This window comes from Flavobacterium sp. AJR (genome assembly GCF_002156885.1).
GTDB lineage: Bacteria > Bacteroidota > Bacteroidia > Flavobacteriales > Flavobacteriaceae > Flavobacterium.
On the sequence record NZ_NCWQ01000003.1, the window covers coordinates 1 to 115,343 of the forward strand.

General features: G+C 33.4%; 99 protein-coding genes and 1 tRNA gene (1 of these 100 running past the window's edge). 39 read left to right on the plus strand and 61 right to left on the minus strand.

Annotated elements, in window-relative coordinates; all coding sequences use genetic code 11:
* Positions 1–260: 260 nt before the first annotated feature.
* Together B8T70_RS01225 and mfd are read left to right on the plus strand one after the other, a co-directional pair.
* Positions 261–866, plus strand: a complete 606-nt coding sequence (locus tag B8T70_RS01225) for a hypothetical protein (protein ID WP_039113845.1) — start codon at positions 261–263, stop codon at positions 864–866.
* Positions 859–4,224 (plus strand): transcription-repair coupling factor, encoded by a 3,366-nt coding sequence (mfd, locus tag B8T70_RS01230; RefSeq protein ID WP_123912053.1) that lies wholly within the window; start codon positions 859–861, stop codon positions 4,222–4,224. Before B8T70_RS01225 ends, mfd begins: the two co-directional genes overlap by 8 nt.
* 71 nt (positions 4,225–4,295) lie before the next feature.
* Here mfd and B8T70_RS01235 read toward each other — a convergent pair whose 3' ends face one another.
* The 11 genes from B8T70_RS01235 to B8T70_RS01285 all read right to left on the minus strand — a co-directional run bounded on the left by B8T70_RS01235 (position 4,296) and on the right by B8T70_RS01285 (position 22,778).
* Positions 4,296–5,597, minus strand: a complete 1,302-nt coding sequence (locus B8T70_RS01235; RefSeq protein ID WP_086893634.1) for a hypothetical protein — start codon at positions 5,595–5,597, stop codon at positions 4,296–4,298.
* Between the two features lie 277 nt (positions 5,598–5,874).
* On the minus strand, positions 5,875–6,606 hold the full coding sequence (locus B8T70_RS01240) for an AAA family ATPase (RefSeq protein ID WP_086893635.1): 732 nt from the start codon (positions 6,604–6,606) through the stop codon (positions 5,875–5,877).
* Between the two features lie 208 nt (positions 6,607–6,814).
* Positions 6,815–9,118: an aminotransferase class III-fold pyridoxal phosphate-dependent enzyme gene (locus B8T70_RS01245; protein WP_086893636.1), complete on the minus strand. Its 2,304-nt coding sequence runs from the start codon at positions 9,116–9,118 to the stop codon at positions 6,815–6,817.
* Positions 9,119–9,309: 191 nt separating this feature from the next.
* On the minus strand, positions 9,310–11,445 hold the full coding sequence (locus B8T70_RS01250) for a beta-galactosidase (protein WP_086893637.1): 2,136 nt from the start codon (positions 11,443–11,445) through the stop codon (positions 9,310–9,312).
* Positions 11,446–11,488: 43 nt separating this feature from the next.
* Positions 11,489–13,495, minus strand: a complete 2,007-nt coding sequence (locus B8T70_RS01255; protein ID WP_086893638.1) for a trehalase family glycosidase — start codon at positions 13,493–13,495, stop codon at positions 11,489–11,491.
* 151 nt (positions 13,496–13,646) lie between these two features.
* Positions 13,647–15,146, minus strand: a complete 1,500-nt coding sequence (locus tag B8T70_RS01260) for a RagB/SusD family nutrient uptake outer membrane protein (RefSeq protein ID WP_086893639.1) — start codon at positions 15,144–15,146, stop codon at positions 13,647–13,649.
* Between the two features lie 21 nt (positions 15,147–15,167).
* Positions 15,168–18,305 (minus strand): TonB-dependent receptor, encoded by a 3,138-nt coding sequence (locus B8T70_RS01265; RefSeq protein ID WP_242667413.1) that lies wholly within the window; start codon positions 18,303–18,305, stop codon positions 15,168–15,170.
* Between the two features lie 768 nt (positions 18,306–19,073).
* Positions 19,074–19,730 (minus strand): aspartate kinase, encoded by a 657-nt coding sequence (locus tag B8T70_RS01270; RefSeq protein WP_035618292.1) that lies wholly within the window; start codon positions 19,728–19,730, stop codon positions 19,074–19,076.
* Positions 19,731–19,847: 117 nt separating this feature from the next.
* Complete coding sequence (locus B8T70_RS01275) at positions 19,848–20,207, minus strand: YraN family protein (RefSeq protein WP_086893641.1); 360 nt, start codon at positions 20,205–20,207, stop codon at positions 19,848–19,850.
* A gap of 538 nt (positions 20,208–20,745) precedes the next feature.
* A complete protein-coding gene (locus B8T70_RS01280; RefSeq protein WP_242667414.1) occupies positions 20,746–21,645 on the minus strand; it encodes an LD-carboxypeptidase in 900 nt (299 codons plus the stop codon).
* A gap of 116 nt (positions 21,646–21,761) precedes the next feature.
* Entirely contained in the window at positions 21,762–22,778 is a 1,017-nt protein-coding gene (locus B8T70_RS01285; protein ID WP_086893643.1) for a hypothetical protein, read from the minus strand.
* A gap of 175 nt (positions 22,779–22,953) precedes the next feature.
* Between B8T70_RS01285 and B8T70_RS01290 the strand changes: the two genes are divergently transcribed.
* The 9 genes from B8T70_RS01290 (at position 22,954) to B8T70_RS01330 (ending at position 31,798) form a co-directional block, all read left to right on the plus strand.
* Positions 22,954–24,027 (plus strand): endonuclease, encoded by a 1,074-nt coding sequence (locus tag B8T70_RS01290; RefSeq protein WP_086893644.1) that lies wholly within the window; start codon positions 22,954–22,956, stop codon positions 24,025–24,027.
* Positions 24,028–24,213: 186 nt separating this feature from the next.
* Positions 24,214–24,753 carry a 3-hydroxyanthranilate 3,4-dioxygenase gene (locus B8T70_RS01295; RefSeq protein WP_039113634.1) on the plus strand — a complete coding sequence of 180 codons (540 nt, stop codon included), beginning with the start codon at positions 24,214–24,216 and terminating at the stop codon, positions 24,751–24,753.
* A 145-nt stretch (positions 24,754–24,898) separates the two neighbouring features.
* Entirely contained in the window at positions 24,899–25,825 is a 927-nt protein-coding gene (locus B8T70_RS01300; RefSeq protein WP_039117053.1) for a magnesium transporter CorA family protein, read from the plus strand.
* A 389-nt stretch (positions 25,826–26,214) separates the two neighbouring features.
* A complete protein-coding gene (locus tag B8T70_RS01305; protein ID WP_086893645.1) occupies positions 26,215–27,108 on the plus strand; it encodes a CorA family divalent cation transporter in 894 nt (297 codons plus the stop codon).
* An 85-nt stretch (positions 27,109–27,193) separates the two neighbouring features.
* Positions 27,194–28,747: an aldehyde dehydrogenase family protein gene (locus tag B8T70_RS01310; RefSeq protein ID WP_086893646.1), complete on the plus strand. Its 1,554-nt coding sequence runs from the start codon at positions 27,194–27,196 to the stop codon at positions 28,745–28,747.
* 198 nt (positions 28,748–28,945) lie between these two features.
* Complete coding sequence (locus B8T70_RS01315; RefSeq protein ID WP_086893647.1) at positions 28,946–29,758, plus strand: leucine-rich repeat domain-containing protein; 813 nt, start codon at positions 28,946–28,948, stop codon at positions 29,756–29,758.
* A 40-nt stretch (positions 29,759–29,798) separates the two neighbouring features.
* The gene (locus B8T70_RS01320) at positions 29,799–30,842 is read left to right on the plus strand and encodes a hypothetical protein (RefSeq protein ID WP_086893648.1); all 1,044 of its coding nucleotides are present in this window, start codon (positions 29,799–29,801) and stop codon (positions 30,840–30,842) included.
* Between the two features lie 7 nt (positions 30,843–30,849).
* Positions 30,850–31,413, plus strand: coding sequence for a LemA family protein (locus B8T70_RS01325; RefSeq protein WP_039113640.1), 564 nt, complete (start codon positions 30,850–30,852; stop codon positions 31,411–31,413).
* A complete protein-coding gene (locus tag B8T70_RS01330; protein ID WP_039113641.1) occupies positions 31,397–31,798 on the plus strand; it encodes a hypothetical protein in 402 nt (133 codons plus the stop codon). The genes B8T70_RS01325 and B8T70_RS01330 overlap by 17 nt, the downstream gene beginning before the upstream one ends.
* A gap of 191 nt (positions 31,799–31,989) precedes the next feature.
* Here the strand turns inward: B8T70_RS01330 and B8T70_RS01340 are convergent, their stop codons facing one another.
* The 4 genes from B8T70_RS01340 to B8T70_RS01355 all read right to left on the minus strand — a co-directional run bounded on the left by B8T70_RS01340 (position 31,990) and on the right by B8T70_RS01355 (position 37,055).
* On the minus strand, positions 31,990–34,476 hold the full coding sequence (locus tag B8T70_RS01340) for a T9SS type A sorting domain-containing protein (RefSeq protein WP_086893699.1): 2,487 nt from the start codon (positions 34,474–34,476) through the stop codon (positions 31,990–31,992).
* Between the two features lie 347 nt (positions 34,477–34,823).
* Positions 34,824–35,606: a hypothetical protein gene (locus B8T70_RS01345; RefSeq protein WP_086893650.1), complete on the minus strand. Its 783-nt coding sequence runs from the start codon at positions 35,604–35,606 to the stop codon at positions 34,824–34,826.
* Between the two features lie 151 nt (positions 35,607–35,757).
* Positions 35,758–36,282, minus strand: a complete 525-nt coding sequence (locus B8T70_RS01350; RefSeq protein ID WP_039113645.1) for a DUF6646 family protein — start codon at positions 36,280–36,282, stop codon at positions 35,758–35,760.
* 47 nt (positions 36,283–36,329) lie between these two features.
* Complete coding sequence (locus B8T70_RS01355; RefSeq protein WP_086893651.1) at positions 36,330–37,055, minus strand: metallophosphoesterase family protein; 726 nt, start codon at positions 37,053–37,055, stop codon at positions 36,330–36,332.
* A 234-nt stretch (positions 37,056–37,289) separates the two neighbouring features.
* On the opposite strand from B8T70_RS01355, the gene dinB reads away from it, so the two are divergent.
* Entirely contained in the window at positions 37,290–38,372 is a 1,083-nt protein-coding gene (dinB, locus tag B8T70_RS01360) for a DNA polymerase IV (protein ID WP_039113648.1), read from the plus strand.
* An 81-nt stretch (positions 38,373–38,453) separates the two neighbouring features.
* Positions 38,454–38,969: a PAS domain-containing protein gene (locus B8T70_RS01365; protein ID WP_086893652.1), complete on the plus strand. Its 516-nt coding sequence runs from the start codon at positions 38,454–38,456 to the stop codon at positions 38,967–38,969.
* Between the two features lie 51 nt (positions 38,970–39,020).
* Here the strand turns inward: B8T70_RS01365 and B8T70_RS01370 are convergent, their stop codons facing one another.
* From B8T70_RS01370 to aspS, 17 genes are all read right to left on the minus strand, one after another.
* On the minus strand, positions 39,021–39,797 hold the full coding sequence (locus B8T70_RS01370; RefSeq protein WP_039113651.1) for a Bax inhibitor-1/YccA family protein: 777 nt from the start codon (positions 39,795–39,797) through the stop codon (positions 39,021–39,023).
* Positions 39,798–40,611: 814 nt separating this feature from the next.
* Complete coding sequence (locus B8T70_RS01375) at positions 40,612–41,982, minus strand: NADH-quinone oxidoreductase subunit N (RefSeq protein ID WP_039117046.1); 1,371 nt, start codon at positions 41,980–41,982, stop codon at positions 40,612–40,614.
* Positions 41,983–42,066: 84 nt separating this feature from the next.
* The gene (locus B8T70_RS01380; protein WP_086893653.1) at positions 42,067–43,506 is read right to left on the minus strand and encodes a NuoM family protein; all 1,440 of its coding nucleotides are present in this window, start codon (positions 43,504–43,506) and stop codon (positions 42,067–42,069) included.
* A gap of 10 nt (positions 43,507–43,516) precedes the next feature.
* Entirely contained in the window at positions 43,517–45,400 is a 1,884-nt protein-coding gene (gene nuoL / locus B8T70_RS01385; protein WP_086893700.1) for an NADH-quinone oxidoreductase subunit L, read from the minus strand.
* A gap of 6 nt (positions 45,401–45,406) precedes the next feature.
* Positions 45,407–45,727 carry an NADH-quinone oxidoreductase subunit NuoK gene (gene nuoK, locus B8T70_RS01390; RefSeq protein ID WP_035618229.1) on the minus strand — a complete coding sequence of 107 codons (321 nt, stop codon included), beginning with the start codon at positions 45,725–45,727 and terminating at the stop codon, positions 45,407–45,409.
* Positions 45,727–46,266, minus strand: coding sequence for an NADH-quinone oxidoreductase subunit J (locus tag B8T70_RS01395; RefSeq protein WP_039113657.1), 540 nt, complete (start codon positions 46,264–46,266; stop codon positions 45,727–45,729). Before B8T70_RS01395 ends, nuoK begins: the two co-directional genes overlap by 1 nt.
* Complete coding sequence (locus B8T70_RS01400) at positions 46,266–46,811, minus strand: NADH-quinone oxidoreductase subunit I (RefSeq protein ID WP_039113659.1); 546 nt, start codon at positions 46,809–46,811, stop codon at positions 46,266–46,268. Before B8T70_RS01400 ends, B8T70_RS01395 begins: the two co-directional genes overlap by 1 nt.
* 160 nt (positions 46,812–46,971) lie before the next feature.
* On the minus strand, positions 46,972–48,024 hold the full coding sequence (gene nuoH, locus B8T70_RS01405; RefSeq protein WP_086893655.1) for an NADH-quinone oxidoreductase subunit NuoH: 1,053 nt from the start codon (positions 48,022–48,024) through the stop codon (positions 46,972–46,974).
* A gap of 2 nt (positions 48,025–48,026) precedes the next feature.
* The gene (locus B8T70_RS01410; RefSeq protein ID WP_039113663.1) at positions 48,027–49,058 is read right to left on the minus strand and encodes a 2Fe-2S iron-sulfur cluster-binding protein; all 1,032 of its coding nucleotides are present in this window, start codon (positions 49,056–49,058) and stop codon (positions 48,027–48,029) included.
* A 77-nt stretch (positions 49,059–49,135) separates the two neighbouring features.
* A complete protein-coding gene (nuoF, locus tag B8T70_RS01415) occupies positions 49,136–50,503 on the minus strand; it encodes an NADH-quinone oxidoreductase subunit NuoF (RefSeq protein ID WP_039113665.1) in 1,368 nt (455 codons plus the stop codon).
* Position 50,504: 1 nt separating this feature from the next.
* Positions 50,505–51,035 carry an NAD(P)H-dependent oxidoreductase subunit E gene (locus B8T70_RS01420; protein ID WP_039113666.1) on the minus strand — a complete coding sequence of 177 codons (531 nt, stop codon included), beginning with the start codon at positions 51,033–51,035 and terminating at the stop codon, positions 50,505–50,507.
* A gap of 102 nt (positions 51,036–51,137) precedes the next feature.
* Entirely contained in the window at positions 51,138–52,376 is a 1,239-nt protein-coding gene (locus B8T70_RS01425; protein WP_039113667.1) for an NADH-quinone oxidoreductase subunit D, read from the minus strand.
* A gap of 32 nt (positions 52,377–52,408) precedes the next feature.
* The gene (locus B8T70_RS01430) at positions 52,409–52,930 is read right to left on the minus strand and encodes an NADH-quinone oxidoreductase subunit C (protein ID WP_039113669.1); all 522 of its coding nucleotides are present in this window, start codon (positions 52,928–52,930) and stop codon (positions 52,409–52,411) included.
* A 4-nt stretch (positions 52,931–52,934) separates the two neighbouring features.
* Positions 52,935–53,483: an NADH-quinone oxidoreductase subunit B gene (locus B8T70_RS01435; RefSeq protein ID WP_035618207.1), complete on the minus strand. Its 549-nt coding sequence runs from the start codon at positions 53,481–53,483 to the stop codon at positions 52,935–52,937.
* 177 nt (positions 53,484–53,660) lie between these two features.
* Positions 53,661–54,026 (minus strand): NADH-quinone oxidoreductase subunit A, encoded by a 366-nt coding sequence (locus B8T70_RS01440; protein WP_035618204.1) that lies wholly within the window; start codon positions 54,024–54,026, stop codon positions 53,661–53,663.
* 246 nt (positions 54,027–54,272) lie between these two features.
* Positions 54,273–54,467: a cold-shock protein gene (locus tag B8T70_RS01445; RefSeq protein ID WP_007137066.1), complete on the minus strand. Its 195-nt coding sequence runs from the start codon at positions 54,465–54,467 to the stop codon at positions 54,273–54,275.
* A 112-nt stretch (positions 54,468–54,579) separates the two neighbouring features.
* Positions 54,580–56,337, minus strand: a complete 1,758-nt coding sequence (gene aspS / locus B8T70_RS01450) for an aspartate--tRNA ligase (protein WP_086893656.1) — start codon at positions 56,335–56,337, stop codon at positions 54,580–54,582.
* A 140-nt stretch (positions 56,338–56,477) separates the two neighbouring features.
* On the opposite strand from aspS, the gene B8T70_RS01455 reads away from it, so the two are divergent.
* Both B8T70_RS01455 and B8T70_RS01460 read left to right on the plus strand, forming a co-directional pair.
* A complete protein-coding gene (locus B8T70_RS01455) occupies positions 56,478–57,470 on the plus strand; it encodes a TlpA disulfide reductase family protein (RefSeq protein WP_086893657.1) in 993 nt (330 codons plus the stop codon).
* 176 nt (positions 57,471–57,646) lie between these two features.
* A complete protein-coding gene (locus B8T70_RS01460) occupies positions 57,647–57,994 on the plus strand; it encodes a toxin-antitoxin system YwqK family antitoxin (protein ID WP_035618195.1) in 348 nt (115 codons plus the stop codon).
* 57 nt (positions 57,995–58,051) lie between these two features.
* On the opposite strand, the gene B8T70_RS01465 is transcribed toward B8T70_RS01460, so the two are convergent.
* The 10 genes from B8T70_RS01465 to B8T70_RS01510 form a co-directional block, all read right to left on the minus strand.
* Positions 58,052–59,164: a PepSY domain-containing protein gene (locus B8T70_RS01465; RefSeq protein ID WP_086893658.1), complete on the minus strand. Its 1,113-nt coding sequence runs from the start codon at positions 59,162–59,164 to the stop codon at positions 58,052–58,054.
* A gap of 293 nt (positions 59,165–59,457) precedes the next feature.
* A complete protein-coding gene (locus tag B8T70_RS01470) occupies positions 59,458–61,005 on the minus strand; it encodes a PepSY domain-containing protein (protein ID WP_086893659.1) in 1,548 nt (515 codons plus the stop codon).
* 3 nt (positions 61,006–61,008) lie between these two features.
* Positions 61,009–61,311: a hypothetical protein gene (locus B8T70_RS01475; protein WP_086893660.1), complete on the minus strand. Its 303-nt coding sequence runs from the start codon at positions 61,309–61,311 to the stop codon at positions 61,009–61,011.
* Between the two features lie 26 nt (positions 61,312–61,337).
* On the minus strand, positions 61,338–61,670 hold the full coding sequence (locus tag B8T70_RS01480) for a hypothetical protein (protein ID WP_086893661.1): 333 nt from the start codon (positions 61,668–61,670) through the stop codon (positions 61,338–61,340).
* Positions 61,671–61,733: 63 nt separating this feature from the next.
* Positions 61,734–64,226 (minus strand): TonB-dependent receptor, encoded by a 2,493-nt coding sequence (locus B8T70_RS01485; RefSeq protein WP_086893662.1) that lies wholly within the window; start codon positions 64,224–64,226, stop codon positions 61,734–61,736.
* A gap of 215 nt (positions 64,227–64,441) precedes the next feature.
* On the minus strand, positions 64,442–67,612 hold the full coding sequence (locus B8T70_RS01490; RefSeq protein ID WP_039113684.1) for an efflux RND transporter permease subunit: 3,171 nt from the start codon (positions 67,610–67,612) through the stop codon (positions 64,442–64,444).
* A 93-nt stretch (positions 67,613–67,705) separates the two neighbouring features.
* Positions 67,706–68,773, minus strand: coding sequence for an efflux RND transporter periplasmic adaptor subunit (locus tag B8T70_RS01495; RefSeq protein WP_039113686.1), 1,068 nt, complete (start codon positions 68,771–68,773; stop codon positions 67,706–67,708).
* Positions 68,774–68,779: 6 nt separating this feature from the next.
* Positions 68,780–70,150, minus strand: coding sequence for a TolC family protein (locus B8T70_RS01500; protein WP_039113687.1), 1,371 nt, complete (start codon positions 70,148–70,150; stop codon positions 68,780–68,782).
* A gap of 24 nt (positions 70,151–70,174) precedes the next feature.
* Positions 70,175–70,774, minus strand: coding sequence for a TetR/AcrR family transcriptional regulator (locus B8T70_RS01505; protein ID WP_039113688.1), 600 nt, complete (start codon positions 70,772–70,774; stop codon positions 70,175–70,177).
* A gap of 51 nt (positions 70,775–70,825) precedes the next feature.
* A complete protein-coding gene (locus tag B8T70_RS01510) occupies positions 70,826–71,347 on the minus strand; it encodes a YceI family protein (RefSeq protein ID WP_039117030.1) in 522 nt (173 codons plus the stop codon).
* A 212-nt stretch (positions 71,348–71,559) separates the two neighbouring features.
* Here B8T70_RS01510 and B8T70_RS01515 point away from each other — a divergent pair, with 212 nt between their 5' ends.
* Positions 71,560–72,534 carry a polyprenyl synthetase family protein gene (locus B8T70_RS01515; RefSeq protein WP_086893663.1) on the plus strand — a complete coding sequence of 325 codons (975 nt, stop codon included), beginning with the start codon at positions 71,560–71,562 and terminating at the stop codon, positions 72,532–72,534.
* Positions 72,535–72,692: 158 nt separating this feature from the next.
* Positions 72,693–73,046, plus strand: a complete 354-nt coding sequence (locus B8T70_RS01520) for a hypothetical protein (protein ID WP_039113850.1) — start codon at positions 72,693–72,695, stop codon at positions 73,044–73,046.
* A 99-nt stretch (positions 73,047–73,145) separates the two neighbouring features.
* Here the strand turns inward: B8T70_RS01520 and B8T70_RS01525 are convergent, their stop codons facing one another.
* Together B8T70_RS01525 and B8T70_RS01530 are read right to left on the minus strand one after the other, a co-directional pair.
* Positions 73,146–73,946: a T9SS type A sorting domain-containing protein gene (locus B8T70_RS01525; RefSeq protein ID WP_165763177.1), complete on the minus strand. Its 801-nt coding sequence runs from the start codon at positions 73,944–73,946 to the stop codon at positions 73,146–73,148.
* Positions 73,947–74,960: 1,014 nt separating this feature from the next.
* Positions 74,961–75,512: a hypothetical protein gene (locus B8T70_RS01530; RefSeq protein WP_039113694.1), complete on the minus strand. Its 552-nt coding sequence runs from the start codon at positions 75,510–75,512 to the stop codon at positions 74,961–74,963.
* Positions 75,513–75,627: 115 nt separating this feature from the next.
* On the opposite strand from B8T70_RS01530, the gene B8T70_RS01535 reads away from it, so the two are divergent.
* Genes B8T70_RS01535 through odhB form a run of 3 tightly spaced genes read left to right on the plus strand, consistent with a single transcriptional unit; the run spans position 75,628 to position 80,240 of the window.
* Positions 75,628–78,399: a 2-oxoglutarate dehydrogenase E1 component gene (locus B8T70_RS01535; RefSeq protein WP_086893665.1), complete on the plus strand. Its 2,772-nt coding sequence runs from the start codon at positions 75,628–75,630 to the stop codon at positions 78,397–78,399.
* Between the two features lie 15 nt (positions 78,400–78,414).
* Entirely contained in the window at positions 78,415–78,987 is a 573-nt protein-coding gene (locus B8T70_RS01540) for a hypothetical protein (RefSeq protein ID WP_052249924.1), read from the plus strand.
* Between the two features lie 23 nt (positions 78,988–79,010).
* Positions 79,011–80,240 (plus strand): 2-oxoglutarate dehydrogenase complex dihydrolipoyllysine-residue succinyltransferase, encoded by a 1,230-nt coding sequence (gene odhB, locus B8T70_RS01545; RefSeq protein WP_086893666.1) that lies wholly within the window; start codon positions 79,011–79,013, stop codon positions 80,238–80,240.
* A gap of 74 nt (positions 80,241–80,314) precedes the next feature.
* Here the strand turns inward: odhB and B8T70_RS01550 are convergent, their stop codons facing one another.
* Together B8T70_RS01550 and B8T70_RS01555 are read right to left on the minus strand one after the other, a co-directional pair.
* Positions 80,315–81,826: a T9SS type A sorting domain-containing protein gene (locus tag B8T70_RS01550; protein ID WP_086893667.1), complete on the minus strand. Its 1,512-nt coding sequence runs from the start codon at positions 81,824–81,826 to the stop codon at positions 80,315–80,317.
* A gap of 107 nt (positions 81,827–81,933) precedes the next feature.
* Entirely contained in the window at positions 81,934–82,770 is an 837-nt protein-coding gene (locus B8T70_RS01555; protein ID WP_123912054.1) for a hypothetical protein, read from the minus strand.
* Between the two features lie 198 nt (positions 82,771–82,968).
* Between B8T70_RS01555 and B8T70_RS01560 the strand changes: the two genes are divergently transcribed.
* Positions 82,969–83,937, plus strand: a complete 969-nt coding sequence (locus B8T70_RS01560; protein WP_086893669.1) for a C1 family peptidase — start codon at positions 82,969–82,971, stop codon at positions 83,935–83,937.
* A gap of 138 nt (positions 83,938–84,075) precedes the next feature.
* On the opposite strand, the gene B8T70_RS01565 is transcribed toward B8T70_RS01560, so the two are convergent.
* The 6 genes from B8T70_RS01565 to B8T70_RS01590 all read right to left on the minus strand — a co-directional run bounded on the left by B8T70_RS01565 (position 84,076) and on the right by B8T70_RS01590 (position 91,479).
* Positions 84,076–84,513 (minus strand): retropepsin-like aspartic protease, encoded by a 438-nt coding sequence (locus B8T70_RS01565; RefSeq protein ID WP_039113700.1) that lies wholly within the window; start codon positions 84,511–84,513, stop codon positions 84,076–84,078.
* A complete protein-coding gene (locus tag B8T70_RS01570; protein ID WP_086893670.1) occupies positions 84,465–87,131 on the minus strand; it encodes a CHAT domain-containing protein in 2,667 nt (888 codons plus the stop codon). Before B8T70_RS01570 ends, B8T70_RS01565 begins: the two co-directional genes overlap by 49 nt.
* 186 nt (positions 87,132–87,317) lie before the next feature.
* Positions 87,318–89,270 carry a PKD domain-containing protein gene (locus tag B8T70_RS01575; RefSeq protein WP_086893671.1) on the minus strand — a complete coding sequence of 651 codons (1,953 nt, stop codon included), beginning with the start codon at positions 89,268–89,270 and terminating at the stop codon, positions 87,318–87,320.
* Between the two features lie 182 nt (positions 89,271–89,452).
* Positions 89,453–90,445, minus strand: a complete 993-nt coding sequence (locus B8T70_RS01580; RefSeq protein WP_086893672.1) for a hypothetical protein — start codon at positions 90,443–90,445, stop codon at positions 89,453–89,455.
* 77 nt (positions 90,446–90,522) lie between these two features.
* Positions 90,523–91,107, minus strand: coding sequence for a hypothetical protein (locus B8T70_RS01585; RefSeq protein ID WP_086893673.1), 585 nt, complete (start codon positions 91,105–91,107; stop codon positions 90,523–90,525).
* Positions 91,108–91,179: 72 nt separating this feature from the next.
* Positions 91,180–91,479, minus strand: a complete 300-nt coding sequence (locus tag B8T70_RS01590; RefSeq protein ID WP_039117020.1) for a hypothetical protein — start codon at positions 91,477–91,479, stop codon at positions 91,180–91,182.
* A gap of 130 nt (positions 91,480–91,609) precedes the next feature.
* On the opposite strand from B8T70_RS01590, the gene B8T70_RS01595 reads away from it, so the two are divergent.
* From B8T70_RS01595 to B8T70_RS01620, 6 genes are all read left to right on the plus strand, one after another.
* Positions 91,610–92,194 (plus strand): RNA polymerase sigma factor, encoded by a 585-nt coding sequence (locus tag B8T70_RS01595; RefSeq protein WP_039117019.1) that lies wholly within the window; start codon positions 91,610–91,612, stop codon positions 92,192–92,194.
* A gap of 2 nt (positions 92,195–92,196) precedes the next feature.
* On the plus strand, positions 92,197–92,928 hold the full coding sequence (locus tag B8T70_RS01600) for a tol-pal system YbgF family protein (protein WP_086893674.1): 732 nt from the start codon (positions 92,197–92,199) through the stop codon (positions 92,926–92,928).
* A 365-nt stretch (positions 92,929–93,293) separates the two neighbouring features.
* On the plus strand, positions 93,294–94,937 hold the full coding sequence (locus B8T70_RS01605) for a S41 family peptidase (RefSeq protein ID WP_086893675.1): 1,644 nt from the start codon (positions 93,294–93,296) through the stop codon (positions 94,935–94,937).
* Between the two features lie 586 nt (positions 94,938–95,523).
* Positions 95,524–96,303 carry a TatD family hydrolase gene (locus B8T70_RS01610; protein WP_086893676.1) on the plus strand — a complete coding sequence of 260 codons (780 nt, stop codon included), beginning with the start codon at positions 95,524–95,526 and terminating at the stop codon, positions 96,301–96,303.
* A 65-nt stretch (positions 96,304–96,368) separates the two neighbouring features.
* Positions 96,369–97,505 (plus strand): 1-acyl-sn-glycerol-3-phosphate acyltransferase, encoded by a 1,137-nt coding sequence (locus tag B8T70_RS01615; RefSeq protein ID WP_086893677.1) that lies wholly within the window; start codon positions 96,369–96,371, stop codon positions 97,503–97,505.
* Positions 97,495–98,526: an asparaginase gene (locus tag B8T70_RS01620; RefSeq protein ID WP_039117015.1), complete on the plus strand. Its 1,032-nt coding sequence runs from the start codon at positions 97,495–97,497 to the stop codon at positions 98,524–98,526. The genes B8T70_RS01615 and B8T70_RS01620 overlap by 11 nt, the downstream gene beginning before the upstream one ends.
* Positions 98,527–98,613: 87 nt before the next feature.
* Here B8T70_RS01620 and B8T70_RS01625 read toward each other — a convergent pair whose 3' ends face one another.
* Entirely contained in the window at positions 98,614–99,846 is a 1,233-nt protein-coding gene (locus B8T70_RS01625; protein WP_086893678.1) for an MFS transporter, read from the minus strand.
* 90 nt (positions 99,847–99,936) lie between these two features.
* On the opposite strand from B8T70_RS01625, the gene B8T70_RS01630 reads away from it, so the two are divergent.
* From B8T70_RS01630 to B8T70_RS01645, 4 genes are all read left to right on the plus strand, one after another.
* The gene (locus B8T70_RS01630) at positions 99,937–100,809 is read left to right on the plus strand and encodes a LysR substrate-binding domain-containing protein (RefSeq protein WP_039113720.1); all 873 of its coding nucleotides are present in this window, start codon (positions 99,937–99,939) and stop codon (positions 100,807–100,809) included.
* 60 nt (positions 100,810–100,869) lie between these two features.
* Positions 100,870–100,956: transfer RNA gene (locus tag B8T70_RS01635), tRNA-Ser, on the plus strand.
* 377 nt (positions 100,957–101,333) lie between these two features.
* Complete coding sequence (locus tag B8T70_RS01640) at positions 101,334–102,113, plus strand: GGDEF domain-containing protein (RefSeq protein ID WP_082001816.1); 780 nt, start codon at positions 101,334–101,336, stop codon at positions 102,111–102,113.
* A gap of 217 nt (positions 102,114–102,330) precedes the next feature.
* Positions 102,331–102,738, plus strand: a complete 408-nt coding sequence (locus B8T70_RS01645) for a hypothetical protein (RefSeq protein WP_039113723.1) — start codon at positions 102,331–102,333, stop codon at positions 102,736–102,738.
* Positions 102,739–102,922: 184 nt separating this feature from the next.
* Here B8T70_RS01645 and B8T70_RS01650 read toward each other — a convergent pair whose 3' ends face one another.
* Positions 102,923–103,306, minus strand: coding sequence for a helix-turn-helix domain-containing protein (locus B8T70_RS01650; RefSeq protein WP_086893679.1), 384 nt, complete (start codon positions 103,304–103,306; stop codon positions 102,923–102,925).
* Between the two features lie 207 nt (positions 103,307–103,513).
* Here B8T70_RS01650 and B8T70_RS01655 point away from each other — a divergent pair, with 207 nt between their 5' ends.
* Entirely contained in the window at positions 103,514–103,690 is a 177-nt protein-coding gene (locus tag B8T70_RS01655) for a MarR family transcriptional regulator (RefSeq protein WP_086893680.1), read from the plus strand.
* An 87-nt stretch (positions 103,691–103,777) separates the two neighbouring features.
* Here the strand turns inward: B8T70_RS01655 and B8T70_RS01660 are convergent, their stop codons facing one another.
* The 4 genes from B8T70_RS01660 to B8T70_RS01675 form a co-directional block, all read right to left on the minus strand.
* Entirely contained in the window at positions 103,778–104,398 is a 621-nt protein-coding gene (locus tag B8T70_RS01660; RefSeq protein ID WP_086893681.1) for a hypothetical protein, read from the minus strand.
* Between the two features lie 24 nt (positions 104,399–104,422).
* Positions 104,423–104,929: a GNAT family N-acetyltransferase gene (locus B8T70_RS01665; protein ID WP_039117012.1), complete on the minus strand. Its 507-nt coding sequence runs from the start codon at positions 104,927–104,929 to the stop codon at positions 104,423–104,425.
* Between the two features lie 25 nt (positions 104,930–104,954).
* A complete protein-coding gene (locus B8T70_RS01670; RefSeq protein WP_086893682.1) occupies positions 104,955–105,968 on the minus strand; it encodes a nitrilase family protein in 1,014 nt (337 codons plus the stop codon).
* A gap of 201 nt (positions 105,969–106,169) precedes the next feature.
* Positions 106,170–107,012: an AraC family transcriptional regulator gene (locus tag B8T70_RS01675; protein WP_086893683.1), complete on the minus strand. Its 843-nt coding sequence runs from the start codon at positions 107,010–107,012 to the stop codon at positions 106,170–106,172.
* A gap of 231 nt (positions 107,013–107,243) precedes the next feature.
* Between B8T70_RS01675 and B8T70_RS01680 the strand changes: the two genes are divergently transcribed.
* The 7 genes from B8T70_RS01680 to B8T70_RS01710 are packed head-to-tail and all read left to right on the plus strand — an operon-like array spanning position 107,244 to position 113,366.
* Positions 107,244–107,606 (plus strand): S-adenosylmethionine decarboxylase family protein, encoded by a 363-nt coding sequence (locus B8T70_RS01680; protein WP_086893684.1) that lies wholly within the window; start codon positions 107,244–107,246, stop codon positions 107,604–107,606.
* A gap of 3 nt (positions 107,607–107,609) precedes the next feature.
* Complete coding sequence (locus tag B8T70_RS01685; RefSeq protein WP_086893685.1) at positions 107,610–108,842, plus strand: DUF4178 domain-containing protein; 1,233 nt, start codon at positions 107,610–107,612, stop codon at positions 108,840–108,842.
* 1 nt (position 108,843) lies between these two features.
* Positions 108,844–109,023 carry a hypothetical protein gene (locus B8T70_RS01690; protein WP_086893686.1) on the plus strand — a complete coding sequence of 60 codons (180 nt, stop codon included), beginning with the start codon at positions 108,844–108,846 and terminating at the stop codon, positions 109,021–109,023.
* An 11-nt stretch (positions 109,024–109,034) separates the two neighbouring features.
* Positions 109,035–109,250 (plus strand): DUF350 domain-containing protein, encoded by a 216-nt coding sequence (locus B8T70_RS01695; protein WP_086893687.1) that lies wholly within the window; start codon positions 109,035–109,037, stop codon positions 109,248–109,250.
* A complete protein-coding gene (locus tag B8T70_RS01700) occupies positions 109,243–110,763 on the plus strand; it encodes a polyamine aminopropyltransferase (protein WP_086893688.1) in 1,521 nt (506 codons plus the stop codon). Before B8T70_RS01695 ends, B8T70_RS01700 begins: the two co-directional genes overlap by 8 nt.
* Complete coding sequence (locus B8T70_RS01705) at positions 110,738–112,366, plus strand: NAD(P)/FAD-dependent oxidoreductase (RefSeq protein ID WP_086893689.1); 1,629 nt, start codon at positions 110,738–110,740, stop codon at positions 112,364–112,366. The genes B8T70_RS01700 and B8T70_RS01705 overlap by 26 nt, the downstream gene beginning before the upstream one ends.
* The gene (locus tag B8T70_RS01710; RefSeq protein WP_086893690.1) at positions 112,344–113,366 is read left to right on the plus strand and encodes a hypothetical protein; all 1,023 of its coding nucleotides are present in this window, start codon (positions 112,344–112,346) and stop codon (positions 113,364–113,366) included. Before B8T70_RS01705 ends, B8T70_RS01710 begins: the two co-directional genes overlap by 23 nt.
* 5 nt (positions 113,367–113,371) lie before the next feature.
* Here B8T70_RS01710 and B8T70_RS01715 read toward each other — a convergent pair whose 3' ends face one another.
* The 3 genes in view from B8T70_RS01715 to B8T70_RS01725 are tightly spaced (at most 22 nt apart) and all read right to left on the minus strand, a layout consistent with a single transcriptional unit that may run on beyond the window.
* Entirely contained in the window at positions 113,372–114,100 is a 729-nt protein-coding gene (locus B8T70_RS01715) for a carbon-nitrogen hydrolase family protein (protein ID WP_086893691.1), read from the minus strand.
* A 22-nt stretch (positions 114,101–114,122) separates the two neighbouring features.
* Positions 114,123–114,914, minus strand: a complete 792-nt coding sequence (locus B8T70_RS01720; RefSeq protein WP_207621511.1) for an arylamine N-acetyltransferase — start codon at positions 114,912–114,914, stop codon at positions 114,123–114,125.
* A gap of 17 nt (positions 114,915–114,931) precedes the next feature.
* Positions 114,932–115,343 carry the 3' portion of a DUF6058 family natural product biosynthesis protein gene (locus B8T70_RS01725; protein ID WP_086893692.1) on the minus strand. It continues 275 nt past the right edge of the window, so the window shows 412 of its 687 coding nt (coding positions 276–687); its start codon lies beyond the right edge, outside the window; it ends in the stop codon at positions 114,932–114,934.

Genomic DNA, 115,343 nt, shown 5'->3' on the forward strand with positions numbered 1-115,343 from the left:
ACGCGGATGATACGGATTTACAAAAGTAAAAACGCGGATTAAAAACGGATTTTTAAAAATAATAGATGGAAATCCGTTTAATCCGTGTTTTCGCTATAGCGAATCCGCATAATCCGCGTCCCTTTATAGACAATTTAAGTTAGCCACAGATGAAGCAGACCTATGGCAAAAAACGCATTTGATTTATAGAATCTTTAGCAAAAAACAGAATTCGTAATTGTAAAATTACTTTGTAACTTTGTAGCTTAATGTTTGAACCGATGAAATATAGAATATCTCTTTTCCTGCTTTTTGTTTTTCTTTTAAATTCTTGTCAGAATAACGACGAAAAGCGACTTGCCGAAAATAAAAAGGAAGCCAAAAAGAAAGAATTGATTTTTAATAATATTAGAAATAGTTGGGTTTTTTACGATAGTTCTATCAATGAGGCTTCTGAACAAATTGAAAACCAATGGAATGAATGGCACCTGTTTTTAAAAGTATTAAAAGGAACGCCTCAAAAAACCATTGGAGCATTTCAAAAAAAATCTACTGAAATCACCAAAAGCGCTGAGGCTTTAAATAATAATATTCCAGCCCAACTTAATGTACCTCAAGTTAAAACCAGAATCGCCATCATAATTACGAAAATAAAAATGATGGATTTATATATTCATTTGGATAGAATTCCCGACGAAAAGGTCAGTATTTTAATCAGAGAAATAAATAATGAACTAATGGCTTTACAAAGACAAATGGATAAGATTCTTGTAAAGAGTAAGATTCCTGTTGAAGACGGGGAGACAGAGTTAATGAAAATGATAAAGGATACTGCAAGAGCAATTCCTAATGAAAAAGTGACCCCAAATATTCCTAGAGTTGAGTAAAAGTGCTTTATATACTACGTACGATAATTTGCCCAAAACACAGCAAATTGCCAATCAGTTAATAGAAAATAATGAAGTAAAATTGCATCTTAGCGGATTGTTAGGATCGTCGGTTTCATTTGTAATTCGTTCTTTGTTTAAGAAAGTCGAATTGCCTTTTCTTGTTATTTTGGATAATAAGGAAGAAGCTGCGTATTATCTGAACGATTTAGAACAAATGATCGGGGAGCAAGATGTATTGTTTTATCCCGGATCTTACCGAAGACCGTATCAGATAGAAGACACTGATAATGCCAATGTTTTGCTTCGTGCGGAAGTATTAAACCGAATTAATTCGCGTAAAAAGCCTGCTGTAATCGTAACTTATCCCGAAGCATTATTTGAAAAAGTAGTGACTCGAAAAGAGTTGGATAAGAATACGTTGAAAGTATCAGTTGGCGATAAAATTTCAATTGATTTTATTAATGAAGTTTTATTCGAATATGAATTCAAAAGAGTAGATTTTATTACCGAGCCCGGAGAGTTTTCTGTTCGTGGAGGAATTGTCGATGTGTTTTCTTTTTCAAATGATAATCCATATCGAATTGAGTTTTTTGGAAACGAAGTTGATAGTATTCGAAGCTTTGATGTTGGGACACAATTATCTATAGAAACACATAAAAAAATCACGATAATACCAAATGTCGAGAACAAAGTGTTTCAGGAAAATAGAGAAAGTTTCTTAGATTATATTTCTGAAAAAACAGTTCTTTTTATTCAAGATACAGATGGATTTCTAAGTCAGTTAGACAAACAATTTGCAAGAGCCGAAGAAGCTTACGAGAAATTATCGCAAGAAATTAAGCGTGCAACTCCAGATCAGTTGTTCCTAAACCAGAAGTCGTTTATAAAAAAAGCATTGGATTTTTCGATTGTAGAATTGGCCAGTAAACCAATTTTTAAAACAATCAAGAAATACGATTTTCATATTCAGCCACAACCCTCATTCAATAAACAATTTGATTTATTGCTTAATAATTTAAGTGATAATCATTTTAACGGATACAAGAATTATTTGTTTTGTTCGAATGATGCACAGGCAAAACGTTTCCATGATATTTTTGAAACGTTGGACGAAGCCAATTCCGAAAATATCCGCAAGCAATATAATACAGTGGTTTTACCATTGTACCAAGGTTTCATAGATGACGAAAATCAGATTACGTGTTATACCGATCATCAGATTTTTGAGCGTTACCATAAATTCAATATTAAAAACGGCTATTCTAAAAAACAGAATATCACGCTTAAAGAATTGACTACATTATCGGTTGGGGATTATGTAACACATATCGATCACGGAATCGGACGATTTGGTGGATTACAAAAAATTCAGGTAGAAGGAAAAACGCAAGAAGCTATTAAATTGGTTTATGCCGATAATGATATAGTGTATGTGAGTATTCACTCGCTTCATAAAATTTCTAAATACAACGGAAAAGACGGAACGCCACCCAAAATTTATAAGTTAGGTTCGAATGCTTGGAAGATTTTAAAACAAAAAACCAAAGCACGAGTTAAACATATCGCCTTCAATCTTATTCAGTTGTATGCTAAAAGAAGATTAGAAAAAGGATTCCAGTTTGCGCCAGATAGTTACTTACAAAACGAATTAGAAAGTTCGTTTATTTACGAAGACACACCAGATCAAACGAAATCAACTCAAGAAGTAAAAGCCGATATGGAAAGCGACCGACCAATGGATCGTTTGGTTTGTGGTGATGTAGGATTCGGAAAAACAGAAGTTGCAATTCGTGCCGCTTTTAAAGCAGTAGATAATAGCAAGCAAGTTGCAGTCTTGGTGCCAACCACAATTCTTGCCTACCAGCATTACCGTACTTTTTCGGAACGATTAAAAGAAATGCCAGTTTCTGTTGGGTATTTAAACCGTTTTAGAACTGCAAAACAAAAAGCACAAACGCTTAAAGATTTAGCCGAAGGAAAACTAGATATTGTAATAGGAACACACCAATTAGTAAACAAAAATGTAGTTTTTAAAGATTTAGGATTACTAATTGTCGACGAAGAACAAAAGTTTGGAGTAAACGTAAAAGATAAATTGAAGACAATTGCTGCCAATGTTGATACGTTGACATTAACAGCAACGCCAATTCCGAGAACATTACAATTCTCCTTAATGGCAGCGAGAGATTTATCTGTAATTACTACACCACCGCCCAATCGTTACCCAATCGAGACTAATGTAGTTGGTTTTAATGAAGAATTGATTCGTGATGCGATTTCGTATGAAATTCAGCGTAACGGACAGGTTTTCTTTATTAATAACCGAATCGAAAATATAAAAGAAGTTGCCGGAATGATTCAGCGTTTGGTTCCAAATGCAAGAGTAGGAATCGGACACGGACAAATGGAAGGTGCTAAGCTAGAAGAATTAATGTTGGCATTTATGAACGGAGATTTTGATGTTCTGGTAGCTACAACAATTATCGAAAGTGGACTTGATGTACCAAATGCCAATACCATTTTTATCAATAATGCTAATAATTTCGGATTGTCGGATTTACATCAAATGCGTGGTCGAGTAGGGCGTAGCAACAAGAAAGCATTCTGTTATTTTATCTGTCCGCCATATTCATCCATGACCGAAGATGCTCGTAAACGAATCCAGGCTTTGGAGCAATTTAGCGAGTTAGGAAGTGGTTTTAATATCGCGATGAAAGATCTTGAAATTCGTGGGGCAGGAGATTTATTAGGTGGTGAACAAAGCGGTTTCATTAATGAAATCGGGTTTGATACTTACCAGAAAATCATGAATGAAGCCATCGAAGAATTAAAAGAAAACGAATTCAAAGATTTATATCCTGCGGAGAACGATATTGAAACGAAGGAATACGTAAAAGACTTGCAAATCGATACCGATTTTGAGTTATTGTTTTCTGATGAATATATTAATAATGTTACAGAGCGTTTGAGTTTGTACAACGAGTTAGGTTCTGTGAAAAATGAAGAAGAACTGGTTCTCTTCCAAAACAAATTAATTGACCGTTTCGGGCCAATGCCTCCGCGTGCCAATGCGTTGATGAATAGTATCCGCATTAAATGGATTGCTACTAAAATAGGAATTGAGAAACTGGTAATGAAAAAAGGTAAAATGATTGGTTATTTTGTTTCCGATCAACAGTCTGATTATTATCAATCGAAACGTTTTCATAAAGTGATAAATTTTGTGCAAACACATAGTAATATTTGCAAAATGAAAGAAAAAGAAACTCCAAATGGTTTACGTCTTTTATTGACTTTCGAGAATGTGAAATCTACCAAAAGAGCTTTGGAGCTGATGGAGTTATTTGAAGAATAAGTTTTTATTTCTATATAAAAAATGGCGCATGAAATTTTCATGCGCCATTTTTTATGGTTAGAATGTAAGGATTACTCTAGTTTTAGATAATGTAAACCTTTATTTCCTGAAATAATTATCTTGGTTTTAGAGAATGAGATGTCATTTATAACTGAACCTGTTGGTAATTCAAGCTCTAGTTCCCATGTTGCACCTGAATCTTTTGTTACAAATAACTTATCACCAGACTGAATATACCATTGAGTTTCTGTTCTAAGAAAGATAGAAGTCACATCCGATTTTATTTTAGTCCATGTTTTTAGCATATCGTTTGATTGCTGTAGTGTTTTATCTGTATTGTTTATTGAGAGTATTTTGTTGATGTTTAGGAACTTGTATGCAAGAGATAAATTTGTGTCTGCATTGCTGATAGTGTCTTTAATGATCCAATTACTATAACCTGTTTCAGATTCCATAACTGCATTTTTTTGAATATTAGAACCGTATTTTTTTGGATCATAAATTCTACCCAATTGATAAAATTTATCATTTGATGTTGATTTTCCAAAAGATTTAACGTTCAGTCTAATATTACCACCATTTTTAATAACCGTCGTAGCCCACATCGGATAGTCATTTTTAACAAAAGTCTTCCCATTGTCAGCAGTATAAATTTGCGCACCCATTACTGTATTTATAATAGAACTTTTACTATCCAAATATCCAATGTACAAGCCATTTAGCTCAATACTAAAATTGTTTTCTGGGACTATTTTGTTGGTTGTTTCAAAGCCATTATCGGTAAAAGTAGCTTGACGTGTATTAGTTAAAACACCTATTTTGTCATTAAACATTTTAAAAGCTCCGTAGTAACCTGGCTGATTGATTGATGCTTGTTCATAACCTGAAGCTTTAGGTTCTAGTTTTACTGGGAGGTTCTCATTGATAAACGAAAAGATAGTTTTACTATCATCAAAGATTGAAGAATTATTAATGTTAACATTCCCTAAAGTATTTAGCTTATTCCATCCTTTTGCTATAACAAAGAAATTTATAGGAGTACTACTCACTTTTTGAACCTGTATTTTTAAAATATTTGCTCCAGTTTTGAAAGCATCTGAATTAGATATCAAAATTTTACTATTAGTAATTTCTTTTGGAGTAATTTCAATATCATTAATAAAAACTTTAGTTGGAAAATCTTTATTGATAAAGTTAGTTCCTGTAATCTCTAAATTTTCTCCTGTAATAAGAAACTCAGAGGGAACTTTAGTAATTGTAATTGGTGATGGATGACTAGTTTCTGGGGTATTATCACCCGATTCATCACTTGAGCAGGAAACAAATAATCCTCCAGTTAAGAGAATTGATAATAGAAGTAGTTTTTTTTTCATTCGGTTTTATTAAGATTGATTTCTGCAGTAAATGAATGGAATTGTCAAATAATATCAAAATTTGAGGGATTATATTTATGACATTTTTGTTAAAAAATAATTTATTGCTTAAGATATTTATAAAACTCAGAGTGTGTTTGTGGTTAAATGTCTATAATATAGTGAAATAAGTAATTGTAAGCTATGCTGGTTCTTGGCTTTTATAATATAGAATTGATTAAAAAGACGTTAGAGATAATGGAGTTGTTTGAGGAGTAGATAGCTTTGAGGAAGGATTTTATTTTTTATTATCCAACAAGATTTCGGTCATATTCTTATAATTATTTAAGAAACCTTTGGTGATTAAGTAGTGTTCCGTTTCCTCATAATCAACTTGTCTTATTCCGTTTTCATCCAATTGATATATTATTGCATTCGGATATGCCAGAAGAATGGGAGAGTGGGTAGCGATTATAAACTGCGAATTGTTTTTTACGTGTTCATCTATTGCCGCAAACAGTGTAAGTTGCCTCATGGGAGATAAAGCAGCTTCGGGCTCATCAAAAACATAAAGACCATTTCCGCCTAATCGTTCAGTAATGATTTTCATGAAAGATTCCCCATGAGAACATTCATGCAAGGAATGACCCGTTCCCTGAAGGTTGTCTGTTTCCTCCATATAAGTTGCCAGATTATAAAAACTTTCAGCACGAAGAAAGTAATAATCTTCTGGGAGACTATGACTTTTTGCAATCTTCAAATAATTAAAAAGGCCAGATGTATTCTGATGGGTACTAAAACGAGCATGTTTACTTCCTCCTTCTTGACTTAATCCCATACTTAAAGCAATTGCTTCTATCAGCGTAGATTTTCCTGAGCCATTTTCTCCTACGATAAAAGTAACATCAGAGTGAAATTCAACTTTATCCAACCCTTTTATAGATGGTATCGTAAAGGGATATTCCTCATAACTTGTAATTGATTCTCTTTTGAGTGAGATTTCTTTTAAATAAGGTTTGTTTGTTATCACTTACGAGTTGATTTTAATTGAATTGATGAGAGGGGTCAAAAATAAAACATTTTTACGGATGAGCTTCTTAAAATTTATTAGAGCATAAAAACGGATGCGTTTCCTGAAAAAAAATAAGGGCGTATGAAATTTTCATACGCCCTTATTTTTTTATCGGGATAGAAACTATATCCGATTATTGTAATTAACTATTTGACAATTGATTTAATTAAATATGAATTTCTTTTAATATCTCTTCAAGGAATTGTGCCATTTCATCTGCATTTTGTTTGTTGAATGGCATTGGTGGTTTTATTTTTAAAACATTGTGCAAAGGTCCATCAGTACTTAGCAAATATCCTTTTTCTTTCATTTTTTCGACAACAATATCAATTTCAGGAATTGCAGGTTCCATTGTGGTTCTGTCTTTCACCATTTCGGCACCAATAAATAAACCATGTCCGCGAACATCACTGATGATTGGGAATTTATCCATTAATCCTTTTAGTAAGTCCATTAGATAATTACCTACTTCTAGGGCGTGTTGTTGCATTTCTTCGTCCTGAATTACTTCCAGAACAGCTAGTCCAGCCGACATAGATACGGGATTACCTCCAAAAGTATTGAAGTATTCCATGCCGTTGTTAAAAGCATCGGCAATTTCGTTTGTTACAATTACTGCTGCAAGCGGATGACCGTTTCCTATAGGTTTTCCTAGTACAACAATATCCGGAACGACATCTTGTAATTCGAAACCCCAGAATTTATCGCCAACTCTTCCAAATCCTACCTGAACTTCATCGGCAATACATACTCCACCCGAAGCTCTTACGTAATCGTAGACTGTTTTTAGATAGTTTTCTGGTAACGGAATCTGACCTCCAACGCCCAATAAGGTTTCGCAGATAAATACGGCTGGTGATTTGTCTTCTTTCTTTAAATCTTCAATTATTCTTTGTACATCGGCAGCATATTTTTCGCCAGCTTTTGCATCGCCATATTTATAAGGACCTCGATATAAATCGGGATTAATTGCTTTATGAATCCACGGCATTTTTCCAAAACCTCCTTTACTGTCAAATTTATAAGGACTCATTTCCATAGCTACGGTTGAGGTTCCGTGATAAGCATGATCTAATACGATAATGTCTTTTTGCTTTGTAAAATGGCGGCTCATTCTTATAGCAAGGTCATTTGCCTCACTACCAGAGTTTACGAAATAACAAACGCTTAATGACGATGGTAATGTTGCGGTAAGTTTTTCAGCATATTCTAATATAGTATCGTTAAGATATCTTGTATTAGTGTTTAAAGTTGCAATTTGTTTTTGCATCTTCTTTACCACTACAGGATGACAATGTCCAACATGAGATGGATTGTTTACACAATCTACAAAGGTTCTTCCTTTATCATCATATAAGTATTGTAATGCCCCTTTTACGATTTTTAGTTTCTCGTTGTAACCAATGCTTAGATTTCTACCTACATTTTTTTGACGAGCTTGTAGTAAATCAGAATAGTCGGAATTATTTATCACGCCATCAAATCCGCAAGCTTTTCTAAAAGTATCCTGAGCTTTTATAGGATTTATTTTGATGAGTTTGTATAATAACTCCCAAGCTGGCTTCTCTGTTATAAAATGATGGGCATTATCGCTATTTAGCGATGCGTTATAAGCCGACTGTGTTACGCTTATACATAGCCTTCCAGCGATTAAATAATATAATAAATCTAGTTCTTGTGTTGTAAGCGAATATGCTTCATGATATCCTTTTACGATGAATGAAGCAGCTGTTAACGGATCATCACTTTCTAGGATTGCATACGTACAAGCTATTGCAAGATTATTGATTAAAGCGGAATAAACCATATCGCCAAAATCTATCAAACCAGTAGTTTTTTCTCCTTGCGCCATTACATTACAATCATTGGCATCATTATGAATGTATGCATGTCGTAATGTATGTATTTGCGGAAGCACTTCGGTGTCAAACTGCAAAAGGAAATACCCGGCAATTCGTCTACGTTCGTGATTAGTAATGTACTTCAGTTTTTCATTGGCATCACCCGCTCTGCTAATGTCCCACGTATAATGGCGATGCATTGCAGGGTGAGAAAAGTCTTGTAATGCTTTATCCATATTCCCCATAAATGCACCTAAATTATAAAGAGCATTACTAGATTTTTTTTGTTCCTCGTACCAAAAAGTGCCTTCAAGAAAACTAAGAATTCGTATGTAATACGTTTTGTTATCTCTGATTATTTGGGTTAAAGCTTCTCCGTTTTTATTGATAGAAAACTGCTGAAAGCTTTCTGCTAATGGACTTTTGCTTAAATGCTGAATGATTTTAACCTGCGCATCCAGAAAAGGATACGGCTGATTTTCATCAGAAAGCTTTAATATATACTTTTGATTTTTCTCATCGGTTAAGATAAAATTCAATTCATCATAACCGTCTAACGCTTTTACGGTAGCGGATAATCCATAATGTTCTATCGCTAATTGCTGAATGTCTGTTTCTGAAAAAATCATTGGTATTGTTTATTAAGTTGTTTTATCTGTTTTCTCGTTTTCCTACACGGTATTTTTTTGATCATGTAGTGAAAAGTTTTTCACCACAAATTTCACAAATTATCGCTAATTTTTTTAAATAAAAGCATTCTTATATTTGTACTAATTGCTTCGCCAGTTCGCTCTTTCAGGCTCGGGTTGTGGCTGTTTTTTTATTTCCAAATAATGGCTTGTGCTGGTTGTAAAGGGTTTTGTCCCACAAGAATTTTACTTCCTTGAGGTATTGGTAAGTTTATAGGTTCGTTTGTATAGTTTACACCTACATAAAAACCATCTCTCCATTCTACAAATACTCCTTTTGGTAAATCTTCGATAGTAACTTTTGCACGTTCGTAAATAGTACGTACAACTTGTCTTTCTAAAGTTCCGTCTTTACTTTCTGCACCAATATAAGTAACAGTTCCTTTGCCTAATTTTCTTGTAATAGCAGCAGCTTTACCTTTATAAAATTGATCTGCATAGGTTGCTAATACTTCCGTTCCTTGTTTTGGGTTTAGGACATCTGCCCAAGTATTCCATTTGTGGGTATTGTTTCCTGAGCTTATTGTTCCGTTTACATTGGCAACAAGCATATCAAAAAAATCTACATCGGCACCAATTAATGGTACGATTGGCGCACTCCAATTAGCTTCAAAGAAATGTCCGTTTCTATCCTTTTGACCTGTACGGCAAGAAAGGATTAAGTTTCCTCCGTTTTCAACATATTTAGTCCATTTATCGACCAATTTCTGATCTATAAGTTGGTAAGCAGGAGCAACGATAAACGGATAAGCAGAGAAATCTTCGTCTTCTGTAATAAAATCCATTGGTGCACCAGTCGATTTTACTGCAGTTGTATATATGTTTCTATGTCTCCAGGTACTCCAGAATTCTGTTTGTTTTTGGTTTTCTAAATCCCAAAGGTTTTCATGACTCCATAAAAAACCTGTTTTTCTTTTTGCAATTTCCTGTGGAATTACCGCTTTAGGATTGTACTCTTTGCGAAGTAATTTCATGTCTTCGATAGATTGTACAAATTCTTTTCCGCCTGTTGTAAGTGTTACACCATCGGTTCCTACGATTCCGTCATGGTACATTTCACTACTTCCTAGTGGATGTCTGTATCTATACGTACAAGTAAATGAACAACCACCACCAAAAGCTTGAGATATCCACATATGAACCGTTCCTGGTTGTAATTGCGGGTTAATTCCAGCCCAGTTTACTTGCCCAGGTTGTAATTCCATAATACCAGTAACACCGCTTATAGATCTGTAATAATCGTTTGCTTCAGATATTTTGTTAGGATGCCCCATTCTAAAACTATCTCCTCCTAAAGGATTCTGTCCACTTACAGGATACATGGTATAGGTAATGAAATCCATTTTGTTAGCACTTCTAGGATCGGCATCATAAATTACATTGGTAAAGTTGGTTGTTATCCATTGTTTTGGATCAACATACTTTCTAAGTATTTCCGCTTGTCTATTTAAATATTCACCCTGTGCATCCGAGGTAAATCTTTTAAAATCTAAAACGGCATGAGGACTTAATTTATCTTCAAAATAAATTTCGGCATTAGGTAAAACTATTTGTTCAAAGTTATTATAACGGGTACTCCAAAAATTCCCAACCCATTCTGTATTTAGTTTTTCGATTGTTCCGTATTTGGCTTTAAGCCAAATTTGAAATGCTTTGCGGGCAGAAGGACTAAAATCGGCAGTTCCCAAAGGTTCATTGTCGATTTGCCAACCCATAATATTTTTGTTCTTACCGTATCTTTTTCCAAGTTCGGCAACTATTTGATCTGTAAATTCTCGGTATTTTTCATTTGTTATAGATACATTAGCTCTATTGCCGTGTTCTCTGCGACGCCCGCTTGCATCTACTAAATAAATTTCAGGATATTTGTCTCCCATCCAGGCTGGTGGAGTTGGAGTTGGAGTACAAAGTATCACTTTTAATCCATTTTTTTCGGCTATGGCAAGTGCATCATCAAGCCATTTAAAATCATATTTACCTTCTTCGGGTTCCATATACGTCCAGGCAAATTCGGCAAAATGCGTAAACTCAAATCCTAGTTTTTTTATGTTTTTTAAATCACGTTCCCATTGTTCTTTTGGCCATTGTTCAGGATAATAGTAAACACCAATTTGCATTAAATCGGGTTTTGAAAAAAAACGTTGTGCGTCTTTGTTCTCCGTAGAAGTAGCTTTTTTGTTTTGAGAAAAAACGGGATTCGAGTTACAATTTGCGATAAGCAATAGTGTAAATAAAATTTTAACTAATGGTATATTTTGCTTGAACATTCTTGGTTGTATTGAGTTAATCGAATATGTGGTATTTTTTTAATTATTTATCTTCTAAAAGAAGCATTAAATAATGTGATGCCGACCAGCTAAAGTTAAAAGCTTCCATTCCTTTTCCTGTAAGCGGTTGGTAATTTTCTCTTATAGATGTGCCTTTGTCCAGAACACCTTCTGCGTTATGAATGAGTTTATGTGCCAATTGGTTTGCTTCGGTTGTGTAACCATATTTTTCCAATCCATTTATTCCAAAATAACTTTGGTCAAGCCAAATAGGTCCTCTCCAATATCCGCGTTCTGGTTTAAATTTTGGGTGGTTTGCTGCCAATGTTGGTAAAGGAACAAAAGTGTTGAAAATAGTTGGATCCATCATGTTTTCTTTCATCGCTTTGGTTTGTTCAGCAGTAGCAACCTCAGCCCAAATAGGCAAATATCCTTCGCATCCCATTGCTTTTATCAATGTTTTACCGTCGATTGTTGTATCGTAATACCAACCTGTTGCTGGGTCCCAAAATTGAGTTTGGATTTTAGCTTTTAAAACCACACTTTCTTCTTGCCATTTTTTAGCTTCTTCATTCAATTTTAAAACTTGTGCCATTTTGTTTAAATAGTTCTTTTCGGCATATAAAAACGAATTCAAGTCAACACTTTCTTGGTCTAATGAATAGGCTTTATCTCCGTTTTTTAGGATTTTACTATCATCAAAACGAACGGCATTGTCCATTCCGCTTTCCCATTTAGCGGCAACCAATGTACCATCTGTAGAACCAAATTCGCATATTCCGTCTTGATCATGGTCACGTTCTTTGTACCACCAGTTATGATATGATTTTAGTTTTGGATAAAACTCTTTTATAAAATCAGCATCTTTAGTTTTTTCATAAATTTTCCAGATTGCCCATGCTGCAAGTGGAGATTTTGTGTTACGGTAATTGTTTTCTTCTATTAGATTATTTCTGTAAATACAATCTGGAATAAATCCGTTTGGTTCCTGATAATCAAATAGAGCACGCATTTGGTCTTTTGCTAGTTCAGAATCATAATTGGCTACTGCAACTGCATGTTTCCAACTGTCCCATGCCCAAAAGCCATGAAACCACTCATAATTATAACTCGGGAAAAGTCCACCGTGTTTTAAACCTTCGGCAGCAATTCGGGTATTGTTTTGTAATGTAAGTACCAGTTTAGCTACTAAATCAGAATAAGTATTGTCTTTATAGATGGCTTTTTTCTTGGCTATTAATTGTGCCAATTGAGTTTCTTTTTCTTTTTGTGTGTTTTTAAGTAGTGTGTTGAACGTTGTTTTTGCTATAACTTCATTTTCATTTTTCCATGAGTATTGTGGGAAAATAAAGGATTGAGAAACAACTATTTCTTTAGTTTCATTTGGTTTTAATGTTAGTTTTTCTGTTTGAGTTTTATAACCTTGTTTTGTGATTTCAATTTGTGGTGTTGTATTAAAAAACTGAATATAACCCACGGCTGTACTTTTCGTGGAAACGATTTTTAAAGTTTTACCATCTTTAGATAACTGTAAATCATCTAAAAACATGTTAGAATTATAGGAAGGATAAAGAGTTATCGTTTTCCCAGATTTATTAGTAATACTTGTTTTTTGTAATGCCGAATGTCCTGATAAAAAAACAAGTTGTTGTTTTATCTCTAATTTCTCGTTTTTGAATTGTTGTTCTAAGTGGCTATTGTAGCTGTTTTGACTTACTAAAGCCTTTTTCCAGTTTATAGCTTCTTGTTTGTTCTCGTCATTAAGTTGTAAGGAAACAAATGAGGGACTTAACCAAACTCCGTTTTGTTCTGTCATTAAAAATGGACCAGAAAAACCACCTTGAACTTCAGAAGGTTCTAGAAATCCGAATCCGAACCAAGCGCCTTTATCCGAGAAAACTAATGATTCTCTATCGGTTGCATTTGCTGGGTTTCCTTTGTAGTTTATGCTGTTTTTTGAAGATTCTAAAATCGGAAAGTCTTTTTGTGCCCAACTGGATTGTAATATAAAAAAGAATGAAAGAATAAAAAGTGTTTGCCTTTTGCCCATGTTATTTCGTTTTTTATTGAATGTTTTTGGTTTTGAGATATATTTCTTTTTTTTAAATAGTGATTAATAGAGAAATACGAAATCAGTAGATAAAAAGAATAGCCCAAGAAATATAGGGCTATTCTTTTAAAAATTAAAATGATTCAATGGATTAATTTGTTTGTAATTCTGTTAATGGTATTGGATAAAAATTGTTTTTTGATGCATCAAAACCTGTACGGCCTACAGCATCAAGTGCCGCTTTTGTTTTTCCCCAACGACGTAAGTCATAAAAGCGATAGTTCTCTAGTGGGAATTCTAGTATTCTTTCGTGTTCGATTTGTGCTTTTACCTCACTACCTGTTGTACCAGTCATTGCAGGCATATCGGCTCTGTCACGAACTTTGTTTATGTATGGGATAGCTTCGGGTGTACGACCTAATTCGTTTAATGCCTCTGCTTGCATCAATAATACATTCGAATAACGCATAAGCGGAATGTTGATTGCTGTAAATTCCTGATCCATTTTTTCCTGAGTACTTGGTATGAATTTACGGAACACAGGTTTGTCGGCATCGCCAAATCTTTCATCGTAAGTAGTTCCTAATACTCTTGGGTTATCTGGGTCATTAAAATAAGGATCTTTAAAGAAAAGCGTGCTATAAATACGAGAATCATAATTTCCTGTAGTCGCTATTTTTCCTTCTTTTTTAAATTCATTTACAAGCATTGTACTCGGAAGAATTTCGTCCCATCCACCAAGTTCTGCAGCACCCATCCAATAATGTAGTGCATTGCGATAGAATGCTCCATTGGCAGTTGTTTCTGAGAATTGAAGTTCGAATATAGATTCTTTGGTGTTCTTATTAGTTCCGTCAAACATAGATACATAATCTTTAACCAAATCATATCCTTGTACTTTGTTTAATGCAGCAAGAGATTCGTTTAAGTAGGTTTGTTTTTGAGCCGTTTCTTCATAAGCTCTGGTTAAATAAGCAAACCCTAAATAACTATTGGCAGCTCCGCTGGTAGCACGACCTGTTTTATCCTGAGATTGTTTAGGAGGCAATATTGCAGCTACAGCTTTAAACTCGCTTGTAATAAAATCCCAAGCTTCGGCACGTGTAGATAATGGTATGTTTAAATCACTTTCTTTAGTAACATACTTACTTCTAACATAAATTTGTTCCCAGTTAAGCAGCAATTTCATGTGATAATACGCACGCAAAAAACGAGCTTCAGCTTCTATTTGCGCTCTGTCGGCATCGGTAATAGTTGCTGCTGGAATTTGTGGTAACTTATCAATAACCTGATTGGCATTACTAATTCCTCTATAATTGATTCTCCAATATTCAGTAAACTGGCTATTACCATTTGTGTAGGTAAATGTTGAAAGTTCTACCCAGTTTGGGTAATTTAATGCATCACTTCCTAAATCACAAATGTCTTCACGATATGCCTCAACGGGCCATTTTACTTCGGCAAAATACCATTCACTTGTAGCAGCTTCAAGTTGAGAATATGTTGCAGCCAGAGCAGATTCAGCATCAGATTTGTTCCTCCAGAAATTCTCTGAGGTAAGTTGGTCGGGCGATTGTTGGTCTAAATAGTCACTGCAACCAGTGATTGTGAATAAACCTATAACGGATAATATAAAAAATATCTTGTTCATGATTATGTTTTTATAATAGTATTAAAATATATATTGAACACCAGATACAAATGATCTTGTAAATGGGTACACAAAACGATCTACTCCTGTATTAAGAACTGTGTCGCGTGAGAATTCTGGGTCAATACCGGAGTAATTTGTAATTGTAAATAGGTTCTCGACACTTACGTAAAATCTAAGCTTATCTATTTTTGCACCACCTAACATTTTATTAGGTATTGTATATCCTATTTGTAACTGACGCATTCTTATAAAATCACCACTTTCTAAGAAACGATCAGATTCGCGACTGTTTCCGTTAGGATCTTGTAGTACCGCACGAGGAGTATTACTAGGATTTTCTGGTGTCCATGAGTTAAGCGTTGTAGCCAACATGTTGGTTCCTGAATTCATAGATTCGTAAAAATATCTGTTTCCGTTATATAATTTGTTACCCCAACCACTTCCTATCAAAGCAGAGAAATCGAATCCTTTATAACTAGCGCCTAAACTAAGGTTAGCTTCCATTTTTGGCAATCCTGTTCCTGCGTATGATTTGTCATTTTCGTCTATAACACCATCTCCGTTTAAATCCTTGAAGCGAATATCTCCTGGTTGTGCATTCGGTTGTAATAAAACACCATTTTTGCTATGAGCATTTACTTCATCTGTAGATTGGAAAATACCATCGGTTCTGTATAAGTAGAATGCACTAATTGGGCTTCCTACACGTGCTTGAGTAGGGAAATGTTCTGTGCCAAATTTTAATCCTTGTCCGTAAATAGTCTGCCCTTCGTTTGCAAGAGATTCTACGTTGTTTTTAAGCGTTGTAAAGTTAAAGCCTACGTTGTATTTAAACTCATCGATTTGATCACGATAATTAACTTCAAGTTCAAATCCTTTATTGCTAATTTTACCTACGTTAAGTGTTGGATCATCTACTCCAGCAGATGGAGCCAGTTTTTTTGTAATCAATAAATTATCGGTTACATTATGGTAGTAGTTCATAGAACCGCTAATTTTTCCGTTTTTAAGTGTAAAATCGATACCAATATTCTTAGAGTCTGTTGTTTCCCATTGTAAGTTTCTGTTCTCTAATGCTGTTGCAATACTTCCTGGCCATGGGTTACTTCCGCTTCCTTGTACATAACCTGAGCCTAAAGTGTTTCCTGTTTTAATTAATGTATTTGCAGAGTAATATCCTAAGGCAGCTTCGTTACCTAATTGTCCCCAGCTAGCACGTAATTTTAAAGTTGATATAATGAAATCTTTAGGGAAGAAATCTTCTTTTTCTATTTTCCATCCTAATGCTATAGATGGGAAAGTTCCCCAACGGCTGTCTTCGCCAAATTTAGAAGAACCATCTTTTCTAACTGTCATTTGAAGTAAATAACGATCATTAAATGAGTAGTTTAATCGGCTAAAGAAAGAAACACGGTTGTATTGATATTTTGAACCATCCGCAGAAAATGTTCCTCCTTTACCAGCTCCGATAGTTGCAAAACCTGGATCTAAAAACCCAGACGGACGATCAATCGATACTAATTGTCCATTCTCTACAGAATAATCGGTTGTTTTTCCTTCTACAGTTACTCGATTCCAGTTAGACGAAACTCCGTTTATAGTATTACCAAGCATTAATCCAAAAGAATGTTTTCCAAAAGTTTTATCAATTGTAATAATGTTATCTAATATTTGTTCATCCCAATGTGTTCTTAATTCTTCTTGTGAAGCATATTGATGTATTTCTTTAGGATTGGCAATGTATGGAGGGAAATGATAGGTTTCCTGATTGTTTTTTACACGGTAAGAGTACGCTATTTTATATTTTAACCAAGAGGTAATGTTTGCAGTTATGGCAATATTTGCAGTTAAATCTTGTCCTTTGTTCATTCTATCTCTAAAATGTTCTTCGGCAACTGGGTTTGTACCAGCTGGTAAACCATTTTTGTTTGATAATCCATAGCCATAAGGTTCGTCAGCGTCATAAACAGGCACTAATGGTGACATTGTATATACTTCTTTTAACTGAAATGTTGGCTGTGCATTTTGTGTTCCTATAAATGCCATTTTTCCATCTACATCAAAGATTGATTTTTTGAAACTAACTCTTGCGCTGGCAGTTTGTTGGCCAAAATCATTATCGATTACAATTCCTTTTTGCTTTACATAGTTACCATATAATGCAAACTTAATATCGCCTTGTCTTCCTTGGATACCTAAACCGTAATTTTGAGTAAGTCCAGAACGGAAAACCTCATCTTGCCAATCAGTATCGGTTGTAGATGGTGCGCTTATATATGCAGGAAGAGGTTTAGGAGAAGTAGCATATTTATTATATTCATCGTACATTCTTTTGTGTACGGTTTTGTATTCATCTGCATTTAATAAATCCAATGTTTTTGATGGATTAGTGATGCTTAAAAATGAACTAAAGTCTACTTTTATTCCTTCTTTCTGACCGTTTTTGGTTGTAACAATAATTACACCATTGGCAGCAACAGATCCGTAAATTGCAGCAGCTGCACCATCTTTAAGAACCTCAATAGATTCTATATTTGTTGGGTTAACTGTGTTAATGTTTCCTTGAAAACCATCAATAATATAAAGCGGTTCAGTAGCTCCAAAGGTATTTACCCCACGTATTTTTACGCTTACATCAGCACCTGCAACACCACCTGCTTTTTGCACATTTACTCCAGATACTAAACCTTGTAATGCTTCGGCTGGATTTGTTGTAGCTCGTGTTTCAAGACTTTCTTTCTTTACAGATGAGATAGCTCCGGTAACATTACCTTTCTTTTGAGTACCATAACCAATCACGATTACCTCGTTAAGTTTATTGGTTTCTTCTTGCATGGATACATTAATCTCACTGCGATTATCAAGAGGTTCAGTTTTCTCTATAAAACCTACATATGAAAAAACAATAGTTTGATTTGTACCGCTTGGTGTATACGTTAAGGAGTACGACCCATCAAAATCGGTTGCAGCGTTGTATTTGGTTCCTTTTATAGATATACTAACACCTGGTAAGGTGTTGTTCTTATCATCTGTAACTTTTCCAGAGATAGTTTTTTTTGCCTGACTTTCCTGCGCAAGCAGGGTATTAGGCAGCCAAAAAAGGAGAATGATCGGCATTAGAAAAGGCTTCCTAAGTAAGTTTTTTAATTGTTTCATTGGTGTTAGTTTTTGGTTTCTGGTTGTGGTTAAGCTTTTTTATTCTATTTGGGTGGTTTTGTCTGTCGTGGTTATTAATTTTTTGTCATTATGAATGGGTTTTACTTTTAAAAAAGTGATATTTATTTTTTTGAATGCTTTTTACTAAGAATAATGAAATTCAAATTTAGAAGATTGTATATATAAAATACACCAGTACCTACCAGTTTGTTTTTGATGCTTAGAAAAAAGTGTGCCAAGTGTGCCATTTTATCAAGTGATAAAATCAGTAGATTGTTGAGGTTAGAAAATCAAAAAAGAGGAATGATTTTAAATACTCATAAATTAGTAAAGAGGAAACTAAAATGGAGTAAAATTTGATTGAATGACGAAAAAACATAAGGTTTTTCGTTGTAATATTAAGTGAAATGTGTTAGGGTGAATATTTTAAAGTAATCTCTTAAATGTAATTTTTTTGTTTAAATACTGTTTTTTTGAAATTATTCTGTAGTCGAAGTAAATTTTTAAGTATGAGTTTTAGTACAATTAATAGTTAGAATCTATTCTTTTTTAATACTAAAAGTTTTAACGGGAGAACTGTTTATTCTTTTCGGATTGATTCAAAAATAACCCTACCAGTACAAATCAGTTTGATTTTTTGGTGGCAATGTTTAAAGGCGCTTTTCTTTTCCTCGTTTTATATGTTACAAGTATTGAGAAGTATACATAAAAAAATCCCTTTTTCAACTTTTAAATTGGAAAAGGGATTTCGGTATATTTATTAAGAATCTAGTTCTTCAGGTCTTTAATTACTTTAAAAGCGATATCTACCTGATCTTCGCTTACTAAAATGGTAAATTCATTTGAAGTCGAAATTACTTCGTTGATTATAATTCCTTCCCAAGCTAAGCGTTGGAAAATGAAATAGTAAATTCCAGGAACGACAATGTTTTCTTTTGGTAGTTTTACAGTAATTGAAGCTAAGTTGCTCAATTTCTGGATTAATTTTTCGCGAGCAAAATGTTTTTCAACTAATTGATTTATACTGCTGCTAACTACAATGTTAGTTTCATTTACACCACGAGATGAGGTATAAAATATATCTGATAATGTATTAATATCCGAAATTAAATCAGCTTGTTTGTTTAAGACAGTTTCTGATGCTGCAAAAGTGTAATCTGTAAGTTCTGAGCGTACCGTAATCTCACCGATATTCTTGATTACTTTATTGATTTTGTGGTTTAATTTAAAATCTAATTCTTCCGTTAAACGCTTTAAAGACATTACTACAGCACCTTGTTTTACTTCTTTGCCAAACTCGCTTTCTAATTCTGTCATTATATTTCTAGACAATGAGGTCAGATTAATAATGCCGAGTGATAATGCATTTAATAAAAAAGGCTTCGTTTTGATGTAATTTTCTACGATGGAGGAAACAGTTTTCATAATTTTCTGGTTTTTTACTAATTTAGTGTGGTTGGTTTAGTTAGTTGTTGTGTTATATTTTTTTACAAATATAAATTAAAAAACAATTTGTTACAATTATAACAATAAAAAATTATGTTAAAAATGATAAAAAGCATCTATAAGATGTTCAACCACAAATGATTCCTTATTTTTATGGATTCCGATGATATCAAAACGAACTTCAAAATCTATTTCCCTATCGTTTATGTAGGCATTTACTGCTTTTACAAGAAGTTGAATTTTTTTTGCATCGACAAAATCTTGTGGCGAGCCAAAATCTAAACTCGATCTGGTTTTTACTTCTACAATTGCCAAGATATCTTCTTTGGTAGCAATAATATCAATTTCGGCTTTTTGGAAAGTCCAATTTCTATCTAGAATTTTATAGCCGTTTTGTTGGAGATATTCCACAGCAAGATTTTCTCCTTTTTTTCCAAGCTCATTGTGTTCGGCCATTTTTTTTAGTTTTTAGTTATAGTTTTGAAATGTTATCTATTGAATATAGATGCGTTTGAATTGTCTCCTGCTTTAGCTCAATGTCATTAAATTAAGGTTTTTTAGCAAATTATGATTAATTGTATTCTCGACAAAGATTGTCTAGATGGGAACGCGGATGACACTGATTCGCTAAAGTGAAAATACGGATAAACACGGATTTTCTCTCGTCTAGATGCTCAATATAATTAAGTTAAGAAATTTTAGATTAAAAATTGCTTCGCCTGTTCGCTCTTTCAGGCTCAGGTAATGATTGTCAATTTTTGGTTTTGCGCTGTTTCCCACATCTGAAATCAAAAATCGTTAGTCAAAAATCTTAAATCTTCTTATCTTTTTTTCTTAAATTAATGACATTGTGCTTTAGCTGGAGGTCGAAGAATTGATAATAAATATGGGCTTTAGCCAAAATGGTTTGTCATTTGGCTAAAGCCCAGTCCCTGTTTTTATTTTATTACTCCAGCTAAAGCAGGAGGCAATTCAAAAAAGTGAATAGTTTATGTTATTTATTAAAAATAAGTGTGCTTCCTGATGCATTAACTTCTATTGTTACGGTGCTTCCCATTACCAATGCTCTATTGTCTTGAATATGACCTGCAGGGAAATTAAAGATTACGGGAATATTATATTTCTTGGTAACATCATCAATGATTTCTAAGGCGTTTTTTCCCCACGGAATATCGTTGTCTTTCATTTTTGTCATTGCTCCAATCACTATTCCCTTTAGGTTTTCGATACAACCGTTGCGTTTTAAGTTCATCATCATACGATCGATATGATATAGATATTCATCTAAGTCTTCTATAAAAAGTATTTTATCCTGACAATCGATAGCCGATTTCGAACCTAATAAACTATATAGTATAGATAAATTACCTCCAACTAATTCTCCAGTTGCTTTACCAAATCGGTTCATAGGATCTGGCGAAACAGCATAAGATATTGGATTGCCAAATAAAGCCATTTGCATAGTTGCAATTGCATCTGGAGTGGCACGCGGGATACTTACTGGCATAATACCATGAATAGATTTATATCCCATCGTGTTAAGATGATTGTGTAAAACGGTAACATCACTAAAACCAATAACCCATTTAGGATGTTGTTTGAATTTTGTGAAATCAAGTAAATCTATCATTCGAACGGTTCCGTAACCACCGCGAACACACCAAATAGCTTTAATGTTTGGATTGTCCATCTGATGTTGGAAATCGGCTGCACGTTGTTCATCGGTTCCAGCAAGCTGATTGGTGTCTAAACCTATTGTGCTTCCTATTACAGCTTCTATCCCCCAGCTTTTAAGCAAGTCTATAGTAGGTTTTAAATTATCATCGATGTTTTTTCTAGCTGTTGCTACAAGAGCTACAGTATCGCCTTTTTGTAAGTAAGGTGGTGTTATCATGTTTTGTTGAGATTGACAGGTGAATGATTGTAATGCTATAATAAGAAATGCGAATTTACAAAAAGCAAAATGTTTCTTGATGTATCGGAATTGGTTTGTGTTCATGTTTTTTATCTTTAGTTTACAACAACATTGTCTAGTTGTGTTGTAGTTATATCCGTTAGTTTGCCTTTTTTGGTTGTACTGTTTCCAATCCAGTTATATGTTTTTCCGCCAGTATTTATTGTGATTCCGATAGAATCGTTGTTGTCATATATGGTATAAACAACATCTTTATTCTGGAATGTAACGGTATTGTTCTTTTTGTCAAGAGTAAAATCGGGGTTCTGATAAACTGTATTTATAGGATAAGAAAACTCAACTTCATCATTTTTATCAATTAAAACATAATTAAGCGTGCGGTCGTTGATATTAAATAAAACAACTCGCTTCTGATTTTTATCGACTGTAAAGGATAGTATGGTTTTTATACCATCTTCATCAAGATTAATCGTCCTTTTTGATGTTAGTACCATTTTTTTGCCATCCCAATTTTCTTCGCTATAATTATTATAAGGATATCCCATTTGGTCTTCTTCAACTATCTTGACTACTTTCGGTTTGTTATTCTCGACAATAAATTCCGAGAACTGATGCCAGCAACATCCGCTTTTTGTCATTACGCTTATTTTCTTAGTCTTATAATCTACCTGAAACATTCCGCAATAATTTTGAGCAAGTGCTGTAAATTCGGGACTGAATTTAAAACCATTTTTAGTTCCTAAATATATTTTAAAAGAAGGGCCGTGGTAGCAACTGTTTTGTCCGTCTTCGATAGCAAAATCTTTAATTCCGTCAAAATTGTAATCCTCATACATTATTGAACTTTGTTCGCCATAAGGCAACTGTTTTATGTTTGCAAGTGCTTTTCCGTCATGTAAACTCAGTGCCAGTTCTTCAGCGGTTACTTTTATAATTTGTTTTTGGGATTTAGTATCATAAATCGCAACCCAGCCTTTAGAAAAAACTTCGGATGTATCTGCGATAAATATCTTTCCGTAATAATCCTTCGAAAAGTTATTTACTTTAAAAGTGACTTGTGCAAAAGTAAAGTTGAATAAAAGGACGAGTAAAGTTGTCGCTAAAAGTTTCATTCTATATTAATATTATAAATGTCAATCCCTTGTATTTATGGGATAAATTAGATTTTGTAAAACAAAGATAGCCATTATCAAAAGTAATTTAAAATATCTTAATTAAATGAATTAGATTTATAATTGAAAGAAATTTCTTTAATTTAAAAGTTTTCCTTTTTTAATATGAATTGCTATGAGAATAATTACCTTTTCTATCTTTATATTTTTCAATTTATTGATGACACAATTACACGGACAAACAAAAAAGTATACGATTCATACAGTGGCTTTTTATAACCTCGAAAATCTTTTTGATACAATAAAGAATCCGCATATTCTGGATGACGAATGGACACCAAATGGCACACGACATTGGACATCTAAAAAATATTTTAAGAAATTAGACAATCTTGCCAGAGTGTTATCCGAAATTGGAACGCCAGAAAATCCTAATTCACCAACTTTTATTGGCTGTGCCGAAATAGAAAATAGGGGAGTTCTGGAGGATTTAATAAAACAACCTAAATTAATAGATAAAGAATACGGAATCATTCATTTTGATTCGCCCGATCAGCGAGGTATCGATGTGGGGTTACTATATCAGAAGAAACATTTTAAACCAGTTACATTTTCGAATATTCCGCTTGTTATTTATAAAAAGCCAACAGAAAATAGTGTCGATACAATCGCGAATAAAAAGAATCGGGTGTTTACAAGAGATCAATTACTTGTAACAGGATTTCTGGATGGGGAGGAAATTAATATAATTGTAAATCACTGGCCGTCACGTTCTGGAGGAGAACAAAAATCGAGTGCGTATCGTGAAGCTGCTGGGGCTTTGAACCGGAAAATAATTGATTCCTTGCAGCAAATAAATCGCAATGCCAAAGTTATTACAATGGGCGATTTAAACGATGGACCTTATAACAAAAGTGTAAAAGTTGCGCTTGGCGCGAAAGCCAATAAAGCCGATGTTCCAGAGTTTGGTGTTTACAATCCCTTTGAAGATATGGCAAAGAAAGGAATGGGAACTATCGCGTATAGAGATTCATGGGATGTTTTTGACCAAATCATGGTTACAGAATCCTTGATTAAGACAGATTTCAGTTCCTATCGATTCTGGAAAGCAGGAATCTTCAATAAATCGTATTTAATACAAACTTCTGGCCAATACAAAGGATATCCGCTTCGACATGCCACAACCGAAGTTGGTTACAGTGACCATTTTCCGGTTTATGTTTATCTTATTAAAGAGATGGGTTTTTAGTTTTTAGTCACAGTTACAGTCGCAGTACCAGTTTACAACTGAAAACTGCGACTGGTACAGCGAATTGGTACAGCGAACTGATACTGAAAACTGCTACTGAATACTGGTACTAAAAACTGTGACTGAACATCGAGACAGCGTACTTTTTATTAACTTAGCAGCTTAGTAACTTAGCACCTAAAAAATATGGCTATAGCAAAACCATTCAATCTTACTAAATGGATTGATGAAAACCGTCACTTACTTAAACCACCAGTTGCAAATAAAAATTTATATACCGAATCTGGTGATTATATTGTAATGGTTGTTGCGGGACCTAATGCCCGAAAAGACTATCATTATAATGAAACCGAAGAGTTGTTTTACCAACTAGAGGGAAGTATAAAAGTTATTATTCAGGAAGATGGCGAACGAAAGGAAATGGAATTACATGCGGGAGATATGTATCTTCATCCTGCTCGTGTACCACATTCTCCAGTACGTTCAGAAGGCTCTATAGGTTTAGTAATCGAAAGAAAACGTGCAGGGAAAGGATATAAAGACGGATTGCTTTGGCATTGTGATAATTGCAATCATAAATTATACGAAGTATTTTTTGAGCTTCATAATATCGAGAAAGATTTCTTGCCACACTTCGAGCATTTTTATAATTCTAAAGATTTGAGAACCTGTACAAAATGTGGAACTGTAATGGAATCTGATCCAAGATTTATAGCCAAAAAATAATTCTGAGTTTTCTATTTAAAAGGTATACTTTTGCAAAAAAAAATAAATTATCCACATGGACGATTATTATTCGAGGAAGAAGAAAGATAAACAGAAATAGTTGTTGCATAATGCATGCGCTATTTCTATAATAACGTTTTGCATTATGATTACCTTTTACAAAAACAACAACGGATTATTCCCTACAGAAAACCGTGAAAACAACAAATGGATCAATGTAGTTTGCCCGACTCAGGAAGAAACTAAATTCTTACTCCAGGAGTTACAAATTCCAGAAGCTTTTTATAACGATATTGAAGATATCGACGAAAGACCTCGTATAGAAATCGAAAACGGTTGGTTTCTTATCATCTTGCGAATTCCTTTTAAGAGCAATGATGCAAAATTACCTTTTAATACTGCGCCCTTGGGATTGATGTTTAAAGACGATGTTTTTGTGTCGCTTAGTTTTCATCAAACCGAGATTTTACCCGATTTTGTTTTATATACCCAACGCAAAAAATCGGATATTAGTAATCATTTCGATTTGGTTTTAAAGTTGCTTTTGTCTTCAAGTATTTGGTTCTTAAAATACTTAAAGCAAATCAATCAGCGTATTCGATTGGCTGAAGATAATCTTGAAAAATCGATCAAAAATGAAGAATTACAAGCATTGCTTCAAATAGAAAAATGTTTGGTTTTCTTTATTACTTCCCTTAAAGGCAACGATATGTTGTTTCACAGAATTAAAAATCTTAAAAATCACAGAGATGATTTTGATCCTGTTTTAGTCGAAGATGTCGAGATTGAGTTGCGTCAAGCGGAAGAAACGACAAATATCTACAGCAATATCCTGACCGGAATGATGGATGCTTATGCATCTGTAATTTCCAATAACTTAAATGTTATCATGAAAAGGTTAACTTCTATTTCGATAATATTGATGATTCCAACATTGGTGGCGAGTTTATACGGGATGAACGTTCCTAACAATCTTCAGGAAAACAATCACGGTTTCTTTATCATTTTGCTGATTTCATTATTAATATCAATTTGTGGTGTTTTCTTGTTCAAGAAAAAGAATATGTTTTAAGCCCGTTATGTAATTTTACAATAAAAGGTATAGATATTCTTTCACGCAGATTTCATAAGATTTAAGCTGATGTATGCAGATTTATTTACTAATAAATCTTAATGAGTTATATAGTTAACTTTTGTGCTTGAAGTACTCATTTGACTATCTTTAGAACTTAAACTATCAAAGTATTGTTACAATGGTTTATATAAATTACTAAAATTATTTTAACCATATAAGGGGTTTAAGTAAATATAAGCGTAAAACTTAAATGGACTTACATTACTTATATGGTTGGCTTTTTTATTATATTCTTAAATGAATATGGTATCTTGAAAGGTTCATCTTAAATTTATTGGATTGAGCTTTGTAACTCAATAACCTTAATTAAAAAACTAAATAGTATAATGACTAAAAATATCTCCGAAAAAGCATTTGAATCATTTAATTGGCTCGACATAAAAGGACCTACTGAAACACAATTAGAAGATGTTGCTAAAAAGTTTGATCTAGAGGTTTTTCCAGTCAAAGATTCGGTGGAGCATGGGCATTTACCTAAAATAGAAAAGATTAAAAACTTTGATTTTATCATTTTAAGGGCTTATACGGCAAATGAGTTTGATAACAATTCTACAGTAGAAGAACTGTCAAATAAAGTTGCTTTTTTTTATAATGAGAAGCAATTGATTACGATTCATAGAACAGCATTTCCTTTTTTGGAAGATATTCACAAATCAGATTTTAAGTTTAAATCGGTTTACGAATTACTTATTCATATTTTTAAAGAAATCGTACAAACTTATAATGTACCCTCGCAATGGCAAACGGATCAGGTCGATGAAGTTGAGAAAACGATCTTCCTGAAAAAGGAAAACAAAATTTCGCTGGAAGATTTGTATTTCCAGAAAGCTGAAACAAGGATTAGTAAGAAGTTATTGGTGCTTACGCAAAATGTAATCAATAAGATTCATGTTCCAGACGAAAATTTATCGGCACTTGAGGATGTAAAAGATAATCTCGTTAAGCTCATCTTAGCTTATGAGGAAGCGATGGAGGATGCGATAAATTTAATGAACACTTTCTTGTCTGTAACAGCGCAGAAAAATAATGATGTGGTTAAACTATTAACAGTTTTCTCTGCTTTTTTCTTGCCTTTAACCTTTTTAGTTGGGGTTTATGGGATGAATTTTAAATTTATGCCAGAATTGGAGTGGAAATATGGTTATTTGTACGCAATTATTTTTATGTTTGTCATGTGTGTTTTTATTTATATCTGGTTTAAAAAGAAAAACATTATGTAACCACACGTAATAAAATTTTAATAGATAGATAAATTCAAATATATTTACATAAAAAAATATAACAATTTCTAACCAAAAAGTTACAATGATAACAATAGCAGAGCAATTCGGAATGAAAGACGCATTGGCGCAATTGGGTATAAAAGCCATAAACGAAGGAACATCTACCGGAATAAATAATTTTTCTTCAGGTGATATTCTTGAAAGCTTTTCGCCAGTAGACGGAAAATTAATAGCATCGGTAAAAACATCTACAGCTGCCGATTACGAAAAAGTAATGCAAACAGCGACTGAGGCATTTAAGACATTTAGACTTATGCCAGCGCCACAACGTGGAGAAATCGTACGTCAGTTTGGAGAAAAATTACGTCAGAATAAAGAAGCTTTAGGTAAATTGGTTTCTTACGAAATGGGGAAATCATTACAAGAAGGATATGGTGAAGTTCAGGAGATGATTGATATTTGTGATTTTGCAGTAGGATTATCACGTCAGCTTCACGGATTAACAATGCATTCAGAGCGTCCAGGACACCGTATGTATGAGCAATACCACCCAATGGGAATTGTTGGAATTATTTCGGCATTTAATTTCCCAGTGGCAGTTTGGTCATGGAACACGGCTTTGGCTTGGATTTGCGGAGATGTTTGCGTTTGGAAACCATCAGAGAAAACACCTCTTTGTGGTATTGCTTGCCAGAATATAATTGCTCAGGTAATTAAAGAGAATAATCTTCCAGAAGGGATTTCTTGTTTAATTAATGGTGATTATAAAGTAGGAGAGTTAATGACTGCAGATAAACGTATTCCTTTAGTATCAGCTACAGGTTCTACTCGTATGGGTAAAATCGTAGCACAAACAGTTGCAGGACGTTTAGGTAAATCATTATTAGAATTAGGAGGAAATAATGCAATCATTGTTACTCCGGATGCAGATATTAAAATGACTGTGATTGGTGCTGTTTTTGGAGCAGTAGGAACTGCAGGACAACGTTGTACATCTACACGTCGTTTAATTATTCACGAAAGTATTTATGACAAAGTAAAAGATGCAATTGTTTCGGCTTACAAACAATTACGTATCGGAAATCCTTTGGACGAAAATAACCATGTTGGTCCGCTAATCGATACTCACGCGGTAGCGATGTATGCAAATGCTTTAACAAAAGTTGTTGCCGAAGGAGGTAAAATCCTTGTAGAAGGTGGCGTACTTTCTGGAGAAGGTTACGAAAGTGGATGTTATGTAAAACCAGCTATTGCTGAAGCTGAAAATTCATTTGAAATTGTACAACACGAGACATTTGCTCCAGTTTTATATTTGATTAAATATAGTGGAACTGTAGAAAATGCTGTTGATATACAAAATGGAGTTGCTCAAGGTTTATCTTCTGCAATTATGACTAATAATTTGCGTGAAGCAGAGTATTTCTTATCTGTAGTAGGTTCAGATTGCGGAATTGCAAACGTAAACATCGGAACTTCGGGCGCAGAAATCGGTGGAGCCTTTGGTGGTGAAAAAGAAACTGGTGGAGGTCGTGAATCAGGTTCTGATGCTTGGAAAATATATATGCGTCGCCAAACCAATACGATCAATTATACTACAAGTTTGCCATTGGCACAAGGAATCAAATTTGATTTGTAAGATTAGAATCATTTATATAAAAACCGCTTTTTTCCATATTATTTGGAAGAAGCGGTTTTTTTTATTGCATAATTTATAGTGTTTTATTTAAATTCGCATTTAAGTATGAAATTTTTTGTTATTTCTGATGCTATTTTGGGTAAATAGTAGCAGAAATAATAATAGAGTAACCAAATAATATTTTGAAAAATTATTAAAATGAGTTTGATTTTTTTAGCAGGGCTTACTCCTTATGGATATGGGTTTTTAGGAATATTGGCATTGTCTTTTTTAATTGCTTATATGTGGCTTAAGTCATCGGGAAAAAAAGAAAAGATGGGATGTCTCTCCGTCGGGTTAACAGCTCTTGTTATTTGGTTTGCTTTAATGTTTCCTGCTTCTATATCTTTTTCGATTATAGAGAATGGGGCAAAAATTGCACAGATAGGAGTGGCTGTTTTTTGGTCAGTACTTTTAGTTTTGGCAGCATTCATTGTATTCAGCAAGAATAGAACGAGAGTTAAAAAAGTGCTTCTTACGATTTTTAAATACGTTTTGTTTTTAATAGTGCTCGGATTGTTTTTAACGATGGTTGGCGGCTTAGCTTATTTTGTTTATTTAAGGCTTTTTACTCATGAAAAAGATGATTCTCCTATTTGGGTTGCTTTTTTATGTATCTTTTTCTTGGCATCACTTATTTTGGCCGCTATTGGCCTTGTGATTCAAACTAAAGAAGGTAAGAAAAAAGAAAAGACCACTTTTTATAAATTAGAAGAAGCAAAGCTAAAACCCGATATGGTAGTGGAGTTAAATTTAGCTAATGCCAAAATAGATGAATTTCCCGTAGCGATTTTACAATTTAAAAATATTAAGTTTCTGACTTTAAGTAATAATAATATTAGTGAAATCCCCAACGAAGTAAATAAATTGCAGCAATTAATAGGTTTGGATCTAAGTGGTAATCCTATTTCTGATGTAGAAAGAAATAAGATTCGAAGGTTACTTGCTAATCAGGTCGAAATAGTGTTTTAATAACTTCTAAATATTGATAACCCTTTTTTAAATTCTAATAATGAACGAATTCTTTGCCTTTTTTGAGCAGAATAAACTAGATGGAGGAATGGTAGTATTCCTGATGTTCTTCAGTCTTGGTATTGCTTTGTTTCAAACTATAATTCTCTCTGGGTTATATAATTTAAAGTTCCCAAGTTGGTTGTTTTTTGTTTTATGTCCATTGTTTATTGGCTTGAGCTTTCTGGTAGATTCCAAATATGCTCTTATGGTTTTCTTCTTCTTATTTGCATCTGTTTTTATACTCGGAATTGTCGGTATGTTTTATTCCGGAATTAGAAGTAGTAAAAGTGAAAAAGCAGAAAGAGAAAAATTTAATGCAAAACACAACATCCAGAAAACACCTTTAGGCAAGAAACTATTGGGCTTGCTTATGATGCTTGGAGTTATTGGAGGATTTTTTTGGTTGCTTTATATAGAGAAACTACAGTTTCTTTTCTTTATTATTCCAGGGCTTATTTTTATAAAAATTATTTTTTTTCCGAGTAACAAAAGTAAGTTTCTTAAACTTCAGGCAGTCTTACCAACTTCTAAAATGAATGCTATTGCTATGGGATTAGTTGAAGTTGAGGGCGATTTAGAAGAAATTGAACCTATCATTTCACCTTATTTCAGTAAACCTTGCATAGGATATTATTATACTATCGAAGAAGAAGGTCCGGCAGATGATGATGGTAAAAGATCTTATAGAACTATTTTTACCGAACTAAAAACGGGTAATTTTAAAATAAAAGACGAAACGGGAAGTGTTACTGTAAATGGAGAAGGATTAGAATTCTATTTTGATAGAGTCGATAGGCAAGAGGGAGGTAAAAAGAGATATTCTGAAACCTATTTAAAACACGATGATTATATGTTGCTTATTGGTTATGCCGATTCTGATAATGGGAATGTTATTCTCAGAAAAGGAGATTCTAATGGTATTTTTGGTGTTGCAATTCCTCAAAGCATCTCATTTAGGAATAAGTACCAACCATTGTTAGTCTCATTCTTAACCACTTTATTTTTTATCACACTTATACTTATCTATATCATTTTAAACTAAACAAATTATGTCAGCACAAAACATTGCTTTAATCGTAGGGTTAATTCTGGTAATTATATTACTTAACTTTTTTATAGGTACATATAATAAACTGGTTATGCTTAAGAATAACTTCGAAAAAGCTTTTAGGAATATAGATGTTATTTTGATGCAAAGAGCAGAAGAAGTTCCCGAATTGGTTAAAGTTGCTTCTAAGTTTATGGAACATGAAACCGCTATGTTAACTAATTTGACTAAGCTTCGTACTGATTTCTTAAATTCTAAAACAGTCGACGAAAAGATTGAAAACGCCAATGAGTTTTCTAAATCATTGAAAACCTTATTTGCCGTTTCAGAAAATTATCCAACATTAGCTTCTAATTCAAATTTTCTGGAATTACAAAGACGAGTTTCTCAGATGGAAGATAAAATCGCCGATAGAAGGGAGTTTTTTAACGATAGTGTCAATCTTTATAATATCGGAATTCAGGAATTCCCTAATCTTATTTTGGCAAAAATATTAGGATATCATACACAAACGTTATTTGAAGTTTCAACAGAAGAAAAAGCATATAATGGGATTCAATTTTAATACATTCTTCGGTTATGAAACCGAAATCAATAAAGCACATGATTTAGTGTTAATCTACGGGTTTGCTGTTCTAATATTTGGTATTTTAGGATTAAGTATTATTGCAATCATATTTAGAAAGATTGGTTTAACTGCTATTATTAGTTATTTTATATCACCACTAATATTGTGTTTAGGACTAACATTGTTAATCTCGATATTACCAACAATTATTTTTTGTGTAGTAGCATCAGATATTTCAGGTGTGCAGCTAATTTACAGTTGGATAACAATCTTTTCAGGGATGTTATTCTTTGTAGTGTTTAACCTTAGTACGATTAAAAAGTTTGTAAAAGAGTTCGGTAAATTAACAGAACAGCAGGAATTTAGAAATAGAAACAGATAATGCAACATAATTGCTATTTGGGGTTAAGTAATTTAATTAATGCATTTTACCCAAATTAGCGCTAATTTTTTAAATAAATTGATCTTGATTTGTGAAATTCGCATTAAAAATACTTTTCGCAACACGGTTGCAATAATAAAAGGCTTCCGATTTTCGGAAGCCTTTTATTTTAAAGCAGTAATTGGTTTTGGTTATTTCTTAATTATTATTTGGTTTAATATGCCTTCTGTTGTTTGTAGTTTTACCAAATAATTTCCAGGAATTAGATGGCTCATATCTATAGTTTCAATACGTTTTTCAGTAGTTTTTACTATTGAACCGTTCATGCTGTAAATCGTTACTTTCTCTATATTTTGATTTGGGTTTGATATGCGTAAATAATCAGTTACCGGATTAGGGTACAACATTAATTTTGTTGGCATGATTTCTTCCTCAATACGTAATGTCGTTTTGTATTCAGTACTTATATAGAATAAGTTTGTGGTATCGCCTTTGGTAATAGTATTGTTTCCTGCCGGTACCGAGATGGTAACAATTCCTGCTACTGCGGTATAATTTAAACCGTTTACTTTTACCTTTCCAGCAAATGTATTGTCGAACACTAAGGTTAATGTCGATTCACTTGTTGTGGTATAAGTGATAGATGTACTCGATTCCATTTTTAAACGTGCTGTTAGTGATAAACCAGAATAGGTTACAGATCCTTCAGTTGAGTTCATGTTTCCTATAATCGTATAGAAAGCATTTACTTTTGCATCGGTAGTAAAATTATGTGTTTTATCTGCAGGACCGCTGCCATTGGTAGAAACCGTTATTGTTCCTGAGCCAGTGGCAGGTGTTCCTACAGCACCAGTAGTAGTAATAGAATAGGATAACGTAGCACTTGGTGTACCAGTTATTGTAATTGTTTTGGCAATTGAGTTTTTTGTATACGTAATTCCAGATGCAGGTAATCCTGTTACAGTTGCATCTGTAGCATCTCCACCCCAAGTAAACACAATCGCGTTAATTGCTGATCCAGTAGCAACAGTTTGATCATTGTTTCCAGTTGATGTTAGTGTATGAGAAGTTATTGGTATGTTGTTTTCTCCTTGTACTGCTACTAAACTTGTTTTGTAAGCTACCAGAGCGGCTTTTAATGGTGCATTTACCAAAGATTCGGCATCATCTACAGCATTGTTAAAAGTCCATTTAAAATCACCTCCAGAAATACGCCCTGCATATTGCATAACATTAATTTTGGCAACTTCGGGACTATCTGGTGTATAAGGATACATTACAGCTGTATCAGTATCGAAGTTATTGTATGTTTTAGCACCTTTTTTAGAAACAATAGTATTGCTCACTAATTCATTTCTTGTTGATGCGACATAAGCATCAAATTCTATTGGAAAATTGGTAGCATCATACGCGACAAAGCGTGTTTCGCCACTCATGGTATTGTTATAGGCTTTTATTGTTCCCCCATCTTCTTTAGAGAAAGTTCCTAAAGCACCATTATAAACATCTGTACCTTGCATAGAGGTAAGCATTGGATATTTACAGTTACGGAAAAAGTTGTTCTCAACAAATACAGAGGAACTCATAGTCGATCCTACACCATATTTTGCATTACCATCATAATAGTTATTATATACATGAGCTGAATAAAAACGCACACGCGGATGACGTGAATCGGAGTGATCATACCAGTTGTGATGATACGTGATGTATAATCCTGTTGTAGTATTCTCGCTTAAACCCAAAAGATTAGATTTTCCAGAATCCCAAAAATGATTATAAGAGAATGTGATATAAGTTGATTTCTTGCAATCCAGAGCGCCATCACCTTTTATTTGATCGGCATCACCACCTGCATTTCCATAAAAGAAATCACAATTATGTACCCAAACATAGTCATTGTCTTGTTGTAAGCCTATATTGTCACCTTCGCCACTGTCGCAGTTCATTGTGGCTATATTGCGAATTTCGATATTTGAGGCGCTTTTTATGCGAATCCCCCAGCCATCTGCTACTGCATCATCACCAATTCCTTCAAGAGTTATATAACTTGAAGCATTATTATTGTTCTCGATTACAATATCGCCAGCCAGCATATAGGCAGGGTCTGTTATTTGTCCGATTATACGAACAATTAAAGGTCGTAGATCTTTCCCTTTTTTATAACCATCCAAGATAGTTTGTAAACCTACAGAAGGACTCGGAGTTGCACCAGTTACTGCTAGTGAAACAGTATTTTTAGTATTCTCAGTAATATATACTATTACGGCACCATTTTTTGGTGTGCCATCTGCATTATATGCTCCGGGAATACGACCGTTAGAAAAAGCAAATCCTGCACGGTCATGCGCTTTTACAGTTACTGCACTTGTTGTAGAGCCTGTGCCTTCTACTCCAGATATGACTGGCTTAATTTTTATGGTGTATGAACCAGCTTTAATTCCTGGTATGTCGGCGCGGTAATATGTTCCGTAGCTTCGGATGAGTTGTCCATCTATTTTTTGGTCGGTTACGCCCATCCCCGAATAGTATACATTATAACTTTGGGCATTAGTAACTGGTTGCCATTTTACGTAAGCAGATTCTAGCCAGCCTGAAGCTTCATTAATTGTGACTTGTTGTGCCCAAACTTGTGCAGAGACAAGTGTAATTGTCAATAAAAGTAGAAATTTTTTCATAATCATGGTTTTTAATAATGGTTTGGTAATTAATTTGTTGCAATAGGTTTGTTGTTTTAATTTAAAATGTAATCGATTACACGAAAGTAAATAAAATTTCCGTATTAATAATTATTTTATCAAAAAAATACGCATTGCGTAAAAAAAACCGTATTTGAATATTGATTATTTATGTGTATTCTGGTTTTGTTAATTATTTTCTATTGGTATAGAATTAGTTGTCCTTTCTTCTGTGTTCAGTAGTTTTTTTGATGTTAGGTCATAAAAAAAGCAACTCAATAGGAGTTGCTTTTTATTATAAACGAATGAGGATGCATCGTTTTTCTATTTTAATAGTTTTCTTTAAATTATTTTGACTTTGTGACTTTCAACGAAAATAATAATTTACCTTTTTTAAATGATGGTTTCTCATCTGGTTTTGTTAATAGAACAACATCGTATAGTTCTATTTTGTTTTTTAGAAACTCTATTCCCATTTTTTTGTAGGTTCCATCTGTAGTTGTAAAATTTATGGATGTTATGCCTTGTGTATTGGCATCATCGCCATTAATACTAATGTAATAGTTTTTAAAATTGGCTAATCCGCTTACTTTGCCATCTTCAGTAAATTTAATTTCGGTTGTAGAAGATTTATTAGAATAGGTATTTCTTGAAAGTAATTTGTTTATTAAAATACGTACTACCGATACATTTGCTTCTTTTGCTTTCTTTACCAAAGTACTGTCAGCCTTTACGTATTCCTGTGCTTCATAGCGTTCGTCAAGAGGTAATAATACTAAATTTCCATTTTGTAAAAATGCTTTTTGAGTTTTGGTTTCGTATAAATGATTGACTAAAGTGTCGTTTTTAATTGTAGCAGTATATTTACCTCTTTCTAAATCTTCATTTAGAAAAGTAATGCTGTCTTTTAGTGTTTCTGGGATAATTATTTCTGTAACCCCATTATCAACGGTTTCAATTCCATTGTCTTCAATTATATTATCGATGAAGTCTTTAGCAACCCATGTACCTGCAAATGGATTTGATTGTTCAGATCCAGAAGCTTTATTAGAGTCTTTACAGGATAGAGTGCTAAGAGTTAAAACTCCTATCGCTGCAAAACAGAACGAATTTAGAATTAGTTTTTTCATAATTAAGATGTAAATAATTTATTACAAATGTATTTAATAATTAATAGACATATTGAAGTTTAGTCATAAAAAAAGACCATTTGAAATTTCAAATGGTCTTTTTTGTAAGTTTCTACAGTAATTATGTGTAAAAGCTTTATCTCTTGTTCTTTTACAAATTAAAAGAAGCTCCTAAGCTAAATGTGAATTGATTATTCAGGTTGTAAAATACTCTGTCATCATTTCCGTATTTTGCAATAGGAAAACCAAGTTCAGTAAATACTCCAAATCCATCAGTAAAGAAATAACGACCACCAACATGACCACCAAAATTTCTTAAACCTAAGCTTAATCCTGGGTAAACATCTAATTTTTTATCTACATTAATAACGCTTCCTAGGTTAGCATTAACTCTAACTTTAGCATCAAAACGATCTTGAAAATCTGGTTTAGTTCCATAATACTGAGTTGTACCATAAAAACCTGAATATTCGTTAACTCCTAATAAGTAATTTGAAACAAATCCGATAGAGAAATTTTCTCCAAGACCAAAATCTACAGAAGCTTGAATTCCTGATCCACCATCTTGAATGTTTGCACCGATATTTACTTTAGTGTCACCTTTACCACTAAATGCTTGTTGTGCTTGAGTTAAACCAAATGCCAATAAAAACGCAAGTGTAATAATCTTTTTCATAAAATTTATTGATTTAATTTTTTTTGCAAAACTAGGATTTTTATATCTTAATTCCTACCTTTTTCGTCAAAATAGAGTTCGTTTAAGGGTTCGCTTTGCCAAAACTCCTTAGTGTCAACGTCCATAATTGTTAATTTTCCTGTAAATGCAGCTCCAGTGTCTACATTCCAAACATTGGCTTTTTGCACAGGAACAGTTTCATGTATTCTAGTTACAGGAGTATGGCCAATATAAATCTCTTTATAGTGTTTTAATCTCTTTGGGTAAAACAAAGAATCAGTTTTCATATTCGGGTCTAGGGCAAGAGCCATTTCCCAAAGAGTTCTGTCCCAATAAAAGGCTTCACTAGAATATTCATAGGTTACTCCATTCATATTGGTAAAACCAGCATGAACAAATAATCTGTTTTTGGAGTCTAAATAGTAATTCTGTAATGATTCAAAAAAGGCAACATGTATTTCTTTATGGCTGTTACTTATTGCTTCGTATGCAAGTACAGTTGCTTCGCCTCCGTGATGGTGCCATAATTCATTGTCTATACCATCTCTCATCCATTGTTGTAGTAAATCATCATGATTGCCACGAATACAAATGCAGTTTTGTTTTTGTCTCAGGTCTATTAAAAAATCAATTACTTGTGGCGACTGGCTCCAACCGTCTACATAATCACCCAAGAAAATCAAGGTGTCTTTGTCTGTTACAGCGGCTCTTTCCATGACTTGTTGCAAAGCCCTCAAGCCACCATGTATATCGCCAATAACGAATGTTCTCATTTTAATATTTTGTAATGTACTTACAAAAATAGCAGAAATTGATTTGGTATTTACTTATTCACTTGTTAATGTTTGTTATTATTACAAAAATCTTAGTTTATTTAATTAGCCTATTTATTACGTTCCTCAGGATTGTTTTGGTTTACCAGACTATAGATAAAATTTAACGTATTTATCGAATTTTTTTGGTGTCATTTGAATCTGTTATAACAGTTTCCTGTCTAAATTTGTAGCATGTCTGAACTGCCTACATATCGAAAGATTATCCATATAGATATGGATGCATTTTATGCTTCGGTAGAGCAAATGGATAACCCTTTTTTAAGAGGGAAACCCCTTGCCGTTGGTGGCTCAGAGAATCGAGGTGTAGTATCTGCAGCGAGTTACGAAGCTCGTAAATTTGGTGTTCGTAGTGCAATTAGCGGAGTTCTTGCCAAGAAATATTGTCCAGAACTTATTTTTGTACCTCCGCGTTTTGATAGATACAAAGAGATATCAATAAAAATCCATAAAATCTTTCATGAATATACTGACTTAGTTGAGCCACTTTCGCTTGACGAGGCTTATCTTGATGTTACGGTTAACAAAAAAGGAAATCCGAGTGCTAGTTTATTGGCTCAGGAAATAAGACAGCGAATTTTTAATGAAGTCGGAATAACAGCTTCGGCTGGAATTTCGATTAATAAATTTGTAGCAAAAGTTGCTAGTGATTATAATAAACCCAATGGTCAGAAAACGGTTAATCCAGATGAGGTTGTTCCTTTTCTGGAAGAATTACCCATCAGGAAGTTTTATGGAGTAGGGAAGGTAACCACCGAAAAAATGTATCAGCTTGGTATTTTTACCGGTACAGATTTAAAAAGTAAAAGCTTAGAGTTTCTGGAAAAGCATTTCGGAAAATCGGGTACTTTCTATTATCATGTTGTACGTGGGGTTCATAATAGCGAAGTTAAAGCTGATAGAATTACAAAGTCGGTGGCAGCGGAACATACTTTTGATGTCAATCTTTCTTCGGAGATTTTTATGCTAGAACAACTAGAAAGAATTGCAACCTCATTAGAAAGACGTTTAAAAAAATATAAAGTTTCTGGTAAAACAGTTACACTTAAGATTAAGTATAGTGATTTTACTCAGCAAACCAGAAGTAAAACATTACCCTATTTTATTGCTGATAAGAGTTTGATTATGGAAACTGTAAAAGAGTTATTGTATCAGGAACGAATGAAAGATTCGGTTCGATTACTCGGAATTTCATTAAGCAATCTAAATACCGAAGAAAAGAAGGCTATTGTTGTACAGCTTAAATTTGACTTTTAAATTGATTAAACAAGCGTTAAATGCGTAATATCGCTATGATAGATGTTGTTTTCAATATACCTTTGATTAAAATTTTTGTTTATGTTTAATTTAGATGCCTATGATACCGCAATTGCAAAATACCATCGAGAGATGAATTGCAACGGGATTCCTGTGATTTCATGGGATTTTCATCATGGTTTTTTAAATGATTTAAAAGCTAATTATTCAGATTGGCAAAGAGTAAACAATATCTCCAATCAATTTAATTGGGATGAATCCGAATTTGATGTTTTAGAACGATTGAAGGAGGAAGTTGTTGTAATTACCGATCTAGAGCTGAAGATCGTTTTTGCTTCGAGCCGAATCGTAAACATGACAGGATATACTGAAGTTGAGGTTCTGGGTAAAACACCAAAAATGTTTCAAGGGCCTGAAACCTGTTCACAAACCACAAATGAAATTAGGGTAGCTATCGATTCTGAAGAAACTTTTGAAAAGACTATTCTTAATTATAAAAAGAATGGAGAAACGTACTTTTGTACTATAAATGCTTTCCCTGTTTTTAATGTAAAGGGAAAACTATCTCATTTTATTGCTTTTGAGAAAGCAGCATAAAAAAAGCCTTTTTGATTTTCAAAAAGGCTTTTTTTATAAGTATAGAAAGGATTAGTTTCTGTTATTTAATTTAGATAACAATCTTAGGAATTCGATATACAACCAAACAAGAGTAATCATTAATCCCATTGCACCGTACCATTCCATGAATTTTGGCATTTTTTGTTGAACACCTTCTTCGATTCTGTCAAAATCTAAAAATAGGTTTAAAGCAGCAATAACGATTACAAAAACACTAATACCAATACTCATCATAGAGTTACCGTGATGAACAGGAGTAAAGCTTGTAAACATCGAAACTATCCAAGAAATTAAATAGTAAGTTGCAATTGCCAGTGTAGCTGCCATAACAACCGATTTGAATTGCTCAGTTACTTTTACGATTTTGAATTTATATAAACCAAGACAAACCATAAATGTTACAAATGTAGCACCAACAGCCTGAATTACGATACCAGGATACATTGCTTCAAAAATTGCGGATATTCCACCAATAAATAAACCTTCGAACAAGGCATAACCTGGAGCTAAGTATGGAGAAAGTTGCGGTTTGAATGCAGCGACTACTACTAAAATTAATCCAACGATAGCTCCACCAATAGTAGGAAGCATAGGGTTGATTCCGTTAAAAGACATCCACCAAGTAATCATTGCTGTAGCAGTAAGCAATAAAAATAAGATAAGAGTTTTGTTGATAGTACCAGACAATGTCATTTCGTTACCGTAATCGATAATTTTTGCTTGGTGAACATTGTCACTTTTTGCAGCAACCGATGTTGGAGAAAAACGTTTGTTACTTAAAAACGGATTGTTTGAGTTGAAAGCCATAATATATTTTGATTTTAAAACGTACCAAATATAACGCATATTTTCATAATTGCTCCAATCCCTATATATATTTTAACAATTGGATTATGGCTTTTTTATACTGACAAGAGATTTATTAAGGACATCTTATTTATGAATAACCTCCTGCTTTAGTTAGAGAAATATGTGCAAAACGAGTATTGACTTTAGCCAAACCGTCTTCTTCTTTTGGCTAAAGCCAGGTTTATTATCAATTCATTAAACCTGTGGCTAAAGCACAATGTCATTAAGTGAGCTAATCATGATTAATTATTTTCTCGCAAAGTCGCAAAAGCGCAAAGATTTTAGGTGTAAACTTGGCGACTTTGCGAGAGATTTATTCGGCACAGTATTAAAGGTTATGTCTTAACTTAATGACATTGAGCTAAAGCAAGAGACAATTCAATTTATATAGTCATAAAAAATCTACGGTATTAACCGGAACTATAATAGATAAAAGCTAACCATAACCCGTTGGGTGTAATTCGTAAAAATTTCATTTAACACATAGAAATATAGATTTTATGTGTAAAAAGAACACAAAAAGAAATACATTTCTTTCACATAGCTTAGCTATGTGCATTTAAAATAAGTGAAACGACTTCTTTGAGAATACAAAGCCTATGTTTCTATGTGTTAAAATTAATTACACCCAACGGGTTAACCATATAGGTTATGTAAGTTCATTTAAGAAGAGTAGCAAAAACTCATATTCTCTTAAATGACTTATATGGTTAAAACTAAAAAAAGCCACCAAGTTTAAAACTTGATGGCTTGTATTTTTATGTAAGTCTATTTAGTTCAAAAGGTCTAAAACCAAAGAAGGGAACAAACCGATAACAATGTTTAATAGTATAGAAACTACTGCAACAGCATATATAAGGAAAGGTCTTCCGGTACGAGTTTCATTTGGTTCTTTAGTGTACATCGCTAAGATTAATTTGAAGTAGTAACCAACACTAATAATAGAGTTAACCACTGCAACAATTACTAGTGCAATATATCCAGCTTGTATTGCTTGATTAAACAAGAATAACTTAGCAAAGAAACCTGCAAAAATCGGAATACCCGCCATAGATAAAAGCGAAGCTGTAAGGATTGCTGCTAATAATGGATTCGTTTTTCCTAAACCATGAAAATTGGTAATATCCTCGTTATCTTGATTTTTGCAAACATATAAGATTACGCTAAAAGCTGCGATTCCAGCCAATGCATAAGCAGTTGTGTAATATAAAAGAGTTCCTGCAGAAGTAGCCAAAGTTAATAAAGTCATTAACATGAAACCTGCATGCGAAATACCTGAATAAGCAAGCATACGTTTTACGTTTACTTGACGCAATGCCATAATGTTACCAACAGTCATAGATAACATAGAAACAATCACGATTACGATTACATAACTTTCAGAAAGTTCAGCATTTAATATCGTTAATAGTTTGTATAAAGTAGCAATAGCAACAACTTTAGCCAAAGTACTCATTAAAGCAGTTGTTAAAGCAGGAGAACCTTCGTAAACATCTGGAGCCCAAAAGTGGAAAGGAACAGCAGCAACTTTAAACAACATACCAACAGTTAATAAAACAATCCCGATTGGAAACCAAATTGGCAATTCAGCAGATTGAGATAAATCACTAATTTCAATTACATCAAAACTTCCCATAGCTCCGTAAATCAAACAGATTCCGAATAAGATAATTCCAGAAGCAAAAGAACCCATTAGGAAATATTTCATTCCGGCTTCATTACTTTTTATTTTCGTTCTGTCGCTAGCGGCTAATACGTATAAAGCAATAGATAATACTTCGATTCCTAAAAAGAACATCGCTAAGTTTCCGAAAGAAACCATTGCAACAGCTCCTGCCAATAAGAATATTTTTATAGCTACATAATCAGAAATTTTAGTTTGATGATCTTCGTAGAAATTGTAACTCAAAGCCACTAAAAAAATCGTTAAAACAATAAACAAAGATGAAAACGCCGTAGAGTATTTACTCACCGCAATCATGTTATTGTAATAACTCTCGGTTAAACCGAACTCTGAATAGTTTATTGCCAAAACGCCTAATAAACCAATTATAGTTACTGGAATAATGGCTTTTCTTAAATTAAGAATTTCAAACAGTAGGCAAAAAACACCCAATCCTATTATAGCTATTAATGTATTCATTTTTGTTTTTTTGATTTAGGAATCTAAAACTAATGATGCCCTAATTTATTTTTATTTAAAATATGTTATTTATTCTTTACCAGCTTAGTTTCTGTGTATAACTTTTAAAATTACATCTAAACTTGGAGAAATTAAATCTGTAATTGGTTTTGGATACAATCCAAAAAAGAATAATACAGCAATAATTGCAACAAGCGAAATTCCCTCAGAGATAGATACATCTGCAAAAGGCTTTGTATTTGTTTCTCCTAACATTACATGTTGGAACATTTTAAGCATATAGTAAGCACCAAGAATAATAGTAATTCCACCTAAAACGGCAAACCAAATATTAATTTGAGAAAGGCTATATAATACTGTGAACTCTCCAACAAAGTTAAAAGTAGATGGTAATGCAACCGATGCCAATACTAAAATTAAGAACATCGAAGTGAACTTAGGCGATTGGTAACGAATTCCACCCATTTCAGAGATAACTCTGGTTTCGTATCTTCTAAAGATGATTTCGGCAGCAAGGAACAAACCAACTACTACAAAACCGTGAGCAATCATTTGTAAAACAGATCCGCTTAAACCATCAGCAGTTAGAGTATAAGTACCTGCAGCGATTAACCCAACGTGAGCTAATGAAGAATAAGCAAGTAATTTTTTTAAGTCTTTTTGTCTTAATGCAGCAATAGAACCATAAATTACACCAGCAATCCCTAATGCAATAAATACAGTCATGTATTCTTTTGCAGGAAGTGGAGCAATTGGCAATTGCCAACGAATGATACTGTATAGTCCCATTTTAAGCATGATACCAGATAAAAGCATAGTTCCTGCAGTAGGTGCTTTTTGGTACACACTTGCTTGCCAAGTATGAAAAGGAATAAGAGGAATCTTAATAGCATAAGCTAAGAAGAAAGCCAGGAATATCCAAAGTTGCTCCGTTGCAGATAAATCCAATTCGTATAAATCAGTCAATAAGAAGCTACCAGCTTTTGTGTATAAATAAACAAATGCAACAAGCATAAATAATGAACCAGCAAGAGTGTAGATAAAGAATTTAACTACCGCTTTTTTGCGTTCTTCGGTATCACCATTACCCCAAATTAAGGCAATGAAATAAATAGGGATTAATGATAATTCCCAGAAAATATAGTATAACAAACCATCTGCGGCAAGGAAAGTCCCAACCATTGCAAATGCCATGAATAAAATTAAAGCATAGAATCCTTTTGCATTTGGGTAAGAATTCCCAAAAGAAGAAAGTATGATTATAGGAGTCAATGCCGTTGTAAGCAACAACATTGCAATACCCAATCCATCTGCATTTAATACAAATGAAATTTTAGGCTGAATAATCCATTGGCTAATATAACTGATGCTTTCGCCAAGATTATAATGATTTAACAATACAACCGAACAACCTAAAGCGGCCAAACTAAAGAACAAAGCTACTTTTGAAGCTAGTTTATCACCAACAAAATAAGTGACAAATGCACCAATTAAAAGTATAATTAATATAAGAGAAACGTTCATAGTTATTAAATTATTGAGCTAAAAATATATAAGAAACAATGGCACAAAGACCCAAAACAAAAGCAAACAAATATAGTCCGATACTTCCGCTTTGTAATTTTCTACCTTGATAACTTATCTCATTGGTTACTTTTCCTAATCCGAAAACAAGAGCTGATATACTTGTTTCTACATAATCTCTAAAGAATTTAGATAATCCATTAATAGAGCGTACAAATACAAAATCGTAAGCTTCATCAACATAATACTTGTTGTATAATACTTTTGTTACTCCAGTAATAGATTCATCTTCACCAGGAACATTATTTTGTTTGATGTATTTTAAGTATGCAATAAAAATTCCAACTAAACCACCAATTACAGCAACACCCATTAAGGTATATTCAGTAGCTCCTAAGTGATGTGCTTCGCCAGCTACTTTTGTAAAAAGCGGAGCTAAATAAGTATTCAACCAGCTATTTCCAGGTAAGCTAATCAATCCGCCAAAAGTAGCCAGGATTGCTAAAACGATTAATGGAAAAGTGATTAAAGCAGGGCTTTCGTGTAAATGACTTTTTTGATGTTCAGTTCCTCTAAAATCTTTAAAGAAAGTTAAGAACATTAATCTAAACATATAAAAAGCAGTCATGATAGATGCAACCGATGCAACAACATAAAGCGTAATATTATGATGAAAAGCAGTCAATAAAATTTCGTCTTTCGAGAAGAAACCAGAGAATAATGGAACTCCCGATATTGCTAATGAAGAAACAAGCATCGTGATAAATGTAACTGGCATAGCTTTACGCAATCCACCCATTTTACGCATATCTTGTTCACCATGTAAAGCGTGAATTACAGAACCTGAACCCAAGAATAAACAAGCTTTAAAGAAAGCGTGAGTTATTACGTGGAAAACAGCTACTTCGTAAGCACCTAATCCTAATGCTAAAAACATTAAACCTAATTGCGAAACAGTAGAGTAAGCCAATACTTTTTTAATATCATTCTGAACCAGACCAATTGTAGCAGCAACAAGAGAAGTTATTGCTCCAATAATAGCAATTAAGCTTTGAACATCTGGAGTTAAATCAAAAACAAAGTTTAATCTGGTAATCATAAAGATACCAGCAGTAACCATCGTAGCAGCGTGAATTAATGCAGAAACCGGAGTTGGTCCAGCCATCGCATCAGGCAACCATGTGTATAATGGGATTTGAGCCGATTTACCACAAGCACCAATAAATAAACAGAATGCAGCTAAAGAAAGTAACGGAACATTTAAGTCAGTCGTACTAGCAATTGCAGTTTTTATAGTTGCATAATCTAGAGAAGAGAACATAGAACCGATGATAAAAATACCAACTAATAATCCTAAATCTCCAATTCTGTTCATGATAAATGCCTTTTTAGCCGCATCATTATATTCTTGGTTTTTATACCAGAAACCGATTAGTAAGTAAGAACAAAGTCCTACACCTTCCCAACCAATGAATAATACTAATAAGTTACTTCCAACAACTAATGTAATCATGAAAAACACAAACAGATTTAAGTAAGCAAAAAACTGGTGCATTTTCTCATCATCATGCATATAGCTGATAGAGTATAAGTGAATCAAAGAACCAATACCAGTTACAAAAAGTAACCAAAGCAATGACAATTGATCTAATAAGAAACCTAAATCAACTTTGAAATTACTTATCTGAATCCATTCAAATAAAGAAATGCTGATAGGTTGTTGAGTTTGATTTATTTGAAGGAAAAAATAAATAGTTACAGCAAATGAAACAACTACAGAAAGAGTTCCTATAGCGCCAGAAACTGTCTTTCCCAGACTTTTTCCAAAGAAAACATTGATTAAAAATCCTAAAAAAGGAGCTAATACTAAAACTAAAGCTAAATTGGTATCCATTGCCATTTATCCTTTTAAATTTTTTAAATTATCGATACTAATTGAATGTATGTTTCTAAATATCGATACTAAAATTGCCAATCCAACCGCTACTTCAGCAGCAGCAACTGCCATCGAGAAAAATACGAATACTTGTCCTTGTGCATCTTGGTGATAAGTAGAGAAAGCAACAAATAATAAGTTTACCGCATTAAGCATGATTTCGATAGACATAAAAACGATAATCGCATTACGTCTGTATAAAACACCAAATATGCCTACGCAAAAAAGGACTACACTTAAAAATATGTAGTTTTCAATACCTATTTGATTTAAAATATTATTCATTATTTTTTCGATTTTTCTTTTTTAGACAATAACACAGTTCCAATCATGGCAACCAAAAGTAAAATAGAAGCAAATTCAAACGGAACCATATATTCGTTCAGTAATATTTTACCTAATACTTTTATCGATTGAAAATCTTCACCAGTCGAGTCGTATTCACCAACAATTGGCTTAGAGTTAATAAATATTGCAATTAATACAATACAAATCAAACAGAAAGAAACAATAGCACCCAAACGAGTAATTCGGGGTTTATGTACTTCGTGTTTTTCGTTCAGGTTCATCAACATAATGGTAAATAAAAACAAAATCATTATGGCTCCCGAATATACTATGATGTGAACAATCGCTAGAAACTGAGCATTTAATAGTAAATAATGACCCGCAATCGAGAAAAAGCAAATCACTAAATAAATAGCACTATGAATAGGGTTACGACTAAAAATCGTTAAGAAAGCAGTTATCACTGTTATGAAAGCTAATATACAAAAAGTAATTTGTATTGCATTTGCATTTGCAAAATCAGGTATATGTATCATTAATTAGCGTTTTTAAGTTGAGCGTTTTTCATAGCCACATCTAATGGCATCACTAATTTATCTTTTCCAAAAATAAAATCTTCTCTTTCATAACTAGAAGGAACTAATACTTTTGACGTAGTCAGGTAAATTGCATCTTTAGGACAAGCCTCTTCACACAATCCACAAAAAATACAACGCAACATATTAATCTCATATATCGAAGCATATTTTTCTTCTCTGTACAAATGTTTCTCATTTGGTTTACGTTCTTCAGCTTTCATTGTGATTGCCTCAGCAGGACATGACAAAGCACATAATCCACATGCAGTACAGTTCTCACGACCTTGTTCATCACGTTTCAACTGGTGTTGACCACGATAAACATCGCTTCGTACACGAACTTGTTCTGGGTAGTGAATTGTTTTCTTACGTCTAAAAAAGTGTTTGATTGTAATAACCAAGCCCTTGAAAATTGCAACAAGGTACAATCGCTCAAGAAAAGTCATCTCTTTATTTGAGACTACCTTTTTTCTACCCGATAATGATATAGTTTCTATCGACATTTTAATTTATCATTTGCGATTTTGATTCCAAAACCAAATTCAAAAATTTATTTCTTTTATTTTTATCTGAAGCTAATCCTGCTATCCGTTACAATCTTTATTGTTTTAAAGGAAAACAATAAAGGATTTTCACTTCTATCAGGGCTAGGTATTTCGTTTATTAAAACCCTAAATAAGCTGCAATTTCACCTCTTAACATTACAACACCAGTAATCATGATATTGATGATAGAAAGCGGAATTAATATTTTCCAACCCAAATGCATCAATTGGTCATATCTGAATCTTGGAATAGTCCAACGAACCCACATATAGAAAAATATGAAAAAGCATATTTTGGCAAATAAAACAACCATTCCTAAAACGTTAGCTGGGTTTACACCTGCATTCTCCACCATCCATTGCATACCAGGATAGTTATATCCACCAAAGAATAATACAGAGATAATAGTAGCCGAGATAAACATATTTGCATATTCAGCAAATAAATAGAATCCCATCTTCATCGAAGAATACTCTGTGTGATATCCACCAACTAATTCCGTTTCACATTCTGCTAAGTCAAAAGGAGTTCTGTTTGTTTCAGCAAAAGCACAAATAAGAAATATCAAGAAAGATAAAGGTTGGTAAAATACGTTCCAGTTCATTTCAGCTTGTTGCATAGAGATTTCTCTTAAGCTTAAACTACCAGTCATCATCAATAAAGCAATCATCGACAATCCCATTGCGATTTCATACGAAACCATTTGCGAAGCAGCACGAACTGCTCCCATCAATGAGAATTTACTGTTAGATGCCCATCCACCAATCATGATACCATAAACTCCAACAGAAACAACTCCGAAGAAATATAATAATCCAATGTTGATATCCGTAGCTTGTAGTAAAATATCTCTGCCAAATAAATGTAATTTATCTCCCCAAGGAATTACAGCACTTGTCATTAAAGCAGTACTCATGGCAATTGCAGGACCTACAACAAATAAAAATTTATTTGGAGTATTAGGTATAAACTCCTCTTTCGAGAATAACTTCATACCATCTGCAAGAGGTTGTAATAATCCACCCCAACCAGCACGGTTAGGTCCAACACGGTCTTGTAAGTATGCTGCAACTTTACGTTCAGCCCAAGTAGAATACATCGCCATAATCATAGTCACGGCAAAAACCACTAAGATTACAACACTTTTTTCTATAATAAATGTACTATCCATTACTAAGAGATTTTGTCGTTATTGGTTAATGGAATTTGTGCCATACTAATTTTTTTACGGTCTTCATCTCTACCTAAAAGGATATTCTTCTCCGTATCGATTTCTACTTTTTCTAACTTACGAGTATAGTTATTTTGGTTGATAACCGAATCTTTTTCAAATTCTCTTGGTCCTTCAATAGTCCAGTCAGCAACATTTTTGTGGTCAAAACGACAACTGTTACAAATAAACTCTTCTACTTCATGGTAAATGTCTTTACGACCAGTTACACGTTGTATTTCGCCACCAAACATCCAAACAGTAGTTTTACCACAACATCCAGGAGTAGTACACTCTCTGTGTGCATTATAAGGCTTATTAAACCAAACTCTTGATTTAAAACGGAAAGTTTTATCAGTCAAAGCTCCAACAGGACATACATCAATCATATTTCCAGAGAACTCATTATCGATTGCTTTAGAGATACCAGTCGAAATATTAGCGTGATCACCACGATCTAATACCCCGTGAACTCTATTGTCTGTCAATTGATCTGCAACTTGTACACATCTCTGACATAAGATACAACGGTTCATGTGCAATTGAATATGCGGACCTATATCTTCTGGTTCAAAAGTTCTTTTTTCTTCAATGAAACGTGATTTCGGATTTCCGTGCTCAAAACTTAAATTTTGAAGATCACATTCACCAGCCTGATCACAAACAGGGCAATCCAAAGGGTGATTAATCAATAAAAATTCTGTTACAGATTTACGTGCTTCCGTTACTCTGTCAGAAGATTTGCTGTTTACTTCCATACCATCCATACATCCTGTTACACAAGATGCCATCAACTTTGGCATTGGTCTTGGATCAGCTTCACTTCCTTTCGATACTTCAACTAAACAACAACGGCATTTTCCTCCGCTACCTTTTAATTTTGAGTAATAGCACATGGCTGGCGGAACTAAATCTCCACCAATCATACGTGCAGCCTGTAGGATTGTTGTTCCTGGCTCTACGTCTATACTTTGACCGTCTATGGTTACTTTCATCTCTATATTTTGTTATTTTAGTTTAAGGTTTAAAGTTTCAAGTTGTTGAACTTAAAGCTAAAAAGCTTCAAACTAATTTAAACTGTTTGTTTTGTTACTAAATGTTTTACTTGCGAAAAAGGCTCAGCAACAAAATGTTCTCTGTTTTTTATTTTTTCTGGGAAACGAACGTGATATTCAAATTCATCTCTAAAATGACGAATAGCTGCTGCTACTGGCCAAGATGCTGCATCTCCAAGTGGGCAAATCGTATTTCCTTCGATTTTACTTTGAATGCTCCATAATAATTCGATATCTTCTTCACGACCTTGACCGTTTTCGATTCTCCATAATATTTTTTCTAACCATCCTGTACCTTCACGACAAGGAGTACATTGTCCACAAGATTCGTGGTGGTAAAAACGTGCAAAATTCCAAGTATTTCTTACGATACAAGCAGTGTCATTGTACACGATAAAGCCTCCAGAACCTAACATAGATCCAGTAGCAAAACCACCATCACTTAAAGATTCGTAAGTCATTAAACGATCTTCACCATTTGCAGTTTTAAAAATTAATTCGGCTGGTAAAATTGGCACAGAAGAACCTCCAGGTACAAACGCTTTTAAAGGTCTGCTAGAAGACATTCCGCCTAAGTATTCATCAGAATTCATGAATTCATCAACACTTAAACCTAATTCAATTTCGTAAACCCCAGGATTTTTAACGTGTCCAGAAGCAGAGATTAATTTAGTTCCAGTAGAACGACCTACACCAATTTTGGCATAATCATCACCAGAGTTATTGATAATCCATGGCACAGTGGCTATAGTTTCCACATTGTTTACTACGGTAGGGTTAGCCCAAAGTCCAGAAACAGCAGGGAAGGGTGGTTTAATACGCGGATTTCCTCTTTTTCCTTCCAATGACTCAATAAGTGCAGTTTCTTCACCACATATATAAGCACCAGCTCCACAGTGGACGTATAGTTCCAGATCATATCCTGATCCTAATATGTTTTTTCCCAAAAATCCAGCAGCTTTCGCTTCGGCAATGGCTCTTTCTAATATTTTGAAAACCCACATATATTCTCCACGAATGTAGATATATGATAAGTTAGCGCCTAAGGCAAAACTTGAAGTAATCATACCTTCAATCAATAAGTGAGGAATATATTCCATCAAATAACGATCTTTAAAAGTACCTGGCTCAGATTCGTCGGCGTTGCATACTAAATGTCTTGGTTTTCCTGATTTTTTATCAATAAAACTCCATTTCATACCTGCAGGGAAACCTGCACCACCACGACCACGAAGACCTGATTTTTTTACTTCTTCAACAACTTCGTCTGGTGTAAGCGTTTTTAAAGCTTTTTCTACAGATGCATAACCACCATTTTTGCGGTACACTTCGTAGGTTTTAATACCAGGAATATTGATTTTATCTAATAATATTTTCTGTGACATATTATTTATCGTGTAATATTATTTTATTATCCTTACAATCAGTGATTAGCTGATCAATTTTTTCTTCTGTAAGTTTTTCTTTGTAGAAATCGCCTAACTGCATCATTGGAGCGTATCCACAAGCACCTAAGCACTCAACGCCAGCAATACTGAACATTCCGTCAGGAGTTGTTTCACCCATTTTGATACCTAATTTCTCAGATGTATAATCCATTAAATTTTCGGCACCATTTAAACAACAACAAGAAGTCTGACAAAATTCAAACATGTATTTACCCATTGGTTTTTGGTTGTACATGGTATAAAAAGTTACTACTTCGTAAACCTCAATCGGTTTTATATGTAAGATTTCGGCAACCTTGTCCTGTAGCTCAATACTTAGCCAGTTTTCATGGGCATCTTGTACTTCGTGTAAAACAGGCAATAAAGCCGATTTTCTTTTGTCTTCAGGATAATGACTGATTAACTCATTGATGCGGTTCATCAATGCCTCAGTCATATTTATTTCTTGTTTGTAATGTTTACGTTCCATTTTTATTTTAGATTTTAGATTTTAGATTTCAGTTTTTTCTGTTGTCTATAATCTATATTCTGCAATCATTGTTTAAGTTTTAGATTCTTCAATCTGAGTTCTTTATGCGTCTAACTCTCCAGCGATAACATTTAAACTTGATAATATTACAATGGCATCCGATAACATAGCCCCTTTAATCATTTCAGGATAAGCTTGATAATATATAAAGCATGGTCTTCTAAAATGTAATCTGTATGGAGTTCTGCTTCCGTCGGTTACCAGGTAAAATCCTAATTCACCATTTCCGCCTTCAACCGCGTGGTATATTTCGGCAACTGGAACAGGAACTTCTCCCATAACAATCTTAAAGTGATATATTAACGATTCCATGTTAGTGTATACATCTTCTTTTGGAGGAAGATAGTAATCTGGAACTTCAGCATGGAAGACATTTCCTTCTGGCATTTTATCTAATGCTTGACGAATAATGCTTAAACTTTCCCAAACTTCGGCATTACGAACACAGAAACGGTCGTAAGTATCACCAGATTTTCCAACTGGAACGATAAAGTCAAAATCTTCGTAAGATGAATACGGTTGTGCAACACGTATGTCATAATCAACACCACTAGCACGTAAGTTTGGTCCTGTGAAACCGTAAGCCATAGCTCTTTCGGCACTTATTGGTCCAACATTAACCGTTCTGTCAATGAAAATTCTGTTTCTTTCGAATAAGCTTTCGAATTCTTTCCAGGCAACTGGAAATTCTTCTAAGAAAATTTCAATTTTTTTGAAAGCGGCCTCAGACCAATCTCTTTCAAATCCACCGATTCTTCCCATATTTGTAGTTAAACGAGCTCCACAAATTTCTTCGTAGATTTCGTATATTTTTTCTCTAAATTGAAAAACGTAAAGGAAACCTGTATAAGCACCTGTATCTACCCCAAGAATTGAATTACAGATAATATGATCGGTAATTCTAGACAGTTCCATTATGATAACTCTTAAGTATTGAACACGTTTAGGTATTTCAATTTCTAAAAGTTTTTCTAGAGTCATCCACCATCCCATATTGTTGATAGGAGAGGAGCAATAGTTCATTCGGTCTGTAAGCGGAGTGATTTGATAAAAAGGACGATTTTCGGCAATTTTTTCGAATGCTCTGTGGATGTAACCAATAGTTGTTTCAGCCTCAAGAATTCTCTCACCGTCCATTAACAGTACGTTTTGAAAAATACCGTGTGTAGCTGGGTGTGTTGGTCCTAAGTTCAGAACAGAAAGTTCACTTCCTTCGTCGTTTAGTTTCTGTTCGATTATTTTAGCATAGCGATGCTCTGGTGGTAATAATAGTTCTGACATTTATTTAATGTGAAAAATTATATGATTTTGTCTTAGCAATTTGTTGTTGTTCTTCCAAAGAACCTGTCGTCTTTATCAGTTCTTCCACTGTCTTCTAATGGGAACTCTTTACGCATCGGAAATGAAATCATTTCATCCATATTCAAAATACGTTTCAATTGTGGATGACCGATGAAATTTACTCCATAAAAATCATATGTTTCTCTTTCCATCCAGTTTGAACACAAGAAAATGTTTGATATGGTTTTTATTTCTGGTTTTTCACCATTGATAAAGGCTTTTATTTTAATTCTTTTGTTTTCATACCAGTTATGCAAATGATATACTATTGCAAATTGGCGGTCAACTTCATTATCAGGGTAGTGAATACCACATAAATCGGTTAGGAAATGAAAACGTAATATCGGGTCATTTTTCAAAAAAAGAATTACAGCTGTAATTTTATCAGAATCAACTTCTAATGAAAAAATGTCTCTTTCTTGATTGAAATTGAAAACACTTTCTCCAAATGTTTCAATTAATTTATCTTGAATTTCTATTGTCTCTAATGCCATTTTGTTATTGAATGTTATATGAAGCCAATAATTCTTGGTACTCAGGTGAGCTGCGTCTTCTTACAGACTCGCTTTTTACTAATTCTTGTAATTTCATTACACCATCAAGAATTTGTTCTGGTCTTGGCGGACAACCCGGAACATAAACATCTACAGGTATTATTTTGTCAATTCCCTGAAGAACTGAATAAGTATCAAAAATACCTCCGGATGATGCACAAGCACCTACGGCAATAACCCAACGAGGTTCGGCCATTTGCTCATAAACCTGACGTAAAACTGGTCCCATTTTTTTAGAAATAGTTCCCATTACCATTAACATATCAGCCTGACGAGGAGAAAAACTCACACGCTCAGAACCAAATCGTGCTATATCGTAATGCGAAGCCATTGTAGCCATGAATTCGATACCGCAACAAGAAGTTGCAAATGGTAAAGGCCATAACGAATTGGCTCTTGCTAAACCTACAACATCGTTAAGTTTTGTAGCGAAGAAACCCTCTCCTGTAACTCCTTCTGGCGGGGCAACCATATTTATATTTGAATCGCTCATTATTATTTTAGATTTCTGATTTCTGATTTTAGATTTCGAGAAATCGTAAAAACTGAAATCAATTTTTTTAAATCAATTGTATTATTTTGAGGAGTTCAAATCTTAAATTGTAAATAACTTAGTCAAGAATCTATTCTTAAATCTAAAATCACCAATCTAAAATCTAAAATCTCTTTTTTATTCCCACTCTAAGGCTTTCTTTTTGATAATGTAGAAGAAGCCTACTAAAAGAAGTGACATGAATACTAACATTTTTAGCATTCCTTCCATACCTAGTTCTTTAAAGTTTGCAGCCCATGGGTAAAGGAAAATTACCTCTACGTCGAACAATACAAATAATATAGCAACTAAGAAATATTTTACTGAGAATGGTACACGAGCATTACCAATAGATTCTACACCACACTCAAAGTTTTTGTCTTTGCTTGCGGAAGCTCTTTTTGGGCCTAATTTTCCAGAAATGATAATGGTTCCTACTACAAAACCAACAGCTAAAATAAGCTGCATTAAAATTGGAATATAATTTACTTGATCTGAATGCATAATTTAAGGATTTTTTGCTTAAAAATAAGTCACAAAGATAGCCCTCAAGTATGTAAATCACAAGCTAAAAAATGATTTAAGTAGGTTTTGAAATGTAGTAATAGTGTAATTTTTATTGATTATAAATAAGATTTCGAATTTTATGATTTTTTTAAGAATTAGGCGTAAAAAAAAAGCGTTTCGAAATTAATCGAAACGCTTTTAAGCATTCGGTGGCAAAAAAAATAAATTGCTATATTTTTATGCTTAGATTACTGCAACTTTAGCAGCAACTTTACCTTTTCTTCCTTCTTCTTCTTCGTAGCTTACTCTGTCACCTTCGCGTAATTCTTCCGCGTTGATTCCTGATGCATGAACGAAAATGTCTTTTCCTGTTTCTTCGTCTGTAATGAACCCGTAACCTTTAGACTCATTGAAAAATTTAACTGTACCTGTACGCATTGTAATAGTAATAATAATTTATAATGAGGCAAATGTAAGATATAAAATAATACAAAAGACAACAAACTGTTAATTTTTTAGAAAAAATATTGATTTACAGTGTATTCACTTATTATTTTGCTTCAATTTGGATGTGTAATTCTTTTAATTGTAAAGCATCTATTGCTGCAGGAGCATCAATCATTACATCACGACCCGAATTATTTTTTGGGAACGCAATAAAATCTCTAATTGTCTCTTGTCCACCTAATATAGCTACTAATCTGTCTAGTCCAAAAGCTAATCCTCCGTGTGGTGGAGCCCCAAATTGGAACGCATCCATTAAGAATCCGAATTGTGCTTTGGCCTCATCCTCAGTAAAACCAAGGTATTTAAACATTAATTGTTGTGTTGCCTTGTCGTGAATACGAATAGAACCTCCTCCAATTTCATTTCCGTTAAGAACCATGTCATATGCATTGGCGCGAACTTTTCCAGGTTCAGTTTCCAATAATTGCATATCTTCTGGTTTAGGAGATGTAAATGGGTGGTGCATTGCATGGTAACGACCAGTTTCTTCGTCTAATTCTAACAATGGGAAATCAACTACCCATAGTGGTGCAAACTCTTCTGGTTTACGTAATCCTAAACGTGTAGCCAATTCCATACGTAAAGCACTTAATTGAGCACGTGTTTTATTAGCCGGACCAGAAAGTACAAAAATCATATCGCCAGGTTTTGCTCCTGTAACTTTTGCCCAATTGGTTAAATCGTCTTGGTCATAAAATTTATCTACAGATGATTTGTAAGTTCCATCGTCATTACATTTAGCATACACCATTCCGGATGCGCCAACTTGTGGACGTTTAACCCAGTCAATTAATCCGTCAATTTCTTTACGAGTATAATTTCCTGCGCCAGGAACTGCAATTCCAACTACTAATTCGGCAGCATTGAATACTGGGAACTCTTTATGTTGTGCAAATTCGTTTAATTCTCCAAATTCCATTCCGAAACGAATGTCCGGTTTGTCATTTCCATATGTTTTCATAGCATAGTCGTAAGTAATTCTTGGGAATTTATCTACTTCTACACCTTTTATTTCTTTTAGTAAGTGTCTTGTCAGTCCTTCAAAAACATTTAAAATGTCTTCTTGTTCTACAAATGCCATTTCGCAATCGATTTGTGTAAACTCAGGCTGACGGTCTGCACGTAAATCTTCGTCACGGAAACATTTTACAATCTGGAAGTATTTATCCATTCCACCAACCATCAATAATTGTTTGAAAGTTTGTGGAGATTGTGGTAATGCATAAAATTGTCCTTCGTTCATACGACTTGGTACAACGAAATCTCTTGCTCCTTCTGGAGTCGATTTTATTAAGTAAGGAGTCTCTACTTCGCAGAAATCCAAATCAGATAAATATTTACGAACTTCCATTGCCACTTTATGACGGAATAGTAAACTATTTTTTACTGGATTACGACGAATATCAAGGTAACGATATTTCATTCGGATATCTTCTCCACCATCAGTTTCATCTTCTATTGTAAAAGGAGGTGTTAATGCAGCATTAAGAACAGTTAGTTCAGTGACTAAAATTTCTATGTCACCAGTAACCATGTTTTTATTTTTGTTTTTGTCCTCACGTTCAATCACAGTTCCTTTAACTTGGATAACAAATTCTCTTCCTAGCGTTTTTGCTGCTTCAAAAACGGCTTTGTCGCTACGACTTTCGTCGAAAATAAGTTGTGTGATTCCATAACGGTCACGTAAATCGACCCAATTCATAAATCCCTTATCACGCGATTTCTGAACCCAGCCCGCTAGTGTAACTTCTGTATTAATGTGTGAGGCGTTTAATTCGCCACAATTATGACTTCTATACATGATCCAAATTTTAGATTGCAAAAGTAAACACAAAAATTAAATAAGTCCAGTTTTCTATTGTTTAATGCTATTCTTCTTGATTATTTTTTTATTTCGGTTTGTATAATTGATTATTTTTACCTGAACTTATTAATTATATTATGAAAAAAATGACCTTTTTGTTGCTGTTTTCCGTTGGGGTAACCTTTGCACAGAACAGTGAAAGCAAGATAAAATTTACAGCAAAAATCTCTAACAGAAACAGCGATACGCTTGTTATTAGAGGAAAAAATAACTTTAAGCAAGTTATACCGATAGATAAGAAAGAAGTTTTTGCAGCAACATTTGATGCGCCTAAAGGATTTTATCAATTTTCGGATGGAACTGAGGCATCAAGTCTTTATTTAAAACCGGGCTCGGATATTAACTTGACAATGGATGCTAAGCAATTTGACGAGACGATTGTTTATAAAGGTAAAGGAACAAACGAAAGCAACTTTTTAGCTCAATCGGCATTGGCAGATGAAAAATTTCAGGAAGAAGCTTTCGCAAAAGAAGCTTTAGAGTTTGCAAATCTTTTGGAAGCAAAGAAGAAAGCAGATTTAGCAAATATTGAGAAAGGCGATTTTGATCCTGAATTTAAAGAAGCGGTAAAAAAATCATTAGAAAAATCACATGCTTATGCACAGGAAGCTTATGAAAATGCTGCTAAGACTAAAAAGCTGAATGGAAAACCTTCTCCTCTTTTTGATTATGAAAATTATAAAGGTGGTAAAACAAAGCTTTCTGACTTAAAAGGAAAATATGTTTATATCGATCTTTGGGCAACTTGGTGTGGACCTTGTAGAGCAGAAATTCCTTTCTTGCAAAAAGCAGAAGAAAAATATCATGGTAAGAATATTGAATTCGTAAGTATTTCTATTGATAAGGTTAAAGATCACGAAAAATGGAAAAAGTTTGTAAATGATAAAAAATTAGGAGGGACACAATTATTTGCAGATAAAGATTGGGAATCTGAATTTGTGGTAAATTATGGTGTAAATGGAATTCCTAGATTTATCTTGCTTGATCCAAAAGGAAATGTTATAAATGCTGATGCACAAAGGCCTTCTTCACCTGATCTTTATGTTGAGCTAGATAAATTATTGAATTAAAAATCTTATTAATTCGTAATGTGTTGATACATTGATAAGTATTGCTTTTAAACACACTTTTAATTTCCAATGTTAAGTTTTTACTCAATGTTACCAAATTGTTAAGTAAAAGTTTTTTTAATGTAAAGTATTAGTTATATTTGTTTATAGATTTTAAAACATTAATAACTAAAGATATGAAAAAGTGTGTGATTTTAGTTGCAATATTGTTCTCTGGAATTTTAGTTGCACAAGAAACTAAGCCAGTATTAGAAGCTGTTGGACAAAAAGTAAAAGCTACTTATTACTATGAGAATGGTAAAGTTCAACAAGAAGGTTTTTTTAAAGACGGTAAATTAGATGGTGTCTGGGTTGCATTTGATGAAAATGGAAATAAAAAATCTACAGGATTGTACGCGAACGGTGAAAAAACAGGTAAATGGTTTTTTTGGAATGGATCTAATCTTAGTGAAGTAGATTATTCTGATAGTCGTGTAGCATCAGTTAAAAACTGGAAACAAGACGCACTTGCAAACAGAAACTAAGACTAATTATAAAACCAAGAAAGGTTGTTCAAATTTTGAACAACCTTTTTTTTGTGCTTATTTTTTTGATGATTTGCTTTTCTTATTCCTTCCGTACCAGATGATAAATCCTGTTACGGGTAATGATGCTGCTATTAAACTAGCGATAAAAGCGATTATCTTTCCTGGTAAATCCAGAATCTGTCCTGTATGAATACCATAATTCATTTCGACCACTTGCAAACCTAAACTCTTTTTCTCAAAAGGGTCGCTCTGTATCAATTCGCCATCATAAGGATGGAAGTAATAATTGCTTTGATGGTCATATCGTAAAGAATGAGGATAGGCACCAGTATTTATAACATCTCCTTTTTGTTGTGGAATCATTACATAAAACATTTCTGCTTCAGGATTTTTTATCATAGTCTGTACTAAAGCACGATCTATGGCTGCAGATGTATTATAATCAAACTTTGTGGTGTCGACAACTGGAGCTTTAGTTTCTAAAGCTTTATCGCCACCAAAGTTGAAAGTTTTGTAAATTCCGTCGCCAACCCATTCGTAAGTAAAGGTTAAACCTGTTATCGCAATTATTGCAATGATTATAGAAATGTAAAAACCAGACGTATTATGCCAGTCATAATTAACACGGCGCCATTTGGCAGACCATTTTACACTTAAGCTACGTTTGATGTCGCTTTTGCGTTTAGGCCACCATTGGATGATTCCTGTAATTAATAATAGTATAAAAATAATAGTTGCACCGCCAATGATATGTTTACCAATATAATCGGGTAGGAGTAAGTACAAATGAATGTATTCGACGATGATGAAAAAGTCAGTTTCGGGATTTTCAGTTTTTAGGTATTCTCCTGTATATGGATTAAAATAAAGGTATAAGTTCTCGGTGTCGGAATAGGTGTAAACAATCGCTGAGCGGTCTTTTCCATAAAAGGAAACCATGCTCGATTTATAGTTAGGAAGTATCTCTTTGGCTTTTTCCTGTAAAACCGAAGGTAAAATGAACGGTTTGTTTTGTGGCTCAACCAAACGCCATTCTTTACGAGTAATATCTTTTATCTCATCGTGAAAACAAAAGATACAACCTGTAATGCTTACAATAAAAACAATAAGTCCAGAAGTTAATCCGAGCCATTTGTGTATAAAGCGTATTTTTTTCTTAAAACCCATATTTCAATTTGCGGAAAGATAGCATTGTATCTTTTATTTAGAATTGTTAGCAATAGGCAAAAGTAGATTCTAAATGTATAACCCACAAATTATATCGATTTATTTTGGATGGCAGTCTTTGTTTTGTCCTGAAATAAGCATTGCCTAAAAAAATGGAACGCGGATTAAACGGATTCGCTTACGCGAAAACGCGGATAAAAACGGATTTTTTGTATTGCTTTAAAAAATCCGTTTTTATCCGCGTCTTTACTTTAGTAAATCTGTATTATCCGCGTACTTTGTAAGCAGTCTGCCTAATTGTTTTCTTTTTTGTTTAAACGAAATGAAATATAAAGTGTAATCGAAGCAAGAACTATCCAGAACACATCGATAAAGAATATCTGAATTTCATTTTGAGCAAATGTTTTCCAGAACCAATTTCCAGTACAAATTCCGTTTGCAACAGGAATAAGGAATCCTAAAATGCTTCCAGATAATAAGGAGAACTTATTTGTAAATGCATTGTTCTTTTTTAGAATGAAAAAGATGGCTAATAACAACCAGCCTATAAAATAGATACTGTAAATGTTTGATTGACCCAAAGGGTAAAAAACTTTGGTTGCTATAAAAGCTAAAGCTGTAATAGGATACATGCTCAGGCATATTGCTAAATAGATTCGTACAACTCCTTCGTTAAAACGACGTTTCTTCTCGGGCATGTTTTTCCTATCTCTTGCTACAAGCCAAATCATAACGCCCGATATAATTACAAAGCAAGTAATGATACCAAGTACAAAACTTATTATTTTGAGTGCATATCCTCCATAATCACCAAAGTGAATTCTGTATAAAACATTCTTTACCACATCGAGATAGCTTGTTTGGGTAATTGGATCTTTTTTGGCAACGACTTTACCATCGGCAACCTTATAGACTACTTTCCCGATTCCAGTGAATTTTTTATCATATTTCATCTCGCCTTCTACCAAAACATGCATATTGGCATCGCCATAATTTTGGATATAAACACGAGTGATTTCAAAATCATTCCAGTTACTTTTGGCTTTAGCCACCAACTCATCAATGCTAAATGGAGTTGCTAATTTTTTATTGTCAAATTTGTATTCTGGATCTGTATATTCTAAATCTTTATATAATTTATCCTGATCTCCTTTATAAAGTGCCATTACACTTGGGGCAACGATTAATAACTTAATCATGAAGAATGCACCAGTAACTGCATATACAAACTGAAACGGTAGACCTAGCATTCCTAACGATGTGTGTGCATCGGTCCATAACGTTTTTAATTTTTCCTTTGGTCTAAATATATAGAAGTTAGAAACGATTTTATTCCAATGTAATAAAACACCAGTTATAATTGCAAATAGAAAAAATAATGCTACAAATCCCGATAGATAATAGCCTATTGGGTAACGAACTTGTGCAAGGAAATGCAGTCGGTATAAAAACTCACCTAATGAATACGAATCTTCGTAAGTATGAGTTTTGAAGTTTTTGGTATCTAAATAAAAAAATGAGCCTTCTTTTAATTTGGCTGCAGCCAAAGTGTCTTTAGTGCCTTCAAGATATATATTTACTCTTCTTTCGGCACTGTTTTTAGAAATAGATATGTTTCTACCGTGTAAGGTATATTCTTTATCTAAGTTCTTTAACGCTTTATCGTAGTCTAATTGAATTTCCTTTGTAATTGCTACAGATTCACTTCGTTCCCAATTGATGATTTCATCTCTAAAAAACGAAAAAGATCCAGCAAAGAAAATAACAAATAACACGACACTTATTACGATGCCACTTACTGTATGTGTATGGAAATAGATATTATAGTTCCTGTTATTCATAAATTATCCAGTGATAGGGTTATAGGTTTGTCCGAGATATATAATACCGCAAAAAATTAAGGTTAGTAAAAGATAAATACCCCAGATTTTCCAACCGTTTTTTGCTAAAAAAGCAACAACCATTAAAACAACCCAAAGAATGAATCCGCTAAAAGCCATTGTCATGATAACATTAACATGGTTAACCCATGAAGCTAGTGCAAGATGAAAACTTACAGAAACGAAATAACCACCAAGTATTGCAGCGGTTATTTTGGCAAAACGTTGCCATCCGGATTGGGTTAAATATTTAGGGTTTGCAGGCATATTTTTAAGATAAGCAAATGGTTGATTTAGTAATAGTAAAATTCTAATAGTCCAGTGGCAGTAAATAGAATGATGATTCCGATGTTATTAATAACTTTTAAGGGAGTTAATATGATTACCAAACTACCAATAGTCATTAATTGTATAAAAAAGAATAATGTTGCCGAACCCAATGCAGCGGTTAATAACCATAATGAATAGGCTACGAGAAGCAAACATAATCCCGTAATTTTGGTTTGTTTTGGATTTCTCTGCATCCATTTTTGATAACCAAAATTATAAGATAGTACGGCTCTTTTTGATGTGTAGTATAAAGTATAAAAAGAGATAAAAACGAAAAGACTGGCTATTGTTATCATGATTTTATAATTAAAAAAAGCATCTTCCTAAGTAAATTTCAGGAAGATGCTTTTGGTGAGTTTTTAGAATTTATAAGTGAAACTTGCTGCAAAAGTCCTTGGGTCTTTTGGATGAATTGTAGACCAACCATCATAAATTTCTTCGTTTGTGATGTTATTTAATTTTAATGTTACGCTGAATTTCTCCGTAGTATAAAATATAGATGAGTTGATTACTGTGTATTCAGGAATTGTAAATGTTCCTGCAGTAGCTCTGTTCATGATTTTGTTATCTCCAACGTAATTCCCTCCAAAACCTACTCCGAGACCTCTTAAGAATCCCTGAGAAAATTTATAAGTAGCCCAAAGGTTTGCTAAGTTTTGTGGTCCTGCACTTTCTGGTCTAAACCCTACAAAATCAGGATCACCTGCGGTTAAAACAGCATCATTGTAGCTATAGCCTAAAAGAATGTTTAAACCTGTAATTGGGTTAGCAATAAGTTCGGCTTCAAAACCTTTATTACGTTGTCCGCCGTCTTGATGTGAAACTTGATTATTAGGTATTACAGCAGTTGGGTCGGTTGGGTCAACATACGGAGTTTCTATTACATAAACTTTATCTGTAACTTTTATGTCATAGTAGCTAAAAGTGGCGTATAGTTTATCTCTAAAAAGATTTAATTTAGTCCCTACTTCAAATTGATTAGCATGTTCTGGATTGAATGTTAAAGGAGTAACAACACCAGCATTACGATTTTGTCCTGGTGCTACATTAGAAAATCCATCCATATAATTAGCAAAAACAGAAACTTTGTCTATAATTGGCTGGTAAACGATACCAAATTTAGGAGAAAAAGCAGTTTGATTGTAGTTATCATCTTTAGTAGTAACATCACCGCCATTTATAAAACGGTCTGCTCGTAAACTAATCATTGCTGATAAAGCAGGTGTGAAATTAATTACATCAGAGAAATAAGCACTATAAACTTCTTGTCTTGTTTTGTTATCATTTCTTGGAGTATTTGCTATAATTGCATCAGATCCGGCTTTTGTTAAGTCACCAGTATCTCCATTTGTAGGGCGACCAATAACGTTATTGAAAGATTGTAAGTCATCTCCAATATATACTAAACCATTGCCGAACCAACCTGAGTTATGATCTGTGGCAGTTCTGTTAAAATAATCAAAACCTACTACAAGTCTGTTTCTTAATTTTCCAATTTTAAAGTCACCAATAAAGTTTTGTTGAATATCAGTAGAGACATCTCTGGCATCTTGATCAGTAAAAGATCTGGCAAGAACAATTCCTTCTTTGATTGATTCAAAAGCTTTTCTGCTTGTTGATTCATACAAATAAGTATAGTTTCCTATTGATTTCGCTGAACTCGTTGAAAAAACAGTCTGAGATGTCCATTGATTAGAAATTTTATAATTCATTTGACCTTGTAAGTTATACGAAGGCGTTTTCATTGTAAGTTCATTACTTGTATAGGAACGGTTGTTGTCATATTTTAATTCAGCAATGTTATGAACTCTTAATGGACTTGTTCTATCTAAAAATAGCATAGTAGGATTAGTACTTTCATTGGTCATAAACTCAGTGTTTACTAAAAACGACAATCTATCATTTACCTCATATGATAATGAAGGTGCAATAAAAAACGATTCTCTAAATCCAGCATCTTGAAAACTATTTTGTTTGTTATAGGCTGAATTGATTCTAAAGTTTAGTGTTTTTTTGTCATTTAATGGCGTGTTAAGATCTACAGTAGCACGATTTAGACCGTAACTGCCAACGGTATAATTTACTTCACCACCAAAAGTTCTATAAGGTTTCTTTGTAGTTGTGTTGATTAATCCACCGTATGAAATTAAACTGCTTCCGAATAATGTTCCTGAAGGTCCTTTGATTATTTCGATTCTATCAATATTTGCTGGATCCAAGCTTCCGTTTGTTAAACCAGGTAATCCGTTAACCATTGTTGGCTGAACTGCAAATCCTCTCAAAGAATAATAACCAGCTCCGTCTCCCGCACGACCTGTTGAAGCCCACAATTGTGTAATTCCAGAAGCATTTTTTAAGGCGTCATCAAAAGTAGTTATGACTTGTTCTTTTAGAACTTCACCAGTAATAGTTGTATATACTTGCGGATTTTCAAGATTTTTCAGTGGCAATCTTGATACTTGTTGGTTTTCTTTACGAGCGTAATGATTTTTTTTCCTAGTATTGATAAGTACTTCGCTTAGCTCTTCGGAACTAGAACTAATGGTAAAGTTTTCCATTAATTCGTCACCACTGTTAACGGTTATTTTCTTTTCTTTTGTAGTTTGACCTATTACTGATACTTTTATAATATAGGTTCCAGGTTTAATGTTCTTTAGGATATATTTCCCTTCAGCATCTGTTACTGTTCCTACTCTGGTTCCTTTTAAAACTACCGAAACATTGTCGGCTGTATCGTTATTTGTTAAAATAACCTGACCTTTAATAGTAGCTTTTTGTTGTGCCCAAGTCGTGGTACTCAGTAGCATCGCAAAACAGAAACTTAAAAAAGATATTGTAAGTTTGGATTTCATAATTATTTAGAATTGTTTTTGATAGGGCAAATTTAGTTGTTGAATGCAAACAAACCAAATTATTTTTATCTATTCTAAATAAAGCAAAAAACGTACTTTCAATTTATTTCTTCTGCAGTTTTTTAACAAAAAACGATTGTATTTGTTAAAAAGACATAAAAAAACCTGTTCAAATGAATGAACAGGTTTTTTTAAATATAATATTCTTATATGTCTTAATGTGTGTGTTTTGGGTTAAAACCGTCTTCACTAACTTCTGTTGGCGTATAATCTGCAAACATTTCAGTTTCGTAATCGATTTTTTCTCCTTTAGATAATCTTCTAACGATACCTTCCATTATTTGGTAGATTACAGGAACCACAATCAAGGTAAGGAATAAAGACGAAATTAATCCTCCGATAATTACCCAAGCCAAACCGTTTTTCCATTCTGCTCCAGCTCCAGATGCCAATGCAATTGGGAACATACCAAATACCATCGCAATTGTTGTCATTAAGATAGGACGTAAACGTGCGTGATTTGCCTGAATTAATGCCGCTCTGATAGATTCTCCGGCAGCTCTTCGCTGGTTGGTATAATCGACAAGCATGATCGCGTTCTTACACACCAGACCAATTAACATGATAATACCCAGAATCGTAAAGATGTTTAAGGAGTTATTTGTTAATGCTAATGCTAATAAAGCTCCAATAAACGAAAGTGGAATAGCAAATAATACTACAAATGGGTGAACGAAACTGTCATACAAACTCACCATTACAAGGTAAACTAAGATAATAGCGGCTAATAAAGCAATTCCTAAAGTACCAAATCCTTCAGATTGATTCTCCATGTCACCACCCCAAATATAATTTACTCCAGTTGGTTTTTTAAGCTTATCTAATTTTTCCTGCCATATTCCAACAATTGTTCCTGAAGGAACCCCAACGTTTTGTCCTTTTACTGTTACCGAAGCCGATTTGTCTCTACGCTCTAACTGGCTAGGTCCGGAACCTTCTGTAATATCTGCAAATTGAGACAATTTTATTTGTTGTCCAGCTGAGTTAATGAAAATCAGGTTACTTACGTCAGTAATACTTTTTCTGTCGAATGCGTTGTATCTAATATTGATATCGTACTCGTATTCTCCAGCTCTGTATTTACCATCTGTGTTTCCGCTAAAAGCAGTTTGCATGGTTAAACCAACAGTTTGAAGTGTCAATCCTAATGCAGCCATTTTATCACGATCTACCTTAACATTAACCTCAGGGTTTCCGTCTTCAACCGTTAATTTAATCTCAGTTGTTCCAGGAATAGTACGTAATTCTGCTTCAGCTAATTTAGCAAATGCCATAGCACTTTCTGTAGATGGTCCAGTTACGATTAATCCTAATGTAGCATCTTCAGCAGTTCCTAAAATACCAACCGGAACAGTTTTAACTTTTGCTCCAACTAATACTTTCTCTAATTTACGTTTGATTTTTGCAGCATAAACAGATGCATCATCTTTACGGTCTTTTTGTTCGATCATTTTTACATCAATCTCCGCTTTATAAGCAGTAGCTTGTGATGCTCCAAAACCTTCACTGGTTTGTCCTACAGTTGTAATCTGGCTATGAACATATTCTTCATTTTTTAAGAAAGCTTCAGCTCTTTGAGTCATAAAGTTAGTTTGTTCTAGCGAAGCGTCTTTTGGCATTTCGATTTGAACTAAGAACTCACCACTATCTGATGCTGCGAAAAACTCACCACCAATAAAAGGTTTTAAACCAAATATTGACCCAAAGAACAATATCAATACAAGAATAACAGTCTTACCATAGTTATCCAAACACCAAGTTAACAAATGAGAAACCCAATCCGTAAAACGTGTTAGGTAACTTTCGAAACCAAGAATGATTCTTCCAAATAGGTTCTTTCCTTCAATGTGTTCTAATTTTCCATAACGAGATGATAACCATGGAATAATCGTGAAAGATGCTAAAAGTGAGAATAATGTCGAAATAATTACAGTTACACAAAATTGAGTAATGATATTAGATACCAATCCAGAACTCATTGCGATAGGCAAGAACACTACCACGATTACTAATGTGATTGATGTTACGGTTCCACCAATTTCTGCAGTTCCATCATACGAAGCACGGATTCGGCTTTTACCCATTTCCATGTGTCGGTAAATATTTTCTAATACCACAATGGCATCATCCACAAGAATACCTACAACAAGAGATAACCCTAATAAACTCATTAAGTTTAATGTGTATCCCATAAAGTAAATACCAATAAACGTAGCAATTAACGATGCAGGAATCGAAACCATTACAATCAATGAGTTTCTAATACTATGCAAGAAGAACAACATTACAAATGCAACCAGAACTACTGCAATCAATAAATCGTGAACTACAGAATCTGCAGCTTCTAATGTAAAGACAGTACTGTCTTTTGCTACTTCTAGTTTTAACTGATTTGCTTTATAGTCGTTTTCAAGAACAGTAATTGTTTTTAATAATTGCTCACTTACCGCAACCGCATTTGCATCTGATTGTTTTACGATTTGTAAAATAATCGCACTTTTTTGGTCTACACGTGATATTTTCTCAGCTATTTTTTGAGTATCCTGAACATCGGCAATATCACTTAATCGTACTTGAATTCCGTTTTGAGAAGATACTACCAAGTTTCTTAACTCATCAACACTTTTATATTTACCCGCTAAACGAATTAATATTTTTTGATCACGAGTTTGAATGTTTCCTGTAGGGAAATCTAAGTTTGAAGTCAGGATGTTTTGTTGCACCTGAGGAATAGAAAGTCCGTACCCCTGCATTTTTAATGCATCAAGATTTACCTGGATTTCACGTTCAGAACCACCAATAATATTTACCTGAGCCACACCTTGTACACGAGATAATATAGGAGCAACTTTTTTATCAATTAAGTCATAAAATGCTGCTTCGTCCATTTTTCCGTTGGCACCAAGCGTCATAATTGGTAAATCACTCAGCGAGAATTTGGTTAAAGCTGGTGTTTTAACATCATCGGGCAAATCACTAATGATAGCGTTAATTTTACGCTGTGCATCATTCAATGAGAAATCGACTTTTGCGTTTGATGTTAATGTAATCGAAACGATAGATAAACTTTCATACGACTTAGAGTCAATTTTCTTAACATTCTCTAAGGATGCAATCGCATCTTCAATTTTCTTTGTCACCGTATTTTCTACCTCACTAGGAGAAGCTCCTGGATAAACGGTAGATATAGTAATAACGTTTTGTTCAAATTTAGGGATCAGCTCATAACCTAACTGGCTGTAGCTGAACAATCCACCAAGGGTTAGAATTGTAAACAATACAATTACTAACGACGGACGTTTTATGGATATTTCGGCTAATTTCATATATTTTTTTTTATGCCTTAGGCTGTAAGCTGTAGGCTTTTCGCTTTTAAAAATTGCGCTTAAAGCCTATTGCTTACGGCTTATAGCCTACAATTATTTAATAATTTCTACAGTATTACCGTCTTGTAAGTTAATTTGACCTGTAGTAATTACAGTTTCCCCATCAGACAATCCATTAATGATTTCTACTTGATCTCCTAAAATTCTTCCAGCAGTTACTTTTTTTAGTTTTGCAATTCCGTTTTGAACTACAAATATTTCATTACTACTTACACTTCCTACGAAAGCATTTCTAGGTACAACCATCAAGTTTTGTTTTTGTTGGCTTGATGCAAAATGTGCAGTTCCGTACATACCAGCTTTTAGGTCGTTGTTTGGGTTATTTGTGATTTCAATCTCCACAGGGAAGTTTAAAGATTCGTCAGCTTTTGCAGCAATAAAAGTGATTTTTCCAGTAAAAGTTTTATCAGGATAAACACTAGCAGTTACGTTAATTGTGTTTCCTAGTTTTAAGCTTGCAACTTGGTTTTCATTTACAGTTACAACTAGTTTTAGTTTAGAAACATTTACAATATCAAACAAAGCAGTTGCTGGCATTCCAGCTAAGATTGATCCTGGCTCGATATATTTTTTATTAATAAACCCGCTTATTGGTGCTTTTACTTTAGTATCTCCAACATTTATGTTTGCTTGTTTTAGGTTAGCTTCAGCGTTAGTCAATGCTAATCTTGCCTGATCTAATTGTTGTTTAGTAACACCATCAGTTTTAAAAGCATTTTCGTATCTAATGTAATCAGATTTTGCATTTTGGTATGCAGCCTGAGCAGCCTGAGCATTTACATTAATAACATCACCTCTTACTGTTAATAGTGTTTGACCAACTTTTACATAATCACCTTCTTTAGCTAAAACACTAATTACTTTTCCTGATTTTTCTGCAGAGAAAGTCAATTCCTGAATCGGTTGAAAGTTTCCGTTTGCAACGAAATCTAATGAAACCTCTTGTGTTTTTACAGAAGAAACTTTAACTGAAACCGCAGCATTTTTTTCTGCAACAATATCTGTTTTGGCTTTATTCTCAGTCTCGTTCTTCGTTAATATGAAACCAATTAGTGCTAATGCACCAATTATGACTACTATTGTTATTATTATTTTTTTCATTTGTTTTTAGTTATTTATAAGTGATTTTAGTTGGCCTTTTGATTTGATTACTTGAATTTCTGCTATTTTATATCCTAGTATTGCCGAAGAGTAATTGTTTTCTGCTTCGATATACGCATTTTCAACATCTAATAAATCGTTTAGTGAAGCCAAACCTTGTAGATAATTGTTTTTGGTATTTTGCAATACTTGTTGAGCAAGCTCTCTGTTTTCCTTTTGGTTTTTAATCGTTACAAGACTGTTTTCCATTTGGATCGTTGCATTGCTGTAAGCAATATCAAGCGAAAGTTTTGTGTCTTTTATGTCTTCTTGTAAAGAGCGTATAGCAACATCAGCCTGACGAACTTTGGCGCGTGTACCAAAACCAGTAAAGATTGGCACTCTTAAGTTTAAACCAATAGCCGAGAAATCTGACCAGTAAACACCAGAAGATGGTTTATTAAACCAAGGCACTTCTGGACCCTGACCGATATAATTGTATCCAGCACTTAAAGAAAGAGTTGGGTAAAACTCCGCCTGAACTGCTTTCTTTTGGAAAACCAATAATTGTTCTTGTTTTTTCAAAAGTAAATATTGACTTAAATTCTCAACATTTGGTGCTTCAGATAATGGTTGAAGCGTGATTTCAAATTCAGTATTAGGAATTACAATTTGAGTTTCTACAGGCATTCCCATGTAAAATTTTAATGCGTTTTCCTGCAATGCTACTCTATTAATAACTTGTTGGCGTTGCGTACTAATGTTTGATAGTTTTACAAGAACTCGATTAAGGTCAATTTTTTTAGCTAAACCATTGTCAAATTGTCCTTGAATAATGTTTTTTACCTTCTCTGTATTTACATAATTACTATCTAAAACGGTTAAGTTTAAACGTTGTACATATACTTCGTAGTAATTATTTGCAACCTTTTCGATTACATCCTCTTCCGTTAGTTGCTCATTGATTTGATAAAATTCGCGAGTGCTTTTTGCAGCTCTTAAACCTGTAAATACAGCTTGATCAAATATGTTTTGAGTTAAAGAAATTCCAGCAGTCGAAGTCCATTTTTGACCAAAAGCCGCTTGAATAGAAGTCCCTGGCTGCCCAAAACCGGCACCATCAATAACTGTAGTTTGTATTACAGGATTGTAAGTTAAATTTCCGTTAGCCGAAATTTGAGGCAATGCTCTAGATCTTACTTCTTGTATTTTGTATTCACTATTTTCTACCTGTAATTTAGCTTTTTTTGCATCGGCTTTATTTTGTAGCGCATAAGAAATAGCATCTTTTAAGGTCAAGGTCTGTCCGCCTTGCTTAGCCAGATTGCTATTGTTTTTGTCTTGCGCATTTGCGGTTATTGCAAAAGCCAAGACGAAGAGAATCATTATTCTTTTCATGGATTATAGATTATGGATTGATGATTAGTGGGTTACTCTTTGTAATTGTTTTTCTAACTCTATAATTCCTGCGAGAGTAGCCATGGCTCTCGTGTGGTATTCTAAAGCTTGTAATTCTGCAAGCTGGGCTTCTTTCTCAGAACTAGTAGTTTCGTTTATATGAAAAATTAAAGTGTAATAAAACTTTACATAAATGTCTACGTTAATATCCTCTCGATATAATTTTTGTTCTATCCCCTTAGTGATATTATCTCTAAAATATTGACTGCACTGGTCTATCTCATGTCTCATCAAGTTGGTGTAGATTTCGGGATAGTGTTTCTTTAGTTGATATATAGGAGAAGTATCAATAGAAGACTGAAACATGTTTTTAAACATTTCTCGTATTTCAAAATTCTCCTGAATGGCATTATGATTTTTAACAACAATAGAATCTATGATTTCATGAACTTTCTGGTGAACAGACGAAGTACTTTCTTTAATCAATACCTCCTTATTGCAAAAATATTTATAAATTGTTTTTTTAGAAATACACATTTCGCCTGCGATATCATCCATAGTGACACTTTTAAAACCTAATTTTAAGAATAAGTCACTCGCTTTTGATATAATTTTATCTCTCATTTTGTTTCTTCTAATCTGTAATTTTTAAAAACTTCTATTTTGATGTAAGTCTTAGATGGTAAATTCTAAATTGGCTACAAGTTTAATGTCCTGTCCAGTTGCTAAGCCGCTACTTTGATTGAATGAATTATAAGCTAATCCAAAATCTTTACGGTTTATGTCGCCAGTAAGTTCAAAAGAAACTTTTTTGTTGCCATCGTAATAGTCAGTTTCCACTAGTTCTACATCAAGCTCTACTGTTTTTGTAACATCTTTTATTGTTAAATCACCTTTAAGAAAATTGATGTTTTTGTTTACTTTCTGAAAAGAAGTCGATTTAAAACTTATTGTAGGGTACTTATTTACATCAAAAAAATCATTAAGTTTTAAGTACGTATTTATTTGCTCTAGTTTAGCTTCCCTATTATTTACATCCAAAGAAAATTCTATAGTTGCATCTTCTATCTCATCATTCTTCAGGTCTACATGACCTTGAAACTGATTAATAGAACCGCCTAAGTAAGCCAGAATTGAATGTCTCATTTTGATTAAAACATCAGATTGGCTAGAATCAATTGTCCAGTGTGTTCTCATAATGTTAAATATTGTTTTATTAATAATTAGTATCTAACAGGATTACGCGGAAATTGATCATTGTAATTATTGTTAAATTTCGATGCAAATGTATATTGGAAACTCTAAACACCAAAATAGTTTCCAAAGTATTTTTGATTATTTAACATTTCATTAAGAAATGGAGTTTGCATTGCAGGCTTAATGCCGTAAATTAGCCGAAAATTACTTTTATGCATGCCATATATCAATACCAGGAATTCTTTGTCGATTATCTGGAGAAACAAACCATAAGCAAAGAGCCTAAAAACCTATACGAGCCAATTGAATATATTGTTAGTCTTGGAGGAAAAAGAATGCGTCCAGTATTGACTTTAATGACTGCCGAAGTTTTTGATGTTTCTTACAATGAAGCACTTCCGGCTGCTATGGCAGTTGAGATTTTTCACAATTTTTCATTAGTACATGATGATATCATGGATGATGCTCCTTTACGAAGAGGGCAAGAAACTGTTCATGAAAAATGGGATCTTAATACGGGAATCCTTTCTGGAGATGCTATGCTTATTTTGGCATATCAGTACTTTGAAAGATATGAACCAAATACTTTTAGAGAACTAGCGAAGCTTTTTAGTAAAACAGCTTTAGAAGTTTGCGAAGGGCAACAATGGGATGTTGATTTTGAACAAAGAAACGACGTTACAATTCCTGAGTATCTAAAAATGATCGAGTATAAAACAGCAGTTTTGGTTGCAGCAGCTATGAAAATGGGAGCAATTGTAGCAAAAACTTCTGATGAAAATGCTAATTTAATATATGACTTCGGATTACAATTAGGGTTGGCTTTCCAGTTACAAGATGATTATTTAGATGCATTTGGAGATCCGGAAACTTTTGGAAAACAAGTTGGTGGAGATATTATCGAAAACAAGAAAACCTATTTATATCTAAAAGCATTGGCTCATTCAGATGATGAAAAAGCAAAACAGCTAAAAGATTTATTTACTACACAACCTGAAGATAGTACAGATAAAATCGAAATAGTAAAGAATATCTTTAACAATTCTGGTGCTTCAAAAGAGACTCAGGATGCAATCGAAATGTACACACTCGAAGCTTTTAAAACATTAGATAAAATGGATATTAGCGACGAAAAAAAATTGTCATTACGCACTTTTGGCGAAAACTTAATGGGAAGAAAGGTTTAGTATTCTGTAATCAGTTGCAGTGTGCAGTAACCAGTTTTAGTTTTTAGTAATCAGGTTTTTTATTTTAATTCAGATTCTGGTTTAGATTTTTGAATTTTTCAATCATTAAATCTTTCAATTCTGAAATCACTAATCATAAATCAACAATCCTAAATCAAATGTTTGTAGCCCCACAAAATGCAGATTTACTACTTCAGGAAGCGGAGAAAGAAGCTTTGTATCTTAATTTAATCGAACAAATTAATAAAGACTTCAATTTAGCAAATGAAGGAATTGATTTTCCTCTGAGTATTTCTCCAGATGAACTTAAAATACAGCTGCACGAAAAAATATACCGAATGATTCAGTATAAGTTTGCCGAGTATTTAAACCTACTTTATATAATTGATGTTTCTGAAGCTGAAATAAAAAAACTAGATGGGTCAGATTTAGTAATTCTTGCCGAACAAGTTTCTTTTCTAATCTTAAAAAGAGAATGGCAGAAAGTCTGGTTTAGAAATTTTTATAAATAGATTTCTAGCTATAACAAGTTTGATTTCTTGTATAGTAAAAGATAAAAAAAAGAGCGTAATCAAATTATGATTACGCTCTTTTTTTATATTGAGATGAATTTATTTTACCGCTATTTTAACTGATTTTGCACCTTCAGACGTTTTTACTTTTGCAATATAGATGCCTGAATCTAATGCAAAAGAAGTATTGGTTTCTGTTTTTAATGATTTAATCAAAGCGCCTGTTATACTATAAATGTCAACTTTTGTACTTGATGTTACATTGGATATAAAAACTTCTTTTCCGTCAGAATAAATATTTGTAGATGAGTTTGCTTCAAAATCATTTATTCCAAGAGAGCTCATTAATTGTGTTGTACCAGTTGTACCAGTAATTTCAATTTTGTAGATATTAACACCCGTGCCTGTACCAGTATAAATGTAAATATTTCCACTTGTCTGAGTGTACTGAGCTTCGAATATTGAAGGAGTTGTTGAGTTGGCTGAACTTGCGCTGCCTATTTCAGTAGTACCATCAGTAACCTTAATAGTACGGCCACCACCACCACCGCTCGCAAACCATATTTTTATAGTTCCTGCACCAGTAGTTGCAAAATACAAATAACGTTCTGTTGGTCGATTATTAGAAAAAACCGATGCCTGACCCATTCTAAAGTAACGTAAACCGCTAAATCCATCTGTAAAAGTCAAATTCGAAGGAATAATTCCGCCTATTGGTGTTGCTGTAATAGTGACTCCTGGATATATTCCTAAATTATCCTTGATCGTGTTTGTCGTATAGCCTGCTGTGCTAGTTGGCCAAATTGGCGTGACATTAGCAAAATCCCAAACTTTTTGGGCGTTAACATAAGTTACTGAGTATAATGCAGTAACCATTAAAAAGAGTAATTTTTTTTTCATAATAAGAAATGTTGCGTTAAAAATGTTTTTGTGTAAATAATCGTTTTTTATACAATCATTATGCACAAACATAAATTTTAATCCTAATTTGCCCTTTCAGATTTACATTTTTTACTTTCGATTTTGAGTATTTAGTAAAAAAGAATAAAAGGTATTTTGCAACGCATGAAAAAGTGAATTTGCTGCCATTGTGTAAACAATGCAGTAATATTTATTAAGGTTTAAAAAGGGTAAAGGGAAGGTTCAAAGGAACAAAGGAACAAAGGTTCAAAGCGACAAAGGTTCAAAAGGGGAAAAGTAACGAAGAAACAAAGTTTGTTATTCCTTTCGTTTTTTTATTCTATCCTATTTTAATCGTGTACGTATCGTGATAATGAATTGCGCTCCATTGGATGGAACCGTTGGCAATGCTTATAACATGTTGTTTATGTTTGTAATCTGTGTCGAGTTCTTAAATTTTATCATATTTAAATCATAGCCCACGGTTTTAACCGTGTGGTACGTATCGTGATAATGAATTGAACTCCAACGGTTGAAACCGTTGGCAATGCTTATAACATGTTGTTTATGTTTGTAATCTGTGTCGAATTCTTAAATTCTTATTCTATCATATTTAAATCATAGCCCACGGTTTTAACCGTGTGGTATGTATCGTGATAATGAATTGCGCTCCATTGGATGAAACCGTTGCAATGCTTATAACATGTTGTTTATGTTTGTAATCTGTGTCGAATTCTTAAATTCTATTATTCTATCATATTTAAATCATAGCCCACGGTGGTATGTATCGTGATAATGAATTGTGCTCCATTGGTTGAAACCGTTGGCAATGCTTATATCATGTTGTTTATGTTTGTAATCTGTGTCGAATTCTTAAATTCTATTATTCTATCATATTTGAATCATAGCCCACGGTTTTAACCGTGTGGTACTTTATAAATTTCGAAAGAAAGTTCCTTGCAGTCTTGAATAAAACCTTTGAGTCTTTGCAAATCAAAACCTTTGCACCTTCTTCTAAAAGTAAACTCTCACAAATGGCATAAAAGCTTCTCCGTAAATGCTCTTGTTGTCGTCATGCAATACATCATAACGTATTCCTATGGTAACGTTTCCGGTTCGATAACCAGCACCAAGAAATAGGGCAGTGTTCCAGAAGTTATCACTAAAACTTGGCCCGCCAATATATTTATAATCAGTATTTACATTAATCTGCTCTAGTTCTGCCGAAAGTTGTATTTCGGGAATTGGATTTATTAATCCGATAAGGCTTCCACCATAAAGAAAAGAAGAATATTCATTTTTAGAAGCTACATAACCAAATTGTAGACCTACACCAACTGATACAATCGGGTTAACATTGTAAATCATACTCGGTAATAACGAAATGTCGGTATATCCAGATCCAAAACTTAATCCGACTCCACCTCCAAATTGTACATTGCTCCAAAAATCATTTTGCTTTTGCGGAATATAATATTTCTGCTGCGCCATCATGCCACTTGAAAATATTAGGGCCAAAATCATAAAAAATGATTTGAAAACGATTGAAAAATGATTTTTCTTCATAGTTAAGCGGATTTTAACAAATTTTTACGTAAAAGTACGTAAAAAAAAGTTTTAAATAAATTCGATTATTGTACTTTTGCCATTCTATTTAACAAAAAGTATATTCACAAATATTATGGATAGGTTTTCATTTTTAAATGCTGCGCATACAGAGTATTTCGCACAATTGTACGACCAATATACACAAAACCCAGATAGCGTAGAGCCAAGCTGGAGAAGTTTTTTCCAAGGTTTCGATTTTGGAATGACAACTTACAACGACGAGGCACCAGTTCAGCAAATTGTTGAATTCGCAGCTAACAACACCGATTGTAGTTTGGTATCTGAAAAATTACAAAAAGAATTCAACGTATTAAAATTGATTGACGGATACCGTTCTCGTGGTCATTTGTTTACTAAAACAAACCCAGTAAGAGATCGTAGAACATCATCACCAACTTTAGACATCGAAAATTTTGGACTTACATCAGCAGATCTTTCGACTGTTTTTGATGCTGCCAAAGTAATTGGTGTTCCACCTTGCTCATTGCAAGATATTGTGAAACGTCTTCAGGCAATTTATTGTCAGCATATTGGGGTAGAGTATATGTATATTCGTAACCCAAATGTTGTAAAATGGATTCAGGACAAACTTGGAGTAAATGACAACCAGCCTAATTTCTCTACAGATGAGAAAAAGGTAATCTTAAATAAATTAAACCAAGCAGTTTCTTTCGAGAACTTCTTGCATACCAAATATGTTGGACAAAAAAGATTCTCACTAGAAGGAGGAGAATCAATCATCCCGGCTCTAGATGCTTTGATCGAAAAAGCAGCCGAAAAAGGTGTAGAGCAATTTGTAATGGGTATGGCTCACCGTGGACGTCTTAATGTTTTGGCAAATATCTTTGGCAAATCAACACAAGACATCTTCGGAGAATTTGATGGTAAAGATTACGATCAAGAATACTTTGATGGTGACGTAAAATACCACTTAGGACTTACTGCCGATAAAAAAACAAGAACTGGAAAAAATATCAATATCAACCTAGCGCCAAATCCATCTCACTTAGAGACTGTTGGAGCAGTTATTGAAGGAATTACCAGAGCAAAACAAGATAAATATTACGCTGACGATTTCTCAAAAGTATTACCTATTGCCGTTCACGGTGATGCTGCAATTGCAGGACAAGGTATCTTGTACGAGATTATACAAATGGCACAATTAGACGGTTACAAAACCGGGGGAACAATACATATCGTAATTAACAACCAAGTTGGTTTTACAACAAATTACCTTGATGCACGTTCATCTACTTATTGTACAGATGTTGCCAAAGTTACACTTTCGCCAGTATTACACGTAAATGCAGACGATGCAGAAGCTGTAGTTCATGCCGTTTCATTTGCATTAGATTACAGAATGGAATTTGGTCGTGATGTATTTATCGATTTATTAGGATACAGAAAATACGGTCATAACGAAGGTGACGAACCTCGTTTTACACAACCAGTTTTATATAAAATCATTGCTAAGCATGAAAATCCAAGAGATATTTATGCGCAAAAATTATTGTCAGAAGGTATTATCGATGCTACTTATGTAAATGGGTTAGAGAAAGAATACAAATCGACAATGGAGGTAAACCTTGAAGCATCTCGTAAAAAAGATTTGACAATCATTACACCATTTATGCAAAATGAATGGAAAGGATTTGAGCAAGTTACAGATGTTGTGATGTTGAATAAATTTGATACCTCTTTTGCTAAGGCAGGATTAGATTCTATCATAAAAACAATCTCAACTTTACCATCAGATAAAAAGTTCATCAACAAGATAACTAAAATTGTTACTGATAGAAAAACAGGTTACGACAACAATACTATCGATTGGGGAACAGCAGAAGCATTAGCTTATGGTTCACTTTTAACAGAAGGTTTTGATGTTCGTATTTCTGGGCAAGACGTAGAGCGTGGTACATTCTCACACCGTCACGCAGTAGTAAAAGTAGAAGATTCAGAAGAAGAAGTAATTCTATTGAATGCTATCGAAAACAAAAAAGGAAAATTCGGAGTTTTCAATTCCCTATTATCAGAATACGGAGTTTTAGGATTTGATTACGGATATGCTTTGGCTAATCCTAATGCATTGACTATTTGGGAAGCACAATTTGGAGATTTCTCAAATGGAGCACAAATCATGATTGACCAATATATCTCTTGTGGAGAAGATAAATGGAACAACCAAAATGGTATCGTTTTATTATTACCACACGGATACGAAGGACAAGGAGCAGAGCACTCTTCAGCAAGAATGGAGCGTTACCTACAACTTTGTGCAAGACAAAACATGTATGTTGCCGATTGTACAACGCCAGCCAACTTCTTCCACTTATTGAGAAGACAAATGAAAACAACATTCCGTAAACCTTTGGTAGTTTTCTCTCCAAAAAGTTTATTGCGTGACCCAAGATGTGTATCGACTGTTGAAGATCTAGCAAGCGGAAGTTTCCAAGAAACAATAGATGATACTACAGTAAACAAAAAAGAAGTAAAAACATTAGTTTTTGTTACAGGTAAATTCTACTATGATATAGTTGCCGAAAGAGAAAATAACGGACGTAATGATGTTGCAGTAGTAAGAATCGAACAATTGTTCCCGTTCCCGGTAGAGCAAATAAAAGCGATTATTGCACAATATCCTAACGCCGATGATTATGTTTGGGCACAAGAAGAGCCTAAAAACATGGGAGCTTATAGCTTTATGTTAATGAACTTTGACCTTGTAAAATGGAGATTAGCATCATTAAAAGCATACGCTGCACCAGCATCAGGAAGTTACACACGAGCAAAACGTCGTCATGCAGATGCAATCAGAATGGTTTTCGATAAAAATCTATTCAGATAATAAGGAGTAAACTTTATGAAAAAAATATTTCTGTTTGTAGTTCTTTTATTTTCGGTAGTTAATTATTCACAAGAGCTTAAAAAACCAAGTGAGGGAAAAGCTTTGGTTTATTTCGTAAGATCATCTTCTGTTGGGTTTTTAATTAATTTTAAATATTTTGACGGAGATAAGTTTTTGGGTAAGTTTAATCATGGAAGTTATTTAATATATGAGTGTGATCCAGGAAAGCATGTATTTTGGGCAAGGTCAGAAAATACAAGTTTTATTGAAGCAGAACTTGAATCAGGTAAAGTATATATAGTTGATTCAGAACCGAAAATGGGGGCAATTAAAGCAGCTGTCAGACTGGTTCCTTTTGATACAAATCCGGAGCATTATAAAACTCCTAAGAAATTTGAAAGAAAGAAAAAAAATATACTTGAATCGATACTGAAAAATAAAGAATATACTATCAGTAATGAAGATTTGGAAGAGGCCAAAAAAGAGTATGAAAGTATAATTAAGAAATCGACAGAAAAATACAATAAGTTAAAAGTAAAAGGGGAAGAGTTTGTTCAAGTGCTTCCAGAAATGTACTACAATAATTAGTTAATATATAAAATTATAAAAAGATGATTTTAGAAATGAAAGTCCCATCACCAGGGGAATCAATAAAAGAAGTTGAAATTGCAACTTGGTTAGTAAAAGACGGAGATTATGTAGAAAAAGATCAAGCTATTGCTGAAGTTGATTCTGATAAAGCAACTCTTGAATTACCGGCAGAAGCTAGTGGAACAATCACACTAAAAGCAGAAGAAGGAGACGCAGTAGCAGTAGGAGCAGTAGTTTGCTTAATTGATACTAGCGCAGCAAAACCATCTGGAGCAGCTCCAGCAGCAGCTGAAGCTCCAAAGGCAGAAGCACCGAAAGCAGAAGTTAAAGCTGAAGCGCCAAAAGCAGCTCCGGCACCAACTGCAACTTATGCATCTGGAACACCATCTCCAGCAGCAAGAAAAATATTAGATGAAAAAAATATAACACCATCTACAGTTTCAGGAACAGGTAAAGATGGAAGAATCACTAAAGAAGATGCTTTAAATGCAGTACCTTCTATGGGAACTCCAACAGGAGGAAACCGTGGTTCAGAGCGTACAAAACTTTCAATGTTACGTCGTAAAGTAGCAGAAAGATTAGTAGCAGCTAAAAACGAAACAGCTATGTTAACTACATTCAATGAAGTTAATATGACACCAATAAACAACTTACGTAATGAATACAAAGATGCATTCAAAGCTAAACACGCAGGTGTAGGTTTAGGATACATGTCATTCTTTACAAAAGCAGTAACAAGAGCTTTAGCATTATATCCAGACGTAAACTCTATGATGGATGGTGACTATAAAGTAGCTTATGATTTCTGTGATATCTCAATCGCAGTATCTGGCCCAAAAGGATTAATGGTTCCTGTGGTTCGTAATGCAGAGAATTTGACTTTCCGTGGTGTAGAAGCAGAAATCAAAAGATTGGCTATTAAAGCGCGTGACGGACAGATTACAGTTGATGATATGACAGGTGGTACATTTACAATTACAAACGGAGGAGTTTTCGGAAGTATGTTAAGTACACCAATCATCAATCCACCACAATCAGGAATCTTAGGAATGCACAACATTATTGAGCGTCCGATTGCTGTAAATGGTAAAGTAGAAATTCACCCAATGATGTACGTGGCACTTTCTTATGACCACAGAATTATCGATGGTCGTGAGTCAGTAGGATTCCTAGTTGCTATTAAAGAAGCATTAGAAAACCCACTTGAATTATTGATGGATAACAATCCTAAGAAAGCATTAGAGTTATAGTTTATAATAATTTTCAATTGAAAAGCCGTCATTTTTTATTAAATGACGGCTTTTTTTATGCTGATTGATATCTTTTATTCTTTTACAATCTTTATTGTTTTTTCGCGACCTTCAGACTTCACTTTAAGGAAATAAATTCCTGTTGCTACATTTGATAAATCAAGATTTGAGTGTAAACTGTTTATTTTTTTATCCAAGATGATGATTCCACCAACAGAAAAAAGAGTTACTTCGTCAATAACCGATGAGTTTTCGATAGTTAATACATTCTTTACAGGATTAGGATGATACTTAAAATTACCAAGAACAAAGTCAGGATTCGACAACGTATTTAGTTTTACAGTTACCGCTAGTCTTTCTTTACTTTCAATACCATTAATAGTTTGAGAAGCATAATAAGTAGTGTTATCTACTAATACGGTCGATAATGGTAAAAAAGCTTCGTTTAACCTTTTAGTCTTTCCAGATGGCGAAGTTGCATTACTGTACCATTTAATACCGCTACCAGAAACATTAATATCAGCAAGAGTTTGTCCAGCAGTAAGATTTAAGGTAATTACTTTTTTGCCCTCAAATAGAGGTGCAGGTGGGTTAATCGTAGAGGCAAAGCTAAAAGTACAATTATAAGAATCTCTTACAAGTATTTCGTAAGTGCCAGGCTCCAGGTTTGTAAAGGTATTGTTTTCTGTGAATTTATATAAAGTAGGCGAGATGGCATAAGTGTATTGATTAGATCCACCCGTAGCATTAATTGTTATGGTTTGATCTGTAATTGTAGCAGTAGCCGTAAGTAATTTAGATTCCTGAACTTGTATATGATTGATTTCGTTACACCCCATTACATCTCTAATGAGTACTGTATAGCTACCTGCAGGCATATTACGAAAAGTAAAAAGACCTTCATTTAAAGTCATTATAATATCAGGATTCTCTAGAAGAGAATAACTATATGGTGGGGTTCCACCTCTTGCAAGTGTGGTTATTTCTGCGTTGCTTTCACCATTGCATCTTGTTGTTGTAGCTACAGATTGCGCCTGCAAAGGGGGAATAGATATATCTTGTATCGTTATAGGCGCTGAAGCGGTGCAGTCATAAGAGTCTTTGGTATATATTGTATGAGTTCCTGGTTTTTTACCATAAAAAAAGTTCTCTTTTTGGTAATTAGTTCCGTCCATTGAATATTGAAATGGAGGTATGCCTCCTGTAGCATTTATAAGGACTATTGGCGTGTAACATCCCGAATACCTAATCGTAGCATCTACGGATAGACGGGGGCTAACATTTAAACGGAAAAGTTTTAAAATAATATTTCCTTTATTATTAATTCGGGCATAAATACTATAAGATTGTACTGTACTTACAAACGAAGTCGGATTTGGAATCGCATTAATGTCGTTTGCAGCATCATCTTTACTAAGATGATAACTAATTATAGTTTCGGCGGGATTTAAATCTCCAACCAATTCGTCTTTTTTAATAGTTAAATCAAATAAATAATCCCCATTACAATGCACAATAGGGCTGAGCTGTGCATAAAAATTTAAGGATGTAAGTAAAAATAAGAGATAAAGTAAAGTTTTTTTCATACGTATCGGTTTGTTAAATTCGTTAACAAATATACTTAAAAAACTGAATTTTAATTAAATGTGTATTTATAATGATGTGATTTGTGAAAACTAGTAAGTTTCTGTTGTTAAAGGATAGCTTTTTTTATATGTTGGTTTTCTATAGCCGAATGTATCCTAGTAGATAGTTCATTATAATCAGGATTGTAGTTATCCCATATTTTCCAAACGTCCTCCCTTTTTTTTATAAAATAAGTCTGCCTGTTTACCTTATTAAGAACAATCGATATGGCATCGTTTTCGTCTTTCCACTCTAAATTCCAAAACTCTTTTACGGTTAGAATGGCAATATCTTCAGTAATACTAGAGACTTTAAAATCGAAAATTTCAAAATTAGATCGATTATCTATACAGTTTAAATGATAATTTAATCTCGAATAATTTTCGAAAAGATCCTTAATTCTTTTTGCGAAAGGGCTTTCTGCAAAGACGTAATTTGATAAGTTCGAAATATTAATTTCGGGTAATTCTTTCAAACAATTAAATTCTTCCTGACAATAATTAGCAATCAATGATTCAAAAAAAGAGATAGGTTCGTTTTTGTTTTCAGGTTCCGATGATTTATTATAATCAGTTGCTTCACAATTCAGGAAACTATTTAAAGAAGGATGGCCAATAAAAATAGCCAGTTTATCTAAACTTTTTAAGAAACGCAAATCAGATTTTTTAGTTTGTGATGAGTCGTTTGTGAAAATTCTTTGCAATGTGGCACTCGAGATAGAGCATCCAAGTTCATTTCTCTTAGAGCCTTGCATGAATTCAGATTTTTCTAAGCAATCAGATATTATTTCCGATAGAATAATATAATGAGCCCTTTTCCATTCTTTAACGCCAGATAAAGTACTGTTTTGTATAATAGGATGGGATTTTATGCCTTCTACTAATTTGTCTATTATGATTTCCATATGCGAATGTTGTTTAATAATTGACATTTTTTCTTCGATAATTAAATTCAATTCATGTTAGTAGGAATACTCAAGGTATAGTTATGCGTAAGATAAGTTGGAGTTATGAGTCTGTTAATGTTAATGTTGTGCTAAAAATACTGATAAATTCGTAAATAATTGCTGTACGAAATAATTAATAACTAAAACAACAAAACCATGAAAAAACCACTTATTAAATTTTCGATTAAAAAAATTGCTCTTTTGTCTTTTGCCTTGCTAGCTTTTTATTCTTGCGAAAAAGGTAATGATCAAGCAGAGAGCGACGTTCAGGAAAAATTAATGGACGGAGATGTCAATCTTCTTGATAAAGGAAGATACGGACTTGCTCCAATGCCTGATGAATATTTAAAGAATATTCAGTTTTTAACACCAAACGATTATCGTTTAAAAATTGCTCAGCTACGACCAGATTTAGTTTCAGAAACTCAAAAATCGACTTTAACGGCTAAAATTGCTGCTAGCAAAAATTTGCCAACTCCACCAGTTGGAGATCAGGGGAGTGAAGGATCTTGCGTAGGTTGGGGAGTGGGTTATGCTGCACACAGTATTGCCAGATACCTTAATAACACCGTGCATCAGAGTAATTGGTATAATGCATCTAGAAGTGCAGCTTATGTTTACAACCAAATAAAATTGGGTAATTGTGGCGCAGGTTCTTATCCTAATGATGCAATGAATTTGATAAAAAACCAAGGAGAATGTGCCGAGTTTCAGATGCCTTATGTTGCCGGAGGTTGTTATACAGTACCATCAACCCAACAAAGAAATTGGGCATCGGCGAGAAAATCAGGCGGATGGTTTAATGTAAATCCGAGAAGTGCTGCAGATATTAAATATTATCTTAATCAGAATTATGCAGTTGCAGTATGTTTTGATGTAAATCAGAGTTTTTATGATATCCGTAATAACAACCACGTTTGGTCTAATCTTTACGGAAGCAGACAAGGTGGACACTGCGTATGTATTGTAGGATATGATGATGCTACCCAACTTTTTAAAGTACAAAATTCCTGGGGTGCAGGCTGGGGACGCAGCGGTTTCTTTTATGTAACTTATAATAATATTGCCAATGGAGCCTTTAATTGGGCAGGATGTATTATTCCTAATCCATCAGCAAATTCTTAGGCTTTAATACTACTGTTTTATAAATAATCTTGAACACGAATTTCACGAATTTGCACAAATCTTAAATGGTTAACTTAGTTTGCGAAATTAATTTCACGAACAAATTAGTGACAATTAGTGAAATTCGTGTTCGTTTTTTTATTGCAGATATACATAATGATTGTAATAGTCGATAATCGCTTTGCCCTGAAGCAAAACATCGGCTCCAATAATGCCATGAACAGGTCTTGCTTTGTATTGTCGTAAGGCTTCGTTTACGTGCGAAAGGTCAAAAATTACCAAAGCAAAATCCGAATCTTTCCAAGAACCAATTTGTAATATATTGTTAGACGCAGTTTGGGTAAGCATTCCTGTAGCTCCGGCTCCGGCAGCTTTAGTTTTTGAAGCTTCGGCACCCAATGCAAAACGTTCTATGCTCTCAAAACCTACACAAGTATTAGAAGCTCCAGTATCTAATATAAAATTCCCAGAAATACCATTGATTTTGGCTTTTATTAAGAGGTGTTGTGTTTTGGTAACTTTGAATTTTATTTTTTTGTATTTCTCTTTTTTGAGAACTTCGTGAAGGTTTTCCATTTTTGGTACTGATTGAATATCAAAAATAAACCAATTACTGCCAATAAACTAATGATGTAAAGTATATAATTTGTTGATTTTTCTTCGGACGAAATTGAACCATAATATACAAAAGAACTCCAGTAATAAGGAGATTTCTTGGCATTAGGAATAGATTTATTATTTAAAAAATCAAGTTTGGCATTGGTATTAGCTTCAAAATACGGAATACCATTTTTGATGTTTTTATAAAAGTCAGCCATGAAAACCGATGTGGTATAATCATTTACTTTCCATAACGAAAACAACAAGTTCTGTGCACCAGCAAACTGAAAACCTCTTGCGATGCTCATGGCACCCTCGCCTTTATATAATTTTCCAATTCCTGTTTCGCAGGCACTTAAAACTACTAAATCAGGATTTAGGGTAAGATTGTACAATTCTGAATACAGAATTTCCTGATCGTAGAATTTGATACTTGCCGGAGTTTCGACATCGCCAGAAGAAGCGTGAGTACTTAAATGCAAAATAGAGTATTGGGAAGCATTGTTTTTAAAGTTGGCAAAAGTAGCATCAGCGTTCTCAAGAAACTTACCTTGAAAGTTTGTTTGTATCGATTGCAATTCCTTTTTGGAATAACTCAATTCGTAAGCCGTTTTTTCGAAAACAGGGAAAACTCCTAAAACTGTTTTTGCTGAATTTGAAATAGGTTTTGCATTGATATAAAAATTAGCCGAAGCAGTATAGGCAATCTTAAAATCATTTAGCAAATAATGCATTTTGGCAAAATTGGTTGTATTCGATTCTTGAGTAATCAAAGCTTCAAAAGGCAGGAAATTAAGGATTCCGTCGGGAACAATAATGAGATTTCTGTAAACCGCGTTTTTAGGTAATTTCAGCATGTCATAGAGAATTTTCCCGTATGTATTATAGCCTGAAATATCATTGGTAATTTCATTTGCATTACTGAAATAATCTACAAATTGGGCAATTTTCGGGATTGCAGTATCTGTAATGTTGATATGATTAAGCTCTATTCTTTTATTTTGCAAAGTGAAATAGAACAAATTTTCAGCCCCCATAAAATAATATACCATTACAGCTTTGTCTTTCTCCAATTTTGATAAGACAGCTTTTAAATCACAGTCCTCAGGAATGTAATCAGAGTTTTTAGATTGTATTTGTTTTAAAGCAAGCGTCAATTCGTTTTGCTTTTTTATGGCTTTATTGATGTTTGCAATATTAGCTAAATCTCCTTTTTGCTGTTCTTTTAAAATGGTATTGTTTAAGTTTTGAAGCTGTTGCAAAAGTGATTTTTCTTCTACAGAGGCGGTTTTAATATTTGAGCGATAGTTTTTTAATATACCCGATTTGGTTCTTTCGGATAATTGGAAAGCTTGTTCCAAATATTGAATTTTGTTCTCTTTTTGATATAATTTATCATAAATAGAGATGCATTTTTCGGTACGATTACGAGCTCGTATTTGTGTAATGATTTTTGAATTTTCATAGACTAATGCATTCATCAGTAAATCTTCAACATGAAAAGAAAGACGAAATGCTTCGAGTGCCTTTTTAGGTTGGATTTGTTTCAGGAAAATATCAGCTTGTAAATCAAGTAAATCCATTAAAACAGTTTCGGCATATAGTTCGTTTTTATTAGGCAAACTGTTTTTCGAGATTTTGTAATTCGGAATTAAAAGTTTGAAAGATTCACCAATTTGTTTGGAACACGCTTCATAATTGTGTTCATCAAAAAGTAATAATGCTTTTTCGTAATACAACTTAGCCAGTTTACGAGGTTGTTGGTTTGGAGTTTGTAGAAAAAGTTTTTCTGCCTTTTCGAGATAAGAATTAGCAATATCAAAATTTTGCCATTGTCTGTTTAAAGCTGCTAAGTTTCGATAGGAATTAGATAATGTTTCCGATTGATCCTTTTCGGTTTTTAAATATTTAACAGCCGATTCAAATGATTTTTCAGTATTAGAGTAGGAATTTAACTTGACAATAAAACCATTGGTACTTAGTAAATAACTATTCCCTAGATTGTTGTATAAGATTCCTTTTTGAGTATTTGATAATTTCTCGGTCTTTAAGGTGCTTTCGAGTAAATCTATTGCCGATGCACTTTTGCCAGAACTGAGGTAAACATTGGATAAATTAAGAATTGCTGCAAATTTTTGTTTCTGTGCTTCGGGATAATTTTTGGATGTATTAACGATAAAGAAATATTGTTTTATGATATTTTCGGCACTGTCATAATCGCCCATAATGGTATATAAATTGCCTAAAGGTTTCAGGCAATATTCGATAATGTCGTAATCTTTCAGTTTGTTTTTCTCGTAAATCTGCCAGGCTTTTTCGTAACTAGTAATCGCTTTTTCTGTTTGCCCGAACTGGTTTTCATAATAGGCTTTGTTGCAGTTTAAAACTACGATTGCCAGTAATTCGTCTTTGGATTTAGGATTTTGATTTTTCCAGAAAGAGGTTTCTGTATTTGTTAGATTTTGTAATGCTTTCGCAGATGGATATGCTATAAAAGAATCAATTGCAAGATATATTTTGTCTTCCTGACATTGCCCGAAAACATTCAGACCTGTAAAGAAGAAAATTAAAATATATAAGGGAGTTAATTTCATATTAGTTAAGTATTGTAGGCTAAAATTAACCATGTAAGTTATTTAAGGTCATATAATTTTGTGCATATATTGATAGCTTAAATGTACTTATATCACTTATATGGTAGAATAACCGTGCCATTCGTGGTAAACCTTTTTCTTTGTGTATCTCTGCGAAAACCTTCGTGCAACTTCGCGGAATAACTCTTAAAACCTCCAAATTCCATAAAACTGGAAATAATTAAAATTCTGTTCAAAGTTTATCACATAACGCACACCTAAACTCGGACCAATTCGGGCAAAACCAGCCGTTAGGTCGAATAAAAGACCAGTTTTAAAATCAGCGAATGAGTTTTTAACTGTGTTTGATTCCGTTTTGGTGTCCAATAAGTATTGATCAGTTCCACCCTCAAAAGTTTCTATTTTTATAGTTTGAGTTTGCTCTTGTGAAACATTAATATTGGCTTGTAAACCCGCACCAATTCCAATGTAATTATTAATGTTATAACGAATAAGAACGGGAACTTCCCAGTTGACGTTTTTATTTTCGGTACTGGTTGTCATACGCTGAAATTGTTTTACTCCATTTGGGTTTATACCAATTCCTTCTCTTGTTGTGACACCGCTTTCGTATTTATTTATCGCATTGAGCCACTCGGCTTGCCAGTAAAAGCGATAGGATTTAAAAGGCGAAATGGTTGCACCTACAAAGTAACTTGTCGATTTATCTAAATCGGGATATAGATTATAACCTGCTTTTGCGCCAATAGATATTCCGGGTAAAAATCGTGTAGTGGCGTAATTGGTAATAATGGGTTCGTTTTTATCAAATATTATGGCGGTTCGGCTTCGGGTTTTTACTTTATGAAAGTCATCGCCAAACTTCATAGAATATTTTACAAAACCTTTGGTGCTATCTTTTTCTTTTACATTTTTTTGTTCACTTCCGGGTAAATAAATATTCTTGAAAGTAAAGAAGATTTGATTTTTTTTGATAATTGTATCTAAACAGCTAGTTGTGGGGATTTCGTCTTTGGGACAAATCGGGCATTTTGGGTACATGTCTTCTATCTGAAATGTTTTTTTGTCGAACATATCAGGAATATCAGTTTCAAGCCGGATCATTCTGGCTGGACCTTCGCCGTTATTTTGGAAACGGGTTTTAAAATTGACTCTCTTAAAACGCACTAATCTGTAATTCATAAAACTTCCGTTAGAACCCATTTTGTTTGGGTCGTGAGAAGTCACAATTTCCATTTCCAGATTTTTTATTTTATGATTTTTATAGCTTCGGTTAGGAACGAAAATTCCGCGCATGGTTACGGTTGCGCTGGTATCCTTAATCATTTCGGGAGTGGTTTTGAAAGTGTAAAATACATTTCGGGTTTCACTTGGATTAGCATCGTCAAATTCCAGAACCGAAACATTATGATAGGTTTTATTTGCTTCTAATAATGATGCGTCGAGATCTTCTTCGGTGGTTGTATTTCGGTATTTTTTGGTTCGAATGTTGTTTTCGGCTGAAGCCAAATAGGTTTTGGTATCATCAAGATCATTGACAGAAGCGACGGTGTTTTCTTTTACTTCGCGTTCGCCAGCATAAGTTCTAAAATCGACCAATTGGAAATTGTTGTCTTTAAATTGTTTTTCGTTGTAAAAAAGATAGAGTTTTCCGCTGGAAACATAGTTCTCTAGATTTTGATAACTTACTACAACGACCATTTCCTGATCGGGAATTGGGTCACAATTTTTTAGGATTGCAAATCCGTTTTGGTCGGCAATTGAGGCAATGTCTTTGTAGTTAGTATCGGTAATATCATTTATGGCAACTTTTTTAGGTCGTGTTGCGGGTGGTTTTCCGTTATCGTAATTGTTGGTTACCGCAAGTTTTGTGGTATATGTTCCTTTGTTTTTGTAAACGTGTTTGGGTTCGGCAGCTTTAGAGTAATGTCCATCACCAAGTTCCCATAAATAAGAATAGCTAGGCTTTGGTGCTCCGGCAATAGGAATTAATGGTGGGGTTTCGGGTTTGAAACTTACCAGATTTCCGTTTTGAGTGTAACCAATAGTGGCTCTTCGGGTTATAGTATCTTTTACTTTGGTTTGTGAGAAAGAGTATATAGATAAAAGAAGAAAGAAGATAGATGATAGTGGTTTCATAACTAGAGTTTTTTAGCCCTGATGGGAGCGGCATCCTTTTTCTTGTTTCTTTAACAAGAAAAAGATAGAGTCGGACAGCAGGATTAGCTTCTTGAAATTATCAGAATACGTTTTAAACTGGATTAAATGTAAAAAAAAGTGATGAGCAAATCATCACTTTTTCTTAAAAAGAATTTTGTAAGTTACTGAATAGCATTGATTGCCGCTATCAGTTGAGCTTCGGTGCCGACTGTTGTTTCGGCAATTGTAAAAGTGTAAACATCATTAGCAGCAACTGTAACTGCTTTGATAGCGTAACGCCATTGGCCATTATCCTCGGTAACAAATATTACGTGGCAAGCAAGTCCAATTGGGATTTGTCCGTAGTGTTCGCTGAATAATCCTGCTGGTGTATAAGTGTCTAGTTTTGCGAGTGCATTTGTTCCTTCGCCATCGTATGATAAGTAAACAGCGCTATTGTTGTTATCGTATCCTTGGGGAGCATCGACAAGAAGAGTTGTTTTAGGTCTTGGGTCGTAATAAAAACGGTCTACGTTTGTCCAGCCAAAGCTTCCGAAATGAACATAATAATTATCTCCTTCTCCCTGAACTCCATCTTTGCCTCCATTTCCTCCTGCATCTGGTTTAGGCTGTTCCCATGCTAATTCTCCGTTATCATCGATTACTCCTTTCCACAAAGTCATAGCATTATCTACACCATTGGTTAAGCTTGCAGGAACAATCATGTTTATACTACAAGTTGTTTTAAGTTCGACTCCGCCTTGTGTGGCTTTAATAAAGAATTCACCGCCTGAGATCAGTAAGTTTTTCTTTCCGTCGGGCATAATTCCCATTGTAGGTTTGTTTGAGATAAGCATGTTGCCTTTGTCAAAAAGTTCAACGTATTCGATATCGACTACTCCAGTTACAGGATTTCCGTTTTTGGTAAGGCAATCTCCATTAATGGACAGTTTAACTCCTTTGGCAGATGTTAGGGTTACAACACCTGTTCCGGCTGTGAGGGTAAAATTTTGTGTATTTTTTTTAACTCCTTTTGTGCTGATGCTTTTAAATGCTGCAGCAGATGGAGGGAAAACAAGATTGCCGCTGTCGCTGTTGTCATCGCTATTGTCGCAACTTACGAAAGTGATTATTGCTAAGAATAAAAGTCCGATTGTTTTAAAATTTGTGTTCATGATTTCTAGTTTTAATGGTTGTTATAGTAATAGATGTTTTGGGTTAAAAATTTGTTACCCCTGTTTTTGGTTTATTTTTAAATTACTTTAAAACCAAGGGCAATATATGGTTGTGCATAATTAGGAACTGGACCTCCGGCACCATGAAAATTGGAACTTAAGAAAACGACATTACCTTGAGTTATAGGATAGGGCACTGTTGTAAAAGGGTTTTTTCTTAAAATACGTCCTACTGTTTGATTAAGTACTGTGTAACCAGGCAGGATTGTTCTTTTTACGGTAATAATATCACCAGAACTTACTGGTACTGGAGTTATTGATTGATAATCTAATGTGGTTTGAGAAAAAGTATGAATGCCTGTATAGGTAGCACTAGTAGTTGTGTTTGTAACTTCCATAGTATAACCACCTGTGTAAGTGGTTGGATTTTGATATCCTACGGTGCAAATTTCTCCATTGGCATTAATCTGGATTGTATATTCGTGTGTTTCCAGATCCATTGTTGTAACATCATCATATCCGTTTGCGGTTGTAAAAGCTGTTGTGATAAGCGTAGAGACATAGGTTGAGTCGCAAACATTATTTGTTGGGTCATTGTCATTATCGCAACTCAAGATTGTAAAAGCAGCGATACATAATATTAATGTTGGTAGTGTTTTCATGATTTCTAATTTTTAAAGGTTTTTATAGTAATAGATGTTTTAGAGTGAATAACTGTTACCCTTGTTTTGGGTTTATTTATCAAGACATTTTTCTTCAAATAGATTTCCATCTTCGTCTAAGGCAACAAGAATATTTTTTTTCTTAGAAAGGGTTATGATTAGATAAAACCAAACAATCGACCAAAAGCCTAGTGTGATACAGGTAAAGAATAGGTGTAGGGAATGGTTTATTTCTTTTTTTTGTTTGGATAAAACTACATAAGGTAATTTTTCATTATGCTCAACAATTACAAAACCATTTCGGATTTTTGTAGAAAGCATCTTATGAAATTGGTCTAAATTTTTCTCGTTTATAAATTGATAACTTTCCATTTCTCTTAATTTTTTAATTGTTTTAAAAGACTCTTGTTTTGGTATATCAACTTGATTATATAATTGTTACCCCTTTATTTGAGATTTATTTTCAGATTTTTTTTACATTAGCTAATTAAAAAGTCATTTTATGAGCCAAACTAACATTCATCCTGATCAAATGTATATTGAAGGGCTTGCTGCAAATGATTCGGCGGTTATTCAGTCTATCTATAAAAAGTTTGTTCCTAAAGTGGTTTCATACATAATGAACAATTCTGGCGATAAGGATCAAGCGCAAGATGTGGTTCAGGAAATAATGATTTTGCTTTTTAATCAGGCTAAAGCCAATGCCTTACAATTGACTTGCCCTTTTGATGCTTATTTTTTCTTGCTATGCAAAAGGAAGTGGCTTAATGAATTAAAAAAAACATCAAATAAAGGGGTAACAATTAACGAAGATGCAGCATCTATAAATGAATCTGCACACGAATTGGTTGATCAAACCGAAGAATTTGAAGAGAAACAGCAATTGTTTGACGTTATGTTCCAGAAATTAGGAGACAAATGTCAAGAATTACTAAAACTGAGTTTTACAATAAAATCGATGGAAGAAGTGGCCGAGAAACTAAATGTGACTTATGGCTATGTTCGCAAAAAGAAATCGCTTTGTATTGGTCAGTTAACAGTATGGATTCAGGAAAGTAAAAACTTTAAATCTCTAAAAAATAAGTAGTCATGAACGAAGAACGCTATATATTATTCGATCAATATCTTCAGGGAGAAATGACTGTTGAAGAAAAAAATAGTTTTGAAAAACAATTAGCCGAAAATCCAGAATTTGCTTCGGCTTTTGAAACTTTTAAAACAGTAAATCTTCAATTGGAGACTAAATTTGGATATGAAGAAGAAAGAGAAGAGTTCAAAGAAAATCTAACTCGAATTTCTAATACCCATTTTGATAAAAAGAAGAAGAAAAACAAAGCAGTATCTTTAAAACCTTGGTATTATGCAGTTGCAGCTTCTGTGGCGGTTTTAATTGGTTTGTTCTTTTTTAATTATGATTCGAATCCCATTTTTGAGGATTTTAATCATCCCGATCAAGCTACTTTTACCGAAAGAGGAGATACAAATATTGCTCTAAAACAAGCCGAAGTAGCATTTAATGCCAGAAAATATAAAGATGCGATTCCGCTTTTTGAAGAAACTCTAAAAGAAAATAAAACACCTGAGATTCAATATTTTTATGGTGTTGCATTATTACAAGAAAATGAGTTTGAGAAAGCCGAAGCTGTTTTTAATGAATTAAAAACCGGAACATCTGTGTATAAAGACAAAGCATTATGGAATCTTGCTTTGAGCAAATTAAAACAGAAAGATTATAAATCGTGTAAAGATATCCTTGAAACGATTTCTCAAGATTATGAAGGTTATGATGATGTACAAGATCTCTTGAACGAATTGGATTAGAGCGATATTTTGCTAAACACACAAAGAGGTTACACAAAGATTCGCAAAGAGTTAAAATGCTTTGCGGATTTTTTTTGTAGAGTTACTTGCGGGACTTCGACTCCGCTCAGTCAGACAAGATTGCAAATAGAAAAATCCGTTTTTGTCTGCGTTTTCGCTTTTGCGAATCCGTTTCATCCGCGTTCCATTCACCGTAATACTTGTGAGACTTCGACTTTGCCTGTAAAGCAATGATAAACAAATTTAAAGCGACATTTTTTGTCGCTTTTTTTATGATTGTAATCAAATTTAAATTTTAAGTTCTAAATTCGATTTTACAAATACCCTAACCTCAACCAATTTATAATTTTAAACTTATTTACTGAATGCAAAAAATTACCCTATTAATTCTCTTAGTAATTTCACAAATCATATATGCACAGACTAAACTTACCGAAACCGAAAAACTAGTCGGAACTTGTAAAGTTTGGGGATTTTTAAAGTATTATCACCCAAAAGTAGCCAATGGGGATTTTAACTGGGATAATCAACTTTTGGAAGTCTTACCAAAAATTCAACAGGCAGAAACTAAAAAAGAATTTTCATTGGTTTTGGAAAACTGGATTGATTCTTTAGGCGAAGTAAAAGAAATTGCACCAATTACACCTCCAAAAGATGTTGAATATTTTGATAAGAATTTTGATTTGAGCTGGTTTAATAACAAACTGTTTTCTAAAAAGCTTTCGAAGAAATTGAAATTTATTGAGGAGAATAGATTTTTGAGTGATGTAGAATTCGGACCTGATTTTGACAGTTTTAAAAACTTGAAAAACTATTTCGATCTTGATTATAAAAATAATAAAGATTCCAGAATTCTGATGTTGTTTGCGTACTGGAATGTAATCGAATATTATTTTCCGTATAAATACATGATGGATCAAAAATGGGACCTGAGCTTAGAACAAGCATTACTGCTAATTATTGATGCTAAAAGTGAAGAAGATTTTTATGTTGCTATGAAAAGAATGGCAACTAATCTTAATGACGGTCATGTTGAATTTTTTCTATACAATTCTATGAAAGATTCCCAGTATTATTTTCCGGCAACCGGCAAAATAATTGACGAAAAGTTCGTCGTTACAAAGATTCTGGGTGATAGTCTGGCTGAAGCTGATGATATAAAAATAGGAACTGTAATTACTAAAATAAATGGCAAAACAATAAAAGAGTTAGCTGTAGAGAATCGAAATTTAATTTGTGCTTCAAACGAAGCGGGCTATTTAAACAAATTAATTTTGTCAATTTTAAGGAATGCTTCTGAAAATGTTGAAGTAGAGTTTCTAAATGATGGAAGGTATGAAACAAAGTCAATGATTTGGTTTGATTATCATGACTCTCATAGAAATGAATTTAAAAAGGGAGCCATGAAAAAAGTGGATAAGTTCAAGCTCATGGATAATAACGTTGGTTATGTAAACATGGGGGTAATAAAACCCAAACATATTCCAGATATGATTCAAGCATTAAAATCTACAAAGGCAATTGTTTTTGATATGAGAAATTATCCAAACGGAACTTACGGGGAAATCGCTAATTTTTTAAATGCACAGGAAAATAAATTTGCAATTTACACCTATCCTTATTTAAATTATCCAGGAAGATTCAGATGGACAGAAGGAACAAATTGTGGATCTGAAAACAAAGATAATTACAAAGGTCAAGTTATCGTATTACTTAATGAAAAATCCATAAGTCAGTCAGAATGGACTGCTATGTGTTTTCAAACTGCTGGAAATACCACTATAATAGGAAGTCAAACGGCTGGTGCAGATGGAAATACATTTGAATTTGATTTTAAAGGATTCCATACTTTATTTTCAGGGATTGGAGTGTATTATCCTGATAAACGTGAAACACAAAGAATAGGCATCGTTCCCGATATCGAAGTTAAACCTACGATTGAAGGGATTCAGCAGGGGAAAGATGAAGTTTTAGATAGAGCTTTAGTATTTATAGAAACAGGGAAATAGTATTTATAGAATAAAAAATCCGTTTTCATCCGCGTTTTCGCTTTAGCGAATCTGTTTCATCTGCGTTCTATTCACCACAATACTTGAGGATTGTAATTCCAGTGGTTATTCGTGTTGCGAGACTTCGACTCCGCTCAGTCTGACAATATTGCGAATAGAAAAATCCGTTTTTGTCCGCGTTTTCGCTTTTGCGAATCCGTTTCATCTGCGTTCCATTCACCGCAATACTTGAGATTGTAATTGTAGTGGTTATTCGTGTTGCGAGACTTCGACTCCGCTCAGTCTGACAATATTGTGAATAGAAAAATCCGTTTTTGTCCGCGTTTTCGCTTTTGCGAATCCGTTTCATCCGTGTTCCATTTACCACAATACTTGAGGATTGTAATTGCAGTGATTATTCGTGTTGCGAGACTTCGACTCCGCTCAGTCTGACAAGATTGCGAATAGAAAAATCCGTTTTTGTTCGTGTCTTCGCTTTAGCGAATCCGTTTTATCCGCGTTCCATTCATCGTAAAATTCGCTTATTGTAATCAAATTGGGAAAGTTTTTAATATTGTCGTAATTTTGGGCTTTTAAAATTATAGAATTGAACCCAACAACAATTATTACCGATACACATACACATTTATATTCAGAAGAATTTGACCAAGATAGAGGTGAAATGATTCAGAGAGCGATTGATGCTGGTGTTTCTCGTTTTTTTATTCCCGCTATCGATGCAGCTTGTACAGAATCTATGTATGATTTAGAGCAAAAATATCCAGATAATGTATTCTTAATGATGGGTTTGCATCCCACTTACGTGAAAGATAATTATCTCGATGAGCTAAAACATGTAGAAACGGAATTAGCAAAAAGAAAATTCTACGCAGTCGGAGAAATCGGAATTGATTTATACTGGGATAAAACCCATTTAAAAGAACAGCAAATTGCTTTTAGAACTCAGATTCAATGGGCAAAACAATATAAATTGCCAATTGTAATTCATTGTCGTGACGCTTTTGATGAAATTTTTGAAATCCTGGAAGAAGAAAAATCAGATGATTTATTCGGTATTTTTCATTGCTTTACGGGCACTCATGAACAAGCATTACAGGCGATTTCTTATAATATGAAACTTGGAATCGGCGGAGTGGTGACTTTTAAGAACGGAAAAATTGATCAATTCTTAAATCAAATCGATTTAAAACATATTGTTCTCGAAACCGATTCGCCATATTTAGCACCAATTCCTTTTCGCGGAAAGCGAAACGAAAGTAGTTATTTACTGAACGTTGTATCAAAATTAGCCGATATATATGACGTTTCTGAAGAAGAAATAGCAGCAATAACTACTCAGAATTCAAAAGACGTTTTTGGGATTTAACTTAGAACGTATGATACTTTAATTTTTTTTTTGTTCATTTGTCCACTTAAAAATAGATATTTATAATGCAGAAATTTGATGCAATTCGACCGTTTTATGATTCAGAAGTAAATGAAGCCCTTCATGGTGTAGCAAATCATCCTATGATGAAAGCCATGATGAATTTTTCATTTCCAGAGTTAGACGACGAAGTTTGGAAGGAACAATTGAAGAGAACTCACTCTATCCGTGATTTTCAATGCAATTTTATTTATCAGACAATTCAAAAAGTTCTCGAAAGAAGCTCAGAAGGATTAACAACTTCGGGATTCGAGAAACTAGAAAAAAACACTTCTTATTTATTTGTTTCTAATCATAGAGACATTCTTTTAGATACAACATTATTAAATGTTTGCTTGTTTGAGCATGGTTTGGTAATGACTGCTTCGGCAATTGGAGATAATTTGGTTAAAAAAGCATTCTTGAATATTTTGGCTAAATTAAATCGTAATTTCTTGGTTTTGCGTGGTCTTTCGCCTCGTGAAATGTTGCAAAGCTCTAAGTTGTTATCGGAGTATATCGGACATTTATTGTTTCGCGAGAACCGTTCGGTTTGGATCGCACAACGTGAAGGAAGAACCAAAGACGGAAATGACGCTACAAATCCTGGTGTTTTAAAAATGTTAGGAATGGGATCGGATGAAGCGAACCTAATGGATTATTTCAAGAAAATGAAAATAGTTCCAGTTTCGATTTCATACGAATATGATCCAACCGATGCTTTAAAAATGCCACAATTAATGGCAGAAGCGAATAACGAGATTTATATTAAAGAAAAAAATGAAGATTTCATGACCATTTTAAGTGGTATCATGGGAACTAAAAAAAGAATACACATTTCGGTAGGAGATGTTCTGGATAAAGAAATTGACCAGATTGCTGCCGAAAATGACAATTCGAATAAACAAATCCAAGCGTTGGCACAAGCTATAGACGATTCTGTATTGAAGAATTATAAATTATGGCCAACCAATTTTATTGCCTACGACATTTTAAACAAAACCGATAAGTTTGCTCATTTGTATAAAGAAAATGAGAAATTACTTTTTGAGCGTCGTTTAGAAATGCGTATTGGTAGCGATAATCCAGTTACAAGACAAGGGTTTTTATCTATGTATGCTAATCCTGTAGTTAATAAATTAAAATACCAAGATGTCATCTAAAGCCAAAATACTTTTAATCTATACCGGAGGAACTATCGGTATGAGTAAAGATTTTGAGACTGGAGCGCTCAAAGCCTTCAATTTTAGTAAATTATTACAAAAAATTCCAGAGTTGAAACAATTGGATTGCGAAATCGAAACGGTTTCGTTTGATACTCCAATTGATTCATCGAATATGAATCCTGAAGAATGGACAAAAATCGCTGTGATTGTCGAAGATAATTACAATTCTTTTGATGGTTTTGTGGTTCTTCATGGATCAGATACCATGTCATATTCGGCATCGGCATTGAGTTTTATGCTGGAGAATTTATCTAAGCCTGTGATTTTTACCGGGTCGCAATTGCCAATCGGGGATTTGCGAACGGATGCCAAAGAAAATCTTATAACAGCGATTCAGATAGCTTCACTTCAGCAAGACGGAAAACCTGTTATCAATGAAGTTTGTTTGTATTTTGAATACAAATTATACCGTGGTAACAGAACTTCTAAAGTAAATGCAGAACATTTTAAAGCTTTTACAGCTCCAAATTATCCTGAATTGGTAGAATCTGGAGTGCATTTAAAATTAAATTCGCATTTGTTTTTGCCTATAAAAACATCTTCGAAATTAATCGTTCATAAAAAATTAGACAATCGCGTTGCCATCATAAAAATGTTTCCAGGAATGAGCGAACCAGTTTTGGCGGCAATATTAGCAATTCCTGACTTAAAAGGAATTGTTCTGGAAACTTACGGATCTGGAAACGCACCTACAGAAGATTGGTTTCTTAATGCTATTAAAAAAGCTATTCAGTCAGGTTTACACATCATAAACGTAACACAATGTTCAGGCGGAAGTGTGAATATGGGACAATATGAGACAAGTACTGTTCTTAAAGAACTTGGCGTAATCTCTGGAAAAGACATCACAACCGAAGCTGCAATTACAAAACTAATGTATTTATTAGGTCACGGAATCGAAGCCGAAAATTTTAAGACTGTTTTTGAAACTGCTTTACGCGGGGAGATTTCGTTGTAAAATTTTCACCCAGTTTTTTGTCATTTCTGTAAATGACAAGATCATGGATAGACAATTGGAATTTGGAATTTTTTATATTGTTTTTTTTTAATTTTTATAACGAACCTCACAAGTTTCTAAATTTTCTTCGGTACTACGGTTTTTATAATACACATACACTATTACCGAAAGAATACATATTACACCTTGAATGGCGACTGTATTTCTAGTTCCTATAAAATGTGATAGATACCCAATTATCAAACTTCCCACAGGAATCATTCCTTGGTATGCCATAAGATAATAACTAATGCTTCGAGAACGCATATGTGTGGTACTTTGAGTTTGTATATATATGTTTATCGATGAGGTTTGCGCCATCATTCCCACACCACTTAAAGCCATGCAAATAAGCGCCACGGTTAAACTACTTGAATAAGCCAAAATAATAATGCTAAATCCTAATAATAAACTGGCAGCAATCATTATTTTATTCATGTTTTGTGATGTTTTTAAGTTAGCTAGATAAATAGCTGATAAGATAGAACCAATTCCGGCAGCACTTTCAAACCAACTAAAGGTTTGCGCGTTTCCGCTAAAAATATCCTTGGCAAAAACAGGCATAAGCGTATTGAAAGAAATTACAAATAAACTACTGCACATTAACATTAAGAGCATTTTGGCCATTTCGCTTTCTTTTTTAACGTAATCCCAACCTTCTATAAAGTCTTCGAGCATTTTAAGTTTGTCGGTGGCTTTAATGTGAGGCGTAATTTTCATCATTAATAAAGAAATTAATACTGGAATATAACTCAGGAAGTTTCCAATAAAACAGATGTCTTCGCCATAATTGTGCAAAATAATTCCAGCCAAAGCAGGACCAGCAATTCGGGCAAAATTGTTTAGAGTAGAGTTTAAAGCAACGGCATTTGGTAAATCTTCTTTATTGTCGACAATCTCAACCATCATAGTTTGTCTGCAAGTCATGTCGAACGCATTTATGATTCCTTGTAATAAACTCAGCCCTAAGATATAGTTGATGTTGTATATTTTTAAATAAATAAGTAAAGCCAATGCGCCCGCTTGCAGCATTGCCAAAGATTGTAATACAATCATACTACGATGTCTGTCATAACGCCCAATAATACTTCCGGCAAGCGGAGCTAGAAATAAAGACGGAATCATGCTTAAAAACGTCGTTAATCCTAAAAGGAAAACGGAACCTGTAACACTATAAACCATCCAGCTTACGGCAGTTTTTTGTAGCCATGTACCAATTACGGAGACCGATTGTCCGTAAAAGAATAATTTGAAGTTCTTTGATTTTAACGCTTTAAACATGATTGTGAAACTTTTTTACAAAGTTCGGAATTATGTTTTCATTAGAAAAATTAATAATTTTACTGATAATAATTACTTTTTCTAATCGATATGGAAATTTTTCAACTTGAATATTTTATTAAAACCGCCAAAACACTTCACTTTACAAAAGCTGCCGAATTGTGTTTTGTAACGCAATCTGGATTATCGCAACAAATAAAAAAACTAGAAGAAGAACTCGGAATGCCTTTGTTTGTTAGGATTGGAAAAAAAGTACAGCTTACAGAAGCAGGTTCGGTATTTCTGATTCATGCTAAACAAGTTATAGAAAATGTTGAGAGCGGAAAGCAGGCGATTGATGATTTGAACCAAATGATTGGCGGAGAACTCCGAATAGGAGTTACTTATATTTTTGGGCTTTTGGTTTTACCAATTGTCGATTTGTTTGCTAAAACATATCCGCATTTAAAAATTGTTGTCGAATACGGTACAACTGAGCCTTTAGAACAAAAACTTTTGAATAATGAATTAGATTTGGTTTTGGTTATTTCTTCTAACGAAATAAAACTTCCTTTTCAAAAATTCCCATTGTTTACATCAAAGTTGGTGTTGGCAGTTTCAAAAACGCACTCATTAGCCGTTTTAGACAAAATTCCCTTTAAGGATATAGAAGATCTTCCGCTTATTTTACCCGTAAAAGGATTTAATTCTAGAGAATTTCTTGATGAATTGTTTTTGAAAAATAATATGAAACCTAAAGTTTCTATTGAGTTAAATGCAGTTCAGGCATTATTACGATTGGTTGGCGATGGCTATTGGGCAACAATTGTAACCGAGAAAGCCCTAAAAGGCTGGGACAATATAAAAGCAATTAAGATTACGGGAGTCGTGACTAAACGAGATTCGTTTATGTTAACGATAGAAGGGGCGTACCAAAAAAAGGCAGTAAAATTATTTATAGAAGAATTTAAAAAAAGTATGTAAGGATTACTCGATTTTATTTTATTAACTCGTTTTTTTTCGTGTTATTTGCAAACCTAATTTAGAGAGGTGTCCGAGTGGTTGAAGGAGCTAGCCTGGAAAGCTAGTATATGGGTAACTGTATCGTGGGTTCGAATCCCATCCTCTCTGCGATAAACGCTGATAATCAGTGCTTTGAGGTATTTGCGCCCAATTTTACACCCAGAAATGTAGAATTGGGTTTTTTTATGGGTAAATGTGGGAGTTAATTTCCTAATTAGTGCGATTGTACCTTTCATACTTTTCCTAAAACTTAAATTTTCTACGTTTTTCAGAATGGTAGATTGATAAGTGAACGATTTAGATAGGTTCTAAAAATGCTTACCATTACAAGTTTGTAAGAAAAACTTAGTACATTTGAAAGTGTGTAAAACGAAACAAACCTTCATCTATCGTACCTAATTTGGGTGTATATGCGAAGGTTTGTTTCGTATATATACAAGTTAGCTGCAATCCTAAAAAAAACAGAGAAAAATAAGATATTTAAAATGAAGGAATATTTAAAAAAAACATATAAAAAACTAAAAGAAGATGTATTAGCAAAAGCGATTTACGATATTTTAAAATCAATATTAATTGCTTTAATAACTTATTTTATTTTAGACGAAATCCCAAAAGGAACAACTTTCGGAGGTTTTTTAAACAAAGAACTAACATTTAATATTCTACAAATTTTAATAACAATAACTTTTATTATTATTTCAACAATTTTTATTCAGTTTCTATTAAATAGAAAGAGATTTTCAACAATCAAGAAAGACTTACATACTGATGAATTAACAGGAATCCCAAACCATAGAGCTTTAGGTCAAGATTTAAAAAATACAATAGAATGGGCAAAAGCTAAAAAAATGCCTTTTTCTATTATACTTATGGACATAGACAATTTCAAAAATTTAAACACTGAATTTGGACAATTAGTTGCTGACAATATCCTTGTCAAATTTGGAACATTATTAAAAGCAGACAATAGACTTACTGACACGATATACAGACAACACTTAAAAGGTGATGAATTCATTTTTATAACAAAAGAAACAATTTTAGAAAATGCAGTAAAAGCTGCAAACAGAAAGAGAGAAAATATTGCAAAAACAGGAATTAAAATTCAAAATATATCGCAAGCATTTAATATAACCGTTTGTTGTGGCGTTGTGGAATTTAACTCCGAATTAGACACGGAAGCAATAATTTTAGAAAGAGCATTTGATGCTATGAAAAATGCAAAAAATGAGCCTAATAAAAATGCAACCGCATCTTTGATATAAGATTTAATGAATAATTTAAAACAAAAAAGGGCAGCAGCTAACAGCCGTTACACGAGATTTGGGCATTAGGCTGAATTTAAAAATGGTCTTGTATTTGGAAGATTTAGCAAATCCGAAAAATAGGGCTTAATTTAGTCCAAAACTCACTTTAGTACCAGAACGTTACCTGAAATTTTTGAAAACGAAACTAATATTAAGCATATATAAAATAGTATTCATGGAAAACCTCGCAAAAGGATTTGTTAAATCTACTGTAAACCAAGTTGGAAGAGACGGTGCAGAATTAATCAATAAAACAGAATATATTGGAGTTAAATGGTTTTGGGCGTTTTTATTATCAGGGTTAGTTCCAGTAATCGGTGCTTGTATAGTCATAATTAGGGGGGTTATTAATTTAAATAAAAAACATAAAATTATGTATCAAGCAGGAACGCAAGCAGTTTATAAAAAGGATAGGAGATTTACAACTGGAAAAAAGTTTTTAGGTAATAAAGATGTAAAAACTCCAGTAAAAGTAGAAATAACTCCAGACCGTGAAAAAAATAACAGAATCAAAGCCATTGGATATTTAAGTATTGGTTTTGTTGGACTATTTTTTTACATCTATTTGTATTGGATAAAATAAAACATTAGGTAACAAGGGGTTTTCAAAATGGCGGGTTTAGTGCAAGTTTCAAGTTCTGTTCTTTGGTTGAACTTTTATGCAAAGTTGAAGTTCAACAAAAGAATGAAATCATTTCTCAACACTAATTATAAAACAAAAAAGAGATTTCAAATTTGAAATCTCTTTTTTGTTTTATATAAAGGCTTTACTTCCCTTTTATTAGTTTTTCCAAATATTCATTTTTATCCTTTTCAGCCTGAACTAAACGTTCGTAAAGTTCGACAACTTTGTCTAAAGGATTAAAATTGCAATAATTACCAGTATTAAAAACTCCGTTATCATAAATGTTATTAAAATAATTAATCACATTTTCTTCTGAGAAGTTTTTAATTGCTTCAACTGTTACTCCAAGAGCTTTTGCTACTTCTTTAAGTTTCTCTTCGTCTATGTTTTCGCTGTTTTCTATAGCAGAAATTGCTTGCTGATTTGTTCCCATAGCCTGTGCAAGTGCTTCTTGTTTCATGTCTTTAAGTTCACGAATACGGCTTATTTTACGCCCTATATGAAATGGTTTTGTTGTTGCGCTCATAAATCAAAGATATTTAAAATTTTTAGAGAAAATATATTTTAGTAAAAAACAGGTTTGTTTTTGTAAGATACGGTTTTCAATATTTATACAAAAATACAGTTTTTCAGATGATTTATTGAAACACAATCCACCAATTCTTAAAAAGTAGTATTTATTTTTTATAAGAAAATATTTATTATTTTTACGTTTTACCAAAACATAAAAATTATGGAAATCAAAAATCAAGTATTAGATGCTATAAAAAAAGTTGGACAACCTGTGAATGCAGGTAAAGTAGTTGAATTAACTAAACTAGACCGTAAAGAAGTAGATAAGGCAATGAAAATGTTGAAGGACGAAGGTTTAATAGTTTCTCCTAAACGTTGCTTTTGGGAAGCAAAATAAATCGGAGATGGTCAATTTTAGATTCAAACCAAAAACCCTTGTGAAGTTTTATTCACAAGGGTTTTTATTTTATTATAACATAGAAGTCTATCCTAAATCAATTCTTTCAAAGTTAGGAGTAAATGCTAATAAATCTGTAAACAGAAGTTTGTTATCTCTCGTTTCATAGCTCCAATTTATAAATTGCAGATAATGCGAACGATCATTATTACCTAAACTACTTCTGTTATCCAAAAGGTGTTTGCAGTTTTTATTGTCTAACCATTCGAATATTTCTGTAAACGTTTTACCTCCTTTTCTTATAAACAAAGCCAATTCTGGAAGAATAGATTTTGTTTCTTCAGAAATAAGAATGTTTAATCCATATCTCGATTCAAATTTTGAAATGTTATACTTGTCCAAATCTGTTATGAATTTTGGATTTAGCTTTAATTGTTCTTCAATATTGGCTTTTTCTTCGGCAGATATTGGTTTCAAGAATGTGCTTGAGCAAAAGTCTGTTCCTACTTGCTTTTTAAATTTTGAATTAAAAAGACGTTTGAGTATTACCAAAGGTTCATCTAAAGTTCCAATTTTATCATTTGTTATAGCACCAACAAACGAATGATATTCTTCGAACTCAATAGGAACAAATTTCTCAATTCGATGAATTCCTTTTGCATAGGATTTAACCCATTGCCCAACCTCAAAATCTTTATGTGTATTCATAATCTGAATTGATATAATTTAAAACTATAATTTAATCTCAAACAAGCTAAAAGAACCTTCTTTGTAATGTTCGGGTAATTCGCTAGTCCACTCGATAACGCTAACGCCTTTAAAGTCAAAACCGCAACTCATGTAGTATTTGTTTATTCTTTCGTTTCCGCTATGTGTGTCTAGTCTTATGTATTCTTTACCATTTTCTTTGGCATATACTTTTACCCATTCTATGATTTTTGTAACATAAGAACGACCTCTAAATTTTGGGTTTGTAGCAATACGATGAAGATATACAGCAGGATCTTGAGCAGCTTCTTTCCAGATAATCAGGTCATTAAAAGTAAGCACAAATGTACAGGCAACTTCCCCTTCATCTTTGATTATAAAATGGCGGTCTTCGGCGATTTCTTTCTCTATTAATGCTTTTTCAAAACCTCTCCAGCTTTTATTATTAACTGTTTTTTGATAAGATGTAGCCTCATTATAGATATCGAAAACGGCATCGATATCTTCATTTGTAGTTTTAAAAAATTCCATTGTAGTGTTTTATTCTGTAGATTAATCAATTTCCCAAAGATAAATCTTTCAATAGTTTTAAACCTGTAAAATTATTAGTTTTTACTTTTTTGTCGGTGTTTAACCAAACCACATTCTGTTCCGATTTATGTTCTTGTCCAATAATATCTCGGTATAAATCTGGTCTTCTAGCTTTTATGTAACGATTTCCACCAGCCTGAATACATTTTTCGGGAGTAATTATTGCGGTTGCAAAAGAGTCATCAAAAGAACGGCATTCGGCAATTACATCACCAAACGGGTCAATAATCATAGAACAACCATTTTTTAACTGGTCATCGTCCATACCAATTGGGTTTGAGAAAACAGCATAAATGGCATTATCATAGGCTCTTGCCGGCAACCATTTCATTAACCAATCGCGTCCTTTCATTCCGTCAAATTCCAATCGTAGTGAAGTTGGGTCGGCTTCACGGTTCTCCCAAAGTTGAGGTGCTACAAAACCAGCGCCAGGTCGGGTAGAAGGAGTACACATGGTTACGTGTGGCATAAAAATAATATCGGCACCCAAAAGAGTTGTTGCACGTACGTTTTCGATTATGTTATTGTCGTAGCAAATTAAGATCCCGCATTTCCATCCCTTAATTTCGAATATGCAATAGTTATCTCCGGGCGTTAGATAAGGATTTATAAACGGATGTAGTTTTCGGTATTTGGCAACCAAACCATTTTTATCTACACAAACATAAGCTTTGAATAAATTATCGTTCTCGTCTTTTTCAAAAAGTCCAGCTAATATTACAATATCATTCTTTTTGGCTATTTCTGTAAGTTTTAAGACGCTTTCTCCGTTCGGGATAACTTCTGCCAGATTCAGCATTTGTTCTTTCGATAAATGCCTTGCAAATGTATATCCGGTTATAGAACATTCGTGAAAAGCAATTACATCACAACCCTCGCTGTAAGCTTTTTGCGAAAGTTTCTCAATTACAGATAAATTATAGTTTTTATCGCCGCTTTTATTCTCAAACTGAGCTGAGGCTATTTTTAGATTTTTCATATTTCACGCTATTAATTTTAGACAAAAATAGCGTTGCCGAGAATTTGCAAATTGTATAAAACCGACATTTTGAAACTATATGTAGATATATAATTTAAACACGAATTTCACGAATTAACACAGATTTTTACGGTTAGATTAGTTTGTGAAATTAATTTCACAAACGTAATTCGTGTTAATTCGTGAAATTCGTGTTTAATTTTAGAAAGTACTATTTAAAGTTATTTTAGCAGGAACAGTTTCTATAAAGTTATTGGTTAGTTTCCCTGCATTATACAAATATTCTCTGGGAGTCATTCCGGTATGTTTTTTAAATTCTCGTATGAGATGAGATTGGTCCGAAAATCCGGCGTCATAAGAAATCGTGGTGAGATTTGTATCTTCCGATTTATTCTTGAGGAGTTTTAAAAAGCCATGAATCTTTACAATATTCCCAAACTTCTTTGGATTTAATCCCACGCATTCTGTAAATTTTCTTTCGATATGTCTTTCGGTATAACCTGTATAATCAACTAATTGTTTGAGTGAAAACTGCCCTTTGCTTTTAAAAATGAAATCTAATGATGCTGCAGCAATCAATTGGTTAGACATTGGTTTTTTCGCTTCAAGCGTTTTAAAAAAATGATTTAAGAGGCTTAACTTCTCCTGAATAGTCGATTGTTCGGATAATTTTTCCTGAAGTTCAATTCCTTCTAAACCAAAAATGTCATCGATAGTGATTATAGTATCACGTAATTCGCTACTTGTAATTCCTAATAATTGGTTGATTCCGTTTGGTTGGAAAACGACAATTACAATAGACATTTCGCTACCCGAATAAATGTCTTTAAAACCATTTAGTTGCCCATATATAAATGAGCTTGGTAAGTAGTTTTGCGCTTCATAATTACTGAAGCCTGAAATAAGTTTACTTTTTAAAGAGAACACAACACCAGTATTACCATCAGAAAACAAACGTAGTTTCTGAGTATCATTACCTTTATTTTCTAAGAAAAGATAGTGTTTGATATAAGGTGATAATTCCTTTGGAGGTAAAACTTGCATAAAAACCTATTTGTTTATTAAATTCAAAAAAGTTTAGATGCAAATTTAAAAAATCTTATTTCCTTAAACTCTTTTTTACTTTATAATTTAAACATAAAGCTTTAGCTGGTTTTGAAATAGCTTGTAGAATATAGGGTGTTTTAGGTAATTGTGCGGTGAGTCTAAATCATATCCTTCTTGTTAAAATTATCCAAAAATTATTATACATTTGGGGCGTATATAAATATTTTAATGGATTTACCCCCTTATTCACCAGGTTTGCATAAACTGGTAACCCTACATGTAGATAAAGTTCAAAAATTAAAGGATAGCAATGGTTTTGTTGCTATTACCAATTCAATTTTAGAGGCTTATCAATTAGAAAAAGTAGGTGTTATTGTCCATGATTTTGATAATGATAGCTTTACTATTTCATTTTGTTTAAAAGAATCTCATATCTGTATACATACTTGGCCAGAATATAATCAGTTAACTTTAGATGTTTATTTGTGTAATTATCAGCAAGATAATTCTAAAAAAGTAAGAGACGTTATGGCCGATTATATCAATTATTTTGAAGGAACAATTATAAAAGATTTTGAAATTAATCGTTAGTATATGAAAGTTCCATGTTTCAGTTGTAATACCGTTACCGATTTAGATGTTGGTTTTGACGTCGTAAATTTTGTTTGCCCTAATTGTCATAGTTTATATTCATCTGATGGCGATGGACAACTTCGTTTAAAATCAAAGTTTAAACCTGAAGTAAATGATTTTGCTTTTAAAATTGGAGATAAAGGAATTCTTAAAGGAATAGAATATACCGTTATTGCCGCAATAGTTAAGAAAGTATCTCAAAGCTATAATTGGACAGAATACATTTTGGAAAGTCCAAAAGGAGATTTGGTTTATCTTTCTGAATCTGATGGAAACTGGATCTTTTTAACCGAAATAGAAGATCAATTTAATGCAAAACAACATCCTGAAATAGTAACTCATAACGGGATTGTATTTGATATTTATGAATATTGCGATGTGGATATAGAAAATGCTCAGGGATATTTTGATTTCTCGTTGCCTGTCTATAAAATTCATATGGTAGAATATATTAACCCTCCGTTAATGATTTCTGTTGAAAAAATTAATGGTATTGAAACTGCCTTTCTTGGAGAGTATATAAGTAAAAGTGAAATCAGAAAAGGATTTCCTACGGTTAATTTACCATACCAGACGGGTGTAAATATTACGAGACCATATTATTTTGATTTACGGAATACAGCAATAATTTTTTGTTTCGTTGCCTTAATAATTGTATGTGTTAACTGGCTTATATATAAAGATCAATCAGAACAAAGTGTGTTTTATAAGGAAGCCACTTTTAATGAATTTAATAACAAAGAAATCTTTGGTTCTTCGTTTGTTTTAAAAGGCGGATCTGCTCCTATGACAATTCGTGTATCTTCTGATGTAGATAATTCTTGGGCAAACGTAGATATTGCCTTGGTCGATGAAAATACAAATGAGGAATTACATGCTAATAAAGATGTAGAGTATTATCATGGCTATACAGATGGCGAAAATTGGACCGAAGGAGACCAATCGGTAGAGTTTAATATATGCGGAGTTAAAGCAGGAAAATACCATTTTGTAATTACTCCACAAAAAGCTCCTGAGGATATAAGCAATAATGTAATAAAAGTAAACGCAATTTGGAACAAACCATCCTTTTACAACGTATGGATAGTTATTGGGTTTATGATAGTTGTTTTTATTGTTATTAGATATTGTAAAATAAATTTTGAAAAGAAAAGATGGGAGTATAGCGATTATTCACCTTATCAAGACGAGTAATATGAAAGAATTTTTAGATTTTATAAAGAATAATTTAGCCGCATTAGCAATAGGACTATTTTGCTTTGCAACTTATTTGTATTTCGCTTATTCAGGAAATAGAATCTGCGATTGCGAAACAACAGAAAAATATAGTACATCAGGAAATCGTAGTTCCGTTAACCGTTTTTATCATAAATAAACTTATAAAGTATGGATTTAATACATTTACAACCTATCGTTAACTCAATCATTTTTTCTCTTGTAGGAATCGTAATCTTATTGGTTGCCTATTTTATAATCGAAAAAATTACTCCTGAGAATACATGGAAAGAAGTAACTCAGAAGAATAATATTGCTGTTGCAATTGTGTTTGCAGCATTTATCATTGGTATCTCAATGATTATAAGTGCCGCAATTCATGGGTAAAAAGTTTCTTAAATTTGAATTTTTATTGCTGTTTGCAGTATTTATTATTGCTACCTGTGGGCTTGTTTATGAGCTTGTTGCGGGTACTCTGGCTAGTTATTTATTAGGAGATTCAGTAAAACAATTTTCATTTATTATTGGAGTGTACCTGTTTTCAATGGGTATAGGCTCTTTCTTTTCAAAGTTTTTTCATAAAAACTTACTCAATACTTTTGTTGAAATCGAGATATTAGTTGGACTAATTGGAGGATTGAGTTCTGTTGTTTTGTTTTTATTGTTCGAAAGTGTCGAGTATTTTCAATTCGTTTTATATCTCCTTGTTTTTGTAACAGGTTTTTTAGTCGGATTAGAAATACCGTTACTAATGAATATTTTGAAAGATAAAGTAGAGTTTAAGGACTTGGTTTCTAATGTGTTTACTTTTGATTATATCGGAGCTTTATTGGCATCGATACTCTTTCCGTTAGTTTTAGTTCCGAAGTTAGGAATTATGGGGACATCATTATTCTTCGGAATGATTAATGTAAGTATTGCAATTGTCTTGTGTTTTCTTCTAAAAAAAGAATTAAAGAACGGTTATTTCTTAAAAGCAAAAGCAGTTACTTCATTTCTAATTTTATTAGGTGTTTTTGTTTTTTCGGATTCCATTTTGTCTTATTCAGAAGGAAAGCTTTATGGCGAGAATATCATTTACACTAATTCAACCCAATATCAGCGTATCGTTCTCACGCATAATAAGAGCGATTACCGGTTGTATTTAAATAACAACCTACAATTTAGTTCTACCGATGAATATCGCTATCACGAAGCTTTAGTTCACCCTGTAATGTCTATTGCCAAAAGTGTAAAGCATGTTTTAGTTTTAGGTGGCGGTGATGGTTTGGCAGTACGCGAAATTTTAAAATACAAAGAAGTAGAAAAAGTTACTTTAGTTGATTTGGATGAGGGAATGACAAAGTTGTTTAAAGTCAATAAAATATTAACAGGTTTTAATCAAGGCTCGCTTAATAATCCAAAAGTAACAATCATTAATACAGATGCATACATTTGGGCAAAAAGTTGTCAGGAAAAATTTGATGTAGTGATTATCGACTTTCCAGACCCGTCTAATTATAGTTTAGGAAAGTTATACTCTCTTAATTTTTATCAAACGATAAAAAGTATTTCGCAACCCGATGCAGCTATTGTCATCCAGACTACATCCCCTTATTTTGCTCCAAAATCATTTTGGTGTATCAACAAAACCGTGATGCAGGTTTTTCCTCAGGTCGATGCGTATCATGCTTATGTGCCTTCGTTTGGAGAATGGGGTTATACAATCGCAATTAATGGATTTGGCACTACTTTTAATCAGGTAAATAGAAAAGCTCCGGGGTTAAAATTCTATAATTATCAATTTGATAGATTTAATTATTTTACCAAAGATATGATCTCAAATGAAATTGAAATCAATCGTTTAGACAACCAAATTTTAGTACGTTATTTTGATGAAGAATGGGGAAAACTACAGTAAATCAAGGCGGAATTTTGTAAAAGGAATTGGTGCTTCTTTGTTGTTAATCCCTTTTTTACAATTTTGTTCAGATAAAATAATCCACTTATTAATTCGGCTGTCGGGAACTAATCATCTTTTAGGACATCGACTTTGGATTAAAGACTTTCCGGAACCAACTAGTCAAATTCATATTCCATATCTTATTGTGGGAGGAGGAATTTCTGGTTTAAGTGCCGCTAGACAATTTGAGAAAAAAGGAATTTCAGATTTTCTTCTGGTTGAATTAGAAGGACATTTGGGAGGGAATTCTTCTAATGGGGAAAATCAATATTCTAAATTTCCATTAGGAGCGCATTATTTGCCATTGCCTAATTTTAAGGATAAAGAATTATTACAATTTCTAGAAGAAGAGAAAATCATAGTAGGATACGATCAGAAAGGACTTCCTGTTTTTGATGAGTTACAGTTGTCTTTTGCGCCAGACGAGCGTTTGTTTTATAAAAATAATTGGCAAGATGGAGTTGTTCCTAAAGAAGGGAATTCTAAAGATCAGGATTTGGAATTTGAAAGGTTCTTTAAATTAATGGATGCTTTTCGGGTAGGAAAAGGAAAAGACGAAAAGTACTTATTTGATATTCCACTTTATCTATCTTCAGAAGATATTGAAACCAGAAGTTTGGACAAGATGACCATGAAAGAATGGTTTGAAACTAATAATTTTAAAACAGAACCTCTCTTTAATTATATTGATTATTGTTGTAAAGATGATTTTGGTCTAGGTATAGATTACGTTTCGGCTTGGGCTGGAATCCATTACTTTGCTGGAAGAAAACAAGATGCTAGTTCAAATACAAAAGAAAGTGTTTTAACCTGGCCAGAAGGAAACGCAAGATTAGCAACTCATCTAAAGAAATACACCGATAAAAAAACATTGAAAAAACATTTGGTTTATGAAGTAAAAACCGAAAACAATAAGGTTATTGCCAAAGTATTTGATGATGTTAAGAAGGTTTCGGTAGAGATTGTTGCAGACAAAGTAATTATGGCAACACCACAGTTTGTAAACCAGTATCTTATTAAAGATCGAAAAGAGTATACTAAAGATTTTCATTACACACCGTGGCTTTTAGCGACTTTAACTTTGACTAATTTATCCGATAATTTTAGTTTTCCTCTCTCTTGGGACAATGTTATTTATGGTGCAAATGGATTAGGGTATATTTATGATCAGCATCAATCCTTAAACCAGATTCAGACCAAAAAAGTAATTACATATTATTATAGTTTTTCTTCTTCCGATTTAAGAAAATCGCGAAAAGAACTCTATAAAAAAAATAAAGAACATTGGAAACAATTTGTTTTTGATGATTTAAAAATTGCACATCCTGATATCGAAGATTGTACCGAAGAAATGGAAGTTTTTTTATTGGGGCATGGGATGATTAGTCCTGTACCTGAGTTTATTTTTGGAAAGGCTAAAAAAGAAGCTTCAAGAAGTATTCAGAATTCAATCTATTTTGCTCATACAGATTTATCTGGAATATCAATTTTTGAAGAAGCTTTCCATCACGGAATTAATGTCGTAAACCAAATTTTAGATGAAGCAGCCCTGGATTCATAAAGCCAAAACCGATTTGATTTTCATCATTGGTCCATCTTTTTTTGTGTTAGCTATTATATTTTTATTTCAGGATTATATTACTGAAGTAGAAAATAAATACTCGTTTTATACGTGGCTTTTTTTAATCGTTTTTATCGATGTGGCTCATGTTTATGCAACGTTATTCAAGACTTATTTTGTCGCCGATGAATTCAGGAAGAACAAGGAAAGATTATTGCTTTTACCCGCAATTTGTTTTGCTATTGGTATAATTCTTTTCTCTTTTGGAAGTCTAGTATTTTGGTCCTTTTTAGCTTATGTGGCAGTTTTTCATTTTATAAGGCAACAATATGGTTTTATGCGATTGTATGCCAGGACTGAAGAGAAAACAAGACTTTCGGTTTGTATTGATAATTGTGCAATTTATGCTTCAACAGGTTATCCGATGTTGTATTGGTTCTTTTCTTCAGAAAGAAAATTTAATTGGTTTGTCGAAAATGAGTTTTTTCGTTTCCATAACACATTCTTATTAGAAGTATTATTCTGGATTTATGTCATTATTATAACGATTTACGTAATCTATACGGTTTATAAAAGTATAACGAATAGATTTTTTAATGTTCCTAAAAACGCAATTATTCTAGGAACGGCACTTTCATGGTATTTTGGGATTGTTTATTTTAATGATGATCTTATTTTTACTTTATTAAATGTAGTTTCTCACGGAATTCCTTATATGGCACTGGTTTACTTTAGAGAAATCGAAAACAAGACAGGTTCAAACTCGGGAGTTTTCAATTATTTAAAAAGCTATAATGCAATCCTTGTTTATATCTTGATTCTATTAGTAATAGCATTTACAGAAGAATTTTTATGGGAGATTTTGGTATGGAATGACAACTTCTCACTCAAGACTTATGATTTTTCTAGTTGGCAATTTGTAATTGTTCCGTTGTTAACTGTGCCTCAGTTTACACATTACTTACTCGATGGATTTATATGGAAGTCTAAGAAATCTTAATCGTGTTATACCACATGTTCTATAACTTCCTGTGTTTCGGTATCAAAAACGAGTATTCCTTCTTGTGTAGCATTAAGTTGAGCGAGTAATTCCCCTTTAGTGTTCCAAATAGCTGAATTCCCAACGCATTCAAAATCATCACAAGGGCCGACTGAGTTAGACATTAAAACGGTCATATTGTATTTTTTTGCAACTTCGGGATAATGTACAGCAGCTTTGTTTACACCATTTTGAGATTTAGCAACGCTTGCAATATAGATGTCTGCACCAAGTCTATTAACTTCTTCGGAATGGCTGGATTGTAATGACTCATAACAAATAGCAGGAGCAATTCGGATTCCGTCGATGGTTAAAATAAGTTGATTATTGCCACAGACAAAATAAGGAAGTTCATCTGAATGTAATTGTTGTTTCGAATATATTTGTCTGGATTTATTAGGCTGAAAAACAATCATACTGATCAAAATTCCCTCGTTTGATTTTGTTGGAACGCCAATACCAATAGTTATATTATTTGCATTACTTATTTCCTGAAAGCCATTAAATTGTTTATCATCCAGACTAGTTACTAAGTTTTGTACCAATTCGGGTTCATAGCTTGTTATAGACAGTTCGGGAAAGAATATTGCATTAGCTTTATGAGAAATAGCAAAATCTATTAGTGTTTTGTGGTTTTTAATATTTACCGAAATATCACCTTTAACTGGTTTTGTTTGTGCTACGCAAATTTTCATACAGTTTCTGTTTTTTAAATCACTATAACTTCTCCAAATTAAACTCGGTCGCTAAAATATCTTTTAGTTTTTCTGGTTCGAAAGTATAACTTTTAGTTTCTCCGTTCACTATAGATTTGAAAGTGTTTCTAAATAGTATTTTCTTGCCCAAAGGATTTTGTAAAACAACAACAAGATTTTGTGTAAAAAAAGAATCCGGATGTGTTGAGTTATAATGATTGGCGGGTTTAAAATCAATCCAGTCTTGATGTGATAAGTCAAAGGAATATAGGTTTTTCCATTCATCACGCAATAAAGTTTGCAATAGGTAATCGCCGTTTTCTGCTTTTGCTAAAGCAAATGTTTCTGTACCTTGTTGTGCAGCTGTAGTATCATTTAGTTTTAGAGGTTCTCTTATTCCGTTACCACCAAAGCCTAAATCGACCAGATATTCTTCTCCTTCAAGCGTAACAATAATTGCCATATGCGTTTTAGGATTCTCGCCAGGATTTACCAATGGACGAGCAGCAATAAAACGATACGAAATATCCATTTTTTGGAGCACCAGAGCAAACAAACCATTAAGTTCATAACAATACCCACCACGTTTACGATTAATGAGTTTATCGACAATATCGTTTCCTGCCAGAGAAATAGTTTTTCCCGCCTGAACATCTAAGTCCTCAAAAGGAATACTGAATAACTGACTTTGCATTAATTTACTTATGCTTTTGATATTTGATTTAACATCGCCAACAAAATGAATTCTATCCAAATAATCTTGTAAAACAAAATTATCTGAATCTATCGGGTTTGATTTTGCGTGTTTTGTCATCTCGTTATAAGTTTTAATTAATCGTATTTTTTAATTAATTCGTCCAGAGAAAATTCTTTTAGGAGCTTATCTAGATATTTACCTCTACTACTTGATTCTCGTTGATATGGAGCAAACGAACTTGCAGCGTTATTAAATTCGGCATTTAGTTCTTCTAGTTTTATCTTTTCTTCAGGAGTTAATAATGGAGATTTATTTTCGATAAAATCGAGAATTCTTTTTACAGCAATCTCTTTTTCGATTATGGCATTTTCGTTATTGTCTATAGTACAAATTCCATAAACACCTTTGCAGTAATAATCCCATTCTTCTTCTAGAGCTTCTTCGGCTTTATTGCTGTCTATTTTTTTATTTTCATCAAAAACATTCCCATAAGCAAACGTTTTATGATTGTGGTTTTTTAAATGCGATAATAGGTTTTCCTTGAAC

What these genes read in the sequence shown, in the direction of transcription:
- B8T70_RS01225 (WP_039113845.1), top strand. Translation starts at nt 261, where the DNA reads ATGAAATATAGAATATCTCTTTTCCTGCTTTTTGTTTTTCTTTTAAAT.
- B8T70_RS01235 (WP_086893634.1), bottom strand. Translation starts at nt 5,597, where the DNA reads ATGAAAAAAAAACTACTTCTATTATCAATTCTCTTAACTGGAGGATTA.
- B8T70_RS01245 (WP_086893636.1), bottom strand. Translation starts at nt 9,118, where the DNA reads ATGATTTTTTCAGAAACAGACATTCAGCAATTAGCGATAGAACATTAT.
- B8T70_RS01250 (WP_086893637.1), bottom strand. Translation starts at nt 11,445, where the DNA reads ATGTTCAAGCAAAATATACCATTAGTTAAAATTTTATTTACACTATTG.
- B8T70_RS01255 (WP_086893638.1), bottom strand. Translation starts at nt 13,495, where the DNA reads ATGGGCAAAAGGCAAACACTTTTTATTCTTTCATTCTTTTTTATATTA.
- B8T70_RS01260 (WP_086893639.1), bottom strand. Translation starts at nt 15,146, where the DNA reads ATGAACAAGATATTTTTTATATTATCCGTTATAGGTTTATTCACAATC.
- B8T70_RS01265 (WP_242667413.1), bottom strand. Translation starts at nt 18,305, where the DNA reads ATGAAACAATTAAAAAACTTACTTAGGAAGCCTTTTCTAATGCCGATC.
- B8T70_RS01270 (WP_035618292.1), bottom strand. Translation starts at nt 19,730, where the DNA reads ATGAAAACTGTTTCCTCCATCGTAGAAAATTACATCAAAACGAAGCCT.
- B8T70_RS01275 (WP_086893641.1), bottom strand. Translation starts at nt 20,207, where the DNA reads ATGGCCGAACACAATGAGCTTGGAAAAAAAGGAGAAAATCTTGCTGTG.
- B8T70_RS01280 (WP_242667414.1), bottom strand. Translation starts at nt 21,645, where the DNA reads ATGATAACACCACCTTACTTACAAAAAGGCGATACTGTAGCTCTTGTA.
- B8T70_RS01285 (WP_086893643.1), bottom strand. Translation starts at nt 22,778, where the DNA reads ATGAAACTTTTAGCGACAACTTTACTCGTCCTTTTATTCAACTTTACT.
- B8T70_RS01290 (WP_086893644.1), top strand. Translation starts at nt 22,954, where the DNA reads ATGAGAATAATTACCTTTTCTATCTTTATATTTTTCAATTTATTGATG.
- B8T70_RS01295 (WP_039113634.1), top strand. Translation starts at nt 24,214, where the DNA reads ATGGCTATAGCAAAACCATTCAATCTTACTAAATGGATTGATGAAAAC.
- B8T70_RS01300 (WP_039117053.1), top strand. Translation starts at nt 24,899, where the DNA reads ATGATTACCTTTTACAAAAACAACAACGGATTATTCCCTACAGAAAAC.
- B8T70_RS01305 (WP_086893645.1), top strand. Translation starts at nt 26,215, where the DNA reads ATGACTAAAAATATCTCCGAAAAAGCATTTGAATCATTTAATTGGCTC.
- B8T70_RS01310 (WP_086893646.1), top strand. Translation starts at nt 27,194, where the DNA reads ATGATAACAATAGCAGAGCAATTCGGAATGAAAGACGCATTGGCGCAA.
- B8T70_RS01315 (WP_086893647.1), top strand. Translation starts at nt 28,946, where the DNA reads ATGAGTTTGATTTTTTTAGCAGGGCTTACTCCTTATGGATATGGGTTT.
- B8T70_RS01320 (WP_086893648.1), top strand. Translation starts at nt 29,799, where the DNA reads ATGAACGAATTCTTTGCCTTTTTTGAGCAGAATAAACTAGATGGAGGA.
- B8T70_RS01325 (WP_039113640.1), top strand. Translation starts at nt 30,850, where the DNA reads ATGTCAGCACAAAACATTGCTTTAATCGTAGGGTTAATTCTGGTAATT.
- B8T70_RS01330 (WP_039113641.1), top strand. Translation starts at nt 31,397, where the DNA reads ATGGGATTCAATTTTAATACATTCTTCGGTTATGAAACCGAAATCAAT.
- B8T70_RS01340 (WP_086893699.1), bottom strand. Translation starts at nt 34,476, where the DNA reads ATGAAAAAATTTCTACTTTTATTGACAATTACACTTGTCTCTGCACAA.
- B8T70_RS01345 (WP_086893650.1), bottom strand. Translation starts at nt 35,606, where the DNA reads ATGAAAAAACTAATTCTAAATTCGTTCTGTTTTGCAGCGATAGGAGTT.
- B8T70_RS01350 (WP_039113645.1), bottom strand. Translation starts at nt 36,282, where the DNA reads ATGAAAAAGATTATTACACTTGCGTTTTTATTGGCATTTGGTTTAACT.
- B8T70_RS01355 (WP_086893651.1), bottom strand. Translation starts at nt 37,055, where the DNA reads ATGAGAACATTCGTTATTGGCGATATACATGGTGGCTTGAGGGCTTTG.
- dinB (WP_039113648.1), top strand. Translation starts at nt 37,290, where the DNA reads ATGTCTGAACTGCCTACATATCGAAAGATTATCCATATAGATATGGAT.
- B8T70_RS01365 (WP_086893652.1), top strand. Translation starts at nt 38,454, where the DNA reads ATGTTTAATTTAGATGCCTATGATACCGCAATTGCAAAATACCATCGA.
- B8T70_RS01370 (WP_039113651.1), bottom strand. Translation starts at nt 39,797, where the DNA reads ATGGCTTTCAACTCAAACAATCCGTTTTTAAGTAACAAACGTTTTTCT.
- B8T70_RS01375 (WP_039117046.1), bottom strand. Translation starts at nt 41,982, where the DNA reads ATGAATACATTAATAGCTATAATAGGATTGGGTGTTTTTTGCCTACTG.
- B8T70_RS01380 (WP_086893653.1), bottom strand. Translation starts at nt 43,506, where the DNA reads ATGAACGTTTCTCTTATATTAATTATACTTTTAATTGGTGCATTTGTC.
- nuoL (WP_086893700.1), bottom strand. Translation starts at nt 45,400, where the DNA reads ATGGATACCAATTTAGCTTTAGTTTTAGTATTAGCTCCTTTTTTAGGA.
- nuoK (WP_035618229.1), bottom strand. Translation starts at nt 45,727, where the DNA reads ATGAATAATATTTTAAATCAAATAGGTATTGAAAACTACATATTTTTA.
- B8T70_RS01395 (WP_039113657.1), bottom strand. Translation starts at nt 46,266, where the DNA reads ATGATACATATACCTGATTTTGCAAATGCAAATGCAATACAAATTACT.
- B8T70_RS01400 (WP_039113659.1), bottom strand. Translation starts at nt 46,811, where the DNA reads ATGTCGATAGAAACTATATCATTATCGGGTAGAAAAAAGGTAGTCTCA.
- nuoH (WP_086893655.1), bottom strand. Translation starts at nt 48,024, where the DNA reads ATGGATAGTACATTTATTATAGAAAAAAGTGTTGTAATCTTAGTGGTT.
- B8T70_RS01410 (WP_039113663.1), bottom strand. Translation starts at nt 49,058, where the DNA reads ATGAAAGTAACCATAGACGGTCAAAGTATAGACGTAGAGCCAGGAACA.
- nuoF (WP_039113665.1), bottom strand. Translation starts at nt 50,503, where the DNA reads ATGTCACAGAAAATATTATTAGATAAAATCAATATTCCTGGTATTAAA.
- B8T70_RS01420 (WP_039113666.1), bottom strand. Translation starts at nt 51,035, where the DNA reads ATGGAACGTAAACATTACAAACAAGAAATAAATATGACTGAGGCATTG.
- B8T70_RS01425 (WP_039113667.1), bottom strand. Translation starts at nt 52,376, where the DNA reads ATGTCAGAACTATTATTACCACCAGAGCATCGCTATGCTAAAATAATC.
- B8T70_RS01430 (WP_039113669.1), bottom strand. Translation starts at nt 52,930, where the DNA reads ATGGCATTAGAGACAATAGAAATTCAAGATAAATTAATTGAAACATTT.
- B8T70_RS01435 (WP_035618207.1), bottom strand. Translation starts at nt 53,483, where the DNA reads ATGAGCGATTCAAATATAAATATGGTTGCCCCGCCAGAAGGAGTTACA.
- B8T70_RS01440 (WP_035618204.1), bottom strand. Translation starts at nt 54,026, where the DNA reads ATGCATTCAGATCAAGTAAATTATATTCCAATTTTAATGCAGCTTATT.
- B8T70_RS01445 (WP_007137066.1), bottom strand. Translation starts at nt 54,467, where the DNA reads ATGCGTACAGGTACAGTTAAATTTTTCAATGAGTCTAAAGGTTACGGG.
- aspS (WP_086893656.1), bottom strand. Translation starts at nt 56,337, where the DNA reads ATGTATAGAAGTCATAATTGTGGCGAATTAAACGCCTCACACATTAAT.
- B8T70_RS01455 (WP_086893657.1), top strand. Translation starts at nt 56,478, where the DNA reads ATGAAAAAAATGACCTTTTTGTTGCTGTTTTCCGTTGGGGTAACCTTT.
- B8T70_RS01460 (WP_035618195.1), top strand. Translation starts at nt 57,647, where the DNA reads ATGAAAAAGTGTGTGATTTTAGTTGCAATATTGTTCTCTGGAATTTTA.
- B8T70_RS01465 (WP_086893658.1), bottom strand. Translation starts at nt 59,164, where the DNA reads ATGGGTTTTAAGAAAAAAATACGCTTTATACACAAATGGCTCGGATTA.
- B8T70_RS01470 (WP_086893659.1), bottom strand. Translation starts at nt 61,005, where the DNA reads ATGAATAACAGGAACTATAATATCTATTTCCATACACATACAGTAAGT.
- B8T70_RS01475 (WP_086893660.1), bottom strand. Translation starts at nt 61,311, where the DNA reads ATGCCTGCAAACCCTAAATATTTAACCCAATCCGGATGGCAACGTTTT.
- B8T70_RS01480 (WP_086893661.1), bottom strand. Translation starts at nt 61,670, where the DNA reads ATGATAACAATAGCCAGTCTTTTCGTTTTTATCTCTTTTTATACTTTA.
- B8T70_RS01485 (WP_086893662.1), bottom strand. Translation starts at nt 64,226, where the DNA reads ATGAAATCCAAACTTACAATATCTTTTTTAAGTTTCTGTTTTGCGATG.
- B8T70_RS01490 (WP_039113684.1), bottom strand. Translation starts at nt 67,612, where the DNA reads ATGAAATTAGCCGAAATATCCATAAAACGTCCGTCGTTAGTAATTGTA.
- B8T70_RS01495 (WP_039113686.1), bottom strand. Translation starts at nt 68,773, where the DNA reads ATGAAAAAAATAATAATAACAATAGTAGTCATAATTGGTGCATTAGCA.
- B8T70_RS01500 (WP_039113687.1), bottom strand. Translation starts at nt 70,150, where the DNA reads ATGAAAAGAATAATGATTCTCTTCGTCTTGGCTTTTGCAATAACCGCA.
- B8T70_RS01505 (WP_039113688.1), bottom strand. Translation starts at nt 70,774, where the DNA reads ATGAGAGATAAAATTATATCAAAAGCGAGTGACTTATTCTTAAAATTA.
- B8T70_RS01510 (WP_039117030.1), bottom strand. Translation starts at nt 71,347, where the DNA reads ATGAGAACACACTGGACAATTGATTCTAGCCAATCTGATGTTTTAATC.
- B8T70_RS01515 (WP_086893663.1), top strand. Translation starts at nt 71,560, where the DNA reads ATGCATGCCATATATCAATACCAGGAATTCTTTGTCGATTATCTGGAG.
- B8T70_RS01520 (WP_039113850.1), top strand. Translation starts at nt 72,693, where the DNA reads ATGTTTGTAGCCCCACAAAATGCAGATTTACTACTTCAGGAAGCGGAG.
- B8T70_RS01525 (WP_165763177.1), bottom strand. Translation starts at nt 73,946, where the DNA reads ATGAAAAAAAAATTACTCTTTTTAATGGTTACTGCATTATACTCAGTA.
- B8T70_RS01530 (WP_039113694.1), bottom strand. Translation starts at nt 75,512, where the DNA reads ATGAAGAAAAATCATTTTTCAATCGTTTTCAAATCATTTTTTATGATT.
- B8T70_RS01535 (WP_086893665.1), top strand. Translation starts at nt 75,628, where the DNA reads ATGGATAGGTTTTCATTTTTAAATGCTGCGCATACAGAGTATTTCGCA.
- B8T70_RS01540 (WP_052249924.1), top strand. Translation starts at nt 78,415, where the DNA reads ATGAAAAAAATATTTCTGTTTGTAGTTCTTTTATTTTCGGTAGTTAAT.
- odhB (WP_086893666.1), top strand. Translation starts at nt 79,011, where the DNA reads ATGATTTTAGAAATGAAAGTCCCATCACCAGGGGAATCAATAAAAGAA.
- B8T70_RS01550 (WP_086893667.1), bottom strand. Translation starts at nt 81,826, where the DNA reads ATGAAAAAAACTTTACTTTATCTCTTATTTTTACTTACATCCTTAAAT.
- B8T70_RS01555 (WP_123912054.1), bottom strand. Translation starts at nt 82,770, where the DNA reads ATGGAAATCATAATAGACAAATTAGTAGAAGGCATAAAATCCCATCCT.
- B8T70_RS01560 (WP_086893669.1), top strand. Translation starts at nt 82,969, where the DNA reads ATGAAAAAACCACTTATTAAATTTTCGATTAAAAAAATTGCTCTTTTG.
- B8T70_RS01565 (WP_039113700.1), bottom strand. Translation starts at nt 84,513, where the DNA reads ATGGAAAACCTTCACGAAGTTCTCAAAAAAGAGAAATACAAAAAAATA.
- B8T70_RS01570 (WP_086893670.1), bottom strand. Translation starts at nt 87,131, where the DNA reads ATGAAATTAACTCCCTTATATATTTTAATTTTCTTCTTTACAGGTCTG.
- B8T70_RS01575 (WP_086893671.1), bottom strand. Translation starts at nt 89,270, where the DNA reads ATGAAACCACTATCATCTATCTTCTTTCTTCTTTTATCTATATACTCT.
- B8T70_RS01580 (WP_086893672.1), bottom strand. Translation starts at nt 90,445, where the DNA reads ATGAACACAAATTTTAAAACAATCGGACTTTTATTCTTAGCAATAATC.
- B8T70_RS01585 (WP_086893673.1), bottom strand. Translation starts at nt 91,107, where the DNA reads ATGAAAACACTACCAACATTAATATTATGTATCGCTGCTTTTACAATC.
- B8T70_RS01590 (WP_039117020.1), bottom strand. Translation starts at nt 91,479, where the DNA reads ATGGAAAGTTATCAATTTATAAACGAGAAAAATTTAGACCAATTTCAT.
- B8T70_RS01595 (WP_039117019.1), top strand. Translation starts at nt 91,610, where the DNA reads ATGAGCCAAACTAACATTCATCCTGATCAAATGTATATTGAAGGGCTT.
- B8T70_RS01600 (WP_086893674.1), top strand. Translation starts at nt 92,197, where the DNA reads ATGAACGAAGAACGCTATATATTATTCGATCAATATCTTCAGGGAGAA.
- B8T70_RS01605 (WP_086893675.1), top strand. Translation starts at nt 93,294, where the DNA reads ATGCAAAAAATTACCCTATTAATTCTCTTAGTAATTTCACAAATCATA.
- B8T70_RS01615 (WP_086893677.1), top strand. Translation starts at nt 96,369, where the DNA reads ATGCAGAAATTTGATGCAATTCGACCGTTTTATGATTCAGAAGTAAAT.
- B8T70_RS01620 (WP_039117015.1), top strand. Translation starts at nt 97,495, where the DNA reads ATGTCATCTAAAGCCAAAATACTTTTAATCTATACCGGAGGAACTATC.
- B8T70_RS01625 (WP_086893678.1), bottom strand. Translation starts at nt 99,846, where the DNA reads ATGTTTAAAGCGTTAAAATCAAAGAACTTCAAATTATTCTTTTACGGA.
- B8T70_RS01630 (WP_039113720.1), top strand. Translation starts at nt 99,937, where the DNA reads ATGGAAATTTTTCAACTTGAATATTTTATTAAAACCGCCAAAACACTT.
- B8T70_RS01640 (WP_082001816.1), top strand. Translation starts at nt 101,334, where the DNA reads ATGAAGGAATATTTAAAAAAAACATATAAAAAACTAAAAGAAGATGTA.
- B8T70_RS01645 (WP_039113723.1), top strand. Translation starts at nt 102,331, where the DNA reads ATGGAAAACCTCGCAAAAGGATTTGTTAAATCTACTGTAAACCAAGTT.
- B8T70_RS01650 (WP_086893679.1), bottom strand. Translation starts at nt 103,306, where the DNA reads ATGAGCGCAACAACAAAACCATTTCATATAGGGCGTAAAATAAGCCGT.
- B8T70_RS01655 (WP_086893680.1), top strand. Translation starts at nt 103,514, where the DNA reads ATGGAAATCAAAAATCAAGTATTAGATGCTATAAAAAAAGTTGGACAA.
- B8T70_RS01660 (WP_086893681.1), bottom strand. Translation starts at nt 104,398, where the DNA reads ATGAATACACATAAAGATTTTGAGGTTGGGCAATGGGTTAAATCCTAT.
- B8T70_RS01665 (WP_039117012.1), bottom strand. Translation starts at nt 104,929, where the DNA reads ATGGAATTTTTTAAAACTACAAATGAAGATATCGATGCCGTTTTCGAT.
- B8T70_RS01670 (WP_086893682.1), bottom strand. Translation starts at nt 105,968, where the DNA reads ATGAAAAATCTAAAAATAGCCTCAGCTCAGTTTGAGAATAAAAGCGGC.
- B8T70_RS01675 (WP_086893683.1), bottom strand. Translation starts at nt 107,012, where the DNA reads ATGCAAGTTTTACCTCCAAAGGAATTATCACCTTATATCAAACACTAT.
- B8T70_RS01680 (WP_086893684.1), top strand. Translation starts at nt 107,244, where the DNA reads ATGGATTTACCCCCTTATTCACCAGGTTTGCATAAACTGGTAACCCTA.
- B8T70_RS01685 (WP_086893685.1), top strand. Translation starts at nt 107,610, where the DNA reads ATGAAAGTTCCATGTTTCAGTTGTAATACCGTTACCGATTTAGATGTT.
- B8T70_RS01690 (WP_086893686.1), top strand. Translation starts at nt 108,844, where the DNA reads ATGAAAGAATTTTTAGATTTTATAAAGAATAATTTAGCCGCATTAGCA.
- B8T70_RS01695 (WP_086893687.1), top strand. Translation starts at nt 109,035, where the DNA reads ATGGATTTAATACATTTACAACCTATCGTTAACTCAATCATTTTTTCT.
- B8T70_RS01700 (WP_086893688.1), top strand. Translation starts at nt 109,243, where the DNA reads ATGGGTAAAAAGTTTCTTAAATTTGAATTTTTATTGCTGTTTGCAGTA.
- B8T70_RS01705 (WP_086893689.1), top strand. Translation starts at nt 110,738, where the DNA reads ATGAAGAATGGGGAAAACTACAGTAAATCAAGGCGGAATTTTGTAAAA.
- B8T70_RS01710 (WP_086893690.1), top strand. Translation starts at nt 112,344, where the DNA reads ATGAAGCAGCCCTGGATTCATAAAGCCAAAACCGATTTGATTTTCATC.
- B8T70_RS01715 (WP_086893691.1), bottom strand. Translation starts at nt 114,100, where the DNA reads ATGAAAATTTGCGTAGCACAAACAAAACCAGTTAAAGGTGATATTTCG.
- B8T70_RS01720 (WP_207621511.1), bottom strand. Translation starts at nt 114,914, where the DNA reads ATGACAAAACACGCAAAATCAAACCCGATAGATTCAGATAATTTTGTT.